Source organism: Microbacterium aquilitoris (genome assembly GCF_031932285.1).
GTDB lineage: Bacteria > Actinomycetota > Actinomycetes > Actinomycetales > Microbacteriaceae > Microbacterium > Microbacterium aquilitoris.
Genome location: NZ_JAUZVT010000002.1, coordinates 283682 through 394125, shown reverse-complemented (window position 1 = coordinate 394125; position 110444 = coordinate 283682). Strand labels below are relative to the sequence as shown.

The following is a 110444-nucleotide window of genomic DNA, read 5'->3' as shown; positions in this document are numbered from 1 at the left end:
ACAAGACGTATCAGGCGAACGTCCAAGGCACCCCACGCGACACCGGCGCCGCCCGCGGCGCGACGGGCGAAGTCCGCACGGATTCTGCGGGCGACCTCATCGACTACACCGTCGCCTCGAACGACACCTGGCGCGGCATCCGCGACCGGTTCTGCTTCGACTACTACTTCATGTGGTCGCTTACCGGGACCGACGAACCATCCGTTCTCCACCCCGGCGATGTCATCCCGCTGAAGCCGCAATTCCTCGAGCGCCCCGTGGACTGAGCTCGATCACGATCCCACCGGATAGTCGACGTACGCGAAACGCGATCCGTCCGAGGTCCAGCTGTTCACGTTGATCGTTCCCTGCCCGCCGAACACCGTCGCGACGGTCTCGGGGTGGTGCCAGTGCCCGTTCCGCACGAGGCGCAGCTCGACCTCGACATCCGCCGGATGCCCGTTCGTCCCGGGCGGGAAGCTGATGTAGACCGCATCGCGCCCCGTCGGCGACGGGTGCGGAAACCAGTTCACCCGGTCGTCGAACGTCAACTGCTCGAGACCCGAACGGTCGCGGCGCATCCGCGCGATCTGCGCATGCCCCGGCGCCTGGGAGAACTCCTCGGTGTTCAGGTAGATCCACGACCCGCCCGGCGACCACTCGCTGCCGTCGGCGACCTGACCCGTCGTCAGAGGGACGTCCTCCGAACCGTCGATCCGCGCGGTCCGCAGGTCGGCCGACAGCACCTCGCCGTCCTCGATCGAGAGCGCCGTGTACGCGATCCACGCGCCATCCGGGCTCACCCCGTGCAGGAAGTGCATGAACGGGTCATCCGGATTCGTGATCCGCACGCCCTCACCGCCGGTCCGGGGCGCCCGGTAGATCTGTCCGTCATTCGCGGACAACAGGATGTCACCCGACTTCGGCACCAGCACGTGATCGTTGTTGATGGGCGGGATGCCGGTGAACGGCACTTCGACGAAGTCAGCACCGCCGGCATCCGCGTCGATGGACCACAGCAGTCCGCCGCCGTTGAGCAGCAGACCTTCCGGCGCCCAGTTCGGCGCCTCGAGCAGGACCTCATCGGTCTCGAAGATGACCCGGTCGGTGCCGGTCACGACGTCGTAGACGTGGACGCGGCATCGCTGCCCGTCGAGGGCGAAGTCGCGCGGCGGGAAAACGGTGATGGCCATGCCTCACCGTATCCGGCCGTCAGTGGTCGGCGTCGAACTCTTCGTTCTGCGTGCGCATCTGCTGGATGTGCGCCTTCGTCATCTGATCCTTCGGCGTGCCCTGCGTCAGCGACCACTCCGGGTTGCTCTCGGGCCCGCCGAGCACGCACTCCTGGTAGTACTGGCCGAACTCGTTCTCGGCGAGGATCGTGACATACCAGTGCGGCGAGACGGACCGCTCGTACACGGTCGGCTGGCCGATCTGCGTGTCACCCGCGCTCTGACCCGTGCGGTGCTCTTTGGCGCACAGCGTCCCGGCCTGGCCGGCGGTCATGCCCGCGGCATCCGGGTCGCCATCAGGATCGGTGCCGTTCGGGGGTTCGACCGGACGCGTCGCGGGCGGACCGGCCGGCGGGGTCGTCGGCGAGACGCCCGGACTCGGGGTCGCCGGCGTCGGCTCACCGCTCGGCGTCGGGCTGGGAATCGTCGGGCTGGGGATCGTCGGGCTCGGCGACGACGCGCTCGGCGAGGGCGATGAGATCGTCGGCGTCGGGGACGGCTCGGGAGCGCAGCCTGCCAGCATCAGCGCCGCGATCGCCAGCGCACCCGCCACCAGAGTCGTCTTGCGTGCCACGGTGTCCTCCGTCTCGTCGACAGGTCAACCATCTCACCCGCGGCGGGCCGCCGACGACCGCACCGCCGATCACCCCACCCGCGCCGCCACGATCCCGCCGTCGATGCTGACCACCTGACCGTGCACGTACGCGGACTCGTCCGACGCGAGGAACCGCACCGCGTGCGCGATGTCGATCGGCCGCCCCGGCTCCCCCGCGGGCGAGACCGCCGTCATCATCTTCAGGATCTCGAGTGCCGCCGCGTTGCCGGGGGTGAGGATCGCTCCCGGCGCGACGGCATTGACCCGCACGCCGCGGGGACCGAACTCGGCGGCCCACGCCTGGGTCAGGTGCTCGAGCGCCGCCTTCGTCGCCGGGTACAGCCCGACGTTGGGCGTGCCGATGTGCGCCATCCACGAGGTGATGTTCACGATGACGCCCGACCCGTGCGCGACCATCCCGGGAGCGAGCGCGCCCACCAGGTCGTGCGGCACGCGCACGTTCGTCGCGAGGAGTGCGGCCACGTCGTCGTCCGACAGGTCCGGCGTCGGACCGATCGGGAAGATCCCCGCATTGTTCACGAGCACGTCGACACGGCCGCCCAACGCCTCGGTCGCCTGCGCCGCGAACGCCCGCGCGGCGGCGGGACTCTCGGCCAGGTCGCCGGTGACGACGGATGCCGCGCCCCCGCCGTCCGCGATGGCCGCGGCCACGGCTTCGGCACGGCCGACGTCGCGACCGTGGACGACGACATGCGCGCCCGAGGCGGCGAGCACGTGGGCGATCGCCTCGCCGATGCCGCTCGAGGATCCGGTGACGATGGCAGTGCGACCGGCGAGGCGCTGGTCGCGAGGAAGGGTGAGGAGGTTCGTGGTCATTCCTCCACCGTGACGGGCGGGCGCCCGATCGGGTTGCCTGATCCGGTCGGATGCTTGCCGGTTCCCGGTCGTGGCGACCCTGCCGGAGCCGGGAGGCCCGGCATCCGCTTCAATGGGCACATGGACGAGCGGACCCGGACGAGCCTCGACCGCGCCGCGGACCGCGTGCGACGGCACATCGACCGCGTCGCCGCGGCCGAGTCGCTCGGGCTGATCCTGGGTCGCACGAACGCCCCGAGCCCGACGATGTTCGTGCAGTACAAGCCGTGCGTCTCGGTCGTCCTCGCGGGGCGCAAGGTCTCGGGCGACGACTCCGCGGCGGGTGAGGAATGGGGTCCTGAGCGCTTCCTCATCACGCCCGTCGACCTGCCCCTATTCGCCCGTGTGACCGAGACCGGGCCGGCGGGCGACTTCGTCTCCGTCAACTGGCGGATCGACCCCGCCGTCGTCGCCGAGGTCGCCGGACAGTTACCGCTGCCCGCCGCGCCCGAAGCGCCAGAGCGGCTCGGCACCATGACGGCGGAGATCGCCGACGTCGTCGACCGGATGCTCGCGCTCCTCGACGCCCCCGCCGAAGCCGGCGTCCTCGCGCCGCTGCTGAACCGCGAGCTCATCGTCCGCCTCCTGCAGAGCGACCAGGCCGCGCGCGTGCTCGCCGCGGCGACCCACGCGAACGCCGACATCATCACCGCCGCGATCACGACACTGACCCGCCGGCTGGCCGAGCCGTGGACGCTCGGCGCGATCGCGGCATCCGTCGGCGCCAGCCCGACCACGGTGAGCCGTCGCTTCCGCGAACTCACCGGCCTCACGCCCATGCGGTATCTGAAGCGGCTACGCCTCGGCGAGGCACGACGCCTGCTGATCACCGATGGCGACACCGCCGCGCAGGCCGGCGCCGCTGTCGGGTACGTCAGCGCATCGCACTTCTCGCGCGACTACCGCTCCGCGTACGGGCGCTCCCCGGCATCCGACGCGACCGACCTGCGGGAGCGGATGCGGGCGAGCTGACGCTCACGCCTCGGCCGGCGTCTGCCCCTTCTCGGTCGCGTTGAACCAGCCGAGCCAGCCGGCATCGGTCTTCACGACCTCGTACGGTCCGCAGGCGAACACGGTCGCCGGCAGCGGCTCGCCGAGGCTGCCGTACCGGCTGTCGAAGGGCAGACCACGGCGGTCCATCTCGGCGCAGTCCTCGAGTTCTCCGCCCTCGACCGATATGACGGCGTTGGTCTCGTTGGTCGTCGCGGTGTTCTTCACGGACGTCGCGCCTGCGGGGATCCACGCGGGCATCTCGACACCGACCCACCCCTCCGCGGCGGCGGCGCGATCGGCGAACTCTTCGGAGTGCACCTTCTCGAGAGTGTCCATCGGGTTGCAGGCGGCGAGCGCGAGCACGAGCAGAGGGGCGACGAGGCCGGCGGCGGCAGCGAGACGGAGACGAGTGTGGGTCATGACTCGAGTCAAGCCGTGCGGCCTCACGGGCGAATCGGCCCGCATGATGATCCGGGGTACGCCGCGGGGATGATGTGCGAACCTCCGTAAGCCGTGTGAGTGCGCGGGAATGGTGTGTCAGCGGTTGCGGCGGCATCCGATTCTCGGCATCGTTGCCCGCTCACGCCCGCAATCCACGGAAGGGAGCATCATGCTCACTCTCACCGAGAACGCCAGCACCGCCGTCAAGAGCCTCGCCACCCAGATCCCCACCGAGACCGGTGGACTCCGGATCGCCGAGGCCGCAGACCCGCAGAACGGGTACGCACTGTCTCTCGCTCCCGCTCCGGCCGACGGCGACACCGTCGTCGAAAGCGATGGAGCTCGCGTGTTCGTCGCGCCGACGGCGAGCGTCGCGCTCGACGACCGCATCCTCGACGCCCGTCTCGAAGAGGACGGATCGGTCGGCTTCGCGCTTGCGCAGGCCGTCTGACCAGACGCTTCTCGAAAGCCTCGGACCCGCGCGGTCCGGGGCTTTCGTGCGCTCAGAAGCGCGTCCCGCGTCTCAGAACGAGGCGCCGATGCGCTTCTGCAGCTTTCGGAGGTTGGTCGATTCGGGGATGGTCCACTCGGCGGCGCCGCCGTCGAACTCGATGCGGACCACCTGAGCTCCCTGCTGAATGTCGTCGAGGTACGACATGCGAAGCGGCTGCGGCGCGATGGCGACGCCCGTGAGGGTCACGTCGTTGATGGCGATCGTGCGATGGTCGATCGCCACCTCCCCGCCCACGTCCTCCCGCGACGACAGACCCTCGATCTCGCCGCGTGTCAGCCGGATCCGGCTGTGCACGTGCCGCGGACCCCGCCGAACATCGCCGACGGCCACGAGCGCGTCGCCGAGTACCTCGAAGATCTCAGCCAGCATGCGACGATCATGGCACGTCGCTCCGCGCGCGTCAGGCCATGCGCTCGACGCGCTGCTTAGCCTTCGCCGGCGCCCGAAGCGTCCGCACCGACGCGGCGATGCACGCGCCCGACAGGACCAGCACGGCCACCGCACCGATCAGCATCAGCACGCCGAGCACGACGACCGGCATCGGGTTCGTGATAAACAGCACCCCGAGGATCGCGAAACCCGCCGCGACGACGAGGAACACGAGGCTCATGAAGATCGCGATGAACGCGCCCGAGCCCATCTGCTTGCGCTGGACCGCGTCGTTCCGCTGCGCCTGGTTCGTCATGATGCCCTCCGACCGGTGAAAGTCCTCTCACGGTAACCGCGCCCATCGGCTTCTCCCCAGGGCTTGCGCAGCGCGGTCCACATCGCAAGGGCTCCTGTCCCTGTCACAATGGAGCCGTGCGTCCGTCCCGAGTCTCCCGCGTCGCTCGCGGTGCACTCGCGGCATCCGTCGCCACCTGGGCGGCACTGCTCTCGCACGTCGCCGGCGGCGGACAGGTCCCCGGCTGGCTCGGCATAGCCGTCCCCTTCGCCCTGTCCCTTTTCGTCTGCACGGCGCTCGCAGGGCGACGCCTCTCGCTCCCCCGCCTGGCGCTCGCGGTCACCGGCAGCCAGCTGCTGTTCCACACCCTCTTCGTGATCGGCACGATCACCCCGTCGGCGATGCCGCACGAGCACCACATGGCGTTGATGACGGATGCCGGGAGCACCGCCGCGGCGATCTGCGCCGACCCGCTCATGTGGGCCATGCACGGCCTCGCCGCCGTCCTCACCATCGCGCTGCTGCACCGCGGCGAACGCGCGGCGCAGCGCCTGCTCGCCGTCGCGGCCGAGATCGCCCGGTGGGTGCGCCGCCGAATCCTCACCGCCGTCCTCGCTCTCGAGGCCGTCGACCGTCCGACTCCGGCACCCGCGTCCGCTGACGTCCCGGTGCTGCGATCGGTCGCCGTCCGTGTCGCGGCCGGCCGCGGTCCCCCGCGCGCACTCGCGATCTGACGCGCGCCGCCGGTCCGCTCTCGACGGGGGATGCCGCGGTGCGCCGCGCCGTGTCATCGGCGCGCCCTCTTGCCGCACCCTTCTTCTCGAAAGCAATCATGACCGCCACCCTGCCCACCCCACCCGCCACCGCCCGACCCGCCCGACGACCCGGCTGGTTCGGCGCCTTCCTCGTGCGTCTGCACTTCTACGCCGGCATCCTCGTCGGACCGTTCATCCTCGTCGCCGCGCTCAGCGGCGCCCTCTACGCCCTGTCCCCGACGATCGAGCAGGCCGTGTACGCGCGGCAGCTGCACGCGCCGATCACGGACACGCAGGTCAGCCTCGGCCAGCAGGTCGAGATCGCCGAAGCGCACGTCGGTGACGCCGCGACCTTGTCGGCCGTGCGGCCCGCTCCCGAGCCGGGCGACACGACGCGCGTCATGTTCTTGCAGGACGGCCTCGGTGAGAGCGAGTCGCGTGCCGTGTTCGTCGACCCCGGCACCGGTGAGGTCCGCGGCGACGAGACCGTCTACGGTACGAGCGGATCGCTGCCACTTCGCACCGCGATCAGCAACACCCACCGCAGCCTCGGGCTCGGCGACCCGGGCCGCCTCTACAGCGAGCTCGCGGCATCGTGGCTCGGCATCGTCGTCGTCGCCGGGGTGATCATGTGGGTCATCCGCATCCGCACGGCGCGCACGAAGAAGGATTTCGTCCGGCCGGCGCGCGCCTACACCGGGTACCGACGCTTCTTCAGTTGGCACACCTCGCTCGGAATCTGGATCGCGCTCGGCGCGGTGTTCCTCTCTGCGACGGGGATCACGTGGTCGACCTACGGCGGACAGAACGTCACGAACCTGCGCGCCGCGCTCGACTGGACCACGCCCGCCGTGTCGACGAGCCTCGGCGGAGCGGCCGGCGGCGGGGATGAGCACGCGGGGCACGGCGCGGCATCCGCTGCACTCACCGTCGACCCGAACACGTTCGACGACGTGCTCGCGGCGGCCCGCAAGGTCAACATCGATACGGGGATGGTGCAGATCACGCCGCCCGCCGCGGCCGATCAGGCGTGGAAGGTGCAGGAGATCGACCGCGGCTTCCCCGGCCATCTCGATGCCGTCGCGATCGACGGCACGACGCTGCAGACCGTCGACCGTGTCGACTTCGCCGACTTCTCGCTGCCGGCCAAGCTCGCCTCGTGGGGCGTCGCGATCCACATGGGCGTCATGTTCGGACTCGCGAACCAGATCGTCATGTTCCTGCTCGCCCTCTCGATCGCCGGCATGGTCGTGCTCGGCTACGTCATGTGGGTCAAGCGGCGGCCGACCAAGGCCGCACGGGTCGGGATGCCGCCGCGGCGCGGCGTGCTCGACGGTGCCCCCTGGTGGGGCGTCACGGCCGTTGTCGCGGGCGGCGTGCTGGTCGGGCTCGCGCTGCCGCTCGTCGGGTGGACCCTCGCCGCGTTCGTCGTGGTCGACGTGATCGTGGATGCGGTGCAGCGGCGGCGCGCCGCGGCGGGGTAAGGCGCGGCCCCGAGATCAGCGGGTCAGTACCAGGTGACGCCGGCCCAGCACGCCGGGCCGGCGTCAGCCTTGGCGGCCCTTGAACCGCGGGTTGAGCTTGTTGATGACGATCACCCGCCCGCGTCGGCGGACGACCTGCGCGCCGGGTTGCTTCTTCAGGGACTTCAGGGACGCTCGGACCTTCATGACACACTCCTAATTGAGAACGGTTATCATCAAGGCTACACACGCCGGGATGGAATGAGGTGTCGGATGATCGAGACGGACGTGATCGCCGTGATGGGAGCATGCGGTCCCGAGCGGGCGCGCTACGCGGCGCGATTGAGCCAGGCGACGTCGAGGCCCCTCCTCGCGGCATCCCGACTCGCCCCGCAGGACCCGGGGTCGAGCGCAGCAGCCTTTCTGCCGTGGCTCGACGTCGGGAGCGGTGTCGTGGCCGAGTTCCCGTCGGATGCCTCGATTCTCGACGTCATCGGGACGCTCGCCGAGCGCGGCAGCGGGCTGCGCCTGCGCAGCGTCGTGTGCGTCGTCGATGCGCCCCACCTCCTCGACGACCTCCGACGCGAGACCTACGCGGGATCTTCCGAGGTCGACGACAGCGGGATGCCGCGCACCCGCTACACGGCTCACGCCCTGCTCGCGGTGCAGCAGCTCGAGTACGCGTCGACGATCATGCTCGTGAATTGGTCGGGACTGTCGACTCCGGACCTCTCGATCACGATGGCGCTGGTCAGCCACCTCGCCCCGTCCGCGCGACTGCGTCTGCATCAGCCGGCCGTCGATCTGCTGCCCATCGCACCGATCCCGATTCGCTCCCACCAGGACGCGCCCGGATGGGTGCAGCTGCTGAACGGGGAGTTCGCGCCGCACATGACCGACCCGCGGATCAGCGCCCTGCGGTACGAGAACGTCCGCCCGCTGCATCCCGGACGTCTGAACACTCTGCTCGACGAACGGATCGAGAGCGGGGAGTTCGGCTCCGTCATCCGCTCGGCGGGGTTCTGCCGCTTCGCGACCCGCTCGAACGTCATCGCGCAGTGGGATCACGTCGGGTCGATGATCGCCTTCTCGCCCGTCCAGGTGGACGACGGGATGGCGGAGGCTGAGGGGCTCCTCGCCGTCGGCGAGGACATCGCCTTCATCGGGCTCGATCTGCACCACCGCGCGCTGCGCGCCGCCCTCGACGAGACGGCGCTGACCGACGACGAGCTCGCGGCGGGACCGTCGGCATGGGCGACCTTCGAGGATCCGTTCCCGACGTGGCAGGTCTCCCGCAGCAGGGAGTGATCAGACAGCCCGTCGCTTGTCGCGCTCGACCTCGACGGCGGCGCGACTGCCGACGCGTGCGCCGTAGAGGACGCAGGCGAGCACCACGACGGATGCCCCGATCACCACGATCGAGAGGGACTCGGTCGGCACGGGCAGGAACGCGCAGAGCCCGGCGACCAGGGCAGCGACCCCACCCCAGACCGTGGGACGCTTCGCGCGGATGTGGGCGGCGAGCCATGCCTCGTCGCTGGCCATCGTGCTGGGGATGCGGATCCCGGCGATGTGGTTGCGCGTCAACCGCCCCGACGCTGCTGCGGTGGCGACCCAGATGAGCAGGACCCCCATCGCCGCCAGCAGGATCAGAATCGTGAATCGAATGCCCAGGTCGTCCATCACGACAGCCTAGGCAGGTCACTGGAAGTCCCTCGACCGGTGCGTCACTCCCACTCGCAGGTCCTCGAACCCGTCAGCGACGAGGTTCGTCACACCCTCGGGCGAGCGCTCGAGCATGCCGCGCGCGATGAGGGCGGGACTGTCGCGCAGGATGCGCCGGTATCTGTTCCACACCCCGACCGAGCAGATCACGTTCATGACGCCGTGCTCGTCTTCGAGGTTCAGGAAGGTGATCCCGGATGCCGTCGCCGGCCGCTGCCGGTGCGTCACCAACCCTGCGACCTCGATGCGCCGACCGATCTCATGCTCGCGCATGCCGCACGAGGTGATCACCCCGCGCGCGTCGAGCTGCGAGCGGTAGTGCGTCAGCGGGTGGTCGTCGGCCGACACCCCCGTCGCCCACAGGTCGGCGGCGAGCACGTCGTAACTCGACTGGTCGGGGAAAAGCGGCGGCTGCACCGACACCAGCGATCCCTCGAGGAACTCCTGCCGGTCCTGCGCGGCATCCCCCGCCAACCAGATGCCTTCGCGCCGCGTGATCCCGAGGCTCTCGAACGCGCCCGCCGTCGACAGCGCCTCGAGCTGCGCCGCCGTCGCACCGGTGCGCCGCACGAGATCGCGCAGGTCCCGGTACGGACCGGATGCCTCCCGCTCCGCCACGATCTTCGTCGCCAGCGGCACCCCGATACCCGTGACCGAGGCGAGCCCCAGCCGCACCGCGAAGTTCCCGTCGCGCCGATGCGCCGCCGATTCGTCAGGCAGCGACCGGTCGAACTCCGGCACGGGCGGCTGGATGCGGTCGGCGCACGAGTCCCGGCCCGTCGGGTCGCGGCGGTAGGTCGCCCCCTCCGACACCGGCTCCAGCCCCGCCTCCACCCCCGACGCGTGCAGGTCGGGACGCCGCACCTCGACCCCGTGCCGTCGCGCGTCGGCGGTCAGCGTCGCGGGCGAGTAGAAGCCCATCGGCTGCGCTCGCAAGAGCGCCGCGAGGAACGCCGCCGGGTAGTGCAGCTTCAGCCACGACGACGCGTACACGAGCAGCCCGAACGACAGCGAATGGCTCTCGGCGAAGCCGAAGTTCGCGAACGCCTGGATCTTCACGTAGATGTCGTCGGCGGCCTTACCCGTCAGGCCGTTCCGTTCCATCCCCTCGTACAGCTTCTTCTTCAACGAATCAATCCGCTCGATCCCGCGCTTCGATCCCATCGCGCGGCGGAGCAGATCGGCATCCTCCCCCGACAGATCGCCGATCGCCATGCCCATCTGCATGAGCTGCTCCTGGAACACCGGGATGCCGAGGGTCCGCTCCAGCACCGGCTTCAGCTTCGGGTGCGCGTACGTGATCGGCTCGTCGCCGAGCTTGCGACGCACGAACGGATGCACCGCGCCGCCCTGGATCGGCCCCGGTCGGATGAGGGCGATCTCGACCACGAGGTCGTAGAACTTCCGCGGCTGCAAACGGGGCAGAAGCCCCATCTGCGCGCGGGATTCGACCTGGAACACCCCGATCGAATCGGCGCGACACAGCATGTCGTAGACCGCCGCTTCCTCCTTCGGCATCGCATCGAGACTCCACCGCTCCCCCGTCGCCACCTCGATCATGTCGAAGCAGTACTGGAGAGCGGCGAGCATCCCGAGCCCCAGCAGGTCGAACTTCACGAGCCCCATCCACGCGGCGTCGTCCTTGTCCCACTGGATGACGGTGCGGTTCTCCATGCGCGCGTGCTCGATCGGCACGACCTCGCCGACCGGACGATCGGTCAGCACCATGCCGCCCGAGTGGATGCCGAGGTGCCGAGGCGCTTTCAACAGCTCACCCGCGTACGCGATCACCCGATCGGGGATGTCGTGGTTGCCCGGGGTGTCGAGCATCGCACCCCAGCGCTCGACCTGCTTCGACCAGGCATCCTGCTGCCCCGGCGAATGCCCGAGCGCCTTCGCCATGTCGCGGATCGCGTTCTTCGGCCGGTACTGGATGACGTTCGCGACCTGCGCCGCTCGCTCCCGTCCGTAGGTCTCGTAGACCCACTGGATGATCTCCTCGCGCCGGTCCGAGTCGAAGTCGACGTCGATGTCGGGCTCCTCATCGCGGAGCGCGGACAGGAACCGCTCGAACGGCAGGTCGTAGAAGATCGAGTCGATCGCGGTGATGTCGAGCAGATAGCAGACGGCGCTGTTCGCGGCGGACCCCCGCCCCTGACACAGGATGCCGCGGCGCCGCGCCTCTTGCACGATGCCGTGCACGATGAGGAAGTACCCCGGGAAGTCCTTCTGTTCGATGACGCCGAGTTCCTTCTCGATGCGCGCACGGTTCGCATCGGTGGCATCCGGGTACTTGCGAGGCACGGCCTCCCACACCAGGTACCGCAGCCACGTCATCGGCGTGTGCCCCTCGGGCACCTGCATCTTCGGCAGCGCGGGCTTGGCCCGTCGCAGCGGGAACGCGAGCGCGTCGGCGAGCTCGACGGTGCGCTCGACCGCGCCCGGATACCGCCGGAACCGCCGCGCCATCTCGGCCCCCGACCGCAGGTGCGCGCTGGCGTGCGAAGGCAGCCAGCCGTCGAGCTCGTCGAGCCCGCGGTTCGCCCGCACCGCCGCAACCGCTGCCGCGAGGTGCACCTTCTCGGGCACGGCGTAGTGCACGTTGTTCGATGCGACGGCCGGAAGCCCCCGCTCGGCGGCGAGCGCGGCGAGCACGTCGTTGTCGCGCGAATCCGTCGGTGCGCCCTGATCGATGAGTTCGACGTCGACCCGCTCGGGCCCGAACAGGTCGACGAGCCGGTCGAGCTCGTACGCCGCGGCGGCCGGCCCGTCGACGGCGAGCGCCTGCCGGACGGCGCCCTTGCGGCATCCGGTCAACACCTGCCAGTGCCCGCCGGCCCGATCGGCGAGGTCGTGCAGGTCGTAGACCGGGCGCCCCTTCTCGCCACCCGACAGCTGCGCGTGCGTGATCGCTGCGGCGAGCCGGTGGTACCCCTCCTCGCCGCGGGCGAGCACGAGCAGGTGCCGTCCGTGCGGGTCGGGCTCGCCGTTCTGCGGACCGGGAAGACCCAGCGACAGCTCCGCCCCGAACACGGTCTGCAGCTGCAGGTGCTCGGCCGCCTCGGCGAAGCGGACGATGCCGTAGAACCCGTCGTGGTCGGTGATCGCGAGGGCGTGCAGGCCCAGGCGCTCCGCCTCTTCGACGAGATCCTCGGGCGAGGACGCCCCGTCGAGGAACGAGAACGACGAGTGCGCGTGCAGTTCGGCGTACGGCACCGCGTCGAGTGGCCGCTCGATCTCGGGTGTGCGGTACTTTCCACGCTTGTGCGACCACGCCGGACTGTCGCCGCCGTCGGTGCCCGCCGGTGCCCCCTCGGGTCGCCGCCGGTCGCTGAGGATCCGTTCCATCTCCGACCACGAGACCGACGGGTTGTTGCCCCACCCCATTAGTCGTACCTGCCCTCGGCGTGCCAGACGCCCTCCTCGCACACCAGCAGCCACGCGGTCTCGGCCTCGTCGACCACCTGGAACCGGTGCGCGCGACGGGTGCGCGCGGCATCCCACCCCCGCTCCATGACGGGCCAGGGTCCTGCCCACGAGGCGATGCGACGCGGATGCCGGGGCCTCCGCGCCCCCGATGCGTCCGGCGCTCCCGGCAGGATCAGCGCGATCGGCTCGGCCGTCAGCTCGCCGCGGCCGTCGACGGCGACCATGTCGTCGTCGCGATCGATGACGGCGACCGGGACCGGCTCGGGGAAGACGGTCGCTGGCAGCGGGTCGGGCAGGCTCCCCGGCCACGGCCGCGCCCGCTCGGCGATGACGGCGCGGTCCCCCCACGGCACGAGCACCTGCCGTTCGGCGAGCCACCGTCCGCCGCCGACCTGCGGGGTGACGACGCCGGTATGTCCGAGCATCGCCTGCACGCGCGAGAGCGCCGAGTGCACGCGCTCCTCGGGCCCCGAGCCGAACAGACCTGTCACGTGATGGGATGCCGCGTCCACCTTCTCGGGCACGATCCGCACCTTCGCGACGGCGCTCTTGAGCCCTCGCTCCGCGAGCTGCCACCGCACCCGGTCGACGACCGCGGCCGCATCGAACGCCCCCGGATGCAGCCACACCCGCTCACTGTGGTCGCCGCGATCCCCCGTCAGCGCGACGCGCAGCTCGGTGCAGACGAGGTCGACGGCGCCGAGCCCCGAGATGAACTGCTCCGCGGCGAGACGGATGCCGAACGCCACCTGATCGGCGATCTCGAGCGGCGGCTCGAAGCTGACCTCACGCTCGAGCTCGGGCGGCGGCGTGCGCGGCTGCACGGGCTGCGAGTCGAGCCCCGACGCGAGGGCGTGCAGTCGCGCCCCGCGGGGTCCGAGCCGTTCGATGAGCCGGGCGGGCGGCAGTGCGGCGAGTTGACCGAGGGTGTGGATGCCGAGACGCGCGAACAGGCTCGCGACCGACTCGTCCTCGAGCGCCGTCACCGGCAGCGGCGCGAGGAACGCGGCAGCCGCCCCCGGCGGCACGATCCGCATCGGGGCGTCCGGGCCCGTGGTGCGGGCGGCCTGCTCCGCCGTGAACGGACCATCCCCCACCCCCGCGCGCACATCGTTCACGCCGAGCTCGGCGAGCGCGCCGGTGAGCGCCGTCGCCGCACCCGCCTCGCCGCCGTAGAACCGCGCGGGGCCCTTCACCCGCAGGGCGCACAGCCCCGGCTCGCGCAGCTGCACACCCGGGGCGATCTCCTCGAGCCGGGCGATGAGCGGGGCGAACGTGCGGTGGTCGCGCGCGTCGTCGGCGTCGACGACCTGGAGCTGCGGGCATCGCGCCTGCGCGTCGCGGCGCCGCATCCCCCGCCGCACCCCGTCCGCCCGCGCAGCCGGCGAGGTCGCGGCGACCATCCCCTTCGCGAAGACGGCGATCGGCCCCTCGGCCTCGGCGAGCCCCTCGAGACCCAGCGCGACCACCGGCCAGTCGGGCACCCAGACGACGAGGCTCCGCACCGGCTCGATCCCGGTGTCGACGAGTGCGGGATCCATCAGCTCACCGCCCGCATCGGCAGGTCGACCACCGGGGCGATGGGCTGCTCGCGCACCGCGATCGCCCCATCGGGGGCGGGCAGCAGCATCCGCGACGACCGCGGCACCGGAAAACGCCGGCTCGTGACCGTCACGGTCAGCTCCCGATCCGACAGCACGCCGTAGCCGTCGCCGAGGCCCGACCACCGGGCATCCGTCACATCGATCATCGCCTCGGTCTGCGGCCACGGCCCCTGCACGAGCAGCACCACGCCGCGCTCGCGCATGCGCGCCGCGAGCCGCGAGATCTCGGCATCCTTCGCCCGAGTCGGCGGCCGCACCGCGACGACCGGCAGCACGTCGGCGATCGTCGCCGTCACGGCAAGCCAGCGCGGACCCGGCTCGGGGATCAGCACGAGGTGCGACAGGTCGACGCCCGCCTTCTCGGCCGCCTCGGCGCCGAACCCCGGCATCCCGACCACCCCGCACCAGCTGCCGGTCTGCGACGGCTGCGCCAACAGGCCGAACAGCAACGACATCGAGCCGCCGATCGAATACGACGATCCCGGCCGCAGCCCCCCGCCCGGCAGCAGTTCGGCCAGGGCAGGATGGGTGGGAAGGGGCGGCGCCTCGAGCTTGCGCCCCTGGATTTGAGCCATCTGCGCGCGCAGCCGCTGCACCTCTTGGGCGGTAGCGGTGTCGCGCACGATGGATCTCACCTCGACATGGTAGAAGCTTTGTTCGAACGACTCAAGCCGTCTACGTCGAAGATACGCACGGGTTCCGACATCGCCCGCGCCCGCTTTCCCCCACTCCGAACGAGCGGATGCCGAGCCTCAGTCCACCTGCTCACCCTGAACGGCGTCGAGAACGCTCTGCCACTCCTCGGCGTACGCACCGACGCCCGTCGCATCCGTCGCCATCGAGGCCAGGCCCGGCGCGAGTCGCTCGATGAGGCCCGGTCCGATGCGACCGGGTCCGAGCGCGCCGAGGTGGGCGCGCATACCCGCGGTATCGAAGACCGGGGTGTACGGCGTCCGTGACGGTGCCCCCTTCCGCGGCGTGAAGAGTCGGACGCTCTTGTGCGAGTAGAAGACGCAGGCGTCGATGCTGAGGTCCTCACCGGTCCTGGCCTCGATGAGCCGGCGCAGCGCGAAGGCCTGCCTTCGGACCTGCACGCGCGGAGCCACGGAGTGCTTCTCCGAGGTACCGCTCGGGTCCGGGTGCCGTGTGATCGAGAGCCCCGTTCCCTGATCCTCTCGCCGCACCTGGATGGCGAACTCGCCGTCCGAACCGGCGTCGATCAGCGCGCCGAACGCCGCGTGCACGGACGACGGAGCGACCCCGTCGAACACGACACCCTTCCAGTTCTTCGCCTCGATCACGATCACGCGATCGTCCATGAGCAGCACATGATCGAGCTGCGTCACATATTTCGGCTGCTCCCGGCCACCCGTGGCGAAGACGATCCCCGAGAACAAGACGCCGTCCAGTCCGTGCGCCGACACCATCTCCAGGAGCTTCGCCCGACTCCCCACCTCCCACTTGAGGGACGCCGTGTAGGCCTGGTGGTAGCGAGCGACGAGAGCCTGGGATTCCTCCTTCTCCCGCCGTTCGGCCGCGACATCGGCGAGATGCGCTGCCGTACCCTCCTGCACGACCTGCTGCAGATGCATCTCCCACTGCTGGCGCTCGGCGGAAGCCGTCTCGGCGAGACCCGCCAATCGACGCGTGTGCCGGCGGTGCGAGAACACCACCCAGGTAGCCAAGCCCACCACGAGGAATCCCAGAATCAGGAGTATTACCACCGTCGTCGTATCCATGAAGCTCCTACGGGGCATCGGTCTCGATCGAGCCCCTCACGCTACGCGAGCGGTCTCCCGCGCGGGCGCACTCCCCACAACCCGCGTCAACGCACAGGCCAGATGCCGGGGCTCAGCCCGCGTCGCGGGCGAACGCTCCCGGCGCTACACCGAACCGGCGCCGGAACGCGCGCGCGAAGGTGTCCGGATCGCGGAAGCCGGCACTGTACGCCGCGGCGGCCACCGGCATCCCGTCGCGGAGCAGCCCCTGCGCGCTCCCGAGCCGGTACTCGCGGATCAGCGCCGCAGGGCTCTCCCCCTCGCGCCCCAGCACGGCCTGCGCCGTCCGCACGGACACGTGCGCATCCCGCGCGAGCACGTCGACGCAGAACTCCGGGTCGCGGTGCCGCGCGGCGATCTGCGCACGCAGAGCGGATGCCGACGGCACCCCGCGCATCGCCGGAACCTGCGCCTGCGGCTCGAACGACAGCAGTCGATGCTCGGGCAGGGGCAGTTCCGCCACCTGCCACGCGACGTCGAGCGGCCGTCCCGCGCGGGTGACGAACACCTCGTTGCCCCGCGGGTCACCGCCGTGATCCGCCGCGTGGACGATCGGGCACTCGTGCGCGGGGTAGGCGGAGCCGTCTGCGCGATGCCCGTGCAGCACCTCGTGGCTCGGACCTCCCACGACCCGGCGGGGATCGGAGTATCCGAGCAACCGCCCGGCGGCCTCGTTCAGGTGGGCGACGGCGCCACCGGGTCCGATGACCCACAGCGGCTGCGGGACGGCATCCACCACCGCCTGCATCCACCGCTCGATCGCCGCCATGGGCCCACGCTAGGCACCGAGGTTTGCCCTGGCGCGTCGCGCGCGTTTCGACCGTGTCACACGTGCGCACAACGACGGCATCCGTGCGCGTTCTTCCTGCCGCCTCACGCTCCGGGACTGGTCCGATGGAACGAACCGACGAGAGGACACGTCATGACGCTCCCCCAGATCATCAGCAAGCAGGCCGCCGGTGCCGCCATCGACGAGGTGCGACGCAAGAGCGGACTCTCGTGGGACGCGGTGAGCGAGCTCATCGGCCGTCCGCCGGTGTGGACCGCCGCGGCCGTTCTCGGGATGCACGCCCTCCCCCCGGCCGAAGCGGAGCGCCTCGGCGACGCCCTCGGACTCGACGCCGCGCTCGTCGACGCCCTCACCCGCCAGCCGAACCGCGCCGCCGAGGCAGATCTCTCTACCGACCCGACGATCTACCGCTTCCACGAACTCGTGCAGGTCTACGGGCCCGCGCTCAAAGCCCTCATCCACGACCGTTTCGGCGACGGCATCATGAGCGCGATCAACTGCAGCATCTCTCTCGATCGTGTCGCACACCCCGACGGGGACCGGGTCGTCATCACGATCGACGGCAAGTTCCTGCCCTACGCCTGGGTCGAATCCGGCGTCTGACCTGGGCGCTACGCCGCCAGCGCCAGGTACGGCTCCCACGCGGGATCGGTGCGCTCGGTGCCGCGGACGCGCCAGCCGGCTCCGCGCGGGGGCTGCGGCATCCATCGCAGCTCCCAGTTCATCTCCTGCGGGGTGCGGTCGCCCTTGACGTTGTTGCAGCGCAGGCACGCCGCGACGAGGTTCTCCCACGAGTCGGCTCCGCCGCGCGACCGCGGCAGCACGTGATCGATCGTCGACGCGCTCTTGCCGCAGTACGCGCACCGGTGGCCATCGCGACGCAGCACGCCACGGCGGGTGACCGGGACCCGCCGGCCGGCCGGGATCCGCACATAGCGGGTCAGCACGATGACGGCCGGACGGTCGTACACGTCGCGGGTCCCCCAGACGGGGTCCTCTTCGACGCGTTCGACGATGGTGGCTTTCTCGGTCATGACGAGCACGAGGGCTCGCTTGAAGGAGATGACGGCCAGGGGTTCGTAACCTGCATTCAGCACCAGGGTGCGCATAGGGGTGTCCTCTCGAACGGCCGAGACGGCTTCACGGCCTTCCGTGTCGTCGACGCGGTCCGGGTCGAGAGGGGTGCGGGTACGAAAAAAGGCGCCGTCATGAAGACAGCGCCTTATTCGCACGACCGACGTCGTGGCAATCGTGCACACGATGCCGCAGCACATGCCGACCTAGCGCATTCCGGTTGCGAATGCGGGGTTGGATGTCCATACGGCTCCCCTCGGCTCGAACGAGCGTCGGGGTCAGGGTATTACACGCCGGGATGCCCCAGGGCGAACATCAGCAGAACGATGACTGTGTGTCTCGTCAGCCGGCGTTGGCCTGCAGCCAGGACTCGGCGTTCGTGTACCCGTTGTTGATGCGGATCTCGAGGTGGAGGTGGGTGCCGTTGGCACGGCCCGTGGAACCGACCTGGCCGATCAACTGGCCGACCGAGACCTTGTCGCCGACGGAGACGCGACGCGTGCCCCAGTCCATGTGCGCGTAGAGCGAGGTCACCCGCACACCGCCGATGTTGTGAGCGATCTTCACGTACACACCCCAGCCCGGTCCGGACTCGGAGGACGCGACGACGGTGCCGTCGGCGACGGCGTAGATCGGCTCGCCGCGGCCGACCATGTAGTCGGTGCCCTTGTGGCCCGCGTAGGGCGTGCCGAAGTTGTTGAAGTGCGCGAGCGGACGGCGGACCGTGCCCGAGCCCGGCGACACGAGCGGGACCGAGGACGAGAAGCTCGACGAGCTGCGCGACGACGATGACGAGGACGAGGCTGACGCGAGTCGGGCTGCGAGCGCGGCCTTGGCGGCCTTCTCTGCGGCCTCCTTCGCCTTCGCTGCCTCGATCTCCTCGGGAGTCGTGGCGGAGTACCCACCGCGCGCGAGGGTCTCGGGGCTGCCTTCGGATGCGACGACGAGCGATTGTGCGTCGTCGGCCGAGACCTGCTGCAGCGTGCGCGCTTCGGCGACGTCGCCCCGATCGGCGGCGGCGAACGCCGGGATCGCGACGGTCGCGACCATGCCGGCGACGGCGGCGACGGTCAGGAAGCTGCGGACGGGGTGAGGGCGCGGGGACGTCGAGCGGGTGGCGGGCGCCGTGGCGGCGACACGTTTGCTCAAGCGACCTCTGCGGGGGGCCGTCGATGCCTCAGAAATCTCGTTCGACGGGTGGAACTCTTCAGCCAAGCTGTCCTCCAGCGCCTCCGCATCCGCGGGTGAGGATGCTGGCTCGTCGGCACTCCGTGTCGGGCACGGATGTAGGGGACACCAGGCGAATGACGAGCCGGAGAGGCAACTCGCGAGGCGGTCCGTGGCGGGCTTCTCGCCTATGGACCCTCCGAGGCTACCGGAAGGTAACGAATAAGTCACGCTCCCGCTCTTGTGAGCGGGGCCGCGGCGACGGCTCAGATCTCGCGCGCGTCGACGATGAAGATGTGCGAGGCGACCTCGACGGGGAGCTCGAGCGCCTCGTCGACACCGTCCATCTCGACAAGGACGTACCCCTCGTTGAAGCGGAACGAGCCGGTGCGCCCGGGGACCACACCCGCGTCGCGCAGCTGCGTCAGGAGCTCGGGATCGACCTGCATCGGCTCCGCCAGACGACGGATGCTGCCCGTCACCGGCCCGCCGGCGTCGTTCAGCCGACGCACGAGGCCGACCACGCCGTTGTCGAACGCGTTGGCCGGAACGTCGCCCAGCTGGTCGAGGCCCGGGATGGGGTTGCCGTACGGGGACTCGGTCGGGTGGTCGAGGAGTTCGATGAGCCGACGCTCGACGAGCTCGCTCATGACGTGCTCCCAGCGGCACGCCTCTTCATGGACGTATGCCCAGTCGAGGCCGATGACGTCCGACAGCAGGCGCTCGGCGAGACGGTGCTTGCGCATGACGTCGACGGCCTTCTGCCGGCCCGGGTCGGTGAGTTCGAGCTTGCGGTCCTCTGAGACGACGACGAGACCGTCGCGCTCCATACGGCCGATCGTCTGCGACACCGTGGGGCCGGAGTGGCCGAGGCGCTCGGAGATGCGCGCACGAAGGGGCGTGATGCCCTCTTCCTCGAGTTCGAGGATGGTGCGCAGATACATCTCGGTGGTGTCGATGAGGTCGGTCATGAAGGCCTTTTCGCGCGGGAGACAGTGCGTTCCCAGCCTATCCGGCATCCGGTCGCGGAGCGTCATGGAACCGGAGCCGCCGGGGCCTGCGCCTTAGACTTCTCGCCATGGCGACTGTGACCCTTCCCCGCGAGATCCTGCCCGTCGACGGACGATTCGGCTGCGGCCCGTCCAAGGTCCGTGCCGAGCAGCTCGAGGCGCTCGTCACCCAGGGGGCATCGCTCTTCGGCACCTCGCACCGCCAGGCACCCGTGAAGGACCTCGTCGGCCGCACCCGCTCCGGTCTCGCCGAGCTGTTCCGACTTCCCGAGGGGTACGAGATCATCCTCGGCAACGGCGGATCGACCGCGTTCTGGGACGCTGCGGCCTTCGGGCTCATCGAGAAGCGGGCGCAGAACCTCGTGTTCGGCGAGTTCGGCGGCAAGTTCGCCGCGGCTGCCGCCGCCCCCTGGCTCGAGGCCCCCGATGTGCGCCGCGCCGAGCCCGGCACGAGCGCGAAGCCCGAAGCCGTCGACGGCGTCGACGTCTACGCCTGGGCCCACAACGAGACCTCCACAGGTGTCGCGACGGCGATCTCGCGCGTCCACGGCGACCCGGGCGCCCTCACCGTGATCGACGCGACGAGCGCCGCCGGCGGCATCGACATCGACATCGCCGAGGCCGACGTCTACTACTTCGCGCCTCAGAAGAACCTCGGCTCCGACGGCGGCCTCTGGTACGCCGCGGTGTCGCCGGCCGCCATCGAGCGGATCGAACGCGTCGCGGCATCCGGTCGGTACATCCCCGAGTTCCTGAGCCTGAAGAACGCGCTCGACAACTCGCGCCTGCAGCAGACGCTCAACACCCCCGCCATCGCGACACTGCAGCTGCTCGACAGCCAGCTGCAGTGGATCAACGGCAACGGCGGCCTCGCCTGGGCGGGCGCCCGGACGGCGGAGTCCTCGGGCGCCCTGTACGAGTGGGCGGATGCCGCGTCCTTCGCGACCCCGTTCGTCTCCGACCCGGCCGACCGCTCCCCCGTCGTCGTCACGATCGACTTCGACGATTCGGTCGACGCGGCCGCCGTCGCGAAGAGCCTCCGCGCGAACGGCATCGTCGACACCGAGCCGTACCGCAAGCTCGGTCGCAACCAGCTGCGCGTCGCGACGTTCGTCTCGATCGAGCCCGACGACGTCCGTCAGCTCATCCGCGCCATCGACTACACGGTCGAGCACCTCGCCGGCTGACCCCGCACGACGAACGCGGCCCCGAGGAGTGATCCCCGGGGCCGCGTTCGTGTGAGAGCGGATGCCGCGCGTCAGTACTCGCGCAGCACCTCCGCATTCTCGTCGTCATCGTTCTCGTCGTCATCGTCATCGTCATCGTCGTCGGATTCGTCCTCGTCGGACTCGTCGTCGTCCTCATCGGATGAGACGTCATCTTCCGACTCGTCGAGCTCGTCGATGTCGACGCCGTCGACATCGCCGGCGTGAAGGATCGGAGAACCGTCGCTCTCGAAGTCGCCGGCATCGAGGTCCTCGCCGTCGGCGTCATCCTCGTCGGCGTCATCCTCGTCGGCGTCTTCGTCGTCGTCGTCCACGTCATCGTCCTCGTCGGACGTGTTTTCGCCCGACGCGGCCTGAGCCGCCTGGTACTCCGCGAGCCGCTCGGCCCACGGCAACCACTCGGGAGCGAGCAGCGCGCCGTCGCCGGGCATCAGCTCCACCTCCAGGACGGTCGGGTCGGATCCCTCGACGACGGCGACGCTCACCGTCCAGAACCAGCCGGGGTAACCGGCCATCCGGTTCGCGAAACGGAGCGAGACGACACCTCCGTCTTCGAGCTGATACCCCGCGGCATCGCCCACGGTCGCCTCGGGAGTCACCTCGAGAAGCGCCGCGCGCGCGAGGTCGTGCGCCTCGAACAGGCGCGGGTCGGTGGGGGCGGATGCCTCCGTCTGCTCGACAGGGGCGTCAGCCGACTCGACGGACGCGGTGTCCGGTTCTGCCGGTTCGGTCGATTCAGGCATCGAGGTCATCAGCGACCTTGCGGAGCACAGCGGCGACCTTCTTGCCGTGCGCGCCGCTCGGGTACCGCCCGTGGCGCAGATCGCCGCCGATGCCGTCGAGGAGCTTCACGAGGTCCTCGATGATGACGGCCATGTCGTCGGCGGGCTTGCGGTTGCGCTTGCTGAGGCTGACAGGGGCATCGAGCACCCGGACGGCGAGCGCCTGCAGACCACGGCGACCGTCGGCGACGCCGTACTCCAGCCGGGTGCCGGGCTTCATCGTCGTGGTGTCGGCGGGGAGCGCGGTCGCGTGCAGGAAAACGTCCTGACCGTCGTCGCCGGTGATGAAGCCGAATCCCTTCGCCTCGTCGTAGAACCTGACCTTGCCGGTGGGCATGTGTCGAACCTCGCTGCTCGAGCCCGCGTGCGGGCATGGAAAAGTGGGACCGTCTCAGCCCCACCCTCCACCCTAAGCCACCGCGGCGAGCCGCTACTCTGATCGGATGAGCACTCCGCCCCCGGCCGGCGACCTTCCCGTCCGTCGCATAGACCGCATCCTGGCGTTCATGTCCCTGGGTCTGTTGGTGCTCTCGGTCGTCTGCTTCTTCTCGATCATCATCGCGTCGGGTCCGGGTGGACTGGAGCAGGCCGACTTCGCCTCGGGCATCTGGCCCGTGGTGAGCCTCATCGTCTACGTCGCGCCGCCGGTCGCCTTCGCACTGCTGCTCGCGCTGCTGATCATGACCTTCGTGCGACGGGGACGGGCCAACAAGGGCCGTTGACGTGACAGCTTCCGATGCTCGTGCCCTCGCGACCCGCCTCGCGACGCTCGATCCGGATGCCCTCGCCGCGGTGTTCGATGCCCGCCGCATCGCCCCGAACACGTCGTGGACCGACTTCTTCGACGCGGCCGATGCGCTGCTCGACCCCGCGCAGCTGAGCCGGGCTCTCGCCGACGTCTCCGACCTCGAGGCGGCCGCGCTCCGTGACGCCGTCGACGCCGATGCGGCAGTGACCCCCGGTCTTCGCGCCGGTCTGGTCTCACGCGCCCTTTCCGACGAGGAGGGTCGGCCCTACGCCGCCGTGGCGGCGGCCCTCGGCGGAGCCTCCCCCGTCGAGTCGCCGGTGATCTTCGAGGGCGGGCCCGAATCGGATGCCGCGAGTGCCGAGCGCGCTTTCGACGCCGTGGCCTCGCTCGCCGACATCCTCCACGTGGCCACCCGCACCCCGCTCGGCCGCATCGGCTCCGGCGCCCTGGGAGCCGGTGACCGACGACGACTGGTCGAAGCGGGAGCGGCGGCGACCTCCGACGCAGCCGACACCCTCGTCGCGATCGCCGCCGAGTCCGGCCTGCTCGCGGGGTCGGAACGCAACTGGAGCGTCACCGAGTCGGGAACGGCGTGGCTCGGCATCCGCACCGTGGAGCGGTGGATCGAGGTCGCCCGTCGCCTGCGCGACCGGCTGCCCGCCGCGCTGCGGAACGCCTCGGGCGGATGGCGCGACCCGTCGCAGTGGCCCGGTGCGTACCCGTTCGATCCGGCCTGGCCCGATCGCGTCCGCCGCCTCGCCGCGATGCTCACGCAGTGGGCCGTGCTCACCCCGGCGGGCACGACGCCGCAGTGGGCCGCGGGCCTCGCGGCCGGCAAGGACGCCGATGTCGCCGCGCTCCGCTCCCTGCTGCCGCACGAGGTGGACAAGGTCTACCTGCAGAACGACCTGACGGCCATCGCCCCCGGCCCCCTTGAACCCCAGCTCGACCAGCGCCTGCGGACCACCGCCCGCCGCGAGTCCCGCGCGCAGGCGGCGACGTACCGCTTCACCGCCGACACGATCGGCGCGGCCTTCGCGGGAGGCGAGACCTCGGCATCCCTCACGGCGTTCCTCAGCGAACTGTCGCTCACCGGCGTGCCCCAGCCGCTCGCCTACGAGATCGAGCGTGCGGCCGCCCGGCACGGCACCCTGCGGGTCGGCGTCGACCGTCTCGGATACACCCGGGTCTCGGGCGACCGCGACCTGCTCGATGCCATCAACGTCGATCAGGCACTCCGCCCCCTCGGACTCGTGACCGACGGCGACGACCTCGTCACCCGCACGAGCGCCGACACGACCTTCTGGATGCTCTCCGACGCGCGCTACCCCGTTCTGGCGGTGGATGCCGACGGTGCCCCGCGGGCTCCGGGCCGCCACGAGGTCACCGAGAGCGCGGCGCCGGAACCGACGGCATCCGATCGATACCGCCCGCTGATCGAGACCCTGCGCGCCAGCCTCTCCGACGACGCGGATGCCGCCTGGCTCGAACGCGAGCTCGATCAGGCGGTCCGCACGCGCGCGACGATCGAGATCACGGTCCGCATGCCCGACGGGTCGAGCCGGGACGTCACCCTGGAGGCCGCGGGTCTCGGCGGTGGTCGCCTGCGCGGTCGCGACCGCGCCGCCGACGTCGAGCGGACTCTGCCGCTGTCGAGCATCGTCAGCGTCCGGCCGGTGTGACCGGCGGGGCCGGTAGACTTGCCCGTTATGGCTGACGGCCCCCTCATCGTCCAGAGCGACCGAACCGTGCTGCTCGAAGTAGCGCATCCCGACGCGGAGAACGCGCGACACGAACTCGCGATCTTCGCCGAGCTGGAGCGCGCCCCCGAGCACATCCACACCTACCGCGTGACGCGGCTCGGGCTGTGGAACGCCCGCGCCGCCGGGCACGACGCGGAGGACATGCTCGCCACCCTCGAACGCTGGGCGAAGTTCCCCGTCCCGCCGTCGGTCTCGATCGACATCCGCGAGACCGTCGGCCGCTACGGCCGCCTCATCATCGAGCGCGATGACGAGGGGACGCTGATCCTCCGCTCCACCGACAAGCCGGTGCTCGCCGAGATCGCGCGGAACCGCCGCATCCAGCCCCTGCTCATCGCCCACCCGACACCCGATACGTATGTCATCGACGCGTGGGCGCGCGGTCAGATCAAGCAGGAACTGCTGAAGATCGGCTGGCCCGCCGAGGACCACGCCGGCTTCACTCCGGGCACCCCCCACGAGATCGAGCTGCACGAGGACGGCTGGTCGCTCCGCCCCTATCAGCGGAAGGCCGTCGACATCTTCAGCGAGGGCGGCTCCGGCGTCGTGGTCCTCCCCTGCGGCGCGGGCAAGACCCTCGTCGGCGCGGCGGCCATGGCCGACACGAAGACGACGACCCTCATCCTCGTGACGAACACCGTCAGCGCGCGCCAGTGGCGAGACGAACTGCTCAAGCGCACCTCCCTCACCCCCGAGGAGATCGGCGAGTACTCCGGTCAGTCCAAGGAGGTCAAGCCGGTCACGATCGCGACCTACCAGATCCTCACGGCGAAGCGGAAAGGCGAGTACGCGCACCTCGCTCTCCTCGACGCACTCGACTGGGGCCTCATCGTGTACGACGAGGTGCATCTGCTGCCCGCACCGGTGTTCAAGCTGACCGCCGACCTGCAGGCGCGGCGCCGCCTCGGCCTCACGGCGACCCTCGTGCGTGAGGACGGCCGTGAGGGTGATGTCTTCAGCCTCATCGGCCCCAAGCGTTTCGACGCCCCGTGGAAGGAGATCGAAGCGCAGGGCTTCATCTCCCCCGCCGTCTGCTACGAGGTACGCATCGACCTGCCGGCATCCGACCGGCTCGAGTACGCGGCGTCGGCGGACGACGAGCGCTACCGCCTCGCGGCGACCGCGCACGCGAAGATAGACGTCGTCCGCGACCTGGTCACCAAGCATGAGGGCGAGCAGATCCTCGTGATCGGCCAGTACCTCGACCAGATCGACATCCTCGCCGAAGAGCTCGGCGCACCGAAGATCACGGGGTCCACTCCCGTCGATGAGCGCGAGGTGCTGTTCGACGAGTTCCGGCACGCACGCATCCCCGTGCTCGTCGTCTCGAAGGTCGCCAACTTCTCGATCGACCTGCCCGACGCGTCGGTCGCGATCCAGGTCTCGGGATCGTTCGGGTCGCGACAGGAGGAAGCACAGCGCCTCGGCCGTCTGCTCCGCCCGAAGTCCAACGGGCATAAGGCGAGCTTCTACACGCTCATCGCACGCGACACGGTCGACCAGGACTTCGCGCAGAACCGCCAGCGGTTCCTCGCCGAGCAGGGGTACAGCTACACGATCCTCGACGCGGACAACCTGCTCGCCGCCTGACGAGCGTCAGTCGGACGAGGACGATCCGGACGAGCCGCCGTCCGATCCGCCGGCGCCCCCGGCATCCGATCCCATCGACCCGGAGCCACCGTCGGACGGCGACGGCGACGGCGACGGGGAGTCGGGCGTCGGGGTCGCGTCGGGAGCGGGCGCGTACTCGCCCCACCGCGGCGCCTGGTGCGGCTGCAACGGCGGTCCGTCGTACGGCGCGGGCGTAGGTGTCGGATCGACAGGCGGCTGCCCGTACACAGGGGGCTGGCCGTACACAGGGGGCTGTCCGTACAAAGGGGGCTGCCCGTAAACCGGCGGCTGGCCGTAGACCGGCGGCTGACCGTACACCGGCGGCTGCCCATACACAGGGGGCTGGCCGTAGACAGGCGGCTGGCCGTACACCGGCGGGTATGCGTAGGCGGCGGGAGCGTGCACCGGCTCCGGCGGCGGCGTGAGGCGCACGGTGCGGCGCCCGTCACCGCGGCGCCACAGCCACTCGACGACACCGACGAATGCGGCGATCATCACGGCGGAGGACACCAGGCTGACGATGCTCGTGTCGGTCGCCGCCGCATCGCTGAGCCCGAAGACCGAGAACCCGAAGGCGGCGAGGTTGTTCACGATGTGCAGGGCGATCGCCGCTTCGAGCCCACCGGTCCGCCAGGTCAGCCAGCCGGCGGCGATCGCGAACACCGCCACGCTCGCCTGCCCGGCCCAGTCGTAGATGTGCCCCAGCACGAACAGCGGGACGGGGAGCAGGATCGCCCATGCGGGGTGCTTCAACCACCGCCCGACCGTTTGCATGAGGTACCCGCGGAAGATGTACTCCTCCGCGGCCGCCTGGAAGGGCACCAGCAGGAGGACGACGAGAAGGGATGCCACGAACGCCGGGTTGTCCGCGGGCGCGACGACGTTGCCGCTCCCCTCCTCTGCCGGGAGCAGGAAGGACAGGGCCGAGATCACGATGTAGACGACCACCGCGGCACCCATGCACAGGAGGAGCCACTTCCATCGGAGCCTTCCGGCGACCGAGGAGATGTAGCCGACCCGTCGACCGTTCACGACGAAGGACGACAGCAGGTAGATCGGCCACATCACCGCGAGCGACAGCAGGATGATGGCGAGTCCGATCGGGTCGCTGACGTCGATCGTGAGGAGCCGGTCCGTCAGCGCGAAGATGTCGACGGAGGGATCGGTGGCGAGGACGACCAGGCCGAAGACGAGACCGATGACGGTGCTGACGACGAGGTAGAGGACGACGCCCATGGCACCGGTCGCCAGCGGCGTCCACCACCCGCGGCGCTGCCGTGCGAACACCAGCCGATGGAAGGCGGCACCCGGACCGGTGACGTCGGCCGGCAGTGTCGGCGCGGGTCGGGGCGGAACGGGGGCGGGATGCGGGACGGTCACCGTTCCATCCTGTCTCACCGCGCGCGGGGATCGTACTCCGGAGCGACCCGGGAACGGAATGTCCAGCAAACCGATGGATTCCGGTGCCAGTATGGGCTCATGACCGCTGCGCGCATCCTCGTCGTGGACGACGAGCCGAACATCCGGGACCTGCTGGTCACCAGTCTCCGGTTCGCCGGATACCAGGTCCGTGCCGTCGCGAACGGCGCCCAGACCATCTCGGCCGTCCTCGAAGAAGAACCCGACCTGATCATCCTCGACGTCATGCTGCCCGACATGAACGGGTTCAGCGTGACCAAGCGGCTGCGCGGTGCGGGCTACACGGCCCCCATCCTCTTCCTCACGGCGAAGGATGCCACCGAGGACAAGATCGAGGGCCTCAACGTCGGCGGCGACGACTACGTCACCAAGCCGTTCAGCCTCGACGAGATCGTCGCTCGCATCCAGGCCATCCTCCGCCGGACGATGCAGGCCGACGAGGACTCGATCATCAAGGCCGGCGAGATCACGATGGACCAGGACACCCACGACGTCCAGGTCGGCGATGTCTCGATCGACCTCTCGCCCACCGAGTTCAAGCTCCTGCGGTACCTGATGCTCAACCCCAACCGGGTGCTCAGCAAGGCGCAGATCCTCGACCACGTGTGGGAGTACGACTTCAACGGCGACGCCGGCATCGTCGAGAGTTACATCTCCTACCTCCGCCGCAAGATCGATCCGCACTCCTCCGAGCCGCTCATCCAGACCAAGCGCGGGTTCGGATACATGCTGAAGGCCGACCGCACCGCCTGAACGGAGGCGCCCCCTGGGCCCGACGGCATCGCAGGACCGCGTCACCCATTGGTGGCGCGGTCTCAGCCTGCGCACGAAAGTCACCGGCGTGACGGTGAGCATCCTGGCATTCGGGATGATCGCCGCCGGCGTCGGCACCATGATCTTCCTGCGGAACGCCCAGCTCGGTGCCGTCGATCAGTCGCTGACCCAGACGGTCACGACCGACATCGCGAGCAACCTCATGAACGTCACGCTCGACGACGGCGAAGCCACCTTCACCCCGATCGCCGCGGCGCCGACCGACTTCTCGGTCGCGGTGTACAGCGGTAAGGGCAAAGGCGAGCGTCTGGCCGTGGCGGGCGGTGACGACACCCTCTCGCCACCTGCCTTCCCCGAGACGTTCTCGCTCGATCAGACGGTGCTCGACGGAACCGCGCCGTTCGATCTGCCGTCGGCCGACGGGACCGTGCGCTACCGCGCCAGTGTCGACACCCTCCCAATCCCGGGCTCACGGGAGTACTACACGCAGCTGGTCGCCCTGCCGCTCAACGACGTGAACCGGACGGTCGCCAACTACATCGGCATCTACACGGCCCTCGCGCTCTTCACGATCGTCTGCAGCGCGATCCTGACCCGCGGACTGGTGACCCTGGCGTTCCGCGGCCTCGGCCAGGTCGAGTCCACCGCCATGACCATCGCGCAGGGCGATTTCAGCCAGCGCATGAGCGACATCGCGCCGGGCACCGAGGTCGGCCGCCTCAAGACCGCGATCAACGTCATGCTCGAGCGGATCGACGAGGCACTGGGCGAGCGGGACTCGACGGTCGATCGGATGCGTCGGTTCATCGGCGACGCGAGCCACGAACTCCGCACGCCGCTCGTGACCGTCCGCGGCTACGCCGAGCTCTACCGCATGGGCGCCATCCAGGATCCGGAGCAGACGGCGCAGGCGATGGAGCGCATCGAGAAGGAGGCGATACGCATGGGCGCCCTCGTCGAGGACCTCCTCGCCCTCGCACGGCTCGACGAACAGCGCGACGTCGCCGTGGTGCCGGTCGACCTGCGCCCGATCGCCCGCGATGCCGCACTCGACGCGCGCGCGGCATCCCCCGATCGCGACGTCTCGTTCCTGGGTCAGACCTCGACCTCCCCGGTCCCGATGGCGGTCTTCCCCGCGCAGGACCCCTCGCCGAAGCGGCGAGGCGGCGCCATCGCGGGAGCCGGCCGTCTCCTGCGCCGTCGGAATCGAGCGGATGCCGCGTCCCCCGATCAGGCGACCGAACCCATCCTGCTGCACCTGCCGCAGCCGGTCGTGCCGATCGTCCTCGGTGACGAGAACCGCATCCGCCAGGTCGTCGCCAACCTCCTCGGCAACGCCCGCCGGTACACCCCGGCAGGATCGCCGATCGAACTCTCCGTGGGGGCGGACCTCGAGACCGGACGCGGCTGGATCTCGGTCGCCGACCACGGCGAGGGCGTCCCCGAGCAGATCCGCAGCAAGATCTTCCAGCGCTTCTGGCGCGCCGACTCCTCGCGCACGCGCGAGACGGGCGGCTCCGGCCTCGGTCTGTCGATCGTCGCCTCCATCGTCGCGACGCTGCAGGGCACGATCGAGGTCACCGACACCGCCGGCGGCGGGGCGACGTTCACGGTGTCGCTCCCGCTCGCGACGGATCGCGCGACCGCCGGGGCGGCTCTCGACGTCGCGACGCAGCCGCTCCCGCGGACACCGCGCAACGAGAGCTGAACAGCTTCCTCCCCAGCGCACGACGGGACGGATGCCTCTCCCCAGGCGGCGAGGATGCGCGAAGGGCCCGGCGCGGGTCTTTAGCGTGGCGGCATCCCATTCGAAAGGAACCGTCATGACCGCCTTCACCGTCGACAGCGACGCCGTCCTCGCCGCCACCACCACGATCCGTGCCACGGGCGACCGTGTGCAATCCGAGACCGCCGCGATGCTCGGTCATCTGACCCAGCTGCAGGGTTCGTGGACGGGCAGCGCGTCGGTCGCCTTCCAGGGCGTGGTCGAGCGCTGGCGCGCCGCACAGCGGGAACTGGATGCCGCCCTCGGCGACATCAGCACCGCGCTCGCCACCGTCGGCCAGCAGTACGCGCAGACCGAGATGGCCGCCGCAGGCATGTTCCGCTGACGCGTCCGCGAACGACGAAGGGCCCCTCTCGGAGGAGGGGCCCTTCGTGCTGGCTGTCAGCGCTGGATCAGAAGTCCATGCCGCCGGTCGGGTCGCCGGCCGGAGCCGCCGCCTTCTCGGGCTTGTCGGCCACGACGACCTCGGTGGTGAGGAACAGGCCGGCGATGGACGCCGCGTTCTGCAGCGCCGAGCGGGTGACCTTGGCCGGGTCGATGATGCCGGCGGCGAACATGTCGACGTACTCGCCGGTCGCCGCGTTGAGGCCCTGGCCCGCGGGGAGCTCGGCGACCTTGTTCGAGACGACACCCGGCTCGAGGCCGGCGTTGAGGGCGATCTGCTTCAGCGGAGCCTGGATGGCGACCTTGACGATGTTCGCACCCGTCGCCTCGTCACCGACGAGCTCGAGCTTTGCGAACGCCTTCTCGCCGGCCTGGATGAGCGCGACGCCACCACCGGGGACGATGCCCTCCTCGACGGCTGCCTTCGCGTTGCGGACGGCGTCCTCGATGCGGTGCTTGCGCTCCTTGAGCTCGACCTCGGTCGCGGCTCCGGCCTTGATGACGGCGACGCCACCGGCGAGCTTCGCGAGGCGCTCCTGAAGCTTCTCGCGGTCGTAGTCGCTGTCGGTGTTGTCGATCTCGCGGCGGATCTGGGTCACGCGACCCTCGATCTGCGCTGCGTCACCGGCACCCTCGACGATCGTGGTCTCGTCCTTGGTGATGATGACCTTGCGCGCGCGGCCGAGCAGGTCGAGGGTGGCGTTCTCGAGCTTGAGACCGACCTCCTCGGTGATGACCTGGCCACCCGTGAGGATCGCGATGTCCTGCAGCTGGGCCTTGCGGCGGTCGCCGAAGCCGGGAGCCTTGACGGCAGCCGACTTGAAGATGCCGCGGATCTTGTTGAGCACGAGCGTCGCGAGAGCCTCGCCCTCGACGTCCTCGGCGATGATCAGGAGCTCCTTGCCGTCCTGGATCACCTTGTCGACGACGGGCAGAAGGTCCTTGATGTTCGAGATCTTCTGGTTCGCGATGAGGATGTAGGGGTCCTCGAAGACGGCTTCCTGACGGTCGGCGTCGGTGACGAAGTAGGGGTTGATGTAGCCCTTGTCGAAGCGCATGCCCTCGGTGAGCTCGAGCTCGGTGCCGAAGGTGTTGGACTCCTCGACGGTGACGACGCCTTCCTTGCCCACCTTGTCGATGGCCTCGGCGATCAGGGCGCCGATCTCGGGGTCGGCAGCCGAGATGGATGCCGTCGCCGCGATCTGGTCCTTGGTCTCGATCTCCTTCGCGCCGGCGAGCAGCTCGTCGGAGAGAGCCTTGACGGCCTTCTCGATGCCCTTCTTGAGCGAGATGGGGTCGGCGCCGGCTGCGACGTTGCGCAGACCTTCACGCACAAGCGCCTGGGCGAGGACCGTAGCGGTCGTCGTACCGTCACCGGCGACGTCGTCGGTCTTCTTGGCGACCTCCTTGACGAGCTCCGCGCCGATCTTCTCGTACGGGTCGTCGAGCTCGATCTCCTTGGCGATCGACACGCCGTCGTTCGTGATCGTGGGGGCGCCCCACTTCTTCTCGAGCACGACGTTGCGGCCGCGGGGGCCGAGCGTCACCTTGACGGCGTCGGCCAGGGTGTTGAGGCCGCGCTCGAGGCCGCGGCGGGCCTCTTCGTCGAAAGCGATGATCTTTGCCATAAGTGTGTCGTCCCTCCCGGACGTGAGGTTCAGTACCGTGCCCCCAGGGACTGGGAGCGGGATCGTTCTGGCACTCAGGATGAGTGAGTGCTAAATCATTCTGGCACTCGACCATAGGGAGTGCAAGCCGCGCGGCCGCGACCCGCGCTACCGTGGTCGGCGCCGCGCCGATGCCTGCGACGGCGCCCGATGCCCGCGGGTGTCGAACGGGTCCAGCTCTACGAGAGGAGATCGTTCCGTGAACCGTGACGATGTGCGACGAGCGCTGCGGGAAGCCACTGTCGCCGCCTTCGACGAGACGATCGAGACCCTCACCGGCGAGCGGGTGTACGCGGTCGCCCTGACCACGGATGACGGCGCGATGAGCGCCGGGCTCTGCATCACCACCGTCGAGCACTACGAGTCGAAGAGGTCGCAAGCGGATGCCGCCGGCGACCTCGCCTCCCCCGGGTACGACGCCTATTTGCGGTGGGACACCGCCGAGTGGCGTGACGAACTGGCGGGCTGGGAGCACTTCTCGCCGATCTCCCGGCTGCTCGAGGACTCGTCGGACGACGCCGACGGCTGGTTCGAGGAACACATCGATGCGCTGATCGCCGCCCTCGCGCACCTGCGGGCCGAGCGCGCAGAAGCGCTTGCCGGAGTCACCCTCTTCGTCTCCGTCACCGACAGCGACGAGACGGAGGCCATCGAGAACCGCTCCGCCCGAGAGCTGAATCCGCCCGAGCTGAGCGGACGCTTCCTGAGCCGATACGAGACCTGACAGGCTTCAGGCGACGACGCGGACGGACTCGGCCTGCGGGCCCTTCTGCCCGGCGCCGACGGTGAACTCGACGGCCTGCCCCTCCTCGAGGACCCGGAAGCCCGACATGTCGATGTTGGAGTAGTGGACGAAGACGTCCTGTCCGTCACCGAGGGTGATGAAGCCGAAGCCCTTCTCGGCGTTGAACCACTTGACGGTTCCCTGGGTCATGCGAATCTCCTGAAGCTGTGGGACATCGAAATGCTAGCCACGGCTCCGCGCTCGCAGACGCCGTTCGGGACTTTGTTGACGCCCCCGAACCGAAGTGTTTACGGCGTCGAAACACGCCGCCGGGAGGGCGACGTGTGCTCCGTCATTCGCTGCCGAAGTCGAGGCCGACCACGACGACCAACTGGGGCCGGCTCGCGCCGTCCGCCGCCGTCGTCTCGGGCGGCGCGACGACCTGATACGTGTCGTCGAGCGACACCTCGGCGCCGCCGATCGCGTCCGCCAGTCCGCGGGCAGCCGCTTCGTCCGCTGGTTGCGCGTAGTAGACAGTGGTCGTCGGGAAGTCGGTGGAGCTCGCGTTGCTCACCTCGACGTCGGCGTCGGCCCAGCCCGCGGCGATGACCTGATCGCGGATCCGGGCACCCAGGCCCGTCTCGGCCGTCGCGTTCAGCACGAGGACCTGGTACGAGGTGTCGACCTTGGGAGCGACGACCTGGGAGGTGCCGCTGGGCCCGGCCGCCGGCCCGAAGGAGAGGCGTCCTGTCGAGAGCAGCGTGCCGAAGACACCCGCGGCGACGATCGCGACGGTCGCGACGGCGGACCAGAAGACGATGAGCCCGATCCGGAGCCGGGGGTTCTCGGCGCGGTGCGCGCCGACTCGCGACACGTTCGGGGAGACGTCGTCGAAACGGTCGGTGGCGGCGGGACGACCCGTCGAGGCGGAGAGGGCCGTCGGGTCGGGCTGCTCTTGCTCAGGCGGGGATGTCGGAGACGGCACCCGAGGATCCTATCGGGCGGAGGCCGGGAGGATCCTGGCGCGGCTGCGGCGCTCGCGCTCCTGGTCGGCGTGGAGACGCCGGAGGCGGTGCACCAGGACCGGATCGTGGGCCACGGCATCCGCGGACTCGAGGATGCGTCCGAGGAGCTGGTAGTACCGCGCGGGCGTCAACGAGAGCTCCGCTCGGAGCGCTTCCTCCTTGGCGCCGGAATGCCGGTGCCACCGCGCCTCGAAGTCGAGGACGGCTCGGTCGCGATCGGAGAGGGGCACTCCCCCACCGTACGACCGTCATCGGGCGACACTGCGGAACATCCGGGCGGTTCGTCCGGTTGAATAGGACGAGGGAAGGAAGAACACATGAGCTATCGCGTGGAGAAGACCGACGAGCAGTGGCGTGAGGAGCTGACGCCCGAGCAGTACGCCGTCCTGCGCCAGGCCGGCACGGAGCGCGCCTGGACCGGCGAACTCCTCGACGAGGAGCGGGCCGGGTTCTACACCTGTGCCGCGTGCGGGTCGGAGCTGTTCCAGAGCGGCACGAAGTTCGACTCGCACTGCGGGTGGCCGAGCTTCTACGAGTCCGTGCGCCCCGAGGCGGTCGAACTCATCGAGGACAACAGCCACGGCATGGTGCGCACCGAGGTCCGCTGCGCCAACTGCGGATCGCACCTGGGGCACGTGTTCCCCGACGGTTTCGGCACGCCGACCGGTGACCGCTACTGCATGAACTCGCTGTCGCTGTCGTTCACCCCGAAGGGCGACGGGGCCTGATCCGTCGCGGCGCTCAGCGCCGCACGCGCCAGAACGCTGCGACCGACACCGACGCGAGACCGATCACGACCGTGATCGCCTCGACGAGGAGACCGGGCCCGGCGGGCGCAGGCCAGAGGGCGTCGAGGACCAGCGAGGCGACGAGCTGGCCCGAGACGGCCGCCAGGCCGAACAGCAGGACACCGGTCCGCGCCACGATCGCGGCCGACATGACGATGTATGTCACACCCAGGACGCCCCCGAGGTAGAGCCACGGCTCACCCGGGGGCGTTGCGGGTGGTCCGCCTACGAGGGTAACGATGACCGCCAGTACCGTGAGGATGACGGTGCCGACGACGAAGTTGACGAGCGTCGCTGTCAGGGGCGTACCCAGGCGGGCGCGCAGCCGGCCGTTGGTGGCCTGCTGCCACGCGAGGCCGACACCCACGAAGACCGGCAGGATCACCATCCACACCGGTACCCCGGCCAGTCCGTCCCCGGCGATCAGCATGACGGCCACCGCACCGAGCGCGAGCACCCCGCCGACCAGGCGCGGTACTGTGACGGCCACGACGCCTCCCGGGCCGAAGCCGATCCGGTCGAAGACCAAGCCGCCCACCGTCTGTCCGGCCACGATGCCGACGGTGAACAGCGAGACGCCGACGATGCCGACCGCGAAGCTCTGCGTCCCGACAGTGAACGCACCGGCCGCGCCGCCCACCAGCATCCACCAGGGGATCGTGTGATCCCGGATGCCGCGGGCCAGGGCGGCGGCGCCGCGCCTGCCCGCGGGCGTCAGCACGCTGATGAGCGCGATCAGGAGCAGTCCGCTCGCGAACGAGACGACGGCGGCGGCCATCGCGTGCTCGAGGCGCACGCCGAGCTGCCCGTTGATGCGGGCCTGGACGGCGGTGAGCACACCGACCGACACCGCCCCCAGAAGGGCGGGAGAGAGGGATGCCGGGGCTGAGGGAGTCGCAGTCGTCACGCCGATCGGCTCAGCCGAACAGCGCGGCGGCTTCTTCGTAGCGGTGCGGCGGAACCGTGTGGAGGGACCCGAGGGCCTCGGCGAAGGGGACGCGCACGATCTCGGTGCCCTGCATCGCGACCATCTGACCCCATGCGCCGTCGACGATCGCGTCGGCGGCGTGCAGGCCCAGTCTGGTGGCGAGGACGCGGTCGAAGCCCGACGGCGATCCGCCGCGCTGGATGTGACCGAGGACGGTCGAGCGGGTCTCGATGCCCGTGATCCGTTCGATCTCGGGCGCGAGGATCTCGCTGATGCCGCCGAGACGCGGGCGGTTGAACGCGTCGAGGCCCTTGTCGCTGAAGGCTTCGTCCATGCCGGTGAGCTTGAAGCCCTCCGAGACGACGACCAACGGCGCGCGGCCACGGTCGTGGGCCTTCGTCACCTGCTCGGCGATGTCGTCGATCGACATGGGCTGCTCGGGGATGCAGATGACATGGGCGCCCGCCGCGATGCCCGAGTGCAGGGCGATCCAGCCGACGTGGCGCCCCATGACCTCGGCGACCATGCAGCGCTGGTGGGAGTCGCCCGTGGTCCGCAGCCGGTCCATCGCCTCGGTGGCGATGTTCACGGCGGTGTCGAAACCGAAGGAGTAGTCGGTGGCGTGCAGATCGTTGTCGATCGTCTTCGGGACGCCGAGGACGTTGATCCCGTCCTTGTGCAGGCGGTCCGCCGCGGCGAGCGTTCCCTCGCCGCCGATCGCGACGATGCCGTCGAGACGGTGCCCGTACATCGTCTTGGAGATGTTCTCGGCGCCGCCGCGCGGCCCCTCGTAGGGGTTGGTGCGGCTCGTCCCGAGGATCGTGCCGCCGACCTTCGACAGACCCTTCACCTCGTGACGGGTCAGGGGGAAGAAGTCACCGTCGACCACGCCGCGCCACCCGTCGCGGATGCCCACGAACTCGATGTCGTAGGTCGTCGTGCCCTTCAGCACGATGCCCCGGATGACGGCGTTCAGTCCGGGACAGTCGCCGCCGCTCGTGAGGATACCGATCTTCATGGGTGGTCCTTTGGGTGATATCGGGTTGGTGCTGGGGGCGACGCTGCCTCCACGACACTAGCGTCGCGGCGGCATCCCCTGCCAGCGGAGCGACCTCAGGCCGCGCCGAGGGCCTGCCGCAGGAGGTGCATCAGCGCCGACAGCTGCACGGAGTCGCTCGAGGACGGGTCGACCGCGTCGCCGTCGAGGGCGCGCTGAGCGAGTCCCTGCTTGCTGTCGATGAGCTCGGCGATCTTCGTGTCGATCGTGTGCGCCGCAATGATGCGCCACGCGGTGACCGGCTCGCCCTGGCCGATGCGATGCACGCGGTCGATCGCCTGCGTCTGCTCGGCCGCGGTCCAGCTGAGCTCGGCGAGGACCACGTTCGAGGCGGCCTGCAGGTTGAGGCCGACACCGGCGGCCGTCAGCGAGCACACCGCGATCGCGACGTCCGGCTCGCCGTTGAAGGCATCGATGGCCTGCTGGCGGACGGGCGTCGTCTGGTCGCCGCGGATCGAGACGGTGCGGAGCCCCGCCGACGCGAAGTGCGCCTCGGCGGCATCCATCACGTCGATGTGCTTCGCGAAGAAGACCACCTTGCCGACCGAGCGCTGCAGCTGCACGGCGTAGTCCGCGGCGAGGTGCGCCTTGGCCTGACCGATGCGGCGGACCATCGTGAAGACGTTCTCGGAGCCGCTGCCGGCGGCCTTGGCCTCTTCGAGCTCACCGTGCGCGACGAGTCGCACGATGTCCTCGTCGGCCTCGCCGCGGAGAACGCGGTCGCCGCGGGCCTCGATGATCCGGCGGTACTTCGCCGCCAGACGATCGCCGAGCTCGCGCTCGGCAGCGCGGATCGACCGGCCGTATTCGTCGTCGAGCTCGACGGGGAGGTCGGCGACGAGCTTGTCGGGCAGGTCGGCGGCGACGTCCTTCTTCTTGCGTCGGACGATCCCCATCGAGATCACGGCGGAGCGCGCCTCCGGGTAGAACGCCTTGTCGGCCGGGGTCAGGCCGGTCTCGTCGAGGCGCGCCATGAGCTCGGGGCCCGGCTTCTCGCCGTTCGTCCAGCCGAGGAAACGCCAGATGGCGTCGAAGTCCTCGACGTCGTTGATGAGGGGGGTACCCGTCAGCGCCAGCAGAAGCGGGTCGCGCACCTGCTCGCGGATCCGCGAACCGAGGGCGAGCACGTTCCGGGACCGCTGCGAGGTCAGGTTCTTGATGAAGTGGGCCTCGTCGACGACCATGCCCTGCAGCCCGATCGAGCTGAGCCAGGCGAGGTGACGGTCGAGGATCTCGTAGTTGACGATGAAGACGTCGGCGAAGGCGTCCATCGTCTCGCCGTCGCCCTGGATGACGGTCGCGCGTCGCTGCGGCGTCCACCGCTCGACCTCGCGCGCCCAGTTCATCTTCACGACGTTGGGGACGACGACCAGGAGCGGGTAGGCGTCGGCGACGGATGCCGCGAGCACCGACTGCGCGGTCTTGCCGAGACCCGGCTCGTCGGCGAGCAGGAAGCTGCGGTGTCCGGAGCGCACGGCTTCGAGGAACCGCGACTGGTGCTGCATGACCTCGAGGCCCTTGGGCGAGAGGCGGTCGAACTCGGGCACCGGAGGCAGATCCATCGACGCGGCGCCCCCGCCGGCGCCCGTCTCGAAGGCCTTGTACAGCGGGCCCATGAGCTCCCAGCCGTCGAGTCGGCGACGCGGCGTGGGTGCGACGGCGCGGAGCGCGGCGTCCGGGGACAGGAAGGGGTTCGACTCCTTGCGCGCCTCGACCTGCGGCGGCACGACCTGACGGTCGGCGACGCCCTCGGGCACGACGGGGGTCTGCGCGGGCTTCGCATCGGTGATGATCAGCTCATCCTCGGGCAGGTCGGCGCCCGACTCGATGAGCCAGTCGCGACGCATGCGACGGGCGACCGGCGACGTCGCCTGGTCGACCTCGAGCAGCTGGATGAGCGAGGTGTCGCGCGCGGCGGTCTTGGCGAGGATCGTCGCGACGCCGTCGAGCCGCTTGAGCAGCTCGGCGCGGGCGCCGTCGGCGATGTCGGTCGCGGCCTTGACGCGGGCGCGCTCCTCCCGGACGAGGAACGCGATCACCTGGAACTTGACCCGATTGGTCGGCCCCAGCTTTCCGCGCTGCGCCTTGGCTTCGACCTCGCGCACCTTGCGGGCGAGGATCGGGATGAGGGGTGCTTCGTCGTCTCGACGCGACGACGATCCCCGGCGACGCCGAGCGGCGGTCTTGGGGGCGGTGGCTGCCGTGGTCGGCATGCTCCTCCTGAGCGTGACACCGGCGGTGCCGGCGGTGGCCGTCGATGACGACGGTCTTACGGGACCGCGACGGTGCAGTCGCGGTGCGATATGGTCCCCGGATCCCCCGGCTGCGGGCACTCGCTTCTGCGAGCTGCGGCGACGGAAGGATCCTTCTCCCCCAGTCTAGCGTGTCCTCGCGACCCCGAACGTCGCCTCGCGGGTGGGCGCGTACGCTGGGAACCATGCCCACCGAACGTGAACTCGCCGCCACCATCGACCACGCGATCCTGAAGCCCGAGCTGACCCGGGCCGACATCGACGCGGAGCTCGACATCGCGGCCGAGTGGGGCGTCTTCAGCGTCTGCGTGCGTCCGAGCGACATCCCCCACGCCGTCGAGCGCCTCGCCGGCACCGGTGTCGCGGTCGGCACGGTCATCGGCTTCCCGCACGGCACCACGTCGACGGTCGCGAAGGTCGCCGAGACCCGTCAGGCCATCGCCGACGGCGCCGCCGAGGTCGACATGGTCGTCAACATCGCCGCCCTCCGCTCCGGGTTCGACGACGTCGTCGTCAGCGACATCCGCGCGGTCGTCGAAGCGGCCGGCGGTCGCGTCACCAAGGTCATCCTCGAGACGGCACTCCTCGACGACGAGCAGATCGAGCGCGGCAGCCGCCTCACCGAAGCGGGAGGCGCGCACTTCGTCAAGACCTCCACGGGCTTCGCCGGCGGCGGCGCGACGGTCCCCCACGTCGAACTCATGCGACGCACCGTCGGCGCGGGCGTCGAGGTGAAGGCATCAGGCGGTGTCCGCAGCTACGCCGACGCGCTCGCCATGATCGAGGCCGGCGCCTCGCGCCTGGGCACCAGCGGCAGCGCCGTCATCCTCGGTGAAGCACGTCGAGTGGATGCCGGGGCCGCAGCCACCGGCGCCGTCGACGACTCCTCGTACTGAGTCGGTCCGTCAGCGTCGGTTCGTCACCCGCCGGACCGCAGCGCGGCACGGACGTCGGTGACGTCGGCATCCATCTGAGCGATCAGCTTGTCGATGCCTTCGAAGGCCACCATGCCGCGCACACGGGCGACGAACTGCACCTGGACGATGTGCCCGTAGAGGTCGAGGCCGGTCTCGTCGAGGACGTACGCCTCGACCTGGCGGACGGGGACGTCGTCGAACGTCGGATTCGTGCCGATCGAGATGGCCGCGGCGTAACGGGTCGCGGGGGCGTAACCGCCGGCATCCGTCCCCTCGTCGACGAGCCAGCCGGCGTACACGCCGTCGGCGGGGATGAACCCCTCGGCGTCGGTCGCGAGGTTCGCGGTCGGGTAGCCGAGTTCGCGGCCGCGCTTCAGCCCGTGCACGACCTCGGCGCGGACCGCGTGCGGGCGGCCGAGCAGCCGCGCGGCGTCCTCGACCTGGCCCGCGGCGAGCAGCTCGCGCACCCACGTCGACGAGACGCGACGTCCACCGCCCTGCACGTCGCCGACGATGTCCACGGTGAAGCTGTGCCCGCGGCCGAACTCGACGAGGAATTCCGGCGTGCCCGCTCCGCCGCGACCGAAGCGGAAGTCCGCGCCCACCATGACGCAGACGGCACCGAGCGCATCGACGAGGATCCGCTCGGCGAACGTCTCGGGCGCGAGCGCCGCGAGCGCCTCATCGAAGCGGAGGACGAGCACGGCGTCGACCCCCGCGTCGCGGAGCAAGGCGATCTTCTGGTCGACGCTGACGAGGGCCTCGGGGCAGAGCTCCGGGCGCAGCAGGCTCAGGGGATTGCGGTCGAAGGTCACCGCGACGACGCGGGCCCCGGCATCCGTCGCCGTCACCCGGGCACGGTCGATGACGGCGCGGTGGCCGGAGTGGACGCCGTCGAACTTGCCGATCGCGACGACGCTCGGGCCGAACCCCGCGGGGATCTCGGCGGGGTCGCGGAAGACGATCACGCCGCGCCGCCCGTCGTCCGTCCGCGGCGGTGCGCGATGAGCCACCAAAGGCCCAGGAACGGCAGCACGAGCGGGATCAGCACGTACCCGATGCCGTAGCCGGACCAGACCGTCGGGTGGTTGAAGAGCTCGGGGTGGGTCAGCGACAGCGTGCCGACGACGAGGACGCCGACGAGTTCGAACACGATGGCCGCCCAGGCGACGCGGTACCACCGCTCCGATGCGCTGAAGATGAGGGCGAGGGTCGCCAGGATGTAGACCAGGGCCGACAGCGCCGAGAGCGAGTACGCGACGGGGGCGTCGTCGAACTCCCGGACGATCTGGACGAACGAGCGTCCCGTCGCGCCCAGGGCCATGATCGCGTAGACGACGACGAGAACACGGCCGACACCGGTCATCCGACGCGGGGATGAGGATGCGGCCGACGGAGCGGGCGGGGTCGGCGCGGTCTCAGGCATGGCATGTCAATCCTACGGCCGCGGCGGGCCGGCCTCGCCGTCGGAGGCGGCGGGGCTCAGGCGACCTGGATCGTCCAGATGACGTTCATCCGCCACACCATGATCGCGATCGCGAAGGCGGCGACGCCCATGATGACGGTGCTCCAGCGGCTGCGCTCGATGAGGGCCCAGATGACCGCGGCCGGCGGGATCAGGACCGCCGAGACGAGGTACACCCAGAACTCCAGCAGATCGCCCGACGGCGGGTTGCCCACGAACGGCGCGATGATCGAGATCACGACCTGGACGACCAGGAGGACGAGGATGAGCGCCTGCGTGCCGACCGACAGATCGCTCGGGCGTCGGCCTGCGAGCCCCAGCACCGTGCAGAGGAGGCCGGCGATGCAGGCGACGGCGATGAGGACGACGGTGAACCACGCGATCACGGCTGCTCCTCGGGCATGTTCATGAGGCTCTTCACGTCCGCCCCGCGCCGTCCGACGATCCCCACGAGCACACCGTCGGGATCGATCGCCGCCGGATTCTCGCCGGTCAGGCGGTCCGCGGCGCCCAGCAGGCGCTTGCCGTGGCGCAGGTCGCGCGCCTCGTCGGCGGTGACCGGGAAGGCGCCGAGAAGAGATGCCGCGACCTCGGCGGCATCCTCCAGCGGCACCTCGGGAGTCAGCTCCACGACGGCTTCGGCGACGTCGAACGGGCCGACGCGCGTGCGGCGGAGCGCGGTCAGGTGGCCGCCGACGCCGAGGTCCGCGCCGAGGTCCCGCGCGAGCGCGCGGATGTAGGTGCCGCTCGAGCAGTCGACGACGACGTCGACGTCGATGACGCCGTCACCGCGGCGGATCTCCCGCACCTCGAACCGGCTGACCACGACGTCGCGGGCCTTCAGCTCGACCTGCTCCCCCGCGCGCGCCAGGTCGTAGGCGCGGCGCCCGCCGACCTTGATCGCCGACACCGTGCTCGGCACCTGCGCCATGGGTCCCGTCAGTGAGCGGATGCCGCGGTGGATCGCCTCATCGGTGACGCCACCGGCATCCGTCGTCGAGGTCTCGACGCCGTCGGCGTCATCGGAGTCCGTCGTGACGCCGAGGCGGATGGTGGCTTCGTAGGTCTTGTCGAGCCCGACGACGTAGGTCAGAAGGCGCGTGGAGTGACCGATCCCGAGGACGAGCAGGCCCGTGGCCATGGGGTCGAGGGTGCCGGCGTGGCCGATCTTGCGCGTGTTCAGCGCGCGGCGGGCGCGCGCCACGATGTCGTGGCTGGTGACGCCGCCGGGCTTGTCGACGAGGAGGATCCCGCCGCTCCCCTGACTCTGGTGCATGGCTTCCAGCCTAGGCTGGAGCGGTGCCCGACCTCGCCCCGCCGCTGATCGCGTGGTACCGCGACAACGCCCGGGACCTGCCGTGGCGACGCGAGGGGTTCGGTGCCTGGGGCACGCTCGTGAGCGAGTTCATGCTCCAGCAGACGCCCGTCGCCCGGGTCATCCCCCGCCTCGAGGAGTGGCTCTCGCGCTGGCCGACACCGGCCGACCTCGCCGCCGCTCCCCCGGCCGACGCCGTCCGCCTCTGGGCGAACCTCGGCTACCCCCGCCGCGCCCTCTGGCTGCACCGCGCGGCGACGGAGATCCGCGACCGGCACGACGGGATGGTCCCCCGGGACGTCGATGCCCTGCTCGCGCTCACCGGGATCGGCGACTACACCGCCCGGGCGGTGGCGGTGTTCGCGTTCGGCGACCGGCATCCCGTCGTCGACACGAACACCCGACGCGTCCTCGCGCGCGCCGTCGAGGGACGCTCGCAGCCGAGACCTCCCGCGAAGGCGGACCTCGCCGCGATGGCCGCGATCCTGCCCGAGGACGACGGCGACGCCGCGGTCGTCAACGCGGCCGCGATGGAGCTCGGCGCCGTCGTGTGCACGGCGCGCACTCCGCGATGCGAGGCGTGCCCCCTCGCCGACCTCTGCGCCTGGCGCGCCGCCGGATACCCCGACACGGGCGACGACCGTCGCAAGCAGGCGCGCTACGAGGGCAGCGACCGCCAGGCGCGCGGAGCGGTCCTGAAGGTACTGCGGGATGCCGACGGCCACGTCGCGCCCGCCGCCGCCGTGATCGCCGAATGGCCCGACCCGCAGCAGCGGGACCGGGCCATCGACTCACTCATCGTCGACGGCCTGGTCGAGGCCGTCGACGGGATGCTGCACCTGCCGCGCTAGCGCGCGTCAGCAGAGGACGTCTCAGTCCTCGTCGCCCTCTTCGCGGGGCTTCACGTACGGGTCCTCGTCACCGGCGTACGAGCCGGATGCCGCGATCCCCGCCACCTGTGCGTCGCGCTCGCGCGCCTCGCGCAGGAGGTCCTCGATGTGACCCGCATTCTCGGGGAGCGCGTCGAGGATGAACTCGAGGGTCGGGGTCAGACGCGTGCCGAGCTGACGCCCCACCTCGCTGCGCAGCATCCCCGTCGCCGCCTTGAGGGCAGCGGCCGAGTCGGTGCGCGCGTCGTCATCGCCGTAGACCGTGTAGAAGACGGACGCGTGCTGCAGGTCACCCGTCACACGGACGTCGGTGATCGTCACGAATCCGAGCCGCGGGTCGCGCAGCCCCTTCTCGAGGCGCTCCGCGATGAGCACGCGGATGCGGTCCGCCAGCCGTGCCTGCCGTTCTCCGGCCATGTCCTTCTCCTTCTCTACCCGGCCCGCGATACGGCGGGCCGGAAACTGCGGAGGACTCGGATGTCCGTCCGAGGCAATCGGGGCAGGGGCCCCGCTCTTGCCGAGGACGGACATCCGAGTCCGTAGCAACCTGAGGATCAGCCGCGCGGCTTCTCCACCATTTCGGTCGTCTCGATCTCGTCACCGATCTGGATGTCGTTGTACTTGCCGAGACCGATACCGGCCTCGAAGTCCGTACGGACCTCGGTGACATCGTCCTTGAAGCGGCGCAGCGACTCGATGGCCAGACCGTCGGCGAGCACGACGCCGTCGCGGATGACCCGCGCCTTGGCGTTTCGCGTGATCGTTCCCGAGCGGACGATGACACCGGCGATGTTGCCGAACTTCGAGGAGCGGAACACCTCGCGGATCTCGGCGACACCCGACTGGACCTCTTCGAACTCCGGCTTGAGCATGCCCTGGAGGGACTGCTCGACGTCGTCGATCGCGTTGTAGATGACCGAGTAGAACCGGACGTCCACACCCTCGCGGGCGGCACGCTCGCGGGCCTTCGTGTCGGGGCGGACGTTGAAGCCGATGACGATCGCGTTGTCGATCGTCGCCAGGTTGATGTCCGACTCGGTGACGGCACCCACACCGCGGTGGATGATGCGCAGCTGGACGCTGTCGTCGACCTCGATCTTGAGGAGCGACTCCTCGAGGGCCTCCACGGCACCCGAGACGTCACCCTTGATGATGAGGTTGAGCGACTCGACCTTGCCCTCTTCGAGAGCGCGGGTGAAGTCCTCGAGCGAGATGCGCTTGCGGGCCTTGGCCAGCTGGGCGTTGCGCTCGACCGCTTCACGCTTCTCAGCGATCTGGCGGGCCATGCGGTCCTCTTCGGTGACGATGAACACGTCACCGGCGCGGGGCACGGAGTTCAGACCCTGCACCTGCACGGGACGCGACGGGTAGGCCTCGTCCACGGCATCGCCGTTCTCGTCGATCATGGCGCGGACACGGCCGTACGCCGTGCCTGCGACGATCGCGTCGCCGACGTGGAGCGTTCCGGACTGGATCAGCACCGTGGCGACCGAACCGCGACCCTTGTCGAGCTTCGCTTCGATCGCGACACCGCGCGCCGCCTTGTTCGGGTTGGCCGTGAGGTCCAGACCCGCGTCGGCGGTGAGGAGGACGGCATCCAGCAGTGCCTGGATGTTGGTGCCCTGACGAGCCGAGACGTCGACGAACATGACGTCGCCGCCGTACTCCTCGGCGACCAGGCCGTACTCGGTGAGCTGCTGACGGACCTTCGCGGGGTTCGCGTCGGGCTTGTCGACCTTGTTGACCGCGACCACGATCGGGACGTTCGCCGCCTGAGCGTGGTTCAGCGCCTCGACCGTCTGCGGCATGATGCCGTCGTCGGCCGCGACCACGAGGATCGCGAGATCGGTCACCTGCGCACCACGGGCACGCATGGCGGTGAACGCCTCGTGACCCGGGGTGTCGATGAAGGTGATCGCACGCTCGATGCCCTCGTGCTCGGTCCAGACCTGGTAGGCACCGATGTGCTGGGTGATGCCACCCGCCTCACCGGCGACGACGTTGGTCTGACGGATCGCGTCGAGCAGTCGCGTCTTACCGTGGTCGACGTGGCCCATGACGGTGACCACGGGAGGACGGATCTCGAGGTCGTCCTCGCTCTCCGCCTCCAGCTCGGCCTCGAGGTCGAGACCGAAGCCCTCGAGGAGCTCTTTGTCCTCGTCCTCGGGAGACACCATCTGGATCTTGTAGCCGAGCTCCTCACCGAGGATCTCGAACGTCGCCTCATCCAGCGACTCGGTGGCCGTGGCCATCTCGCCGAGGTTGAAGAGGATCGTCACCAGGGTGCCGGGCTGGACGTTGTACCCGCGCAGGGCCTCGAGCTTGTCGGCGAAGTCCGAGATCGACGCACCGCGACGCAGGCGGATGATCTCGCCGTTGCCCTTGGAGACGTTGACGCCGCCGACGACCGGCGCCGACCGCATCTCGAATTCCTGCCGCTTCGCCCGACGCGACTTACGCTGCTTGGACTTGCCGCCACCCTTACCGAAGGCACCTGCGGTACCACCGCCGGGACCACGGCCACGACCGCCACCACCGCCGGGACGACCGGCGAAACCGCCGGCGGGAGCACCCGGACGGGCGGCGCCGAAGCCACCGGCGCCGCCGGGACGACCGGGGCCGCCGGGACGCTGCTGGAAGGGTGCGCCGGGACGACCGCCGCCACCGGGACGACCCGCACCGCCGGGACGCGGGGCGCCGGGGCGAGGGGCACCGGGACGCGGAGCCTGGGGACGCGGGATGTTGCCCGGGTTGGGTCGCTGACCCATGCCCTGAGCCGATGCGAACGGGTTGTTACCCGGACGCGGGCCGGCGGGACGCTGGCCCATGCCCTGCGAGCTGGCGAAGGGGTTGTTGCCGGGGCGCGGCGCACCACCCGGACGGGGCGGCTGTGCGCCCGGCTTGCCGGGGGTCGCTGCGGGAGCAGCGGCGCCCGGTGTCGGAGCGCCGGACTCGGCCGCGGCCGGAGCGGGCTTCTCAGCCGCCGGCTCGGCGGGGGCTGCGGGTGCTGCCGGCTCGGGAGCCGGAGCGGGCTTGGGTGCCGACGGGCGCGGTCCGGGCGTTGCGCCGGATGCCGGTGCCTTGGCGGCGGGCTTCGCGGGCGCGGCGGCGGGTGCCTTCACGCCTTCCGCCTCGAGGGCGGCGCGGAGCTTGCGAGCCACGGGGGGCTCGATGGTGGATGAAGGGCTCTTGACGAATTCGCCGAGCTCCTTCAGCTTCGCGAGGGCGACTTTACTGTCGACGCCGAGCTCGGAAGCGATCTCGTGCACGCGTGGTTTTGCCACAATTCTCCTGTCTGGGGCCCGCCCCGGACAGGGCGGACCGTCATTCGCGGACGGGTCTCATTTCGAGCCGTTCACTTTGTGTCCATAGCCGTTCAGCCGTTTCGCTGGAGGGATTCTCTGGTGGTCCGCGCATCCAGCTCCGCTGTGTCCAGCGGAGTGGATGCCCGTAGTGCTCGTCCGAATGCGCGCCGCTTGAGTGCGGTGCTCACGCATCTGTCCGTGTCATGCACCCACGCGCCCCGACCCGGAAGGACGGCCTTCTCGTCGATGACGAGGGCACCGTCCCTGGCCACGATGCGGAGCAACGAGGACCGGGGGGCACGCGCGCGGCATCCCACGCACGTTCGAACAGGTTCCATCCTACCGCGTCAGGACTCGTCGAGAATGCTGTCGGGCTGGATGTCGATCTTCGCGCCGGTCAATTTCGCCGCGAGCCGGGCGTTCTGACCTTCCTTGCCGATCGCGAGGGAGAGCTGGTAGTCCGGGACGAGCGCGCGCACGGCCTTGGTGGCCTGGTCGAGCACGAAGCTCGAGGTCACCTTCGCGGGCGACAGCGCGTTCGCGACGAACTTCGGCAGGGTCTCGTCGTAGTCGACGATGTCGATCTTCTCGCCGCCGAGCTCCTCGGTGACGGCGCGCACGCGGCGGCCGAGTTCGCCGATGCAGGCGCCCTTCGCGTTGACGGCCGGGTCGTTGGCCTTGACCGCGATCTTGGTGCGGTGGCCGGCTTCGCGGGCGAGCGAGATGATCTCGACGACGCCCGAGGCGATCTCGGGTACCTCGAGGGCGAAGAGCTTGCGCACGAGCCCCGGATGCGTGCGAGACACGGTGATCTGGGGACCCTTCATGCCCTTCGAGACCGACGTCACGTAGACGCGCAGGCGCGAGCCGTGCGCGTAGCTCTCGCCCGGCACCTGCTCCTCGGGGGGCAGGATCGCCTCGATCGTGCCGAGGTCGACGTGCACCATGCGGGGGTTCGGCCCCTGCTGGACGACGCCGGCGACGATGTCGCCTTCCTTGCCCTTGAACTCGCCGAGCACGGCGTCGTCGGCGATGTCGCGGAGCCGCTGGCTGATGACCTGCTTCGCGGCGAAGGCGGCGATGCGGCCGAAGTCGTCGGGCGTCGACTCCTCTTCGCCGATGATGACGTCGTCCTCATCGCGCAGCGGGATGTACACGGCGACGTGTCCGCTCTTGCGGTCGAGGTGGGCGCGGGCGCCGTCGGGGAGTTCACCGTCGGGAGACGTGTGCTTCGCGTAAGCGGTCAGGATGGCCTGCTCGATGATCCGGATCAGTTCCTCGAACGGAATCTCCCGCTCGCGTTCGACGGTCCGCAGCAGCCCCAGGTCGATGTCCATAGGTGCCTCCCTTTTTCAGTTGCTCAACACGGCGCCGCTCGCACCCGGTGTTCCGGTGCGTCGCGGCATCCCGTCAACGTTACCCGATCCCCCGCGGGGCGACCTGAGAAGATCGAGGGATGACCGATGCCGTGGAGGACGCTGCGCAGAGCGTGCGCCGCTCCCCCATCGCACGGGGACTGGCGCGAGGCGGCTACGCGGCCAACGGCGTCGTCCACCTGCTCTTCGGCGTGATCGTCATCGTCATCTCCTTCGGCGGGCGCGGCGAGTCCGATCAGGCGGGTGTGTTCCGCGCCATCCTCGACGCCCCGCTCGGCCTGGCGCTCGTCTGGCTGCTCGCCCTGCTGCTCGCCGCGCTGGGCCTGTTCCAGGTGCTGCGCGCCTTCCTCGCGAAGGGGACGGATGCGGCCGCCTGGGGACGGCGATCGTCGGCGGCCGGGCAGGCCGTGGTCTATCCCGCGCTCGCGGCCATCGCCGTCACGGTCGCCCTCGGCGCCCGCCTCGACGGCGACCGGAGTGCACAGCAGGTCGCGCACTGGCTGCTCGAGACCCCCGGTGGGGTGTTCGTCGTGGCGGCGGCGGGCCTCGGGCTCGGCATCGGCGGCCTCGTGTTCGCCTCGATCGGGGTGAGGCGCTCGTTCGACAAGCAGGTCCGCATCCCGCGGGGTCGCATGGGGATCGCCGTCACCGCCACCGGCGTCGTCGGCTACCTCGGCAAGGGCCTGTCCGTCGCGATCGTCGGCGTGCTGCTGATCGTCGCGGCCGTGAAGCAGGAGGCGGCCGCGGCGGGCGGGTTCGACGCCGCCATCGAGGCACTCCTCGAGCAGATGCTCGGCCCGTTCCTCGTCTTCCTCATCGGGTTCGGCCTTGTGGCCTACGCCGCCTTCAGCTTCCTCCGCGCCCGCTACGCGAAGCTCTGACTCACCCGCCGAAGTCGCACCGTTCGGCGACCCAGCTGAGAATCCGCCCCCGCTCCTCGTCGGAGACGGGCACGTCGACGACACCGCTCCTGCCGTCGACCTCGACGTCGAGGGCGAAGACCGTGCCGCGTTTGTCCTCTTGGACAACGTGGGGGTCGCAGCGCTGCGGCTCGATCGGGACCTCGACGAGCGCCGAGCCGTCGGGGACGGCGAATCGTGTCAGCCGGCTTCCGAACTGCAGGAGGGGCGTGGACTGCACCGCGACCACGCGCGCGTCGCCCCCGGTGCCCGTCGGCGTGATTTCCAGAGGGAGGATGCCGAGACCGGACGCCGGGAGCACCGCGTCGCCCCAAGACACGCGCAGCGACCCCGCCAGCGCCTTCTCGAGGCAGTCCCGATCGTTCAGGCCGTCGAGGAATCCGAGGGCGTCGGTCAGGATGCCGGTTCGGTCGGCACCGTCGGCGAGGTCGAGCTCCCAGCGACGCTCCGGCGCGCCTCCGTCGCAGGTCGATGCGGGCAGGGTGAGGGGGAAATCGAACGACTCCCCCGCGGCGACCCGTCCGCCCTCCACGACAACGACTCCGCTCAGCCGATCGTCGATGAGGCGGATGCCGGAGATCTCGAGCGCCTGCGGCGAATCGTTCTCGACGCGCACGGACGCCCGGCGGCGCTGCTCGTCGCCGCGCTGCTGGTGGATCCAGACCTGGATGCCCGGGTCCGACGAGCTCGGCGTCGGCCCTGGCGTCGGCCCGGGTGACGGAGCGGAACAGCCCGACGCCGCACCCCCGAAGGCGATCAGCGCGGCGACGAGCGTCGAGAGCGCAGACAGCCGTGCCTGGTGGTGGGGCCCCGGCGTCCGGCTCATGCGCTCACGATACGGCGTGCGGTTCGATCGGCGGGGTGGCCGGCGGCGCGGATTCGAGCGCGTTGACGGCGCGGATGAGGTGGTGGAGCTCGCCGACGCGGTGCCGATCGAAGTCCATGAGCAATCGCGGGAGGTCGAGGCGATCGGCGTCTTGCCGCTCACGCCGAAGGGGCGCCGTGCGCTCGATGCGGCCACCGGTGAGCAGGTGCGCGAAACGTGCGGACAGGTCTGCCACCTCGGCATCCGTCGGCTCGGCGCACAGGCGCAGCACGAGTCGCGACCCGATCCAGCGGAGCGAGTCGTAGTTCCGCCAGAAACCCGTGATCTCGGCCTCCGCCGCCGCCACCGAGTCCGTCACCAGGACGCGGTCCAGGTCGTCGGGCGAGATGACGCCGGACGGGATGAGGTGGTCTTCGGCGAAGCGCTCGAGCCCTTGCCAGAACGAGCCGCCCGGAGCGTCGAGGAGGACGATCGGGGTGGGCTCGGCCTTGCCGGTCTGCTGCAGCGTCAGCAGCTCGAAGAGTTCGTCGAGCGTGCCGAACCCGCCCGGGACGCAGACGAACCCGCGGGATTCCTTGACCAGCATGAGCTTGCGGGTGAAGAAGTACTTCATGGCGACGACGCGGTCGGCTTCGGCGATGACCGCGTTCGGCTTCTCCTCGAACGGCAGCCGGATCGAGACGCCGAGGGAGTGATCGGGCCCCGCCCCCTCGGCGGCGGCCTGCATGATGCCCGGTCCCGCCCCCGTCACGACCATCCAGCCGCGGTCGGCCAGCGCGCGTGCGATGTCGGCGGCCGCGCGGTAGAGCGGATCGTTCGGCCGGGTCCGCGCCGATCCGAAGATGGTCACCTTCGGCGACGTGCTGTACGGCGCGAACAGCGAGAACGCCGAGCGCATCTCCGACAACGCGGCCGACGCGATCTTGAGATCGAGCCGGTCCGTGCCGTCGACGCCGAGCCCCACGCCCGTGACGAGGATCCGCGCGACGAGGTCGGCATCCTCCTCGACACCCGCATCGGACAGGAGCGTACGGATGGCGTCGGTGACGTCACCGTCGAGGGAGGTGGTGAAACTCGGCGACATGCCTCCAGGCTGTCACGATCCGGCATCCGACGGGTGAACGGCAGGGTTTCCGCCGGTGACGGATGCTGCCGCTCAGGCGGTGAGTGCGGCGACGGCCTCCGAGGCGGCGAGAGTGGTGCGCTCGCCCGAGCGGCGGTCCCAGAGCTCGACCTGCCCCTCGGCGGCGCCGCGGCCGACGATGAGGATCCACGGGACGCCCACGAGTTCGGCGTCGCCGAACTTGACGCCGGGCGAGACCTTGGGCCGGTCGTCGAGGAGGACGTCGCGCCCCGCCGACTCGAGGTCGGCGGCGAGCTTCTCGGCGAGGTCGAAGGCCGCGGCATCCCGCCCCGTGGCGACGACGTGAACGTCGAACGGCGCGATCGACTCGGGCCACATGAGCCCGCGGTCGTCGTTGTTGAGCTCGGCGAGGATCGCGAGGATGCGCGTCACGCCGATGCCGTACGAGCCCATCGTGACGGTGACGAGCTTGCCGTTCTCGTCGAGGACCTTCAGCCCGAGCTTGTCGGCGAAGAAGCGGCCCAGCTGGAAGACGTGACCGATCTCCATGCCGCGGGCGAGCTCGACCGGGCCGGAGCCGTCGGGGGCGGGGTCGCCGGCGCGGACGTCCGAGACGTCGACGACGCCGTCGGCGGTGAAGTCGCGGCCGTAAACGACCGAGTGCGCGTGCTTCTCGTGCTCGTTGGCTCCCGTCACCCACGCGGTGCCCTCGACGACGCGGGGGTCGACGAGGTAGCGGATGCCGGTGGCCGATTCCTCACCGAGGACCGCACCGTTCGGCGACCACGGTCCGATGTAGCCCTTCACGAGACCGGGGTGCTTCGCGAAGTCCGCCTCGGTGGCGGCCTCGACGTCTGCGGGCGCGAAGGCGACCTCGGCGCGCTTGTCGTCGATGTCGCGGTCGCCGGGGAGCCCGACGACGACGAGTTCGCGGGTGCCGTCGAGGTGCGTCAGGGCGAGCACGACGTTCTTGAGCGTGTGCGCAGCGGTCCACTGCGTCGCACCCTCGGTCGCGGGGCCGGCGATGCCGGGCGCGGGCGCGTCGAGGTGCGCGTTGCTGTGGGTGACGAGGGTCTCGATCGTCGGCGTGCCGGGCGAGTCGAAGACGACAGGGGCACCGCCCGGGATCGGCAGGTTCTCGGGGACGACGGTCGTGAACGCCTCGACGTTCGCGGCGTACCCGCCGGCCGAGCGGACGAAGGTGTCCTCGCCGACGGCGATCGGGTGGAGGAACTCCTCGCTGCGCGCACCGCCCATGAGGCCGTTGTCGGCCGCGACGATGACGTACTCCATGTTCAGACGCGTGAAGATGCGCTCGTACGCGTCGCGCTGCGACTGGTACGAGACGTCCTGGCCCGCGTCGGTGTAGTCGAACGAGTAGGCGTCCTTCATCGTGAACTCGCGACCGCGCAGCAGGCCCGCGCGGGGGCGCGCCTCATCCCGGTACTTGTCCTGGATCTGGTAGATCGTCAGCGGCAGGTCCTTGTACGACGAATACAGGTCCTTCACGAGGAGGGTGAACATCTCCTCGTGCGTCGGCGCGAGCAGGTAGTCGGCGCCCTTGCGGTCCTGCAGACGGAAGATGCCGTCGCCGTAGGAGGTCCAGCGCCCGGACTCCTCGTAGGGGTCGCGCGGCAGGAGCGCCGGGAAGTGCACCTCGAACGCTCCCGCGTTCCCCATCTCCTCGCGGATGATCTGCTCGAGCTTCGCCTTCACGCGCAGACCCAGCGGCAGCCACGTGAAGATGCCGGGTGCGGCGCGGCGGATGTAGCCGGCGCGCACCAGCAGGCGGTGGCTGGTGACCTCGGCGTCGGCCGGGTCTTCGCGGAGCGTGCGGAGGAAGTATGTCGAGAGACGGGTGACCACGAGCGTCAAGTCTAGGTGCGCGGAGCCGTCGCGCGTGGCGGCAAGCGGCTTAGCCTGGAGGGATGCCTCCTGTGCTGCTGACCGGATTCGAGCCCTTCGCGGGCGACGGCACCAATCCCTCGGGCGACGCCGTCCGCGCCGTCGGCGAGCGGTGGACCGGGCCGGCGCGCCTCGTCACCGAGGTGCTGCCCGTCACGTTCGACGGTGCGATCGCGCGGCTCGCGGTGCTGCTCGACGAGCATCGACCCGACATCGTCGTCGCCACGGGTCTCGCCGGCGGCCGCACCGCCGTCACCCCGGAGCGGATCGCGGTGAACCTCGCCGACGCCCGCATCCCCGACAACGCCGGATATCGACCGCAGGACGCCGCGGTGGTGGAGGGCGGGCCGGCCGCCTACTTCGCCACGCTCCCGGTGAAGGCGATCAGTGCGGCCCTCGGTGCCGCCGGCATCCCGTCCACCGTGTCGCACTCGGCGGGCACGTTCGTCTGCAACGCGACGATGTACGCCGCGCTGCATGCGACCGCCGGGACGCCGACGCGCGCCGGGTTCGTCCACGTTCCGTGGGCCGCCGGTACGGGTCCCGTCGGCGCGTCAGCCCTGCCGTTCGAGCAGATCGTGGACGCCGTCGAGATCGCCGTCCGCGCCTGCCTCGACGCCGACGCGGATCTCAGCATCGCCGGCGGCGATCTGTCGTAACAGGTCGATCTGTCGCGACAGGTCGATCCGTCGTGAGAGGGCGACCTCAGCGGCCGAACAGGTCACCGAGGCCCGGCAGATCGAACCCGCCGAGGTTCTCCCCGAACCCCGCGACCTGATCGCCGACGCCCGCGATCTGCTCGCCGACACCGATGACGGCGCCCTCGGCGAGCGCATCGACGTCGAGGCCCTGGGCGAGCGCGTCGAAGTCCACGCCCATGCCCGCAGCCTGGGCCAGAAGCGGGCCGGCGACGGACGTCACGATGGCTCCGCCGGCGACCGCGCCGAGGATCCCGACACCGGCACCCAGGGCGGCGCCGCCGGCGACGCGGGATGCGCCCCCGCCGCGGCTCGCCCGCGACAGCAACCCGGTCATCAGCCCCGGCCGTGAGGCCTCTCCGCGCGCCGCCGCGCGGGCGAGATCGGCCGGAGCCGCGGAGCGGGGTCGTTCGTGGGTCGGCAGTTCCGCCACCATCCGCGCCTGGACCTGCGCGCGCTGATCGGGAGTCAGCCTCGCGAAGGCCTCCTGGTGGATCTGCTCGATCTGCGCGGGATCGGCGGTCTGCATGAGGTAGTCGTAGCGAGCGATCGCCCGACGATCGGCGTCCGTAGCCGGGTGGGCGGATGCCTGGCCGCGGGATGCGGGCGGAGGCGTGAGCGACGCCGACGAAGAGCCCGGCGTCGCTGCCGGTGCGCCGGCAGCGGGGGTGGCGGGTGCAGGAGCCCGCCCGTCGCCCGTCAACGCATCGGCGGCCGAGCGGACGATCCCGCGCCAGTCGCCCGTGCGGGAAGAACTCGGCGAGCCCGACGGCCCGGTGCCACCGGGTTTCGCGTCGAGCGCTTTCGTGGCCATGCCGATCAGTCGGGAGAGCTTGCTCATGCCGCAGACGGTATGCGCCCGCGTTATGGAGCGCCTGGACAGGACCGACGAGTCCGCTGACCAGTCGTCCTACACTGACGGCGTGCCCATCCGTCGCGCGCGTCTCGTCTCCCCCGCCCAGTCGGACCTCCGCGACGCGCTCGCGGCCCTCCGCGTCGAGTTCGACCTCCCCGCGGACTTCCCCGCCGACGTGCACGCCGAGGCCGAGCACGCCGCCCGCACCGTCCCCGTCGATCCTGCGGTCGCGGGGCTGGCGGACCTCCGCGGCATCCCGTTCCTCACGATCGATCCGGAGGGCTCGACCGACCTCGACCAGGCGCTGCACCTCGAGCGGACCGCCGACGGCGGCGGCATCCTGCACTACGCCATCGCCGACGTCCCCGCCTTCGTGACCCTGGGCGGGGCGGTCGACGCGGAGGCCCGCCGTCGCGGCCAGACGATCTACGCACCCGACGGGAGGATCCCGCTGCACCCCGCCGTCCTCAGTGAGGATGCCGCCTCACTCCTGCCGGACCGCGACCGCCGCGCCTACGTCTGGCGCTTCGAGCTGGATGCCGGAGCCCGCCCCACCTCGACGTCGCTGACCCGCGGGGTCGTCCGCTCCCGCGCCCAGTGGTCCTACGTCGACGCGCAGGCCGCGCTCGAGAAGGGCGACGCGCCCGATGCGATCCGACACCTCGTCTGGTTCGGCGAGGAACGCGCCCGCCGGGAGATCGAGCGGGGTGGAGCGAGCCTCAGCCTCCCCGAGATCCGCGTCGTGACGACGCCGCAGGGATATGCACTCGAGGCCGACGAGGGTGTGCCCCTCGAAGACGCCAACGCGCAGGTGTCGCTCCTCACCGGCATGGCCGCCGCTGAGATCATGATCAGCGGCGGGGTGGGCATCATCCGCACGATGCCCCCGGCATCCGATGACGACGTCGCGGCCTTCCGGGCGCAGACGATCGGCTTCGGCCTGCCGTGGCGGGAGGCCGTGCCGTACGGCGACTACCTCCGCGACCTGCCGCGGACGCCCGTGGGGCGTGCGGTCCGAGAGCACGCCGCCGCTCTGTTCCGCGGCGCCGGATACGCGGCCTTCGACGGCGACCTCCCCGAGCTGACGACGCAGGCCGCGATCGCCGCGCCGTACGCGCACGTCACCGCGCCGCTGCGACGGCTCGTCGACCGCTGGGCGCTCCTCGTCTGCGATGCCCTCGCCAACGGTCGGCCCGTTCCGGATGACGTGCGATCCTCGCTGACCGACCTCCCCGAGACGATGGAGGGGTCCGCGCGCATCGCATCCCAGGTGGATGCTGCGGCCATCGAGCGCGTCGCCGCAGCAGTCCTCACGGGTCGCGAGGGCGAGGAGTTCGACGCCGTCGTCCTGCGGCAGCGGGAAGGCGGGGCGCGCGTGGCGCTCACCCTGCCGCCGCTCGAAACCGTCGTCGCCGACGTGGACGCACAGCCCGGCGACGTGGTCCGCGTCCGCCTCGTCGCCACGGACGTCGCCCGGGGGAAGAGCGAGTTCGTCGCCGTCTGACCGCGGCGCGTCGATTTGCACGAGCCGGGCTCCTCGTGTGCAATATATTGCATGCCGGTCCCCGCCACCTCCCTCCCTCCCCGCGGTCTCCTCCGCGATGACGTCCGCGCCAAGCTGCGCGACGCGATCGTCGACGGCACGCTCGCCCCCGGCGAGCAGCTGCGCGATGCGGAACTGTCCGCCTGGCTCGGGGTCTCACGCACCCCGGTCCGCGAGGCGCTCCTCGACCTCGCCCGCTCGGGTCTCGTCCTCGCTCAGCCCGGTCGCTCCACGATCGTCGCGCCGATCGATGGGCGCGCCGAACGCGATGCCGCCTCGGTCGTCGCCTCGATGCACCGCATCGCTGTCGTCGAGTCGACACCGCTGCTCACCGACGACGACATCGATCGGATGCGGCGGGCCAACGAGGCGTTCGTGGCCGCCCACGCCGCCGGGGACACCGCCGCAGCCCTGCGCGCCGATCACGACTTCCACGCGGTCGCCGTCGATCGGGCCGGCAACGAGGCCGTCCGCACCGTGCTGGCCCTCTACGGTCCGGTGCTCGAGCGCGCCGAGCGTCTGCGCTTCTCGTCGGATGACGCGGATGCCTCGGCGGCGCGCCACGCCGAGCTCATCCGGCACTGCGCCGCCCGTGACGCCCAGGCCGCGGCATCCGTCGCCGAAGGCCTCTGGCTCGACCTGCTGACCGACACCACACCCCAGGAGCCCGCATGATCCTCGACCAGTTCCCCCGGCATCCGCTCACCTTCGGGCCGAGCCCCATCCACCAGCTGAAGCGGTTGACCCAGCACCTCGGCGGCGCGCAGGTCTGGGCCAAACGCGAAGACGTCTCGAGTGGGCTGGCCTTCGGCGGGAACAAGACGCGCAAGCTCGAGTACATCGTCCCGGACGTGCTCGCGAGCGGTGCCGACACGATCGTGTCGATCGGCGGCTACCAGTCGAACCACACCCGCCAGGTCGCGGCCGTGGCCGCCCACCTCGGCCTCAAGGCACGGCTCGTGCAGGAGAAGTGGGTCCCGTGGGACGAGCCGGTGAACGACAAGGTCGGCAACATCCTGCTCTCCCGCATGATGGGCGCGGACTCCCGCCTCGACGACGCCGGCTTCGACATCGGCATTCGCGATTCGTGGAAGCAGGCCCTGCAGGAGGTGGAGGATGCCGGTGGCACCCCCTACCCGATCCCCGCCGGTGCGTCCGAGCACCGTCTGGGCGGTCTCGGGTTCGCGAACTGGGCGTTCGAGGTCGCCGAGCAGGAGAAGCAGTTCGGCGTCTTCTTCGACACGATCGTCGTCTGCACCGTGACGGGGTCCACCCACGCGGGCATGATCGCCGGCTTCGCCGCGCTCGAAGAGCTGACCGGCGTGAAGCGGCGCGTCATCGGGATCGATGCGTCTGCCACGCTGCAGAAGACGCGCGATCAGGTTGCGCGCATCGCCCGGAACACGGCGGAGCTGATCGAGCTCGGCCGCGACCTGCGCGACGACGAGATCCAGGTGCTGGAGGGCTGGGCGGGCGACCTGTACGGCATCCCGGTCGACTCCACGATGTCGGCGATGGCGCTCGGCGCGCAGCTCGAAGCGATGATCACCGACCCGGTCTACGAGGGCAAGTCGCTCGCCGGACTCATCGACCTCGTCCAGAGCGGCGACATCCCGAAGGACTCGACGGTCCTGTACGCGCACCTCGGCGGGCAACCCGCGATCAACGCGTACCACTCCCTCTGGAGCTGACGAGAAGCGGATGCCGGGGGCCCGGCCCTCGGCATCCGTGTCGTGTCAGGAGGTGACGACCTGCGCGGTCCCGAGCGGCGCGTCCGGACCCATCTCGTCGGCGAGACGGTTGGCCTCGGCGATGAGGGTCGCGACGATGTCCTCCTCGGGGACGGTCTTGACGACTTCGCCCTTGACGAAGATCTGGCCCTTGCCGTTGCCCGAGGCAACGCCGAGGTCGGCGTCGCGCGCCTCACCGGGACCGTTGACGACGCAGCCCATGACCGCCACGCGCAATGGCACCGTCATGTCCTTGAGACCCTCGGTGACGTTGTCGGCGAGCGTGTAGACGTCGACCTGGGCGCGTCCGCAGGACGGGCACGAGACGATCTCGAGCTTGCGCTCGCGGAGGTTCAGCGACTGCAGGATCTGGTGGCCGACCTTGACCTCTTCGGCGGGCGGCGCCGACAGCGAGACGCGGATCGTGTCGCCGATGCCCTCGCCGAGCAGGATGCCGAACGCCGTCGCGCTCTTGATCGTTCCCTGGAAGGCGGGGCCGGCCTCGGTGACGCCGAGGTGCAGGGGCCAGTCGCCCCGCTCCGCGAGCATCCGGTAGGCCTTCACCATGACGACCGGATCGTTGTGCTTGACCGAGATCTTGAAGTCGTGGAAGTCGTGCTCCTCGAAGAGGGATGCCTCCCACACGGCGCTCTCGACGAGGGCTTCCGCCGTCGCCTTGCCGTACTTGTCGAGGATCCGCTTGTCGAGCGACCCGGCGTTGACGCCGATGCGCAGCGAGACGCCGGCGGCCTTGGCCGCGGCGGCGATCTGGCCGACGTTGCCGTCGAACTCGCGGATGTTGCCGGGGTTCACGCGCACGGCGCCGCAACCGGCGTCGATGGCGGTGTAGATGTAGCGCGGCTGGAAGTGGATGTCGGCGATCACGGGGATCTGGCTCTTCATCGCGATGATCTTCAGCGCGTCGGCGTCGGCCTGGTGCGGCACGGCGACGCGGACGATCTCGCAACCGGACGCCGTGAGCTCGGCGATCTGCTGGAGGGTCGCGTTGATGTTGGTCGTGGGCGTCGTCGTCATGGACTGGACGCTGACGGGCGCGTCGCCACCGACGAGGACCTTGCCGACCCTGATCTGACGGCTCTTGCGACGAGGCGCGAGGACCTCCGGCACGCGGGGCATCCCGATGTTGACAGCTGGCACGTCTCCAGCCTAAGCCGCCGGGGACCACTCGGCACGGAAGGGGACCCCCAGGATGCCGCCAAAGCCGCCTGTGGTAGGTTCACCCCATGTTCGTGAACCGCACGTGGTGGCGCTCCGCCTGAGGCGGACGCTGCGAGCATCCCGACGACCGCCTGAGCTGAGAGCCCGGCGGTCGTTTCTCGTTTCACCGGCGACCGCCCCGAACGGAAGAACCCCATGTCCGGTAACGCCCCGATCCTCCTCGCCGACCTGGCCGCCCGCGGCATCCCCTTCGCCCTTCTCGCCCGCGACGGCGAGACCGTCGAGGTCCTCACGGGCGACGTGGTCGACGTCGCGCTCCTCGCCGACATCCCCCTCACCGATGCGACCGGTGCGGCGCGCGAGGTGCTCGCCCTCGTCCCCTTCCGGCAGGTCGTCGAGCGCGGCTTCGCCTGCCACGACGATGCCGCACCGTTGCGGTGCCTCGTCGTCGGCGAGCGTCACGCGCTCCCGCTGGCCGACGCTCTCGCGCAGCTGCCGACGGATCGCATCCCCCTCGAGGACGCCGGGTTCGACATCGACGACGAGGCCTACGCCGACATCGTCCGCCGCGTCATCGCCGAGGAGATCGGTCGCGGCGAGGGCGCCAACTTCGTCATCCGCCGCGACTACGTCGCCGGCGTCGTCGGCGACCCGCTCACGGCCGGGCTGACCTGGTTCCGTGCGCTCCTGGAGCACGAGCGCGGCGCCTACTGGACCTTCCTCGTCTCGACGCCCGGCCACCTCGCCGTGGGCGCGAGCCCCGAAGCCCACGTCAGCGCCCAGGACGGCGTCGTCACGATGAACCCGATCTCGGGGACCTTCCGCCACCCGGCGGGCGGGGCCACGGCCGAGACCCTCACCGAGTTCCTCTCCTCCACGAAGGAGACGGAGGAGCTGTTCATGGTGGTCGACGAGGAACTGAAGATGATGTCGGCCGTCTGCAGCGACGGCGGCCGCATCACGGGGCCGCACCTCAAGGAGATGTCGCGTCTCACGCACACCGAGTACATGCTGCGCGGTACGAGCACGATGGACCCGCGCGACATCCTCCGCGAGACGATGTTCGCCCCCACGGTCACCGGCTCCCCCATGCAGAACGCGTGCACCGTCATCGCCCGGCACGAGCAGAGCCCGCGCGGGTACTACTCGGGTGTCGCGGCACTCTTCACGCCGCGCGCCGACGGAGGGCACGACCTCGACGCCCCCATCCTGATCCGCACCGCCTACGTCGTCGACGGCCGCCTGCGCGTCCCTGTCGGCGCGACGCTCGTGCGGCACTCCGACCCGCACGGCGAGGTCGGCGAGACGCACGGAAAGGCCGCCGGCGTCCTCGGTGCGATCGGTGCGATCCCGCGCGACGTCGTCGCGGCCCCCGCCGATGAGGACGCCCCCGCCGCATCGCGCCCGCTCGGCGACGATCCGGTGATCGCCGAGCTCCTCGCCTCGCGCAACGCGCGCCTGGCTGCTTTCTGGCTCAACCCGCAGGGCGAGCCCGCACGCGGGCCGTTCGCGGGGACGCGGGCCCTGGTGGTGGATGCCGAGGACCGCTTCACCACGATGCTCGCCCACCAGCTGCGCCACCTCGGTGTCGACGTGACGATCGCGCACTGGTCCGAGGCATCCCGTGACGCCGTCGCCGCCGCGGACCTCGTCGTCTCCGGGCCCGGGCCCGGAGACCCCCGCGACATCGACAGCGAGCGGATCGCCCGCATCCGCGAGGTCGTCGCCGCGCGCCTCGACGCCGGAGCGCCGCTCCTCGCCGTGTGCCTCAGCCATCAGGTGCTCGCCGACCGTCTGGGTCTCGACCTGGCTCCGCTGGCCAGCCCTCACCAGGGACTGCAGAAGACGGTCGACGTGTTCGGAGCCGCGGCATCCATCGGCTTCTACAACACCTTCACCGCGCGGGTCGCCCCCGGCATCGACCACGTGGGTGCGACCGAGATCGCCGCCGATCCCGTCACGGGCGACGTGTACGCGCTGCGCGGGCCGGCGTACGCGTCGGTGCAGGGGCACCTCGAATCGATCCTGTCCCGCGACGGGCTCATCACGCTCGAGCGTCTCGTCGCCCACGCGCTCGGCACGACGGCGGCGTGACCGCGCGGCTCAGCCGAAGAGCTGCACCGGGTTGACGATGTCGGCCAGGATCAGCGTCCCGCCCATGAGGACCAGCGCGATCACCACGATGTAGGTGACCGGCACCAGCTTGGTCGCGTCGACCGGTCGCGGGGCACGCCGACCCGTCAGCCGCGACCAGACGCGCTTGAGGCCGTCCCACAGGGCGACCACGATGTGTCCGCCGTCGAGCGGCAGGAGCGGCACCAGGTTGAAGACGAACAGGGCGATGTTCAGCGAGCCCAGCAGGGCGAGCATGCCCGAGACACGGTTGAGGATCGGTGCCTCGGTGGCCGCGACCTCTCCCGCGAGACGGCCCGCACCGACGACCGACAGCGGGCCGTTCGGGTCACGGCCCGCGCCCGTGAACGTGTCGACCGCGGTCTGGTAGACCCGCGCCGGCAGCTGCCAGATGATCCCGACGACACGTCCGGTCTGCTCGAGGGCGGCCTGCGGGCCCTCCCAGATCGGCTGCGGCACGAAGCCGACCGTGGCCGACATCCCGACGAATCCGACCTCGGCGGTCTTCGTGGTCCCGTCGGCTGCCGCGACCTCGCGCGTCGCGAGGACGGGCGTGACCTGCAGCGTCTCCCGCGCGCCGCCCCGTTCCACGACGATCGGAATGGTGGCATCCGGCGTCTTCTGGATGATGGCGGATGCCTCGGCGAAGGTGTCGACGGCAGTCCCGTCGACCGACACGATGACGTCCCCCGGGCGGATGCCGGCAGCGGCCGCCGGCGAGGCGGGGTCGCCCGCGGTGCACGACGTCTGGGACGTGCCGGCAGGAAGGACGCACTCGTTGACGGAGGCGATCGTGGTCGTGGCGGTCTGCACCCCGATACCGGAGAACATGATGGCGAACAGGATGATCGCCAGGATGAGGTTCATCGCCGGGCCGCCGAGCATGATGATGACCCGCTTGTAGACCGGCAGGCGGTAGAAGGCGCGCTCGGCGCCGTCGCCCTGCAGCGTCTCGTCGTTGACGCTGCGGGCGTCCTGGATCATCGTCTCGAACAGCCGACGACGGCGCGGCGGACGCCCCTCCGCCGCAGCCTTCTCGGCGGCCTCCGAGGGCGGGTACATGCCCGCCATCGAGATGTAGCCGCCGAGCGGCAGGAGCTTGAAGCCGTACTCGGTCTCGCCGACCCGGCGCGAGAAGACGGTCGGACCGAAGCCGATCATGTACTGGCCGACGCGGACGCCGAACGCCTTGGCGGGGGCGAGGTGGCCGACCTCGTGCAGGGCGATGGATACGGCGAGCCCGACCACCAGCACGACGACGCCGATGATGAATGCGAGAACGGTCACGAGCCCACACGCTACCCGTGCACGCTATGAACCGGCGATGACCTTCCTCGCCGCCGTCGACACCCGGCCGATCTAGGCTGGGAGGGTGATCCCCCGCCTCCTCGACTCGCGCCGCGTGCGGGTCGTCCGCGCAGGCGGGGCTTCGGCGGTCGCGACACTCTCGGCGGCCACCGCCCACACCCTCGGCGGGGGGACCCCACCGGCCGCGTGGCTCGTGCTCACCGTCACGTTGCTCGCCTGGCCCGTCGCCCTCGTGATCGTCGGCTCGCGCCCGTCCGCCCTCCGCACCGGTCTCGCTGTCGCCGCCGCGCAGGCGCTCCTCCACGGCGCGTTCGCGCTCGTCGGCGACACCGCCCCCAGCGCGGGCGCGCTCGCAAGCCACCACCACGATCTCCTCGCCCTCGGACCGGTCGCCGGTTCCGCCATGACCCCGGACGGGTCGATGCTCGCCGGTCACGTCGCGGCGGCGATCCTCACGGCCGTCGCGGTTTGTCACGGCGAGCGGATGCTGCGCGCCGTGGCCCGCGGCATCCGCTCCCTCCTGCGACCCGCCGTCCTGCCCCTTCTCCCGCTCGCCCCGGTCGCACCGGCCGTGGCCGCCGCCCGTCCGGAGCGTTTGCGCCCGCGACTGCTCCTCGCCGATCTCTCCCGCCGCGGCCCTCCCCGCTGAGCCGGCCGCTCCCGCAGCGGCACGACGCTCACCATCCACCCGCGGACACCAGTCCGCACCTTTCAGGGAGACCTCGCTCATGACCCTTCGTCCCGCGCGCCGTTCGGCGCTCACCCTCACCGGCCTCGCCCTCGGCGGCGCCCTCGTGCTCGCCGCTCCGCTGGCGGCATCCGCTCACGTCCACGTCCACTCCGACGATGCCGCCGCCGGCGCGACGTCGCGGCTGGAGTTCTCGTTCAGCCACGGCTGCGACGGCGCGGCGACCTCCGCGCTCGTCTTCGACATCCCCGAGGGCGTCGACAACGTCACGCCCGTCGTCGACGGCGTGTGGAAGGTCAGCCGCGTGCTCGGGCAGAACAACGTGCCCACCCAGCTGACCTACACCGCGGTCACCCCGATCGAAGATGGCTTCGCGGCTTCGGCATCCTTCGACGCGCTCTTCTCGTCGAAGGTCGGCGACACCGACATCGCCTTCCCCGTGACGCAGAAGTGCGTGACCGGGCAGACCGACTGGAACCAGATCGCGAAGGACGGCGAGGACCCCGAGACGCTCGAGTCGCCCGCCCCGGTCGTGGCGGTCGCGCCCGCGTCGGCGGCGACCGCGTCGGACCACGACGACGACGGCGACCACGACGAGCACGCGGCCGCGGCTCCCGCGGCGGCCGAGACCTCCACCGAACCGATCGCGACGTGGCTCGGCGGTGGTGCGCTCATCCTGGGCGCCGCCGCACTCGTCGTGGCGATCCTCAACCGCCGCCGGGCCTGACGCGCGTCCGGACCCGAGCCGGTCGGAGGCCGGGTGCGATGATGGAGGGACCATGCAGAACCCCTCCGCTTTGCCACCCGTCCTCCGGCCGTCGGATCCCCCGACCGTGCCCCTCGTCGACGTCGCAGCCCACCTGGGCATCGCGGCACGGGACGACCTCGACGGTGTCTTCGCCCGCGGAGTGACCCTCGCCACGGCCGACCTCCGCGCCGGCGAGCTGTTCGTCGCCGTCCGCGGCGTCCACCGCCACGGCGCCGAGTTCGCGCCCGACGCGATCGCGAAGGGCGCCGTCGCCGTCGTGACGGATGCCGACGGTGCCGCCCTGCTCGCCGGCGCGGACGTCCCCGTCCTGGTGGTCGACGACCCGCGGGCGGTCCTCGGCGACCTGTCCGCCCTCGTCTACGGGACGGGAGCGGATGCCGCTCTCCCCCCGCTCCTGGCCGTCACCGGCACCAACGGCAAGACCAGCGTCACCCACCTCATGGAGGGGATGCTGCAGGGGCTCGGCGTCGTGACGGGGCTGTCCTCGACGGCCGAGCGGCACATCGCCGGCGAGGTGATCCCGTCGCGGCTGACGACCCCCGAGGCATCCGAGATGCATGCCCTCATCGGGCTCATGCGCGAGCGGAACGTCGACGCGATCCTCGTCGAGGTGAGCGCCCAGGCCCTCACCCGTCACCGAGTGGACGGGCTGCACTTCGATGTGGCCGGATTCACCAACCTGTCGCACGATCACCTCGACGACTACCGCGACATGGCCGAGTACCTCGCCGCCAAGGCCGCCCTCTTCACGTCCGCACGCGCGCGGCGGGCCGTGATCTGCGTCGATCAGCCGTCGGGCGTCGAGATCGCGGCGACCGCGGACATCCCGGTGACGACGGTCGTCACGCCGGCGATCGCGGACGATCCGTCGGTCTCCGCCGACTGGACGGTTGAGATCGTGTCGGAGACCCCCACGGGCACGACGTTCACGCTCGCGGGACCTGCCGGCCGGCTCACGACGACCGTCCCCGTCATCGGCCCGCACATGGCCTCGAACGCGGGACTCGCGATCGTGATGCTGCTCGAAGCGGGGTGGCAGTGGTCCGCGCTCGTCGACCTCATCGACGGGGAGCGCATCGACGCGCACCTGCCCGGCCGCATCCAACGCCTGTCGGGCGGCCGGGGGCCGGCGCTGTACCTCGACTTCGGCCACTCCCCCGACGCGTTCGCCAAGACCCTCGACGCCGTGCGACGCGTCACACCCGGGCGCGTGATCATGGTGTGCGGCGCGAACGGCGATCGCGACACGACCAAGCGCGCCGACATGGGCGCGGCCGCGGCGCTCGGGAGCGACATCCTCGTCGTCACCGACCAGCATCCCCGCTCCGAGGATCCGGCGACGATCCGTCGCGCACTGATCGACGGTGCCCGCGCGTCGCGGCCCGATGCTGTCATCCACGAGGTCACCCCGCCCGAGGACGCGATCGCCGCCGCCGTCTCGCTCGCGGGAGACGGGGACGCGATCCTCTGGGCAGGACCCGGCCACCAGCACTATCGCGAGATCGCCGGCATCCGCACCCCGTTCGACGCGGTCGGAGCCGCGCAGGACGCGCTGCGTCGCGGCGGCTGGCCCGTCCCCGACTGACGCGGCTCAGCGCGCGGCGATGAGCCGGTCCGCCGTGTCGCGGGCCCACCGCTCGGCGGCGGCGAGCGACTCCCGAGTCAGTTCGCTCGGGCGCTCGTGCGCGTCGACGACCCGCGCGACGGTCTCCACGATCCCGAGGAACGGCAGGGCGCCCTCGTGGAAGGCGTCGACGGCCTGCTCGTTCGCGGCGTTGAACACGGCCGGATACGTGTCGCCGGCCACACCGACCTGCTTAGCGAGCGCGACGCTCGGGAAGGCATCCTCGTCGAGCGGCTCGAACGTCCAGGTCGACGCGGTCTTCCAGTCCAGCGGCTCCCCGACCCCGGCGACCCGGTGCGGCCAGTCGAGCGACAGCGAGATCGGCAGACGCATGTCGGGCGGGGACGCCTGGACGATCGTCGACCCGTCGACGAACTCGACCATCGAGTGGACGATGGACTGCGGGTGGACCGTGACGTCGATCCGGTCGTACGGGATGCCGAAGAGCAGGTGCGCCTCGATGACCTCGAGTCCCTTGTTGACGAGGGTCGCGGAGTTCGTCGTGACGACGCGGCCCATGTCCCACGTCGGGTGAGCGAGCGCTTCGCGCGGTGTGACGTCCTGCAACCGGTCGCGGGAGCGACCACGGAAGGGGCCGCCCGACGCGGTGAGGACGAGACGTCGCACCTCGGCCGCATCCCCCGCCCGCAGGCACTGCGCGATGGCGGAGTGCTCGGAGTCGACGGGGACGATCTGGCCCGGTGCCGCGAGCTTCGTCACGAGCGGCCCGCCCACGATGAGCGACTCCTTGTTGGCGAGGGCGAGGACCGCTCCGGATTCGAGGGCCGCGAGGGTCGGACCGAGACCGACGGAACCCGTGATGCCGTTGATGACCACGTCGGCCTCGACGCTGCGTACCAGGCGTTCGGCGTCGACCGCGCCGAGCGCGGTCTCGGTGACCCCGAACTCGTCGGCCTGCGCCTGCATCCCGTCGCGGTCACGACCCGCGGCGAGGCCGACGACTTCGAACCGGTCGCGGTTCGCGCGGATGACGTCGAGCGCCTGCGTCCCGATCGAACCGGTCGAGCCCAGGATCAGGATGCGTCGCATGGCCTTCACCCTACCGGCGGGCGCCGAAGCGCCCGCCGCGGGGTCATTCGGTTGCGGCGCCGGCGGTCGCCGACTGCGCTCCGAGGATGTCGACGACGAAGACCAGCGTCTCGCCCTTCAGGTCGGCCTCGTTGATCTTGCCCTCGCCGTATCCCTCGGCGGGCGGGATGACGACGAGCACCTGCGATCCGACGGTCTGACCCTCGAGCGCCTTCTGGAAGCCCTTGACGACCTGGGTCGTGGTGAGGGTCGCCGGAGTGTTCTTCTCCCAGGTGGAGTCGAACGTCTTGCCGTCCGACCAGCGCACGCCCGTGTACTGGATGAGCGTGTAGTCGCCCTGCTGGACCTTGTAGCCGTCGCCCTTCTTCAGGGTCGCGACCTCCGTCGCAGTGGGCGGGTCCTGGCCTTCGGGGATCGTGATGGTCGGGGCGCCGTTGTCGGCGAGCTTCACCTTCGGGAGTCCCGCGGGTTCGGCCTGGGGCTCGCCCCACGCTGCGGTCGGCACGGTGCCGAGCAGGTCGAGGACGTAGACCTCGGACTGGGCGGTGTCGCTCGCGGGGAAGGCGGCGACGACGCGCTCGCCGATCTTGCCGCACCCGAAGACCTGTCCGAGGACAGTTGCGGCCGACAGCTGCGAAGGCAGGAACTCGCCCGGCTTGTAGCCGACCGTCGCGAGCTCTTCGCCCGTCTTGGCGTTGTAGGCCGTCATCGCATACGAGACGAAGTCGCCCGGCTTGACGGCGTCGCCCGTGCCCTCGTCCAGGACGCTCACCTGCAGCGCCTTGGGCTCGAGCGGCTTCTCGAACGTCGCCTTGGACGGCTTGCCGACCTCGCCGTCGACCTTGACGGAATCGGAAGCCTCGCCCGGCTTGGCTTGCGCGGCGCAGAGATCGGCAGCCGCCGTTCCGGTGGGCTGCGCGGTGCCCTGGCCGGATGCGCACCCGGCCAGCAGCAGGACGGCCACGGCAGCGGCGGAAAGGGCGGCGATGGGACGAAGACGCACGAAAGAACCTCACAGAGATACGGGGTGTCCGTCCATACTCCCCCATGATCTTTTGTCCGGGGTGTGAGTCGGGCGCCGAATCCGGCCGCGACCTGCTGCTCCGTCATGTCCTGACGCGTATGGGTTTGGCAGTACCCTCTTCTGGTGACCGAAGCGCAGACTCCCCCCGAGCCCTCTGCCGAGTCATCTGTCGATGAACTCGCGCGCGCCGGGGCCCTCTACTACCTGGTCCGCTGGGGTTTCGGTCCCCTGGCTCGACTCATCTACCGGCCGCGGATCGAGGGTGTCGGGAACATCCCGCGCACGGGTCCCATCATCCTGGCCAGCAATCACCTGAGCTTCATCGACTCTTTCGTGCTCCCGTTGTTCGCGCCGCGCCCCGTGTACTTCCTCGCCAAGTCGAGCTACTTCGACGGCACCGGCCTGAAGGGCTGGTTCAGCAACCGGTTCTTCCGCGCCCTCGGCGCGACGCCCGTTCAGCGCGGTGCCGGCCAGGCCGCCCTCGATGCGCTCGATCAGCAGCGCCGCATCCTCCAGTCCGGGAAGGCCATCGCGCTTTACCCCGAGGGGACGCGGTCGTTGGACGGGCGTCTGTACAAGGGCCGCACCGGCGTCGCCTTCCTCGCTCTCGAGACGGGCGCCCCCGTCGTGCCCGTCGGCATCGTCGGCACGAACGCGGCGATGCCCGTCGGCGCCAAGTGGCCGCGCTTGTCCCCCCGGGTCACCATCCGGTACGGCGAACCCATCGACCTCTCCCACCACGGCGCGGCATCCTCCGGTCGCGCCCGCCGTCAGGCGACGGACGACATCATGACCGCGATCCACGCGCTCTCCGGTCAGGAGCTGGCCGGAGCGTACAACGAGGTCCCCGCGCAGAACCCGGTCGAGCGGCTCAAACAGGTGCTCCCGCACGAGCGACGCTGAGCGGGACCGGTCGGCGCAGCCGGGTCAGGACTCGTGAGGTGCGGCAGCAGTCACCGTCGCCTCGTGATGCACGGGGAAGTTCACGGAATTCGCGATGAAGCACCATTCGCGTGCCTGTCGGTGCGCCGCCTCCGCCGCGGGGATCATCGCAGGGTCGGCGACCGTGACCCGCGGGTGCAGGGTCACTTCGCGGAACGCTCCCCCGCCCTTCCCGTCGAGCACCATCGTCCCGGCCGCGTCGTCCTCGTAGGACGTGACCACGACGCCGGCCGTCACGCACGCGTGCAGGTACGAGAGCAGGTGGCACTCGGACAGCGCCGCGAGCAGGAGGTCCTCGGGGTTCCAGCGCGTCGGATCCCCGCGGAAGGGCCTGTCGCTCGAGCCCAAGAGGTCGGGCTTCCCCTCGACGCGGAGGGTGACGGCCCGGTCGTAGTCGCGGTACCCGCTCGTGCCGGTGCCGCGGTCGCCGGTCCACAGGGTGCTCACTCGGTAGTGGTGTTCGTCGCGCACACCGCCAGTCTCGCACCTTCGGACGGCGGTGGACCCGAGCCCGCTGGGTAGGCTGAACGGGTGCCTGAGACCTTCGCTGTGACGGATGCCGTCGAACTCGCCGTCGTCGAACGCAGCGGATTCGTGGAATCCCGTCACGCAGGATCGGCGATCGTGCTGGATCCCGACGGCGTCGTCGTGTCGACACTGGGCGCGGTGGAGGCGCCGATCCTCCCCCGCTCGTCCCTCAAGCCGATGCAGGCGTTGGCGAGCGTCTCGGCAGGAGCCGCGCTCGAAGGCGCTCATCTCGCCGTGGCCACGGCCAGCCACTCGGGGACAGACCGTCACGTCGCGCTCGTGACGGACATCCTGAACGCCGCCGGCGTCGGCGAGGACGCGCTCCTGTGCCCGCCGGCCTGGCCCGGGGATGCGGCAGCGCGCGACGAGATGACCCGAGAGCTCATCGGCCCGCAGCGCGTGAGGATGAACTGCTCGGGAAAGCACGCGGCGATGCTGTTGGCCTGCCACGCGAACGGGTGGGACATGGCCACGTACCTCGAGCCGCAGCATCCGCTGCAGGTCCACACGCGCGAGGTGGTCGAGCGCCTCACCGGCACGAAGATCACGGCGACGGCGGTGGACGGATGCGGCGCCCCGGTGCACGCGATGACGCTCGCCGCACTGGCGCGCGCGATCCATCGCATCGGGGCGTCTTCGGAGCGCTCGCCCTTCGCCCTGCACCGGAGCGCCGGCATGCTGGTGCGCGCCGTCCGCGAGCACCCGTGGGTGATCCAGGGCCCGGGGCTGCCGGACTCGATCGTGACCGAGCGGCTCGGCGTGTTCGCCAAGCACGGTGCCGAAGGGGTCATGGCGATGGTCGCCCCCGACGGCACCACGGTCGTCCTCAAGATCCTCGACGGGAGCAACCGGGCGGGTGTCGTCACCGCCCTCACCCTGCTCGTGCGGGCGGGGGCGTTGCAGGCGGCCGACGTCGCCCGCACCCTGGGCGATCTGCCGCTGACGGTGACCGGCGGCGGCCGCGATGTCGGGGTCATCCGACCCACCGTCTGAGCCCTGTCAGCCGGCCCCCTCCCCCTCACCGGCAAGCAGCACTCGGCGCACGGGCCGGTCGGGAGAGTGCACCCAGGCCCGCGACGCCCCCGGGACGGCGAACGGCGGCAGGTCACGCGTACCGACGAGCGACCGGTACTCGGCGGCGCACGCGGCATCGATGACGAGGTCGCCGTCGGCACGCGCTGCCGCGAGCAGGCGCCACTGTGCGAGCCAGGCGTCCGGTGATCCGATCACGACACCGCCGCGGGCCAGGCGAGCCTCGCCGTCGACCGAATCGACCCGGATCCCCATCCGCTCCCACGCCTCCGTCAACCGACGCGATCGTGGCCCCGCGGGCACCACCACCGCTGCGGGACGCCGGCCCGGCTGCCACACCGGCGGCCCCTCGCTGGGCCCGTGCAACGGCAGCTCACCGGCATCCACCACCTGGACGAGCGTGCGACCGAGCCTTCCGCGTCCGGGTGGCGGGTCCACGACGAAGTCGGCCGATTCCCCTCCCGCCGCGACATGGTCGGCGCGGGATGCCGTTGCCAGGATGAGCCGCCGAGGCACGAGCTCGAGGATCCGCCCCACGCCGCCGCCGACGCGCTGCGTCGTCAGCACGACCCGGATGCCGCGGGCCCGGGCCGCGCGCAGCGCGCTCTCCAGTGCCTCCGCCGCGACGGCGCCGTACTCCCCCGGCAGGGCCGACAGCACCACGTCGAGATCGTCGACGAGGAGCGTCGTGCCGGCCGGCATCCCCTCGATACCGGTGAGGGTGTCCCACGCTCCCTCGGGGTCCGGCGGCACCACCCGCACCGTCGACTGCGCGGCGACGGCGCGCAGGACGCCGGTCCTGCCGCTGCCGGGGCCGCCGATGACCACCAGGGCGGGATCCTCCCAGATGACCTCGCGCTGGCGCTGCTGCTCGGGCTCGTCGGCGACGCCGAGCAGCACCCCGTCCCGGCCCGGCGACGGCGACAGCGGAATCCGCTCGGGGAGCGCGGGAAGCCACGGGCGCCGCGCACGGTCACCACGACGGCTCTCGACCGTCTCGGCGATGACTGCGCCGTCGCACAAGGCTACCCGGACCGCCTGCGGCGCCGTGTCGCGGCTGCGGCGGACGAGTGCGGTGCCGCGCGCCTCGGGCCGCCCGGAGAGTCGACAGGCGTCGTCGACGCCCAGCACGGCGCGCGAGTCGGATCCGTCAGCCACCCGGAGCGCGATGCGGAGCGGCGCGTTGGCGAGGACCGCATCCCGGAAGACACCGTTCGCCCGCTGCGCCGCGAGGATCAGATGGATGCCGAGCGCCCGGCCGCGCGCCGCGAGGTCGCCGAACACATCGTGGAGGACGGGATGCGCAGCGACGAGCGCCGCGTATTCGTCGACGACGATCACGAGGCGGCCGAGCGCGTCGCCCGCTTCGTCGATGTCGCGGGCGCCTCGCGCGGCGAGGGTCCGCTCCCGATACCTCACCTCGGCGCGGAGGCTCTCGATCGCGCGGACGGTCGTCGGCTCGTCGAGGTCGGTCAGGACCCCCGTCACGTGCGGCAGCGACGCGAGATGGTCGAACGTCCTCCCTCCCTTGAAGTCGACGAGGAGGAGCCCCACCTGCGAAGCCGTGTGCGCGGCGCACAACGACACCACCCACGATGTGAGGAGCTCGCTCTTGCCCGCTCCGGTCATCCCGATGACGACGGCGTGCGGACCGTCATGGACCAGGTCGATCGGGAACACGGCACCGCCGGCCGCGGCGAAGGCTGCGGGAAGCGACCCCGGCCCCGCCGCGGGGGCGCTGCGCATCGCGTCGCGGAGCGTGATCGGCAGGTCGACCGTGTTCCCCAGTGCTCGGGTCGCCCGCTCGGACAGCAGCTCCGCCGCCCGTGCCGCCTGGTGCTCCGACACGACCTCGACGGTCACGTCGCGGGATCGACCGTCGAGGTCGAGGCGTGCCGTCGTGGGGCCGGTGAGCCTGAGGACCGCCCCGCACCGCGGGGGCGGCGGGGCGCCTTCGGGGACGACGACGAGCGGGACGTCGACATCGCCGCCCACCAGACCTCCCTCTTCCAGAATCTGGAGGAGGGGTCCCACCACCGCGGCGCGGTGGGGAGCGGCATCCGTCCACGCCGGCCCGCCGTCGCCCAGCCGCACCCGACCGGGAGCCAGGCACAGGAGGATCTGCAGGGCGAGGGCGCGCGTCACGGCCGCCGCCAGTCGGGGCGGTCCGATGACGGCGACCCCGGTCGTCAGGGGGATCGGCACGGGGACGTCGCTGAGGACGCCGGCGCTGCGACGCAGCGCGGTCGCCTCGTCATCACCGTCGCCGCCCGTGACGCGGAGAGCGCTTGCGTCATCACCGGACCCGACGACCAGCATGGCCTCGCGTTCGGCCACGGAGCGCCAGATCGATTCGGGCATCGCGAGGAACCGTTGAACGTCCGGATGCGTCGCCCACCGCTGCTCGCGTTCGTCCTCGTGTCTGCGGGCGACCTCGACTTCGGCCTGCGCGAGCTCGCGCCTGAGGGCTGCGGCATCCTTCTTCGCGGTCCGCCTCGACGTGCGCGCGGCGTCCGCGACCGAGGCCACCGCGATCAGGGGTCCGAGCGCTGCGAACAGGAGGGCGTAGGCCGATCCCGTCACCGCCCAGAGGACGACCGCGCCGATGACCGGTACGACGGCGGTCATCACCGGAAGCGGCGGACGCGGTGTCGGCGCGGGTCGACGCGGGAGGGTCAGCGGGTCATCGGGAGCGAGAGTGGACACGCATCCACTCTCGTCAGACGACACCACCCGCAGACGCGGGGGACGACGGCCTGTGGAAGGAATCCGTCAGGAGGCGACCGGGGAGGAGATCTCGACGGTCGCGGTGTCGTCGTCCGCCGAGAGGAACCGCGCACCCACGACGATGATCGAGACGTTGTCGCGGCCGCCGTTCTCGAGCGCGGCTTCGAGCATCGCGTCGACTGCGGCGGCCGGATCGTGGTGCTGCAGAAGGAAGTGGAGGATGCCGTAGTCGGTGAGTTCTTTGGTCAGCCCGTCGCTGCAGACGACGAAGCGATCGCCGTCGACCACCTCGAGACGGACGTAGTCGGGAACGACACCGTCGCTCGGTCCCACGGCACGGGTGATGACGTTCCCGTAGGGGTGGTTCTCGGCCTCTTCGGGGCTGAGGCGACCGGCGGCGATGAGTTCCTGGACCACCGAGTGGTCGGTCGTCACCTGAGCGAGGGCGCCGTCGCGGAGGAGATACACGCGCGAGTCGCCGATATTGAGAGTCACCCAGGTCGGCTCGTCACCCGTGAGGTCGAGGTAGACGCCGGTCACGGTCGTGCCGGTGCCGTCGTCCGTCGTCTCGGAATGCGACGCGATGTCATCGACCGCGCGCTCGAGGGCGTCCTCGATCACTTCGGGAGAGACGGTTCCACGATCGACCGCGGCCGACAGTCGCTCGACGGTCCGAGAGCTCGCGATCTCGCCGCCGATGTGACCGCCCATGCCGTCTGCGACGACGAAGAGGGGGAACGCGGAGAGGACGGCGTCCTGGTTGTTCTCGCGTCGCCGGCCCTGGTGGGTGACCTCGGCCCAGCGCACCTCGACGGAACCCGTGCCGGTGGTGACGACGCGGGATGAGGTGACGACTTCGGGCACGCTCCGCCTTCTTTCCTGATCGGTGCAGCGTCTTCACACTCTAGTGGACACCACCCCCGTCATCTCGCGGCACAAGCCGTTGCCCTGCACTGGTGGAGGGCACTACGGTTTCGCTGAACCGGCGCACGCGCGCCGGACGCCGCGCCCGCGGCGACCCCGACAGGAGGACACAGCGATGTCAGATCCGAATCCCCCGCAGAACGGCGGGCCCACTCCTCCCGCTGGCGGTCCGACGCCGCCCCCCGGGCAGGCGCCCAACGACCACCCGGCATCGCCGCAGCAGCCCTACTCACCGCCAGCGCAGCAGCCCTACGGGCAGCAGCCTCCGTCGCAGCCCTACGCCCAACCGGCGCCCTCGGGTCCGCTTCCGCCCGACCAGGACAAGCAGTGGGCATCCTTCGCGCACTTCGGCGGCGTCATCGGATTCGTTCCCGCCCTCGTCATCTGGCTGATCTTCAAGGACCGGGGACCCCGGACGAACGCCGAAGGCAAAGAAGCGCTCAACTGGCAGATCACGTTCACGATCGCGATGGTCGCGGCCTGGATCCTCACGCTCGTGCTCGGCTGGATCCCGGTCATCGGCCTGCTGATCGGACTTCTCCCCGTCGCCCTGTGGGTCGTGAACATCGTGTTCTCGATCCTCGGCGGGGTGCGCGTCAACGCCGGCGGAAGCTACCGCTACCCGGTCACGCTCCGCCTCATCTCGTAACGGGAGGCACGACGAGCTCCAGCTCTCCGGCCCCCGATGGGCGCAGGACGATCCCCTCGTCCTGCGCCCATCGCATGAGCCCGGCCGGATCCGTGGTGTGGGGCCGGGTCGAGGCGAGGCGGCGGACCAGCTCCCCCTTCGCGTGCTTGTTGAAATGGTTGAGCGCGCGGACAGCGCCGTCGGGCCCCTCGGAGACGACCCGCACATAGGCCTGCGGGATCTCCGCCGGCACGGGCCCCAGCGTCACATACGCCTCCGACCGCAGGTCGAGCACGAACGACGGCGCCGTAGCCGCGATCGCGGCACCGACGGCATCCGCCCACACCGACCTCATCGACGGCAGACCGGGGAGGCGGATGCCGGCACCCAGCCGGTAAGCGGGAAGCGGGTCGAGTGCCCCCACGACGCCGAAGGGCGCCGAGTGGATCGCGACACGGGTCCGCAGCCACTCCCGGGCCGCGTCATCCAGGGTCGACGCGTCGAGGGCGTCGAACAGCACGCCGGTGTACCGGTCCGCGGCGGGGACCGTGGGCGAGGTCCGGAGCGCGGCGTTCACGGCGATCTCCCCCCGCTGCCGGGCGGACAACTTGAGCACCCGGGCCGCGGTGTCCTCGTCGTCACTCAGCGCGACGAGCGCATCGACCACCCGATCGCGTTCGGCGCGGAGGCCCGGGAACGAGAGAGCGTCCGCATGCCACGGCGGTCCGTCGCCGCCGGGGCGCTTCGTCTCGGATGGCGGGAGCAGGATCAGCACGACGCGACCTCCAGGGAAAAGCGCAGCGCCGCCCGGCGAACCGGGCGGCGCTGCGTGAAAGGGGTGTCAGGACTGCAGGGCTGCGTTCCCGGCCACGATGGTGAGCTCGTCGTTCTCCATCGAGAGGAAACCGTCCTCCGCCGTCGCGACGATCTTCTCGCCGTTCGACTGCGTGATGCGGACCTGTCCTTCGGCGAGGATCGCGAGCACGGGCTCGTGACCGGCCATGAAGCCGATCTCGCCCTCGACCGTCTTGGCCACGACGAGGCTCGCCTCGCCGTGCCAGACCTCCGCCTCAGCGGAGACGAGGGTGACGGTCAGCGCCATGTCAGCCGTTCTCCTTCTGGATCTGAGCCCACTTCTCTTCGACGTCGCCGATGCCACCGACGTTGAAGAAGGCCTGCTCGGCCACGTGGTCGAAGTCACCCTTGACGATCGCGTCGAACGACTCGATGGTCTCCTTGATCGGGACCGTGGAGCCCTCGACGCCGGTGAACTTCTTGGCCATGTAGGTGTTCTGCGAGAGGAACTGCTGGATGCGGCGTGCGCGCGACACGACGATCTTGTCCTCTTCGGAGAGCTCGTCGACACCGAGGATCGCGATGATCTCCTGCAGTTCCTTGTTCTTCTGAAGGATCTGCTTCACCGACGTGGCCACACGGTAGTGATCCTCACCGATGTAGCGCGGGTCGAGGATGCGGCTCGTCGAGGTCAGCGGGTCGATCGCGGGGTACAGACCCTTCGATGCGATCTCACGCGAGAGCTCGGTGGTCGCGTCGAGGTGCGCGAACGTGGTCGCCGGAGCCGGGTCGGTGTAGTCGTCGGCGGGGACGTAGATCGCCTGCAGCGAGGTGATCGAGTGACCACGCGTCGAGGTGATGCGCTCCTGGAGCACGCCCATCTCGTCGGCGAGGTTCGGCTGGTAACCCACGGCGGAGGGCATGCGGCCCAGCAGCGTGGAGACCTCGGAACCGGCCTGCGTGAAGCGGAAGATGTTGTCGATGAAGAGGAGCACGTCCTGCTTCTGGACATCGCGGAAGTACTCCGCCATCGTCAGCGCCGACAGGGCGACACGGAGGCGCGTCCCCGGCGGCTCGTCCATCTGGCCGAAGACGAGGGCGGTCTTGTCGAAGACACCCGCCTCTTCCATCTCGGCGATGAGGTCGTTGCCCTCACGGGTGCGCTCACCGACACCGGCGAACACCGACACACCACCGTGGTCCTGCGCGACGCGCTGGATCATCTCCTGGATGAGGACGGTCTTGCCGACACCGGCGCCACCGAACAGACCGATCTTTCCACCCTGCACGTACGGGGTGAGCAGGTCGATGCTCTTGATGCCGGTCTCGAACATCTCGGTCTTGGACTCGAGCTGGTCGAAGTTCGGCGCCTGGCGGTGGATGCCCCAGCGCTCGGTGACCTCGATGGTCTCGCCCGGTGCGGCGTTCAGGACGTCACCCGTGACGTTGAAGACCTTGCCCTTGGTGACGTCGCCGACGGGAACCGTGATGGGACCGCCGGTGTTGCGCACCTCCTGGCCGCGGACCATGCCGTCGGTCGGCTTCAGCGAGATGGCGCGGACGAGGTCGTCGCCCAGGTGCTGGGCGACCTCGAGGGTGATCTCGGTCGACTGGTCGCCGATCACGATCGTGGTCTTCAGAGCGTTGTAGATCTCGGGGATCGAGTCGTGCGGGAACTCGATGTCGACGACCGGGCCGGTGACGCGCGCGACGCGGCCGACGACGGGGGTCTCCGTCTTCTCAGCGGTGAGGCTCATGGCTTCTCTTCTTTCGTGTGGTCTATTTGCCCGACGCCAGCGCGTCGGCGCCGCCGACGATCTCGGCGATCTGCTGCGTGATCTCCGCCTGACGCGCGTTGTTGCGCAGGCGGGTGTAGTCGGTGATGAGCTTGTCGGCGTTGTCGCTGGCGGACTTCATCGCCTTCTGCGTGGCGGCCTGCTTCGCGGCGGACGACTGCAGGAGCGCATTGAACACGCGGCTCTGCACGTACACCGGCAGCAGCGCGTCGAGCACCGTCTCGGCATCCGGTTCGAACTCGTAGAGCGGGTAGACCTGGCTCGATGCCGTGTCCTCCGCCTCGACGACCTCGAGGGGCAGCAGACGGACCGTCTCCGGCGTCTGCGTCATCATGCTGACGAAGCGGTTATAGACGAGGTTGATCTCATCCACGCCGCCCTCGCCGCCGCCGAGCTCGTACGCGGCGATCAGTGCCGCCGCGATCTCCTCGGCCGTCGAGAACGCCGGGGTGTCGGTGTCACCGATCCACTCCCCCGCCGTCGCGATGCGACGGAACTGGAAGAACCCGACCGGCTTGCGGCCCACCAGGAAGTAGACCGGCTCGACACTCTGGCTGCGCAGCAGCTCGCCGAGCTGCAGAGCCTCGCGGATGACCTGCGAGTTGAACGCGCCGGCGAGGCCGCGGTCGGAACCGAAGACGACGACGGCGGAACGACGGATCTGCTCCCGCTCGGTGGTCAGCGGGTGCTGCACGTTGGAGTGCGTCGACACGGCGGAGACGGCACGCGTGACGGCCCGCGCGAAGGGGTTGGACGCGCGGACGCGAGCCATCGCCTTCTGGATGCGCGAAGCCGCGATGAGTTCCATCGCCTTCGTGATCTTCTTGGTCGTCTGAGCAGAAGAGATCTTCTGCTTGTAGACCCTGAGTTGTGCGCCCATAGGTTATGAGTCTCCCGTCGGCGTCAGCCGCGGCGGCCCTTGACGATCTTCTCCTGGTTCACGTCATCGACGTCCGCAGCAGCGACCTCTTCGTGACCCGGCGTGCCGAGTGCCTGACCCTTGCCGCCCTGGAACTCGAGGACGAAGGCGTCGACGGCCTTCTCGAGCTCGCCGGCGGTGTTGTCGTCGAGCACGTTCGAGTCGCGCAGGGTGTCGAGGATCGACGTGTTCCGCTTCAGGTGGTCGAGCAGTTCGCGCTCGAAACGGAGGACGTCCTCCACCTCGATCGTGTCGAGCTTGCCGTTCGTTCCGGCCCAGATCGAGACGACCTGCTCCTCGACGGGGTACGGCGAGTACTGCGGCTGCTTCAGGAGCTCCGTCAGACGTGCACCACGAGCCAGCTGTCGACGCGACGCGGCGTCGAGGTCGGATGCGAACATCGCGAAGGCCTCGAGCGAGCGGTACTGGGCGAGCTCGAGCTTGAGCGTTCCCGAGACCTTCTTGATCGACTTCACCTGGGCGTCGCCACCGACACGCGAGACCGAGATACCCACGTCGACCGCGGGACGCTGGTTGGCGTTGAAGAGGTCGGACTGCAGGAAGATCTGGCCGTCGGTGATCGAGATCACGTTGGTCGGGATGTACGCCGAGACGTCGTTGGCCTTGGTCTCGATGATGGGGAGACCCGTCATCGAACCGGCACCGAGCTCGTCGGACAGCTTCGCGCAACGCTCGAGCAGACGCGAGTGCAGGTAGAAGACGTCACCGGGGTACGCCTCACGGCCCGGCGGACGACGCAGGAGCAGCGATACCGCGCGGTAGGCCTCGGCCTGCTTGGACAGGTCGTCGAAGATGATCAGGACGTGCTTGCCCTCGTACATCCAGTGCTGACCGATGGCCGAGCCGGTGTAAGGAGCGAGGTACTTGAAGCCCGCGGGGTCGGATGCCGGGGCCGCGACGATCGTCGTGTACTCCATGGCACCGGCGTCCTCGAGGGCGCCCTTCACCGAAGCGATGGTCGAGCCCTTCTGGCCGATCGCGACGTAGATGCAGCGGACCTGCTTCGTGACGTCGCCCGACTCCCAGTTGGCCTTCTGGTTGATGATCGTGTCGATCGCGATGGCCGTCTTGCCGGTCTGACGGTCGCCGATGATCAGCTGGCGCTGACCGCGGCCGACTGGAATCATCGCGTCGATGGCCTTGATGCCGGTCTGCATCGGCTCGTGGACCGACTTGCGCTGCATGACGCCGGGCGCCTGCAGCTCGAGGGCACGGCGGCCGGTCGTGGCGATCTCGCCGAGACCGTCGATCGGGTTGCCGAGCGGGTCGACGACGCGGCCGAGGTAGCCCTCGCCGACACCGACCGAGAGGACCTCGCCGGAGCGGGTGACCTTCTGGCCGGCTTCGATGCCCGAGAAGTCACCGAGGACGACGACACCGATCTCGTGCTCGTCGAGGTTCTGCGCGAGGCCTTCGACGCCGTTCTCGAAGCGCACGAGCTCGTTCGCCATCACGCCGGGCAGGCCCTCGACGTGGGCGATGCCGTCCGCGGCGTCGACGACGGTGCCGACCTCGGTCGCCGCTGCCCCGGTGGGCTCGTAGGCGGCGACGAAGTCTTTCAGCGCGTCACGGATGACGTCGGGGCTGATGGACAGTTCTGCCATGGTCTTCCTTCTTAGTGAGGTCTTGTGGCGGGCACCTGGCCTGCCGGGTCCGCTCCTCGGTGGAGCGGGAAGAGTCAGCCCGCCAGACGCTGGCGGAGGTCGCCCAGTCGGGACGAGACGGTGGCGTCGATCACGTCGTCGCCGATCTCGATGCGGACACCGCCGACGACCGTGGGGTCGAGGACGACGTTCAGCGAGACCTCGGTGCCGTAGCGCGCCGCGAGGGTGCGCTGGAGGCGGGACGTCTGCTCGTCGGTGAGCTCCGCGGCCGCGAAGACGGTGGCCACGGCGCGTCCCCGCTGGTCCGCGACGACACGCAGCGCACGGCTGAGCATCGAGCGGACCCGTCGTTCCCGCGGTACCTGGACGAGAGACGACACGATCGCAACCGTCGATGCGGCGGCGCGGCCGTTCAGCAGGCTCTCGATGAGCGCGCCCTTGGCGGATGCGTCACCGAGCCGGCTGCCCAGCGCGAGCTCAAGCTCGGGGTTGGCGGCGATCGTGCGCGCCACGGAGAAGAGCTCGGCCTCGACGTCGACCTGCGGCTCGGCCATGGCGGCGGCGCGGACGCCGGCCTCCTCGATCCCCGAGATCAGGTCCGCCGACGACGACCAGCGCTCGGCGACGGCCGCGTCGAGGACCGACCCGGTCGCAGCCGAGTACCCGCCGAAGACGCGCAAAACGAGCGCACGTCGAGCTTCGGCGGGCACCGAGGCATCCGAGAGCGCGCCGCTCAGCTGCGACGAGCCGGCCAGGGTGCGCACCGCGGCGAAGAGCTCGCGGGCGACACCGAGGTCGACGCCCGGCGCGGCCGTGAGGGCCGACGTCGTCGCCGCGAGGGCTTGAGTGGTCGCGCTGCCCATTACTTCGCTGCCTTCTCGGAGGATTCGAGGTCGGCCAGGAAGCGGTCGACCACGGCCTTGGCCTTGGCGTCGTCGGACAGCGTCTCGCCGATGACACCACCGGCGAGGTCGAGGGCGAGGGTGCCCACTTCGCTCCGCAGCGAGACGAGCGCGGTCTGGCGCTCGGCCTCGATCTGGTGGTGCGCAGCGGAGGTCAGGCGTGCGGCCTCGGCCGACGCGTTGTCCTTGGCCTCGGCGACGATCTTCTTACCGTCCTCGCGGGCGGTCTCGCGGATCTCGCCGGCCTCCTTGCGAGCCTCGGCCAGCTGGGCCGTGTACTCCTCGAGGGCGGCTTCCGCCTTGCGCTGAGCCTCGTCGGCCTTCGCGATGTTGCCCTCGATGGCAGCGGCGCGCTGGTCGAGCAGGACCTGCATCTTCGGGAGGGCGACCCGCCAGAAGACGAACAGGATCACGACGAAGCAGACCCCGGACCAGATGATGTCGTACCAAGCCGGGATCAGCGGGTTGTGAGACCCGCCCTCTTCGGCTGCGTACGCGACAAGAGCGTTCAGCATCCTGTCTCCTTAGTGATCTGAGTCGCGGTTTACTGGAAGATGAAGTAGGTCGCGATGCCGATGAAGGCGAGCGCCTCGGTGAAGGCGATACCGATGAACATCAGGACCTGCAGGCGACCGGCCAGCTCGGGCTGACGGGCCACGCCCTCGATCGTCTTGCCGACGACGATGCCCACACCGATAGCGGGGCCGATGGCGGCGAGGCCGTAACCCATCGTCGCGACGTTGCCCTCGAGGGCGGCGAGAACCGTAGTTGCGTCCACGGAGGTGTTTCCTTTCGGTTGGATGGCTCGGCGTGCGCCGGACCGCTTAGTGCTCTTCTGCCACCGCGAGCTGGATGTAGACCGCGGTGAGGATGGCGAAGACGTATGCCTGGAGGAAGGCGACGAAGATCTCGAAGATCGTGAAGGCGAACCCGAACGCGAGCGTTCCGGCCGCGAGCGCCGAGAACCAGCCGCCCAGGGTGATGAGGAAGAACTGCGTCGCTGCGAAGAACAGGACGAGCATGAGGTGCCCGACGATCATGTTCATCAGCAGTCGGAGCGTCAGCGTGACGGGCCGGATGATGAACGTCGAGAGGAACTCGAGCGGGATGATCAGGATGTAGAGGAACCAGGGCAGCCCGGGAGGCATCAGCGAGTTGCGGAAGAAGTTCCCGGGGCTCGCCTTGATACCGGCGTAGATGAAGGTCACGTACGCGACGAGCGCAAGGAGGAGAGGCACCGCGACGATCGACGAGCCTGCGATGTTCAGGAACGGGATGACACCCGTGATGTTCATGAACAGCACCATGAAGAAGATCGTGGTGAGGATCGGCAGGAACCGGCGTCCGTCTTTTTTGCCGAGCAGGTCTTCGGCGATGTTGACCCGGACGAAGTCCAGGCCCATCTCGACGACGCTCTGGAAGCGGCCGGGGACGACCGACATGCGGCGGGTGCCGAACCAGAAGATCAGGACGATGGCGATCGTCGCGAGGATCTGGATGAGGTGGATCCGGTTGACGACGAGGGGGCCGATCGAGAAGACCGCATCGGGGAAGAACTCCGAGATCGACGGTCCATGGAACTCGTCAGGGGCGTCTTCGGCGGCAGTAGCGATCAGGGTCGCAGCTTGAGTAAACAGCGCTGGCTCCAGCTTCGGGGCGTCGATCTATCGATCGGGCGACGATGGTCGGTGAGCTGACTCCGCAGGCGTTCCCGTCGGGGTTCAGGCGGGCTCGGAAACAGCCTATCAGGCCTCTGGGGTGCTGGTGTCCCCGTGCCGACGCTCCCCCGCCTCCACCTCTGCGGCCTCGACCTCTGCGGCGGTGGGCAGCGTCGTGTCACTGACTGCCGGCATCCGCATGCGCATCATGACGACGACGTCGACGACGAGCGAGGCGACGATGCTCACGATCAGGGAGATGAGGAACACCATCGGCGTGAGCCAGGGCTGGTCGCGGAGGACGAAGAGCACCACGAGGAAGACGACGAACTTCAGGATCCATCCGCCCATGACCGACCCGAAGAAGATCGGGACGAACAGCGGGTCGCCGTAGAAGCGGTTGGCGATGAGGATCGAGACGATCGTGAACGCGAGGAAGACGGCCGCCATGAGGACCGCCACGAGCGCGCTCGACAGTCCCGAGACGCCTGCCACGAGCAGACCCACGACTCCCCCGACGACGGCGAGGACCAGGGTGACGATGCCCGACCACACCAGAGCGGTGCGGAGCATGCGGGTGGAGGACAGGGCGCTCATGAGAGGGCCTTTCGCTCGGGCGCGACCGGACGTGCACGGCGCGCGGGGGGAAGGGTGACGAGGACGCACGCGACGCATCCGATGATCAGGAAGGCGACACCGGGCCAGTACCGCCCCGGCCACCCCTTCGTCGTGCCGATGTACATCAGGAGGACGGAGAGGGAGACGACCGCGGTCCATGCGTAGAACACGAAGACGGCGTTGCGGTCGGTGTGCCCCATGTCGAGCATCCGGTGATGGAGGTGCTTGCGGTCGGGCGAGAACGGGGACTTGCCCTGCGCCATGCGGCGGACGACGGCGAGACCGAAGTCGACGAGCGGGAGCAGCACGATGACCACGGGGAGGATGACGGGGATGAAGGCACCGAGCAGCTGCGAGCGGCCGAAGAGGTCGTTGTCGCTCAGCAGGTTCGGCGGCAGATTGCCCGTCACGACGATCGCGGACGACGCCATCATGAGCCCGAGCAGGAGCGCACCGGCATCCCCCATGAACATCCGCGCCGGATTCCAGTTGAACGGCAGGAAGCCCGCGCACATGCCGAGCAGCACGATGGCGATGAACACACCCGTGTTGCTCTGCTCGCTGTTGTCGAAATCGCGCACGAGCATGGCGGAGTAGGCGAAGAACACCGCGTTGGCGATGAGGCAGACACCGGCGACGAGGCCGTCGAGACCGTCGATGAAGTTGACCGCGTTCATGACGATCACGATCAGGAGGATCGACAGGCTGATGCTCACCCAGCTCGACACGACGACCTGCTGGCCGAAGGGCAGATAGAAGATCTGGATGCCGCCGAGGAACACGACGATCCAGGCGGCGACGAACTGGGCGCCGAGCTTGATCATCCAGTCGAGGTCCCAGAGGTCGTCGGCGACACCCACCACGACCATGAGCGCGGCGGCCCCGAGGAGCGACCACACCATCGACGGCTCCTGCCAGACGATCGCGAAGGCGGGGAGCTGCGAGGACAGGACGAAGAATCCGAGCATCCCGATGAACATCGCCACGCCGCCCAGCCGCGGCGTGGGGGTCTTGTGCACGTCCCGCTCGCGGATCGCCGGGTGGAGCCCGAATCTCATCGCCACGCGCCACACGACCCACGAGAAGACGAAGGTGAGGGCGCCGGTGATGACGAACGCGAGCAGGTAGTCCCTCACGCGGCGTCGGATTCTTCGGGGTCGACCGGATCGGGCTCGAGGAGGTCGCCGAGGACGTCGCGGAGGCCCTGGCGCGAGACGGCACCGTCGCGGAGGACCGTCACCGGGCGCCGGTCGCGACCGACGAGGCCGGTCGCATCGATGATCGTCGAGGCGACGCCGGTCTCTACGAGGCCGCCGTCGAGGTACACCGAGACGCTGTCGCGGAGCATCTGCACGGCCGAGTCGATCCCGAGCGCGGCGGGCTTGCCCGTCAGGTTCGCGCTGGACACCGCAAGCGGGCCCGTCTCCTCGAGGAGCTCGAGGGCGAAACGGTCGTTCGGCATCCGCACCGCGACGGTGCCGCGCGTCTCGCCCAGGTCCCACCGGAGCGACGGCTGAGCCGGGAGCACGATCGTGAGCCCGCCCGGCCAGAAACGCTCGACGAGACGCTCGACGGGTTCGGGAACCTCGGCCACGAGGGCGCGCATCGTGTCGGGTCCCGAGACGAGGACGGGGGGCGGCGACTGCCGCCCGCGACCCTTCGCGGCGAGCAGGCGAGCCACCGCCGACGCGTTGAAGGCGTCCGCGGCCACACCGTAGACGGTGTCGGTCGGCATCACGATGAGTTCGCCGCGGCCGATCGCTTGCCGTGCCTGGCGGAGAGCGGGCAGCAGCTGGTCGGCGTCACGGCAGTCGAGAACGGGAGACATATCCGCAGCATTCTACGAGGAGCGCCCCTCCTGCACCTGCGAGAACACGGGAGGAGGGCGTCAGAGGGACGTGGTCGAGATCAGGGGCGGAGGGCGGTCGTCGCGCGGTCGCGCAGGGTGAGGTCGGGGTGGGTGGCGGCGCCGCGCCACCCGTCGGCGGTCAGGATCTCGCGGATGCCGGGACCCTGCCACTCGCCGTGCTCGATCACGAGAGTGCCGCCGGGGTGCAGCAGGCGCAGCGCGACGCCCGAGAGGACGCGGACGACGTCCAGACCGTCGGCGCCGCCGTAGAGGGCCGCGGGCGGATCCCAGAAGCGGACCTCGGGGTCGCGCGGGACGGCGTCGTCGGGAACGTACGGAGGATTCGAGACGACGACCGAGACGGTGCCGTCGAGCTCGGGGAAGGCGTCGGCGAGGTCGATGAAGGCGAGCCGGGCGTGCGGTGCCTGCTCCGCGAAGTTCTCCTTGGCCCAGATGAACGCCTCGACCGAGTTCTCGGCGGCGTGCACGCGCGCGTGCGGCACCTCGGTGGCCAAGGCCAGGGCGAGGGCTCCGCTGCCCGTCCCCAGGTCGACCGCGACGGGCTCGGGGCCGGGAGCCTCGCGGAGCGCGTCGATCGCGAGCTGGGCGACCATCTCGGTCTCGGGACGCGGGACGAACACGCCGGGACCGACCCGCAGCTCCATGTGCCGGAACGGCGCCCGGCCGGTGAGGTGCTGAAGGGGTTCGCGCGCCGCGCGGCGTTCGACGAACTCGGCGAAACGCGTCGCCTCGAGCTCCGGCATCCGATCGCCCCGCATCATCGCGGCAGCCAGCTCGCCACGGCCGAGCCCGAGGACATGGGCCGCGAGGAGTTCGGCGTCCACATCGGCCGACGGGACGCCCGCGGCGGCGAGGCGCGCCGCCGCGGTGCGGACGAGGGGTGCGAGGTCGCTGCCGGCGGGCGCGTCGGAGATCCGTGAAGTCGACATGGGAAAGCCCAGGATACCGCGCGCCGCATCGTCACACAGGGCCACCGGCCGCAGGCGCGCCTTAGGCTGGGGGACGCATCGCGGGCACCTGAACCGCGACCCAGATCTCCATCCGCACGGAAGGCATCCCATGACCGGCATCCACTCCGACATCACCAGCGCATTCGGCAACACTCCCCTGGTCCGACTGAACCGCGTATCGGAGGGTCTGCCCGGGACCATCCTGGCCAAGCTCGAGTTCTACAACCCGGCATCCTCGGTCAAGGACCGCCTCGGCATCGCCATCGTCGACGCCGCCGAAGCCTCGGGCGAGCTGAAGCCCGGCGGCACGATCGTCGAAGGCACGAGCGGTAACACCGGCATCGCCCTGGCGATGGTCGGCGCAGCCCGCGGGTACAAGGTCATCCTGACGATGCCCTCGTCGATGTCGGTCGAGCGCCGGATGCTGCTGCGCGCCTACGGCGCCGAGCTCGTTCTCACCGACCCCTCCCTCGGCATGAAGGGCGCGGTCGGCGAAGCCGAGCGCATCGCCGCCGAGACCCCGGGCGCCGTGCTCGCCAAGCAGTTCGCCAACCAGGCCAACGTCGAGATCCACCGGAAGACGACCGCCGAGGAGATCCTCCGCGACACCGACGGCGCCGTCGACTACTTCGTCGCCGGCATCGGCACGGGCGGCACCATCACTGGTGTCGGTCAGGTGCTCAAGGAGCGGGTACCGTCCGCGAAGGTCGTCGCCGTCGAGCCCAAGGACTCGCCGCTGCTGACCGAGGGCAAGCCCGGTCCCCACAAGATCCAGGGCATCGGCCCGAACTTCATCCCCCCGATCCTCGACCAGGGCGTCATCGACGAGGTCCAGGACGTCACGTTCGACGACGCGATCGAGACCGCGAAGAAGGTCGCGACGACCGAAGGCATCCTCGTCGGCATCTCGTCCGGTGCCGCCATCTGGGCCGCGCTTCAGGTCGCGGCCCGCCCCGAGGCCGAGGGCAAGAACATCGTCGTCATCATCCCCTCGTTCGGCGAGCGGTACCTGTCGACCGCGCTCTTCGAGGAGTTCCGCGACTGACCCGCACGCCGACACCCGGAAGGTCCGCCGTGCCCCGCACCGCCCCCTCGTTCGTCCGCAGCGTCGCCGCCGCGGCGCGGTCCGTCCGTGAGGACGTGGCCTCCGCGAAGCTGCGCGACCCCGCGGCCCGCGGCGGCGCCGAGATCGCGCTGCTCTACCCGGGACTCCACGCCGTGTGGAGTCACCGGGTCGCGCACGCGCTGTGGCGGCGCGGCAGGCGGTTCCCGGCGCGCGCACTCTCGCAGGTGTCCCGCTGGCTGACCGGGATCGAGATCCACCCGGGGGCCACCATCGGGCGACGGTTCTTCATCGATCACGGCATGGGTGTCGTCATCGGCGAGACCGCCGAAGTCGGGGACGACGTCATGCTGTACCACGGGGTGACGCTGGGCGGCCGGACCCGGGACGGCGGCAAGCGGCATCCCACCCTCGAGGACGGCGTCGCCGTCGGCGCGGGCGCGAAGATCCTCGGGCCGATCGTGATCGGGGCGCACTCGGTGATCGGGGCGAACGCCGTCGTGACGAAGGATGCCCCCGCGGACTCCGTCCTGGTGGGCGTACCGGCACGCGCGCGTCGGCGCACGGCGAACGAGGACACCCGGGCGATCCTCATGGCGCCCGAGTACCACATCTGACCCGGCTCAGGCCTCCGAGCCGACCGCGGCCAGCTGCGCCTCTTCGTCCGCGGCGATCGCGGAATCGATGAGGGGGCCGAGCGCGCCGTCCATCACCTGGTCGAGGTTGTAGGCCTTGTACCCGGTGCGGTGGTCCGCGATGCGGTTCTCGGGGAAGTTGTAGGTGCGGATCCGCTCGGAGCGATCCATGCCGCGGATCTGCGATCTGCGCGCGTCGGAGGCCGCGGCATCCCGCTCCTCCTGCTGCTTGGCGAGCAGGCGTGCGCGGAGGACGCGCATACCGGCTTCGCGGTTCTGCAGCTGGCTCTTCTCGTTCTGCATCGAGACGACGATGCCGGTCGGCACGTGCGTGATGCGGACGGCGGAGTCCGTCGTGTTGACCGACTGCCCGCCCGGTCCGGACGAGCGGAAGACGTCGATCTTGAGGTCGTTCGGATCGATCTGGACCTCTTCGGGCTCGTCGACCTCGGGGAACACGAGAACGCCGGTCGTCGAGGTGTGGATGCGCCCCTGCGACTCGGTCGCGGGCACGCGTTGCACGCGGTGCACGCCGCCCTCGTACTTCAGGTGCGCCCAGACGCCCTGCGCCGGGTCGCTGGACGAGCCCTTGATCGCGATCTGGACGTCTTTGTACCCGCCGAGGTCCGATTCGTTGCGTTCGAGGAGCTCGGTCTTCCAGCCGCGGGATGCCGCGTACTGCAGGTACATGCGAAGGAGGTCCGCCGCGAACAGCGCCGACTCGGCGCCGCCCTCGCCCGCCTTGATCTCGAGGATCACGTCGCGGGCGTCGTCGGGGTCGCGCGGGATCAGCAGGCGCCGGAGCTTCTCCTGCGTCTCGGCCAGGCGCTGCTCGAGCGCCGGGACCTCCTCAGCGAAGGCGTCGTCCTCCTTGGCCAGCTCCCGACCGGCGGCGAGGTCCTCCTCCGCTCCGTGCCACGCATCGTACGCGGCGACGATGCGGGAGAGCTCCGCGTACCGCCGGTTGACGCGCTTGGCGCGCGACGCGTCGGCGTGCACCGCGGGGTCGGAGAGTTCCTCCTGGACCGCGCGGTGCTCGTCGATCAGCGTCTGGACGGATTCGAACACGGCTCGAGGCTCAGCGGATGCTGTTCTCGTGCGCGTGGCCGCCGGCGGCGGGGGCCGGCATCGACTTCTGCATCTGCACGAGGAACTCGACGTTCGACGTCGTCTCCTTCAGCTTGCCGAGGACGACCTCGAGGGCCTGCTGCTGGTCGAGGCCGGCGAGGGCGCGACGCAGCTTCCACGTGATCTTGACCTCGTCGGCCGAGAGGAGCATCTCCTCGCGACGGGTGCTCGACGCGTTGACGTCGACGGCGGGGAAGATCCGCTTGTCGGCGAGCTGACGCGACAGGCGCAGCTCGCTGTTGCCGGTGCCCTTAAACTCCTCGAAGATGACGTCGTCCATCTTGGAGCCGGTCTCGACGAGAGCCGTGGCGAGGATCGTGAGCGATCCGCCGTTCTCGATGTTGCGCGCCGCGCCGAAGAAGCGCTTGGGCGGGTAGAGCGCCGAGGCGTCGACACCACCGGTGAGCACGCGGCCCGAGGTGGGCGCCGAGATGTTGTAGGCGCGGCCGAGGCGCGTGATCGAGTCGAGGAGGACGACGACGTCGCGACCGAGCTCGACGAGACGCTTGGCGCGCTCGATGGCGAGCTCGGCGACCGTCGTGTGGTCCTCGGCGGGGCGGTCGAAGGTCGAGGCGATGACCTCGCCCTTGACCGTCCGCTGCATGTCGGTGACCTCTTCGGGACGCTCGTCGACGAGGACGACCATGAGGTGGACCTCGGGGTTGTTCGTCGCGATCGCGTTGGCGATCTGCTGCAGGACGATCGTCTTGCCGGCCTTGGGAGGCGCGACGATGAGGCCGCGCTGGCCCTTGCCGATGGGAGCGACGAGGTCGATGATGCGCTGCGTCAGCTTCTCGGGCGCGGTCTCGAGGCGCAGGCGCTCCTGCGGGTAGAGCGGGGTCAGCTTGCCGAACTCGACACGCGTGGCGGCGTCCTCGACTGACAGGCCGTTGACGGCGTCGACCTTGACGAGCGCGTTGTACTTCTGGCGGCTCGACTGCTCGCCCTCGCGGGGCTGCTTGATCGCGCCGACGACCGCGTCGCCCTTGCGCAGGTTGTACTTCTTGACCTGGCCGAGCGAGACGTAGACGTCGCTCTGCCCGGGCAGGTAACCCGTGGTGCGGACGAAGGCGTAGTTGTCGAGGACGTCGAGGATGCCGGCGATCGGGATGAGGACGTCGTCCTCGCCGATCTCGGTGTCGAACTCGTCGCCCGTGGACTGCCCGCGGCGCTTGTTGCGCTGGCGGCCGCGGCCCTGGCCCTGCTCGTCGTCGGAGACCGACTCGGCGGCAGGCTTGTCGGCGGGCGCGTTCTGAGCGTTGCCGTTCTGAGCGTTGCCGCCCTGGCCGTTGCCGCCCTGGTTGCCGTTCTGGCCGTTCTCGCCCTTGTTGCGGTTGCGGCTGCGGCTGCGGCTGCGCGACCGGCTGCGGCCGGTCCCCTCGCTGGAGCCCTCGGAGTCGTCTCCGGATGCCGCGGTGTTCGCGTCGCTCGATGCGGACACGTTCGCGTCGTCGGATGCCTGCTCGGCGGGTGCCTCGGCTGCGGCCGGGGCGGCGCTGGTCTCGGTCACCGGAGCGTCCGCCGGCGTGGCGTCAGCGGCTGCCGGATCGGCGTCGGCGGCAGCAGCGGCGTCGGCGGCAGGCGTTGCCTCGGCGGCAGGAGCGTCACCGCTCTTGGCACGACGCGGCGCACGCTTGCGCGGCGCCTTCGCCGGCTTCTCGTCGGCCGGCTTCTCGTCAGCTGATGCCTCGACTGCGGGTGCAGCGTCCTGGGCGACGGTCTCGTCTGCGACGGCCTCGTCTGCGACGGGCTCGGCTGCAGCAGCGGCCTTCTTCGCGGAGGTCCTCCGTGCGGGGCGCTTCGCCTGCACGGGCTCCTCGGCGGGCGCGGCGGCCTCGTCGGTGGACGGCTCGGTCGCCTCGTCTGCGACGGGGGCGGCTTCGACGGCAGTCGAGTCGGCGGTGTCCGCAGCGGCATCCGTCGTCGCGTCCTGCGCGGCGGCCGTGGTGGTCTCGTCGGCGGCAGCGCCGCCGGTGGCGACGTCGTCGCCGGTCTGGATCTCGGAGATGGACTCCACGAGTTCTCCCTTTCAGATGTGGAAAGTCATAACCGCAGGTGGTTCCGTCCACGACGGATCCGAATCCTCAGCGGGGTGTTCGCGCAGGCACAGAGTTGCGCAGGCCCGTCAGGAGGGGTGTGCGGTGGTTCGCAGACTGCGAGTGGAGGGCAGATTCACGTGATTACGTGGCATCCTCCGTATGGTCCCTCACTGTACCACCCCGCACATCGACGGCCAGCAGGAGAGGTTTCCATGGCGTGTCCGTCGACGTCGCGGCGTACTCGACCGCCTCGAGTCGGCGTCCCGGCCCGTCGGCGAGGACGAGGACGCTGGGTCCCGCCCCCGAGACGACGGCGGCAAACCCGGCGGCACGCAGGCCCTGCACGAGTGCATCCGTCGCGGGCATCGCCTGCGCCCGGTAGGACTGGTGGAGCTTGTCCTCCGTCGCCGCCATGAGCAGTTCGGGGCTCTGCGTCAGCGCCGCGATGAGCAACGCCGACCGCGACACGTTGAAGACGGCGTCCTCGCGCGTGACGTGGAGCGGCGCGAGACCGCGCGCGACCGAGGTCGACATCGTGAACTCGGGGACGAAGACGAGCGGTGAGACGCCGCGGTGGACGGCCAGCTTCTTGTGCTGCGGCCCCGTGGAGTCCATCCACGCGATGGTCAGCCCGCCGAACAGAGCGGGCGCCACGTTGTCGGGGTGCCCCTCGAGCTCGGTCGCCAGGCGCAAGAGGGTCTCGGGGCCGAGGGTGACGTCGCCCTCGAGCAGTCCCTGCGCCGCGAGCAGTCCCGCCACGACGGCGGCACCGGAGGATCCCATCCCGCGGCCGTGAGGGATCACGTTGTGCGCGCGCAGACGGATGCCGGGCATCGGCCGGCCGGCCGCCTCGAACGCGTACGCCATCGAGCGCACCACGAGGTGCGAGGCATCCGTCGGAACCTCGGCGGCCCCCTCCCCCGAAACCTCGATCTCGAGGCCCGGACCGTCGAGCGCGGTCACGACGAGTTCGTCGTGGACGCTCAGGGCGAGACCGAGCGTGTCGAAGCCGGGCCCGAGGTTGGCGCTCGTCGCGGGGACGCGAACGGCGACGGAGCGCCCCGCGAGCGTCATCCCGCCACGCGGGTGAGGTCGAGCGCGGAGGCCACCTCGCTGGTCGCCGCGTCCACGACGATGGGCTCGACCTGCGAGCCGTCGGGGTTGCGGAGCGCCCACTGCGGGTCCTTCAGGCCGTGGCCGGTGACGGTGAGGACGACCTTGGCGCCGTTCGGGATGACACCCGCCTCGGCACGGTCGAGCAGACCGGCGACGCTGATCGCCGACGCCGGCTCGACGAAGACGCCGACGGTGCCCGCGAGGAGCTTCTGCGCCGCGAGGATGCGCTCGTCGTCGATCGCGCCGAACCAGCCGTCGGTGGCTGCGCGGGCTTCGAGGGCGAGGTCCCACGACGCGGGGTTGCCGATGCGGATGGCCGAGGCGATCGTCTCGGGGTTCTTCACGACCTCGCCGCGCACGAGCGGCGCGGAGCCCTCGGCCTGGAAGCCGAACATGCGGGGCACGCGCGTCGCGACGCCGCGCTCGGCCTCTTCGCGGTAGCCGCGCGAGTAGGCGGTGTAGTTGCCGGCGTTGCCGACGGGGATGAAGTGGAAGTCCGGGGCGTCGCCGAGCTGGCTGACGACCTCGTACGCGGCCGTCTTCTGTCCCTCGATGCGGTCGGGGTTGACCGAGTTGACGAGGTGCACCTTGTACCCGCCGGCGAGCTCGCGCGCGATCTCGAGGCAGTCGTCGAAGTTGCCGCGGATCTGGATGAGCTGGCCGCCGTGGGCGACGGCCTGGCTGAGCTTGCCCATCGCGATCTTGCCCTCGGGGACGAGGACGGCGGCTGTGATGCCGGCGTGCGCGGCGTAGGCGGCCGCCGATGCCGAGGTGTTGCCGGTCGAGGCGCAGATGACGGCCTCGGCTCCGTGCTCGACGGCACGGGAGAGGGCGACGGTCATGCCGCGGTCCTTGAACGAGCCCGTCGGGTTCATGCCCTCGAACTTGATGTAGACATCGGCACCGGTGATGCGCGACAGCGACGCCGCCGGGATGAGCGGGGTGCCGCCCTCGCCGAGCGTCACGACGGTCGAGGCGTCGGTGACGCCCAGTCGATCGGCGTACTCGCGGAGGACTCCGCGCCAGACGTGTGCCATGTCAGTCTCCTTCTACCCGCAGGACCGAGACCACCCGACGCACCGCGCTGGTGGCAGCGAGGCGCTCGACGGTGTCGGCCAGGTCCTGCTCCCGGGCCGTGTGGGTTCCGATGACGAGGTGCGCGACGGCATCCCCGCTGTCCTGGGCGACGGCGCCGCCCGAGGTGGTCTGTTCGACGGTCGCGATGGACACGTTCCCGTCGCTGAGGATGCCGGCGACGGTGGCGAGCACACCCGGCCGGTCATCGACTTCGAGCGTGATCTGGCAGCTCGTCCGGATGCGGCCGATCGGCACGATCGGCAGGCCGCCGCGCGTCGACTCGCCGACTCCGGGTCCGCCCGCGACGTGGCGCCGCGCAGCCGAGACGACGTCGCCGAGGACGGCGGACGCGGTCTGCACTCCCCCGGCACCCGCGCCGTAGAACATCAGGTCACCGGCGGCCTCGGCCTCGACGAACACGGCGTTGTTCGCGCCGTGCACCGAGGCGAGGGGGTGCTCGCGGGGAACCAGAGCGGGGTACACGCGGACAGAGATCGCCTCGCCGTGCGGCGCGGCGTCGGGCTGGTCGACGAGACGTTCGCACACGGCGAGGAGCTTGACGACGTAGCCGGCCTTGCGGGCGGCCTCGATGACGCCGGCATCCACGGCCGTGATGCCTTCGCGGTGCACGGCGTCGAGCGGCACGGTCGTGTGGAAGGCGAGGCTCGCGAGGATCGCCGCCTTCTGCGCGGCGTCGTACGCCTCGACATCCGCCGTCGGGTCGGCCTCGGCGTAGCCGAGCCGCTGCGCTTCGGCGAGCACCTCGTCGAAGCCGAGACCTTCGCGGTCCATGCGGTCGAGGATGTAGTTCGTCGTGCCGTTGACGATGCCCATGATCCGTCGCACCCGGTCGCCGGCGAGCGAGTCGCGGAGCGGCCGGATGATCGGGATCGCGCCGGCGACGGCCGCCTCGTAGGCGACGGTGGCCCCGACCTGGTCGGCGGCGTCGAAGATCTCGCTGCCGTGGGTCGCCAGGAGCGCCTTGTTCGCCGTGACGACGTCGGCGCCGGAGGAGAGGGCGTGGAGGATGCGGGTGCGGGCGGGCTCGAGCCCCCCGGTGACCTCGATCACGATGTCGGCGCCCGCGATGAGGGTGTCGGCGTCGGTCGTGAACAGGTCGCGGGGAAGGTCCGCTTCGCGCGGGGCGTCGACGTCGCGGACGGCGATCCCGACGAGGTCGAGCGGTGCTCCGGCTCGGTCGGCGAGTTCGTCGGCGTGGGTCAGCAGCAGCCGGGCGACCTGGGATCCGACGGCGCCGGCTCCCAGGAGCGCGACGCGCAGGCGGCGGGGTTCGATCATGCGGACTCCTCGGAGGTGCGGGATGCCGGTGCGACGCCGAGGTCGCGCGCCAGCAGGTCGTTCTCGTCCTCGCCGCGGACGATCAGCCGAGCTGTGCCGGCGCTCACGGCCACGACGGGAGGTCGGGTCAGGTAGTTGTAGTTGCTCGCGAGCGAGAAGCAATAGGCGCCTGTCGCCGCGACGGCGACGAGGTCGCCGGGCTCGACGTCACCGGGGAGGTACTCGTCCGACACCACGATGTCGCCCGCCTCGCAGTGGCGCCCCACGACGCGCGTGAGAGCGGGGGCGGAGTCGCTCCGGCGGCTCGCGATGCGCGCGCTGTAGTCCGCGCCGTACAGGGCTGTGCGGGCGTTGTCGCTCATGCCGCCGTCGACGCTCACGTAGAGCCGTTCGAGGTCGTCCGAGACGCGCACCGGCTTCACCGTGCCGACCCGGTACAGGGTCACCCCGGCGCGTCCGACGATGGTGCGGCCCGGCTCGAAGGCGAGCTCGGGCATCGGGATGCCGCGGCTCTCGCACTCGCGCGCGACCGCCGCGACGATGCCGTCGGCGAGCTCCGCGATCGGGGTCGGGTCGTCCTTGGACGTATAGGCGATGCCGAAGCCGCCGCCGAGGTTCAGGAGGGGAACGTCGCCTCCCTCGCGGAGCCGAGCGTGCAGCTCCACGACACGAGCGGCGGACTCGGCGAAGCCGGCGGTCCCGAAGATCTGCGAGCCGATGTGGCAGTGCAGTCCCGCGAAGCGCAGCGACGGAAGTTCTCGGATGCGGGCGACGGCGGCCTCGGCATCCGTCAGCGCGAAGCCGAACTTCTGATCCTCGTGGGCCGTCGCCAGGAAGTCATGGGTCTCGGCGTGCACGCCGCTGTTGACGCGGATGAGGACGGTCTGGACGCGCCCCTGGGACTCGGCTTCGGCGGCGATCCGCTCGATCTCGACGAGCGAGTCGATGACGATGGAGCCGACGCCGACCCGAACCGCGCGGCTGATCTCGGGCAGCAGCTTGTTGTTGCCGTGGAGACCCAGGCGGGCGGGGTCCGCTCCCGCCGCGAGCGCGACGGCGAGCTCGCCGCCGCTGGCGACGTCGACACCGAGGCCCTCGGCGGTGACCCAGCGCACGACGTCGGTCGTAAGCAGAGCCTTGCCCGCGTAGTAGACCCGGGCCGTGCCGCCGTGGCGGGCCGCGGCATCCTGGAACGCCGTCAGCACCTCGCGGGCGCGAGCGCGGACGAGGTCCTCGTCGACGACGTACAGCGGGGTGCCGAACCGCTCGGCGAGTTCCACCGCGGACACTCCTCCGAAGACGATCGCCCCGGCGTCGTCGCGGACGGATCCCTCCGGCCACACGGCCTCGACGAGCGCGTTCGCGTCATGCGGCTGAGTCAGCCACTCGGGCACGGCGGGACGGTCGGAGGTGGTGGACACGCAGGGGCACCAATCGGGGTGGGAACGGGTACGTCGGGCGGTGTGGCCACGCCCCGACGGTGCCCACAGTCTAGGGCACCGGGGCGGAGCACCCCGGCTCCGTGACGCTAGCGGTCGCCGTCGCAGGAACCGGGTTCCTGCGCGGCCTTGTCGCGGAGGATGGCACTGTCGATCTCGAAGTCCGCGACGATCCCGCGCTCCGCGACGGAGACACCCGTGAGGGTCATCGCCTTCGGCAGGTACTGAGACACGCAGACCGGCAGCTCCTCCAGCATCGAGCCGACGAGCGGACCGAGCTGCTGGCGGAGCGCGTCGGCCGACACATCTGCGCCGCCGAGACGGAAGGTCGTGGGCGACAGGACGATCTGGCCGTCGCGGGCGGCGGGCGACAGGGTCACCCCCACGGGGACCGACGTGCCGAGGATCGGGAACGCGGTGTCGAGGGCGACGTCGGGCGGATCGAGCGTCACCGACTCCGCGGGGAAGCCGTCCACCTTCGACAGCAGGGCGCGGGTCTGAGCCTGATCCAACACGACCGTCGCGTTCGCCGACGACCAATCGGCACCGGTGTACATCGGAACGTCGTCCGCTGTCACGTCGACGTCCGCCGTGATGCCGTTGAGCTCGACATCGTCAGCGCTCAGCCTGATCTCGGGCAACTGTCCGACCACGACGAGAGGCAGCAGGAGCGGCGCGGGGATGTCGACGTCGATCTTCTGGTCGGCCGGGAGGCCGACGTTCTGGACGATCTGATCGCGGATGATCTGCGGCGTGACGATGCGTGCCGCGACCTCCGCCGCGACGAGGAGTCCGACGACCGCGAGGACGATGACGACCGCCCAGGTGACCCCTCGACGGGGACGACGGCGAGCAGGCCGGACCTCGGTCACGGTCGCCACGTCACATCCGTTCGGGCGCGCTGACGCCGAGCAGGTCGAGTCCGTTGCGCAGGACCTGACCCGTCGCGTCGTTCAGCCACAGGCGCGTGCGGTGCACGTCCGTGACCTCCTCGTCGCCGAGCGGGGTGACGCGGCACGAGTCGTACCAGCGGTGGTAGAGGCTCGCGAGCTCCTCGAGGTAACGGGCGATGCGGTGCGGTTCGCGCAGCTCCGCCGCGAAGGCGACGAGGCGCGGGAACTCCTGCAGCGCGCCCAGGAGCGCGGACTCGGTCTCGTGCGTGAGCAGCTCGGGAGCGAACGCGTCGCGCGCGACGCCGGAATCGGCGGCGTTCCGGGCCACGTTGTGGGTGCGCGCGTGGGCGTACTGCACGTAGAAGACCGGGTTGTCGTTCGTCCGCTTCTGCAGGATCTCGGGGTCGAGCGTGAGCGGCGAATCGGCCGGGTAGCGCGCGAGCGAGTAACGCAGCGCGTCGGTCCCGAGCCATTCGCGCAGGTCGTCGAGCTCGATGATGTTGCCGGCGCGCTTGGAGAGGCGCGCTCCGTTGATGGAGACGAGCTGCCCGATGAGGACCTCGATGTCCTTCTCGGGGTCGTCGCCGGCCGCTCCGGCGAGCGCCTTCAGGCGGTGCACGTAACCGTGGTGGTCGGCGCCGAGCAGGTAGATCTTGTGCGCGAAACCGCGGTCGCCCTTGTTCAGGTAGTAGGCGGCGTCGGCGGCGAAGTACGTGTACTCCCCGTTCGAGCGGCGGATGACGCGGTCCTTGTCGTCGCCGAAGTCGGTGGTGCGCACCCACACGGCGCCGTCGGCGTCGAAGACGTGACCCTGCGCGCGCAGGCGGTCGACGGCCTCGTCGACGAGGCTCGGGCCACCGTCTGCGCTCTTCGCGTGCAGCGTCCGCTCGCTGAAGAAGACGTCGAAGTGGACGTTGAACTTCTCGAGGGATGCCTGGAGCTCCGCGAGCTGCAGTTCGTAGGCCTTGTCGCGGGCCGCGGCCACGCGTGCGTCCTCGGGCAGGTCGGCGATGCCGGGCTCGGCCTCGGCGACACGCGCCGCGAGGTCGTCGATGTAGGCCCCGGCGTAGCCGTCCTCGGGAGCCGGCTCGCCCTGCATGCGGGCGAGCACCGAGCGACCGAACCGGTCCATCTGCGCGCCGGCGTCGTTGATGTAGAACTCGCGGACGAGGGTCGCGCCGCTCGCGAGCAGCAGACGGGCGATCGCGTCGCCGAGAGCCGCCCAACGCGTGTGCCCGATGTGCATGGGACCGGTCGGGTTCGCGCTGACGAACTCGAGGTTGATCGTATTGCCCTCTTGCGAGCGCCCGTGCCCGAAGGCCGTGCCCGCCTCGACGATCGTCTTCGCGAGCGCGCCTGCGGCGGCGGCATCCAGTCGGATGTTGATGAACCCGGGGCCGGCGACCTCGACAGAGGCGATGCCGTCGACGGCGGCGAGCGCGTCGGCGACCTCGGCCGCGAACTCGCGCGGGTTCGCACCGACCTGCTTCGACAGCTTCAGCGCGGCGTTGGACGCCCAATCGCCGTGGTCGCGGTTCTTCGGGCGCTCGACGGGGAAGTCGGCGAGCGTCAGAGCCTCACCGGAGCCGGGTCGTCGCGCCTCCACGAGCGGGGACACGACGGCGAGAAGGGCTGCGGAGAGGGCTTCTGGAGTCATAGCCCGTCAAGTCTACGTTTCAGGGGGTCCTCACGCCGACGGCAGGACCACCCAGACGCGGGCACCGCCGGAGGGCGACTCGTCGATGCCCATGCGGCCGCCGTGGGACTGGACGATCCGGTTGCACGTGGCGAGGCCGATGCCGAAGCCGGGGACGTCGACGTTCGATCCGCGCTCGAGCGGCTCGAACACGAGGTCCCGCTCGGCGACCGGGACGCCCGGGCCGTTGTCGTCGACCGTGATCCGTACACCCGCGGCCACTGTTCCGACCGACACCGTGATCGCCGGCGCGCGTCCGCCGGCGCCCGCGAACTTCACGGCGTTGCCGACGAGGTTCTGCAGCAGGACGCCGAGGAGGGTCGGATCGGCGGGCACGGGGACGGATGCGTCGACCGTCACGTCGGCGCCGTTGTCGAGGCCGGCGGTCCTCAGGTCGTCCATCGTCGAGGCGATCAGCGGACCGACCTCGACCGCGGTGCGGCGGATCGGCGCACCGCCGACGCTCGCGTAGTCGAGGAGACGGGCGATCATGCCGGACATGCGGTCGGCGACGGACTCGGCGCGGGCGAGCGCGCGAGACGCCGCGGGGGTCTCGGCGACCTCGGGCACCTCGGAGGCGAGCTCGATGTACCCGGTCAGAGCCGTGAGAGGGTTCCGGAGGTCGTGCGCGACCTGTGCCGCGAAGTTCTCGAGCTGCTCGTTCGACTCGCCGAGTTCCCGGGTCAGGCGGCGCAGCTCGAGGACGTCGACGATCTGATGGGCGATGAGGGCGAGGGCGGCGCTCTCGTCCTCCGGCATCTCGCGGGGTACGTCATCGAAGATGCAGATGGTGCCGATCGGGACGCCCATCGGGGTGATGAGGGGGCTCGAGGCGTAGAAACGCACGTTGGCGACCTCACCGGTCACGAACGGGTTGGCGGCGAAGCGCTCGTCGAGAGCCGCGTCGCTGACGACGGTGTGCCCCGGCTTGCGGAACACGACGGCGCACATCGAATCCTCACGGCTGCAGACAGCCGGCTCGATCCCGACGGCAGCGATCTGATGCTGGAAGCGATCGTCGATGATGTTGATCACGGCGGTGGGGACCCCGCACACCGTGGCGGCCAACTGGACGAGGCCCTGCAGGTCGGGCTCGGGGGCTCCCCCGAGCACGCCGTACTCCTCGATGATGGCGCGTCTGATCGCGTCGTCGGCGGTTGTCACGTTCAGCTCCCCCATGTGTTGTGCCCCACCCTAATCATCAGAACGGCTCGAGCCACCGTGCGGCGATGTCCCATGACGCTCAGGCCAGCGCGACGAGGCTCGCGCGATCGTCCCGGAGTGCATCGGATGCCGCCTCGGGGTCCGCGTCGTCCGCTTCGACGCGTGCGTCGACGAACATCCGTCGGAGGCCCAGATTGGCGCCGTAGTAGCTGAGGAACGCGCAGTCGGCGGCATCCCTTCCCGTCGAGATCCGGACGAGGCCCCGACGGTTGGACAATCGCGTGGCGTCGACGACCAGCCAGCGCCCGTCGATCCACGCCTCCGCGACCGCGTGGAAGTCCATCGGCACGAGGCCGGGCGCGTAGCAGGCGACGTACCGAGCCGGAACGTCCATCGCGCGCAGGAGCGCGATCACCAGGTGCGCGTAGTCGCGGCAGACGCCCGTCCCGCTCGCAAGGGTCGTGACGGCGGAGTCCGTGCCGAGCGACAGCCCCGGGGAGTAGGTGACGGTCTCGGCGACGAACGCCTCGACGGCGGCGAGGAGGTCCGTTCCCCGAAGCCCCCCGAACTGGCGGCGCGCCTGCGCGAACACCGAGTCCGACGGCGCGTACCGGCTGGGGCGGAGGTAGACCGCGGTGTCGAGAGCGCTGGTGGGCTGCGGCGCCGCGCTCCCCACGACGCGGGCGTCGTAGGACACCCGAACCGGGCCCGCGTCGACCCGGAGGCGGTGGAGGCGTGTGCCCGCGGCATCCGTCATCACCGTCGGGACGAGCACGCGACCGTCCCGCTCGAGACGGAGATCCTCGTGGACGACCGGCACGCCGTCGGCCACGGCGATCGAGAGGATGAGGTCGAGCTCCCCTTCGACGTCGAGATCGAGTTCGGCTCGGACGACACGCTGCACCGGGCAATCCTCGCACGCGGACGACATGTGTCGGCCAGGTGAACAGTGGCACAGACACCGCCGATGATCGCTTACCCTCGTCGCATGGGGTCTGATCGTCGCGCGCGCAACTGGGGGCTGAGCATCGTCGCCGGCGGAGTGGCGGCGATCGTCGCTCTCGCCGCATGGCAACCCTGGCGGACGACGCCGAGCGTGGAGGCAGCGACCTCTGTCGGCGCCGTCTCCGAGGTCGAGCCCCTGTCCATCCCGGCCAACGCCGACGTGCTCGTGTTCGGGGACTCCTGGACGTACGGATCGGCGGCGACCCTTCCGACGGAGGGCTACGCGTACCGCCTGGGCTGGCTGAGCGGCTGGAACGTCACGGTCGACGGCGTCCGCGGATCGGGATACATGAGGCCCGGCTACGACGGGCCGGACTTCCGCCGCCGCGCCGAGGCGTTAGATTCCGCCGCGGACTACGACCTCATCGTCATCCAGGGGTCCATCAACGACCGTCATCAGGGCGAGCGCGGGTACCGCGAGGCCGTGGATGCCACGTGGAACACGTTCGAGCGGCTCTACCCCCGCGCGCAGATCGTGATCTTCGGCCCGACGCCCCACGAGTTCCCCGTCGACGAGGGGACCGCCCGCATCGACGCCGACCTCGAGGCCGCCGCGGACGCCCGCCACTGGTGGTACATCTCGCCCCTGCAGGAGCAGTGGCTGACCCCGGCGAACTACCTCGAGATGATCGACACCGGCGCGGGCCGCAAACACCCCTCCGACCGGGGCCACGAGTACCTCGCCGAGAAGCTGTTCGCGGCCCTCACCGATCGCAGTGCGACGACGGATGCCGGTGCGACCCGCGACGACGCACCGGAACCCGTCGGCCCCTGACCGCGGGTGGCTCAGGCCCGGATCGCCTCGGCGATCGGCTGGTCGCCGCTGTTGAACGAGATCGTCCGGCCGATCGTGGTCGGATCCGCTAGGGCGGCGGCGATCACAGCGGCGACGTCCGCCCGCGACACCGACGTGCCCTTGTCGGCACCCGGGTCGATGCGACCGGTGGGGTCGTCGAGCGTCAGAGCGGACGGGGCGAGGATCGTCCAGTCGAGGTCCGCACCGCGAAGGTGCTCATCGGCCGCGGCCTTCGATTCCGCATACGCGAAGAAGTCGTCGGAGGGGTCGACGCCGTGGTCGGGTCCGGAGCCGAAGTACGACACCATGACGTACCGGCGCGCCTCGGCGGCGACCGCCGCGTCGATGGAACGGATCGCGGCATCCCGGTCGACCGCATAGGTCCGCTCCGGCGAGCCGCCACCCGCGCCCGCGGACCACACGACCGCGTCGCTGTCGGCGAGGAGTTCCGTGATGGCGTCCGTGTCGGATGCCGCGACATCGGCGACGAGGGCGGTCGCGCCCGTCCGCTCGACGTCGTCGCGGTGGTCGGGGTTGCGGATGACGGAGGTCACCTGGTGCCCCGCGTCGACGAGGAGGGGGGCGAGCAGCAGGCCGACTTTTCCGTGTCCGCCGATGATCGTGATGGTTGCCATAGGGAGGCTCCTTTCGTCAATCCCCGACGCTACGGTGGACGGCCGCAGATGCTCGTCCCCTTGCGCTTGTACCCTCGACGTGGAAGGCGGCACCGTCCGCGTTCCGTTCGCATCGACGAGGGGGATCCAGACGTGAGCGAGACGACGCCAGCCGGCTGGTACCCGGCACCGCATGCCGGCAACGAACTGCGCTACTGGGATGGATCGGCCTGGCACGCGGCGCCCGCCTACCTGCCCGCCTCCCCCGCTCCCGGCGCGCCTGTGCCTCCGCCCGCGGTCCCGCCGTATGCGAACTCGGCGCCCGTCACGCCTCCGGTGTATTCGGGGTATCCGGGCTACTCGACGGCGCCGTATGCGCCGCCGAAGCAGCAGGGGCTGGCCATCGCCGCGCTCTCGATCGGCATCGCGGCGATGATCTTCGCCTGGATCCCCTTCTTCGGGCTCCTGGTCGCGATCACGGGATCGGTCTTCGGGATCATGGCCCTCGTGCGGCGTCAGCCGAAGGGGCTGTCGGTGACGGGGACCGTCCTGTCGGGGCTCGCCCTCGTCTGGTCGGCGCTCGTGACCTTCTCGATCGCGGCGCTCATCTGGTTCCCGGCGACCTCCTCCTCCGAGGACGACTACGGCACCGCGGACCCCCTCCCCGAGGCGTCTCCCTCGGCCCCCGGCATCCAGCCCTATGCTCCCGAGAGCGGTCCCGGTTCGGTCGGCGACCCCCTGCCGCTCCCCTACGTGTCGGCGTCCTCGATCGGCGAGGAATACTCGGCCGACATCCGGATCGTCAACGACGACGCGACGAACGAGGTGCTGTCATGGAACTCGTACAACGGCGCCGCGATCGACGGGCAGCGGTACGTCCTCGTCGAGATGACGGTGACCGGACTCGACCCCTACGGTGTCTCCGCCACCTTCCCGACCTATGACCTGGCCCTGGCCACACCCGACGGGGCGGTGTACCCGAACGCCTTCGTGGTGGGTGACGACGACACGACGCTCCTCCGGGATGCCGGGATGATCGACGAAGGCGAGAAGGTGACCGGCCTGGTCGCCTACCTCGTCCCCGAGGACGCGACCGATCTGCTGCTGACGGACTACGCGAACTACTACGCGTTCTGATCCGGCAGGAGGATCACCCGGTCGCGGTCCCAGGGCTCCGTCCACCCGAGGCGCGAGAACAGGCCGTCGAGGATCATGGCGGTGAACCCCCACACGAGCCTCTCGCCGCGCGCCGTGGGGATGAGGAACGCGGGGCCGCGGAACTCGCCGCGATCGGTCCTGATGACGGTCACGCCGCGGTTCGCGGGGTCGAGCAGGTCGGCGACGGGTGCGCGGAACACGTCCGCCGACTCGGCTTCGTCGACGACGCCGACGGCGGACGGGCGGCGCCACCAGGCGAGCACCGGAGTGACGAGGTGACGGGAGAACTCGAGCGGGATCGGGTCGAGCGCACCGACGATCTCCACGCCGTCGACGTCCAGGCCGGTCTCCTCCCGCGCTTCGCGGAGGGATGCCGCGATGACGTCGACATCGCCGGGATCGACGCGTCCGCCCGGGAATGCGACCTGACCGGGATGCGCGCGCAAAGTCTCGGCGCGCGAGAGGAGGAGGACGTCCAGATCACGGGAGATCGCGCCGTCGGGGTGTTCCCGATCGGCGGGGATGTCGTCCAGGACGCCGAAGAGGATCAGGACGGCGGCGGGCCGCGCTCCCGGCACCGCCGGCATCCCACGGAGGACCTCGAACCCGGGCTGCGGGGCGCCGCTCGCGACCGATGCGACGAGGTCGATCAGCTGCGCCCGCGCGGCGGGGACGGGCGCGGAAGACGTCATGCAGCCAGGCTATGCGACGGGTCGACGGTGGGCGCGAGGGCCGCCGCACCGGTGATAGTCTCGATCGGTACGCCTCCGTAGCTCAGGGGATAGAGCGTTGGTTTCCGGTACCAGAAGTCGGGGGTTCGAATCCCTCCGGGGGCACAATGAAGCGAAGGGGACTCGGCATCAGCCGGGTCCCCTTCGTCGTTCCCGCGTACGGGTCAGTCGGTCTCGTCGGCGTCGGAATCGACAGGATGACCGAACGGCGGGATGCCGCCGGGCACCGCACCGTCGTGGGTGGGGAGCTCCACATCGGGCCCCTCGTAGCCGTTGTCGTCGGTGCTGCGCTCGTCGCCTGACATGTCGTCCTCCGTGGTCGGTGTCGTCTGCGTGGAGCCGACGCTAACGTCCCGCGCCGCGCGACCGCTCGGGGTTGACAGCTCGGGGCGTCAGTCCGAGACGAGCTTCAGTCCGACGATGCAGGCGACGAGGCCGAGGACCAGCAACACCTTCACGAGGGAGACCGATTCCGCCCCGGTCACCATCGCCCAGACCACGGTGAGGGTCGCGCCGATGCCGACCCAGACGGCATAGCCGGTGCCGGTCGGGATGTCGCGGAGCGCGAAGGCGAGGCCGCCCATGCTGGCGACGAGGGCCACGGCGAAGACGACGGTGGGCCACAGCTTGGTGAACCCCTCGGAACGACCGAGTGCCGTCGCCCACACGGCTTCGAGCACGCCGGCGATGATGAGGACGATCCATGACACGATGACTGACCCCCTGGCCAGTCTTGTCGCTCACCGGGTACTGAACCGTCGTCCGGGGGCCGGATCGGGGCCCGCTTCGAGTCTACCGATCGACGCTGGACAGGCCGGGGGCGGGCCCGACGGTGCCCCGCCACGTCGTCACCATCTCGACGGTGTGCGCGTCGAGATGAGCGCGAAGCCACTCGTCGAGGTCGAGTCCGCGCCACATGGCGCGGAACGCCGATTCCGGGCTGTGGCCGAAGCGGGCCAGCACGGCGAGACGCTCCTCGACGTCGAAGGAGCGGGCGTGGAGGTCGACCATCGCCGGGGCGTTGTCGAACGACGCGAGGTAGTCGCCTGCCGCGGCATCCTCGGTCGCACCGACAGCCTTGAGGAGGACCGCCGCGACCAGGCCGGTGCGATCCCACCCGGCGCCGCAGTGGAACAGCACCGCTCCGTCAGGCGCCTGCGCGATCGCGTCGAGGACACCGGCGAGCCGATGCGGCAGCTCGGCGAGGTGGTCCGCGTAGTAGAGCGGGGTCCCCCACTGACCGTCGCTCTCGCGGGACGCCCAGAAGTCCCGCTCGTCACCGTCGAGATCGATCTGCTGACGGAAGATGTCGGCGGGAACCTCGCCGCTCGTCTCTTCGGGCCGGCGCAGATCGATGACCGCCCGCACCCCGTGGGCCCGCAGGCGATCCCACCCCGCGTCGCTCACACGGTCGAGCGTCTCCGCACGGATGAAGGCTCCGGTCGGGGTGCGCGAGCCGTCTCCCCGTTCGAGGCCGCCCAGCTCTCTCACGTTGGCGAGCCCATCGATGTCGAGTGGTGTCGGCATGGCCCGATCCTGCCATGCCGACGCAACATCATCCCGAAGGATGACGCCCTCGAACCCCAGGGCTGATGCCGACGAACGCGCCGGTTCGTAGCGTCGAGACATGGCTACCGCGACACTCTCGACCACCCCGCACTCCCGCTCGCACGGAGCAACCACGACCCGCGCCGCCGTGCTGTCGGTGCTCGGCACCATCCTCGCGATCGGGATCGCGGCGACGAGCCTCCTCATCGTTCCCATCGCGCTCGCGGTCGCCTTCGGCCCGTCACTGCTCTCGCACTTCTGATCAGCTGGCAGGATGCCGGAGATGCCCATCCTCCTGCGCCCCTGGACCCCCGACGATGCCGACGACCTCAGCCGCGCCGCTCGCGCCGGCCACGATCTCGCGTCGCAGTTCGGCGGCACCGACCTGACCGATGCCTCTGCGGCGCGGAGCTTCATCGAGCGCATCCTGCGCTTCGATGACGCCGCGAAGAACTGGGCGATCGAGGTCGACGGCCATGCGGTCGGGAACGTCGCGGCCACCGGCATCGAGTTCCGCCACCAGACGGCGTGGATGTCGTACTGGCTCGCCCCCGCCGCCCGCGGGCAGGGGGTCGCGGCCCGCGCTCTCGTCCGCGTCAGCGAATGGGCGTTCGACGCCGGGCTCCACCGGCTGGAACTCGGTCACCGGGTGAACAACCCGGCATCCTGCCGCGTCGCGCATGCCGCGGGATACCTCGCTGAGGGTGTCGAGCGCGAGAAGCTCCGCTACGGCGACGAGCGATACGACGTCGAAACCCATGCCCGGTTGGCCACCGACCCGCGCCCGCCGGAACGAGGAACCGCCGTCGCGCTGAGGACCGAGGTCCCCGCACGACGGCGGTCCTGACGTCGGGAGGCTCAGCCGCCCGAGGGGTTCTCGATGGGAGTCCCGTCCTCGTCCGTCGTCACCGGCGGGTTCTCATCGGGCGAGCCGCCCGATGCGGTGTCCGCCTCGGACTGGTCGTCGGGGACACCGTGGGTGTTGTGCTCGTCCGAGCCGTTCGTGTCGCTCATCGCGGTCCTTCCGGTCGCTGTCGGTCACGTGAGGACGACGGTACGCAGGCCGCCGCCGCGGGCAGAGGGCCTTGACAGCCGCATCCGATCAGAGATCGACGGTGTCGTTGCGACCCTCGTAGGGCTCCCCCGTCACCTTCGACTTGACGAGGCTGATGATCGAGGCGACCGCGCCGCCCGGGCTGCTCCAGTACTCCCCCGACGCGGCGTCGATCTTCAGGAGCGTCACGTTCGGGTCCTCCGGACCGTCGGGGAACCACGCCTCGACGGCGGGCGACCAGTACTCGCGCAGACGCTCGAGGTCGTCCACGACCTCGGCGTCGCCGGCAAGCGACACCCAGGCGTCGTTCGCGCTCAGCGCGACGCCGACCGAGGGGCGCGCCGCGACGTGCGCCACGACCGACGAGTCGCGACCGACGATGAACCACAGGTCTCCGTCGAACTCCCGGTCCTGCACCGTCAACGGGCGAGCGACGTGCGCCCCCTCCTCGTTCATCGTCGTGACCATCGCGAAGCGGAATTTCGGCAGCAGGTCGATGAGCGTCGCGTGCGGATCCTTCTCGGTGGCCATGGGGCCCTCCTTCGTCTCCGCGTCAGGCTCGCACCGGCGCGGGCCGCGCCCGCGGGGCTTGACAGCCGTGTCGTCTGGGAGGACGGATGCGGCGTCGCGGGGGATGTGCCAGGTTTGCCGTATGTCGCTGTCACCGCACCGTACCCTCGTCGCTGCCGTCGGCACGGCCGCCGTCGCGGCGTACGCCGTTGTCCTCGTGCTGCAGATCTGCGTCTGGAACCCGCTGGCCGCCGTCCCCGGGTCATCCCTCGCCGAAATCGGCTCGCAGGCCGCGACGCGAGGTGAGTCGGTCTTCACGCCCGCACCCTGGGTCTTCGCCGCCATCGGGGTGGCCCTCGCCGTCGCCGTCCTGGTCCTCTCCGTCGTCGCGCGCCGCACGTCGACCGCCGGTGTCGCCGCGGGCTACCTCGCCCTCATCGCCGCCGGCGCGCCTGCATACTTCGTGGCGTCCTTCGGTCCGGGGATGGCCTTGGCCGACGCGTTCGGGATCAGCGGTGGCGATCACGCTCCCGGGGGTTCCGTGCTCATGGTGGCGAGTGGAACCGCCGCGGTCGTGATCGCCGTGGGGGGCGTCGCGCTCGCGACCTCGTCGCGCACCGTCGCGCCCGCGATCAGGGTCTGAGCGGCGACGCGATCAGGGCGCGGGAACCAGGAAGATCGCGTCGAGCAGCCCCGGGTTGTGCGCGTGCACCAGCACACCGAAGACGACGGCGTCGAACAGCAGGTGGACGGTCACGACGTACGCGAGGGACTTCGTCCGCAGGAAGATGATCGCCTGCAGGAGGGCGAACGGGATCGTCAGCGCCGGCCCCCACGCGCGGTAGCCGAGCTCCCACAGGAACGAGACGAAGACGATCGCCTGGAGGACGTTCGCGGTCGCATCCGCGAAATGACGGCGCAGCAGTGCGAAGCAGGTGCAGATGAAGAACAGCTCGTCCCAGATGCCGACGGCCCCAACGCCGACGAACAGGCGGACGATGAGGTCGGGGGTGTCGACGACGGGCCAGTTCTCGTAGACGCCCGAAGTGATGAAGTAGAACGGCAGCAGCAGCCACCCGAGCACGAGCACGGCGACGAGCCACGCCCACTGCCACCCCGTCCAGCGACCGCCGCCCCGCCACGGGAACCGGATGGCGTGGTCGCGGTAGACGAATCGCGACACGAGATACGGCACCAGCACCGCCCCGCCGAGGGCGAGCGTGAACCGGATCATGGCCGCGTTGTCGAGCTCCGCCTTCAGCGGGATGACACTGACGATCAGCAGGCCGAGGGCGATGAGCGAGAGGTCGCGGGTGATCGACGGGCCGGATGCCGCGGCATCCCGTCGTTCGATGATCACCGCGACGGCGAGGCCCGCAGCCAGGAGCAGCCAGCCGAGCCAGGGCGTCAGCAGCACGAAGAAGGCGGGCGCCGCGAGGCACACGAGGAGCGCCGGCGCGACGCGCACGTCGACGAGCGGTCGCGCCCCCGTCGCCGCGCGCACCATCACGCCGACCGCGAGCGGCGGCGGTAGGTCAGGTCGCGGATGTCCCGGCCCTTCGCGATGCCCTTCCGCTCGAACGCGGTCATGATGCGGCCATCGAAACGGTCGGCCCACTCCCCCTCGAACGACGCCTCGAAGTCGGCGGCATCCGCGAGCACGTCGCGCATCTGCAGCGCGTAGTCCTCCCAGTCGGTCGCCAGCCGCAAGATCCCGCCGTCGCGCAGGGCGCGGGCCGCGAGCGCGGGGAAGCCGTCCGCGATGAGGCGGCGCTTGTTGTGCTTGTTCTTGTGCCACGGGTCGGGGAAGAAGATCCAGACCTCGTCGACGGATGCCTCGGGCAGCAGGTGCTCGAGGACCTCGGGCGCGTTCGCCTCGACGAGTCGGAGGTTCCGGACCCCCTCACGATCCGCATCGAGCATCGTGCGGGCCAGTCCCGCCCGGAACACCTCGACCGCGATGAAGTCGCGCTCCGGCGACTGCCCGGCGGCGTGCACGATCGCGTGCCCCTGACCCGAGCCGATCTCGACGACGAGCGGCGCGTCCCGACCGAACTCGGCGACCGGGTCGATCGTCGAACCGGGACGAATGCTGGTGGCCGCGGCATCCCGTTCCACCTCGAGCAGATATGTGCTCGAGAGGTCGTCCCAGGCGCGCTCCTGCGCATCGCTCATCCGGCCGCTCCGACGCACGAACGAGACCGGCTTGTCGCGGAAGCGCGGCGCGGACTCGGGCGCGTCGGGATCGGGCATGCGACCAGGGTATCCCGCGGTGTCCGGGGTCCCCGCGGGCCTGCCTCGACGTCGCCCGCTCATGAGGTCACGAAATCGATGAGTTCCTCGACGCGGCCGAGAAGGGCGGGGTCGAGGTCGCGGAAAGTCGTGACCGAGGCGAGGATGCGCTGCCAGTTCTCGGCGATGTCGGTCTGGTCCTCGGCCGGCCAGCCGAGGGCGCGGCTGACGCCCTTCTTCCACTCGATCCCCCGCGGGACCTCGGGCCAGGCGGCGATGCCGAGGGCGCGCGGCGTGACGCACTGCCACACGTCGATGTAGGGATGGCCGACGATCTTCAGGTGCGGGCCGTGCGGCCCACGGAGGATCTGCTCGGCGATCCGCGTCTCCTTCGAGCCGGGGACGAGATGGTCGACGAGGACCCCGTAGCGACGCTCGGCACTCGGCGGCTCGGCGCGGAGCAGGTCCTCGAGCAGGTCGACGCCCTGCAGGTACTCGACGACGACGCCCTCGATGCGGAGGTCGGCGCCCCAGACCTTCTCGACGAGTTCCGCGTCGTGACGCCCCTCGACGAGGATCCGCGACGCCCGTGCGACGCGGGCGCGGGCCTGCGGGTCGGCGAACGAGCCGGATGCTGTGCGCGTGCGGCCGGCGGGAGCGGCGGCGCGCGGGGGGACGAGCTGGACCGGCTTGCCGTCGACGAGGAAGCCGCCGCCGATCGGGAACAGCCGCACGCGGCCGTGCCGGTCCTCGAGCTCGACGTGTCCCGCGGTCACGCCCGTCACCGCGCCGACGAAGTCGTCGAGGGCGACCTCGACGACGAGGCCCCTCTCGGCGGGCACCGTCGTCACCGTCGGCCGTCCCTTGTCGCGCCATCCCGCAGCGAGCACGTCGCCGCCGTACCGATCGTCCACAGGTTCCTCCAAACGCCCGGATACCTCCCGAAACCTCGGGAAGCCTAGATGAGCAACGCAAAGGGAACCCACAGGCGCTCCGACGGCAACCCGGTATCGAGACATACGAGCCGCGGCATAGACTCGCGACAAGCGGTTACGACCGCCGAGTGACTCACCGAGCGACTCCCGGAGGACCCACCGATGCGATCCCGACTGACGTCCGTCGTCGCGGTCTCGCTCGCGGTCCTGGTCGGCTCCCTGGGATTCGCGGTGCCGGCGTCGGCGACCGAGCCCGTCACCCTCGGCGACGGTCGCGTGTGGGATCAGGCCGACGTCCTGACCGACGCGCAGGAGGCGAACCTCGACGCTCACCTGGAACGACTCACGGCTGACACGGGCCTCGACCTCTGGGTCGTCTATGTCGACAGGTTCACCAGCCCGACCAGCGCCGAGAAATGGGCCTCCGACACCGCCGAGCTCAACAACCTCGGTCCGGACCAGTACCTCCTCGCGGTCGCCACCGAGGGTCGCGCCTACTACCTCTCCTCAGATTCGTCCGGCCCCGTCTCCGACGACCGGATCACGGCGATCGAGCAGGACCGCGTGCTCCCCGCTCTGCAGCAGGAGGACTGGGCCGGTGCGGGCATCGCCGCAGCGGACGGACTCGCCGATACCCGCTCCGGCGGGGGCGGAGGCGTCATCTGGGTCGTGGTGATCGTCGCCGCGATCCTCGGTGCGCTTCTCGTGTGGGCGCTCGTGCGCAGACGCCGCGCCGCCGCGGGTGGATCGTCCGGCTCGCGACCGATCCC

117 protein-coding genes, 1 tRNA gene and 1 riboswitch (2 of these 119 running past the window's edge) are annotated in these 110444 nt (G+C 70.5%); of the genes, 40 read left to right on the top strand and 78 right to left on the bottom strand.

Annotation, left to right across the window (positions count from 1 at the left end):
* Positions 1-266, top strand: the end of a protein-coding gene (locus Q9S78_RS08695) for a hypothetical protein (RefSeq protein ID WP_311870004.1). 547 nt of this gene lie to the left of the window's left edge; 266 of the gene's 813 nt are visible here — the last part of the coding sequence; the start codon falls outside the window, past its left edge; the stop codon is at positions 264-266.
* A gap of 6 nt (positions 267-272) precedes the next feature.
* Here the strand turns inward: Q9S78_RS08695 and Q9S78_RS08690 are convergent, their stop codons facing one another.
* Both Q9S78_RS08690 and Q9S78_RS08685 read right to left on the bottom strand, forming a co-directional pair.
* On the bottom strand, positions 273-1172 hold the full coding sequence (locus Q9S78_RS08690; RefSeq protein WP_311870003.1) for a TolB family protein: 900 nt from the start codon (positions 1170-1172) through the stop codon (positions 273-275).
* Positions 1173-1191: 19 nt separating this feature from the next.
* Entirely contained in the window at positions 1192-1485 is a 294-nt protein-coding gene (locus Q9S78_RS08685) for a hypothetical protein (RefSeq protein WP_020096881.1), read from the bottom strand.
* Positions 1486-1516: 31 nt separating this feature from the next.
* Here Q9S78_RS08685 and Q9S78_RS08680 point away from each other — a divergent pair, with 31 nt between their 5' ends.
* Positions 1517-1903 (top strand): hypothetical protein, encoded by a 387-nt coding sequence (locus Q9S78_RS08680; protein WP_311870002.1) that lies wholly within the window; start codon positions 1517-1519, stop codon positions 1901-1903.
* On the opposite strand, the gene Q9S78_RS08675 is transcribed toward Q9S78_RS08680, so the two are convergent.
* The gene (locus Q9S78_RS08675) at positions 1855-2643 is read right to left on the bottom strand and encodes an SDR family NAD(P)-dependent oxidoreductase (protein ID WP_311870001.1); all 789 of its coding nucleotides are present in this window, start codon (positions 2641-2643) and stop codon (positions 1855-1857) included. The genes Q9S78_RS08680 and Q9S78_RS08675 overlap by 49 nt on opposite strands.
* Before the next feature lie 120 nt (positions 2644-2763).
* Here Q9S78_RS08675 and Q9S78_RS08670 point away from each other — a divergent pair, with 120 nt between their 5' ends.
* Positions 2764-3654 carry an AraC family transcriptional regulator gene (locus Q9S78_RS08670; RefSeq protein ID WP_311870000.1) on the top strand — a complete coding sequence of 297 codons (891 nt, stop codon included), beginning with the start codon at positions 2764-2766 and terminating at the stop codon, positions 3652-3654.
* 3 nt (positions 3655-3657) lie between these two features.
* On the opposite strand, the gene Q9S78_RS08665 is transcribed toward Q9S78_RS08670, so the two are convergent.
* Entirely contained in the window at positions 3658-4095 is a 438-nt protein-coding gene (locus tag Q9S78_RS08665) for a hypothetical protein (protein ID WP_311869999.1), read from the bottom strand.
* Between the two features lie 190 nt (positions 4096-4285).
* Between Q9S78_RS08665 and Q9S78_RS08660 the strand changes: the two genes are divergently transcribed.
* A complete protein-coding gene (locus Q9S78_RS08660) occupies positions 4286-4567 on the top strand; it encodes a HesB/IscA family protein (protein WP_116228728.1) in 282 nt (93 codons plus the stop codon).
* A gap of 72 nt (positions 4568-4639) precedes the next feature.
* Here Q9S78_RS08660 and Q9S78_RS08655 read toward each other — a convergent pair whose 3' ends face one another.
* Both Q9S78_RS08655 and Q9S78_RS08650 read right to left on the bottom strand, forming a co-directional pair.
* Positions 4640-4999 carry a hypothetical protein gene (locus tag Q9S78_RS08655; RefSeq protein ID WP_311869998.1) on the bottom strand — a complete coding sequence of 120 codons (360 nt, stop codon included), beginning with the start codon at positions 4997-4999 and terminating at the stop codon, positions 4640-4642.
* A 31-nt stretch (positions 5000-5030) separates the two neighbouring features.
* Complete coding sequence (locus Q9S78_RS08650) at positions 5031-5315, bottom strand: hypothetical protein (protein ID WP_311869997.1); 285 nt, start codon at positions 5313-5315, stop codon at positions 5031-5033.
* A 116-nt stretch (positions 5316-5431) separates the two neighbouring features.
* On the opposite strand from Q9S78_RS08650, the gene Q9S78_RS08645 reads away from it, so the two are divergent.
* On the top strand, positions 5432-6028 hold the full coding sequence (locus Q9S78_RS08645; protein WP_311869996.1) for a hypothetical protein: 597 nt from the start codon (positions 5432-5434) through the stop codon (positions 6026-6028).
* A gap of 98 nt (positions 6029-6126) precedes the next feature.
* Positions 6127-7533 (top strand): PepSY-associated TM helix domain-containing protein, encoded by a 1407-nt coding sequence (locus Q9S78_RS08640; protein WP_376716538.1) that lies wholly within the window; start codon positions 6127-6129, stop codon positions 7531-7533.
* 63 nt (positions 7534-7596) lie between these two features.
* Here Q9S78_RS08640 and ykgO read toward each other — a convergent pair whose 3' ends face one another.
* Positions 7597-7719: a type B 50S ribosomal protein L36 gene (ykgO, locus tag Q9S78_RS08635; protein WP_311869994.1), complete on the bottom strand. Its 123-nt coding sequence runs from the start codon at positions 7717-7719 to the stop codon at positions 7597-7599.
* A gap of 66 nt (positions 7720-7785) precedes the next feature.
* Here ykgO and Q9S78_RS08630 point away from each other — a divergent pair, with 66 nt between their 5' ends.
* Positions 7786-8820 (top strand): GTP-binding protein, encoded by a 1035-nt coding sequence (locus Q9S78_RS08630; RefSeq protein ID WP_311869993.1) that lies wholly within the window; start codon positions 7786-7788, stop codon positions 8818-8820.
* Here the strand turns inward: Q9S78_RS08630 and Q9S78_RS08625 are convergent, their stop codons facing one another.
* From Q9S78_RS08625 to Q9S78_RS08600, 6 genes are all read right to left on the bottom strand, one after another.
* A complete protein-coding gene (locus Q9S78_RS08625; RefSeq protein ID WP_311869992.1) occupies positions 8821-9195 on the bottom strand; it encodes an SdpI family protein in 375 nt (124 codons plus the stop codon). It lies immediately after the preceding gene.
* A gap of 18 nt (positions 9196-9213) precedes the next feature.
* Positions 9214-12624 (bottom strand): error-prone DNA polymerase, encoded by a 3411-nt coding sequence (locus Q9S78_RS08620; protein ID WP_311869991.1) that lies wholly within the window; start codon positions 12622-12624, stop codon positions 9214-9216.
* Positions 12624-14207, bottom strand: a complete 1584-nt coding sequence (locus Q9S78_RS08615; protein ID WP_311869990.1) for a DNA polymerase Y family protein — start codon at positions 14205-14207, stop codon at positions 12624-12626. Before Q9S78_RS08615 ends, Q9S78_RS08620 begins: the two co-directional genes overlap by 1 nt.
* On the bottom strand, positions 14207-14893 hold the full coding sequence (gene imuA', locus Q9S78_RS08610; RefSeq protein WP_018188564.1) for a DnaE2-dependent mutagenesis accessory factor ImuA': 687 nt from the start codon (positions 14891-14893) through the stop codon (positions 14207-14209). The genes Q9S78_RS08615 and imuA' overlap by 1 nt, the downstream gene beginning before the upstream one ends.
* A gap of 129 nt (positions 14894-15022) precedes the next feature.
* Complete coding sequence (locus Q9S78_RS08605) at positions 15023-16009, bottom strand: nuclease-related domain-containing protein (RefSeq protein WP_176770667.1); 987 nt, start codon at positions 16007-16009, stop codon at positions 15023-15025.
* Between the two features lie 112 nt (positions 16010-16121).
* Entirely contained in the window at positions 16122-16817 is a 696-nt protein-coding gene (locus Q9S78_RS08600; RefSeq protein ID WP_311869989.1) for a helix-turn-helix transcriptional regulator, read from the bottom strand.
* 153 nt (positions 16818-16970) lie between these two features.
* Here Q9S78_RS08600 and cynS point away from each other — a divergent pair, with 153 nt between their 5' ends.
* Entirely contained in the window at positions 16971-17441 is a 471-nt protein-coding gene (gene cynS, locus Q9S78_RS08595) for a cyanase (protein ID WP_018188567.1), read from the top strand.
* Between the two features lie 8 nt (positions 17442-17449).
* Here cynS and Q9S78_RS08590 read toward each other — a convergent pair whose 3' ends face one another.
* The 3 genes from Q9S78_RS08590 to Q9S78_RS08580 all read right to left on the bottom strand — a co-directional run bounded on the left by Q9S78_RS08590 (position 17450) and on the right by Q9S78_RS08580 (position 20050).
* Positions 17450-17947, bottom strand: coding sequence for an HNH endonuclease (locus tag Q9S78_RS08590; protein ID WP_311857433.1), 498 nt, complete (start codon positions 17945-17947; stop codon positions 17450-17452).
* A 307-nt stretch (positions 17948-18254) separates the two neighbouring features.
* Positions 18255-19061, bottom strand: a complete 807-nt coding sequence (locus Q9S78_RS08585; protein WP_311857435.1) for a M23 family metallopeptidase — start codon at positions 19059-19061, stop codon at positions 18255-18257.
* Positions 19062-19345: 284 nt separating this feature from the next.
* Positions 19346-20050: an iron-dependent transcriptional repressor DtxR gene (locus Q9S78_RS08580; protein ID WP_018188570.1), complete on the bottom strand. Its 705-nt coding sequence runs from the start codon at positions 20048-20050 to the stop codon at positions 19346-19348.
* 107 nt (positions 20051-20157) lie between these two features.
* On the opposite strand from Q9S78_RS08580, the gene serC reads away from it, so the two are divergent.
* Positions 20158-21276 carry a phosphoserine transaminase gene (serC, locus tag Q9S78_RS08575; RefSeq protein WP_311869988.1) on the top strand — a complete coding sequence of 373 codons (1119 nt, stop codon included), beginning with the start codon at positions 20158-20160 and terminating at the stop codon, positions 21274-21276.
* 71 nt (positions 21277-21347) lie between these two features.
* Here the strand turns inward: serC and Q9S78_RS08570 are convergent, their stop codons facing one another.
* Entirely contained in the window at positions 21348-22058 is a 711-nt protein-coding gene (locus Q9S78_RS08570; RefSeq protein ID WP_311869987.1) for a DUF3027 domain-containing protein, read from the bottom strand.
* Positions 22051-22434, bottom strand: coding sequence for a cold-shock protein (locus Q9S78_RS08565; RefSeq protein ID WP_018188573.1), 384 nt, complete (start codon positions 22432-22434; stop codon positions 22051-22053). The genes Q9S78_RS08570 and Q9S78_RS08565 overlap by 8 nt, the downstream gene beginning before the upstream one ends.
* Before the next feature lie 106 nt (positions 22435-22540).
* Here Q9S78_RS08565 and Q9S78_RS08560 point away from each other — a divergent pair, with 106 nt between their 5' ends.
* The 3 genes from Q9S78_RS08560 to Q9S78_RS08550 are packed head-to-tail and all read left to right on the top strand — an operon-like array spanning position 22541 to position 26198.
* On the top strand, positions 22541-22819 hold the full coding sequence (locus Q9S78_RS08560) for a hypothetical protein (protein WP_018188574.1): 279 nt from the start codon (positions 22541-22543) through the stop codon (positions 22817-22819).
* Position 22820: 1 nt separating this feature from the next.
* Positions 22821-24527, top strand: coding sequence for a helicase-associated domain-containing protein (locus Q9S78_RS08555; protein WP_311869986.1), 1707 nt, complete (start codon positions 22821-22823; stop codon positions 24525-24527).
* A gap of 27 nt (positions 24528-24554) precedes the next feature.
* On the top strand, positions 24555-26198 hold the full coding sequence (locus Q9S78_RS08550) for a DNA repair helicase XPB (RefSeq protein ID WP_311857442.1): 1644 nt from the start codon (positions 24555-24557) through the stop codon (positions 26196-26198).
* Positions 26199-26204: 6 nt separating this feature from the next.
* On the opposite strand, the gene Q9S78_RS08545 is transcribed toward Q9S78_RS08550, so the two are convergent.
* Positions 26205-27599: a CPBP family intramembrane glutamic endopeptidase gene (locus Q9S78_RS08545; RefSeq protein WP_311869985.1), complete on the bottom strand. Its 1395-nt coding sequence runs from the start codon at positions 27597-27599 to the stop codon at positions 26205-26207.
* 99 nt (positions 27600-27698) lie between these two features.
* Here Q9S78_RS08545 and Q9S78_RS08540 point away from each other — a divergent pair, with 99 nt between their 5' ends.
* From Q9S78_RS08540 to Q9S78_RS08530, 3 genes are all read left to right on the top strand, one after another.
* Complete coding sequence (locus tag Q9S78_RS08540; RefSeq protein ID WP_018188578.1) at positions 27699-28391, top strand: response regulator transcription factor; 693 nt, start codon at positions 27699-27701, stop codon at positions 28389-28391.
* Positions 28392-28479: 88 nt separating this feature from the next.
* Positions 28480-30120, top strand: a complete 1641-nt coding sequence (locus Q9S78_RS08535) for a sensor histidine kinase (RefSeq protein WP_311857445.1) — start codon at positions 28480-28482, stop codon at positions 30118-30120.
* A gap of 115 nt (positions 30121-30235) precedes the next feature.
* Positions 30236-30523 carry a WXG100 family type VII secretion target gene (locus Q9S78_RS08530; protein WP_018188580.1) on the top strand — a complete coding sequence of 96 codons (288 nt, stop codon included), beginning with the start codon at positions 30236-30238 and terminating at the stop codon, positions 30521-30523.
* Between the two features lie 67 nt (positions 30524-30590).
* On the opposite strand, the gene groL is transcribed toward Q9S78_RS08530, so the two are convergent.
* A complete protein-coding gene (gene groL, locus Q9S78_RS08525) occupies positions 30591-32210 on the bottom strand; it encodes a chaperonin GroEL (protein WP_018188581.1) in 1620 nt (539 codons plus the stop codon).
* Positions 32211-32448: 238 nt separating this feature from the next.
* On the opposite strand from groL, the gene Q9S78_RS08520 reads away from it, so the two are divergent.
* On the top strand, positions 32449-32973 hold the full coding sequence (locus Q9S78_RS08520; protein ID WP_311857447.1) for a DUF4303 domain-containing protein: 525 nt from the start codon (positions 32449-32451) through the stop codon (positions 32971-32973).
* 6 nt (positions 32974-32979) lie between these two features.
* Here Q9S78_RS08520 and Q9S78_RS08515 read toward each other — a convergent pair whose 3' ends face one another.
* From Q9S78_RS08515 to Q9S78_RS08505, 3 genes are all read right to left on the bottom strand, one after another.
* On the bottom strand, positions 32980-33183 hold the full coding sequence (locus tag Q9S78_RS08515; protein ID WP_116228710.1) for a cold-shock protein: 204 nt from the start codon (positions 33181-33183) through the stop codon (positions 32980-32982).
* 142 nt (positions 33184-33325) lie between these two features.
* Positions 33326-33958, bottom strand: a complete 633-nt coding sequence (locus Q9S78_RS08510; protein ID WP_018188584.1) for a LytR C-terminal domain-containing protein — start codon at positions 33956-33958, stop codon at positions 33326-33328.
* 9 nt (positions 33959-33967) lie between these two features.
* A complete protein-coding gene (locus Q9S78_RS08505) occupies positions 33968-34228 on the bottom strand; it encodes a DUF3263 domain-containing protein (RefSeq protein ID WP_020096855.1) in 261 nt (86 codons plus the stop codon).
* Positions 34229-34315: 87 nt separating this feature from the next.
* Between Q9S78_RS08505 and msrB the strand changes: the two genes are divergently transcribed.
* Positions 34316-34726, top strand: coding sequence for a peptide-methionine (R)-S-oxide reductase MsrB (msrB, locus tag Q9S78_RS08500; RefSeq protein ID WP_018188586.1), 411 nt, complete (start codon positions 34316-34318; stop codon positions 34724-34726).
* A gap of 13 nt (positions 34727-34739) precedes the next feature.
* Here the strand turns inward: msrB and Q9S78_RS08495 are convergent, their stop codons facing one another.
* The 3 genes from Q9S78_RS08495 to Q9S78_RS08485 form a co-directional block, all read right to left on the bottom strand.
* The gene (locus Q9S78_RS08495) at positions 34740-35693 is read right to left on the bottom strand and encodes a DMT family transporter (RefSeq protein ID WP_311857448.1); all 954 of its coding nucleotides are present in this window, start codon (positions 35691-35693) and stop codon (positions 34740-34742) included.
* Between the two features lie 10 nt (positions 35694-35703).
* A complete protein-coding gene (locus tag Q9S78_RS08490; RefSeq protein ID WP_018188588.1) occupies positions 35704-36732 on the bottom strand; it encodes a 6-phosphofructokinase in 1029 nt (342 codons plus the stop codon).
* 95 nt (positions 36733-36827) lie between these two features.
* The gene (locus Q9S78_RS08485) at positions 36828-38984 is read right to left on the bottom strand and encodes a DEAD/DEAH box helicase (RefSeq protein ID WP_311857449.1); all 2157 of its coding nucleotides are present in this window, start codon (positions 38982-38984) and stop codon (positions 36828-36830) included.
* A gap of 224 nt (positions 38985-39208) precedes the next feature.
* Between Q9S78_RS08485 and deoC the strand changes: the two genes are divergently transcribed.
* Complete coding sequence (deoC, locus tag Q9S78_RS08480; RefSeq protein WP_311857450.1) at positions 39209-39919, top strand: deoxyribose-phosphate aldolase; 711 nt, start codon at positions 39209-39211, stop codon at positions 39917-39919.
* Between the two features lie 23 nt (positions 39920-39942).
* Here the strand turns inward: deoC and Q9S78_RS08475 are convergent, their stop codons facing one another.
* From Q9S78_RS08475 to truB, 4 genes are read right to left on the bottom strand one after another with little or no spacing between them, the layout of a single operon-like run.
* Entirely contained in the window at positions 39943-40908 is a 966-nt protein-coding gene (locus tag Q9S78_RS08475; RefSeq protein ID WP_116228705.1) for a bifunctional riboflavin kinase/FAD synthetase, read from the bottom strand.
* A complete protein-coding gene (locus Q9S78_RS08470) occupies positions 40905-41366 on the bottom strand; it encodes a hypothetical protein (RefSeq protein WP_116228704.1) in 462 nt (153 codons plus the stop codon). Before Q9S78_RS08470 ends, Q9S78_RS08475 begins: the two co-directional genes overlap by 4 nt.
* A 56-nt stretch (positions 41367-41422) precedes the next feature.
* Positions 41423-41791 carry a hypothetical protein gene (locus Q9S78_RS08465; RefSeq protein ID WP_018188593.1) on the bottom strand — a complete coding sequence of 123 codons (369 nt, stop codon included), beginning with the start codon at positions 41789-41791 and terminating at the stop codon, positions 41423-41425.
* Positions 41788-42681 carry a tRNA pseudouridine(55) synthase TruB gene (truB, locus tag Q9S78_RS08460; RefSeq protein WP_116228703.1) on the bottom strand — a complete coding sequence of 298 codons (894 nt, stop codon included), beginning with the start codon at positions 42679-42681 and terminating at the stop codon, positions 41788-41790. The genes Q9S78_RS08465 and truB overlap by 4 nt, the downstream gene beginning before the upstream one ends.
* 23 nt (positions 42682-42704) lie before the next feature.
* Between truB and Q9S78_RS08455 the strand changes: the two genes are divergently transcribed.
* A complete protein-coding gene (locus tag Q9S78_RS08455; protein ID WP_311857454.1) occupies positions 42705-43571 on the top strand; it encodes an iron-sulfur binding domain-containing protein in 867 nt (288 codons plus the stop codon).
* Positions 43572-43592: 21 nt separating this feature from the next.
* On the opposite strand, the gene rbfA is transcribed toward Q9S78_RS08455, so the two are convergent.
* The 4 genes from rbfA to nusA all read right to left on the bottom strand — a co-directional run bounded on the left by rbfA (position 43593) and on the right by nusA (position 48252).
* Complete coding sequence (gene rbfA, locus Q9S78_RS08450; RefSeq protein WP_116228701.1) at positions 43593-44027, bottom strand: 30S ribosome-binding factor RbfA; 435 nt, start codon at positions 44025-44027, stop codon at positions 43593-43595.
* Positions 44028-44164: 137 nt separating this feature from the next.
* Positions 44165-46894, bottom strand: coding sequence for a translation initiation factor IF-2 (gene infB, locus Q9S78_RS08445; protein WP_311857455.1), 2730 nt, complete (start codon positions 46892-46894; stop codon positions 44165-44167).
* Between the two features lie 92 nt (positions 46895-46986).
* On the bottom strand, positions 46987-47253 hold the full coding sequence (locus tag Q9S78_RS08440) for a YlxR family protein (protein WP_081626480.1): 267 nt from the start codon (positions 47251-47253) through the stop codon (positions 46987-46989).
* Positions 47254-47262: 9 nt separating this feature from the next.
* Complete coding sequence (gene nusA, locus Q9S78_RS08435) at positions 47263-48252, bottom strand: transcription termination factor NusA (RefSeq protein WP_018188598.1); 990 nt, start codon at positions 48250-48252, stop codon at positions 47263-47265.
* Between the two features lie 119 nt (positions 48253-48371).
* Here nusA and Q9S78_RS08430 point away from each other — a divergent pair, with 119 nt between their 5' ends.
* Positions 48372-49172 carry a DUF1206 domain-containing protein gene (locus tag Q9S78_RS08430; protein ID WP_311869984.1) on the top strand — a complete coding sequence of 267 codons (801 nt, stop codon included), beginning with the start codon at positions 48372-48374 and terminating at the stop codon, positions 49170-49172.
* Between the two features lies 1 nt (position 49173).
* Here Q9S78_RS08430 and Q9S78_RS08425 read toward each other — a convergent pair whose 3' ends face one another.
* The 3 genes from Q9S78_RS08425 to Q9S78_RS08415 all read right to left on the bottom strand — a co-directional run bounded on the left by Q9S78_RS08425 (position 49174) and on the right by Q9S78_RS08415 (position 52987).
* The gene (locus Q9S78_RS08425; protein ID WP_311857459.1) at positions 49174-50037 is read right to left on the bottom strand and encodes a hypothetical protein; all 864 of its coding nucleotides are present in this window, start codon (positions 50035-50037) and stop codon (positions 49174-49176) included.
* Positions 50038-50041: 4 nt separating this feature from the next.
* The gene (locus Q9S78_RS08420) at positions 50042-51121 is read right to left on the bottom strand and encodes an LOG family protein (protein WP_311869983.1); all 1080 of its coding nucleotides are present in this window, start codon (positions 51119-51121) and stop codon (positions 50042-50044) included.
* A gap of 72 nt (positions 51122-51193) precedes the next feature.
* Positions 51194-52987 (bottom strand): proline--tRNA ligase, encoded by a 1794-nt coding sequence (locus tag Q9S78_RS08415; protein WP_311869982.1) that lies wholly within the window; start codon positions 52985-52987, stop codon positions 51194-51196.
* Between the two features lie 62 nt (positions 52988-53049).
* Here Q9S78_RS08415 and pcp point away from each other — a divergent pair, with 62 nt between their 5' ends.
* Entirely contained in the window at positions 53050-53685 is a 636-nt protein-coding gene (pcp, locus tag Q9S78_RS08410) for a pyroglutamyl-peptidase I (RefSeq protein ID WP_376716537.1), read from the top strand.
* Positions 53686-53731: 46 nt separating this feature from the next.
* Here the strand turns inward: pcp and Q9S78_RS08405 are convergent, their stop codons facing one another.
* Positions 53732-54565, bottom strand: coding sequence for a cation-transporting ATPase (locus Q9S78_RS08405; RefSeq protein ID WP_311869981.1), 834 nt, complete (start codon positions 54563-54565; stop codon positions 53732-53734).
* A gap of 82 nt (positions 54566-54647) precedes the next feature.
* On the opposite strand from Q9S78_RS08405, the gene Q9S78_RS08400 reads away from it, so the two are divergent.
* From Q9S78_RS08400 to Q9S78_RS08390, 3 genes are read left to right on the top strand one after another with little or no spacing between them, the layout of a single operon-like run.
* A complete protein-coding gene (locus tag Q9S78_RS08400) occupies positions 54648-56084 on the top strand; it encodes an RNB domain-containing ribonuclease (RefSeq protein WP_311869980.1) in 1437 nt (478 codons plus the stop codon).
* A gap of 51 nt (positions 56085-56135) precedes the next feature.
* Entirely contained in the window at positions 56136-56798 is a 663-nt protein-coding gene (locus Q9S78_RS08395) for a GntR family transcriptional regulator (protein WP_018188606.1), read from the top strand.
* The gene (locus Q9S78_RS08390) at positions 56795-57814 is read left to right on the top strand and encodes a 1-aminocyclopropane-1-carboxylate deaminase (protein WP_116228692.1); all 1020 of its coding nucleotides are present in this window, start codon (positions 56795-56797) and stop codon (positions 57812-57814) included. The genes Q9S78_RS08395 and Q9S78_RS08390 overlap by 4 nt, the downstream gene beginning before the upstream one ends.
* A gap of 45 nt (positions 57815-57859) precedes the next feature.
* Here Q9S78_RS08390 and ispG read toward each other — a convergent pair whose 3' ends face one another.
* Positions 57860-58990 (bottom strand): flavodoxin-dependent (E)-4-hydroxy-3-methylbut-2-enyl-diphosphate synthase, encoded by a 1131-nt coding sequence (gene ispG / locus Q9S78_RS08385; RefSeq protein ID WP_018188608.1) that lies wholly within the window; start codon positions 58988-58990, stop codon positions 57860-57862.
* Between the two features lie 237 nt (positions 58991-59227).
* Here ispG and Q9S78_RS08380 point away from each other — a divergent pair, with 237 nt between their 5' ends.
* Positions 59228-61126, top strand: a complete 1899-nt coding sequence (locus Q9S78_RS08380; protein ID WP_311869979.1) for a chorismate-binding protein — start codon at positions 59228-59230, stop codon at positions 61124-61126.
* A 9-nt stretch (positions 61127-61135) separates the two neighbouring features.
* Here the strand turns inward: Q9S78_RS08380 and Q9S78_RS08375 are convergent, their stop codons facing one another.
* A complete protein-coding gene (locus tag Q9S78_RS08375; RefSeq protein ID WP_018188610.1) occupies positions 61136-62452 on the bottom strand; it encodes a M50 family metallopeptidase in 1317 nt (438 codons plus the stop codon).
* A gap of 85 nt (positions 62453-62537) precedes the next feature.
* On the opposite strand from Q9S78_RS08375, the gene Q9S78_RS08370 reads away from it, so the two are divergent.
* From Q9S78_RS08370 to Q9S78_RS08360, 3 genes are all read left to right on the top strand, one after another.
* Positions 62538-63122, top strand: a complete 585-nt coding sequence (locus Q9S78_RS08370; protein WP_311869978.1) for a hypothetical protein — start codon at positions 62538-62540, stop codon at positions 63120-63122.
* Positions 63123-63201: 79 nt separating this feature from the next.
* On the top strand, positions 63202-63888 hold the full coding sequence (locus tag Q9S78_RS08365; protein WP_311857469.1) for a DUF1775 domain-containing protein: 687 nt from the start codon (positions 63202-63204) through the stop codon (positions 63886-63888).
* Positions 63889-63940: 52 nt separating this feature from the next.
* Positions 63941-65515, top strand: a complete 1575-nt coding sequence (locus Q9S78_RS08360; protein WP_311869977.1) for a Mur ligase family protein — start codon at positions 63941-63943, stop codon at positions 65513-65515.
* A 6-nt stretch (positions 65516-65521) separates the two neighbouring features.
* Here Q9S78_RS08360 and dxr read toward each other — a convergent pair whose 3' ends face one another.
* Both dxr and Q9S78_RS08350 read right to left on the bottom strand, forming a co-directional pair.
* The gene (gene dxr / locus Q9S78_RS08355; protein WP_311857472.1) at positions 65522-66604 is read right to left on the bottom strand and encodes a 1-deoxy-D-xylulose-5-phosphate reductoisomerase; all 1083 of its coding nucleotides are present in this window, start codon (positions 66602-66604) and stop codon (positions 65522-65524) included.
* Between the two features lie 43 nt (positions 66605-66647).
* Complete coding sequence (locus Q9S78_RS08350; protein ID WP_311869976.1) at positions 66648-67607, bottom strand: FKBP-type peptidyl-prolyl cis-trans isomerase; 960 nt, start codon at positions 67605-67607, stop codon at positions 66648-66650.
* Positions 67608-67751: 144 nt separating this feature from the next.
* Here Q9S78_RS08350 and Q9S78_RS08345 point away from each other — a divergent pair, with 144 nt between their 5' ends.
* Positions 67752-68531 (top strand): lysophospholipid acyltransferase family protein, encoded by a 780-nt coding sequence (locus Q9S78_RS08345; protein ID WP_018188616.1) that lies wholly within the window; start codon positions 67752-67754, stop codon positions 68529-68531.
* Between the two features lie 24 nt (positions 68532-68555).
* Here Q9S78_RS08345 and Q9S78_RS08340 read toward each other — a convergent pair whose 3' ends face one another.
* Complete coding sequence (locus tag Q9S78_RS08340; RefSeq protein WP_311857474.1) at positions 68556-69041, bottom strand: OsmC family protein; 486 nt, start codon at positions 69039-69041, stop codon at positions 68556-68558.
* 60 nt (positions 69042-69101) lie between these two features.
* Here Q9S78_RS08340 and Q9S78_RS08335 point away from each other — a divergent pair, with 60 nt between their 5' ends.
* Positions 69102-70091, top strand: coding sequence for an asparaginase (locus tag Q9S78_RS08335; RefSeq protein ID WP_020096832.1), 990 nt, complete (start codon positions 69102-69104; stop codon positions 70089-70091).
* A 6-nt stretch (positions 70092-70097) separates the two neighbouring features.
* Here the strand turns inward: Q9S78_RS08335 and Q9S78_RS08330 are convergent, their stop codons facing one another.
* Together Q9S78_RS08330 and Q9S78_RS08325 are read right to left on the bottom strand one after the other, a co-directional pair.
* Positions 70098-72836, bottom strand: coding sequence for an FtsK/SpoIIIE domain-containing protein (locus Q9S78_RS08330; RefSeq protein WP_311869975.1), 2739 nt, complete (start codon positions 72834-72836; stop codon positions 70098-70100).
* Between the two features lie 66 nt (positions 72837-72902).
* On the bottom strand, positions 72903-73721 hold the full coding sequence (locus Q9S78_RS08325) for a PP2C family protein-serine/threonine phosphatase (RefSeq protein WP_018188619.1): 819 nt from the start codon (positions 73719-73721) through the stop codon (positions 72903-72905).
* 175 nt (positions 73722-73896) lie between these two features.
* Between Q9S78_RS08325 and Q9S78_RS08320 the strand changes: the two genes are divergently transcribed.
* Positions 73897-74430 (top strand): DUF4870 domain-containing protein, encoded by a 534-nt coding sequence (locus Q9S78_RS08320; RefSeq protein WP_311869974.1) that lies wholly within the window; start codon positions 73897-73899, stop codon positions 74428-74430.
* Here Q9S78_RS08320 and Q9S78_RS08315 read toward each other — a convergent pair.
* The 13 genes from Q9S78_RS08315 to prmC form a co-directional block, all read right to left on the bottom strand.
* Positions 74420-75184 (bottom strand): YaaA family protein, encoded by a 765-nt coding sequence (locus Q9S78_RS08315; RefSeq protein WP_311869973.1) that lies wholly within the window; start codon positions 75182-75184, stop codon positions 74420-74422. The two genes, Q9S78_RS08320 and Q9S78_RS08315, sit on opposite strands and share 11 nt — an antisense overlap.
* A gap of 66 nt (positions 75185-75250) precedes the next feature.
* On the bottom strand, positions 75251-75511 hold the full coding sequence (locus tag Q9S78_RS08310) for a F0F1 ATP synthase subunit epsilon (RefSeq protein WP_018188622.1): 261 nt from the start codon (positions 75509-75511) through the stop codon (positions 75251-75253).
* A 1-nt stretch (position 75512) separates the two neighbouring features.
* The gene (atpD, locus tag Q9S78_RS08305) at positions 75513-76961 is read right to left on the bottom strand and encodes a F0F1 ATP synthase subunit beta (protein ID WP_018188623.1); all 1449 of its coding nucleotides are present in this window, start codon (positions 76959-76961) and stop codon (positions 75513-75515) included.
* A 22-nt stretch (positions 76962-76983) separates the two neighbouring features.
* Positions 76984-77880, bottom strand: a complete 897-nt coding sequence (locus Q9S78_RS08300; RefSeq protein WP_018188624.1) for a F0F1 ATP synthase subunit gamma — start codon at positions 77878-77880, stop codon at positions 76984-76986.
* A 23-nt stretch (positions 77881-77903) separates the two neighbouring features.
* On the bottom strand, positions 77904-79544 hold the full coding sequence (gene atpA, locus Q9S78_RS08295) for a F0F1 ATP synthase subunit alpha (protein ID WP_018188625.1): 1641 nt from the start codon (positions 79542-79544) through the stop codon (positions 77904-77906).
* 74 nt (positions 79545-79618) lie between these two features.
* Positions 79619-80407, bottom strand: coding sequence for a F0F1 ATP synthase subunit delta (locus Q9S78_RS08290; RefSeq protein WP_116228682.1), 789 nt, complete (start codon positions 80405-80407; stop codon positions 79619-79621).
* Complete coding sequence (locus Q9S78_RS08285; protein WP_116228681.1) at positions 80407-80961, bottom strand: F0F1 ATP synthase subunit B; 555 nt, start codon at positions 80959-80961, stop codon at positions 80407-80409. Before Q9S78_RS08285 ends, Q9S78_RS08290 begins: the two co-directional genes overlap by 1 nt.
* Positions 80962-80990: 29 nt before the next feature.
* Positions 80991-81224 (bottom strand): ATP synthase F0 subunit C, encoded by a 234-nt coding sequence (gene atpE / locus Q9S78_RS08280; RefSeq protein WP_018188628.1) that lies wholly within the window; start codon positions 81222-81224, stop codon positions 80991-80993.
* A gap of 46 nt (positions 81225-81270) precedes the next feature.
* On the bottom strand, positions 81271-82062 hold the full coding sequence (gene atpB / locus Q9S78_RS08275) for a F0F1 ATP synthase subunit A (RefSeq protein WP_311857930.1): 792 nt from the start codon (positions 82060-82062) through the stop codon (positions 81271-81273).
* 129 nt (positions 82063-82191) lie between these two features.
* Positions 82192-82701, bottom strand: coding sequence for a Cg1360 family ATP-synthase-associated protein (locus Q9S78_RS08270; protein ID WP_116228679.1), 510 nt, complete (start codon positions 82699-82701; stop codon positions 82192-82194).
* Complete coding sequence (locus Q9S78_RS08265) at positions 82698-83858, bottom strand: MraY family glycosyltransferase (protein ID WP_018188632.1); 1161 nt, start codon at positions 83856-83858, stop codon at positions 82698-82700. Before Q9S78_RS08265 ends, Q9S78_RS08270 begins: the two co-directional genes overlap by 4 nt.
* The gene (locus Q9S78_RS08260) at positions 83855-84550 is read right to left on the bottom strand and encodes an L-threonylcarbamoyladenylate synthase (protein ID WP_116228678.1); all 696 of its coding nucleotides are present in this window, start codon (positions 84548-84550) and stop codon (positions 83855-83857) included. Before Q9S78_RS08260 ends, Q9S78_RS08265 begins: the two co-directional genes overlap by 4 nt.
* 80 nt (positions 84551-84630) lie before the next feature.
* Entirely contained in the window at positions 84631-85521 is an 891-nt protein-coding gene (prmC, locus tag Q9S78_RS08255) for a peptide chain release factor N(5)-glutamine methyltransferase (protein ID WP_020096823.1), read from the bottom strand.
* A 130-nt stretch (positions 85522-85651) separates the two neighbouring features.
* Between prmC and cysK the strand changes: the two genes are divergently transcribed.
* Together cysK and epsC are read left to right on the top strand one after the other, a co-directional pair.
* Positions 85652-86587 carry a cysteine synthase A gene (gene cysK, locus Q9S78_RS08250; RefSeq protein ID WP_018188635.1) on the top strand — a complete coding sequence of 312 codons (936 nt, stop codon included), beginning with the start codon at positions 85652-85654 and terminating at the stop codon, positions 86585-86587.
* A 29-nt stretch (positions 86588-86616) separates the two neighbouring features.
* Complete coding sequence (gene epsC / locus Q9S78_RS08245; RefSeq protein WP_020096822.1) at positions 86617-87222, top strand: serine O-acetyltransferase EpsC; 606 nt, start codon at positions 86617-86619, stop codon at positions 87220-87222.
* 6 nt (positions 87223-87228) lie between these two features.
* On the opposite strand, the gene prfA is transcribed toward epsC, so the two are convergent.
* The 10 genes from prfA to Q9S78_RS08195 all read right to left on the bottom strand — a co-directional run bounded on the left by prfA (position 87229) and on the right by Q9S78_RS08195 (position 99995).
* On the bottom strand, positions 87229-88308 hold the full coding sequence (prfA, locus tag Q9S78_RS08240; RefSeq protein ID WP_018188637.1) for a peptide chain release factor 1: 1080 nt from the start codon (positions 88306-88308) through the stop codon (positions 87229-87231).
* A gap of 10 nt (positions 88309-88318) precedes the next feature.
* Positions 88319-90385, bottom strand: coding sequence for a transcription termination factor Rho (rho, locus tag Q9S78_RS08235; RefSeq protein WP_311869972.1), 2067 nt, complete (start codon positions 90383-90385; stop codon positions 88319-88321).
* Between the two features lie 163 nt (positions 90386-90548).
* Positions 90549-91481 (bottom strand): homoserine kinase, encoded by a 933-nt coding sequence (gene thrB / locus Q9S78_RS08230; protein WP_311857499.1) that lies wholly within the window; start codon positions 91479-91481, stop codon positions 90549-90551.
* Positions 91478-92560 (bottom strand): threonine synthase, encoded by a 1083-nt coding sequence (gene thrC, locus Q9S78_RS08225; protein ID WP_018188640.1) that lies wholly within the window; start codon positions 92558-92560, stop codon positions 91478-91480. Before thrC ends, thrB begins: the two co-directional genes overlap by 4 nt.
* A gap of 1 nt (position 92561) precedes the next feature.
* Positions 92562-93899, bottom strand: coding sequence for a homoserine dehydrogenase (locus tag Q9S78_RS08220; RefSeq protein WP_018188641.1), 1338 nt, complete (start codon positions 93897-93899; stop codon positions 92562-92564).
* Positions 93896-95320 (bottom strand): diaminopimelate decarboxylase, encoded by a 1425-nt coding sequence (gene lysA / locus Q9S78_RS08215; RefSeq protein ID WP_311857500.1) that lies wholly within the window; start codon positions 95318-95320, stop codon positions 93896-93898. Before lysA ends, Q9S78_RS08220 begins: the two co-directional genes overlap by 4 nt.
* Positions 95321-95427: 107 nt before the next feature.
* Positions 95428-96219, bottom strand: a complete 792-nt coding sequence (locus Q9S78_RS08210; protein ID WP_026303028.1) for an LmeA family phospholipid-binding protein — start codon at positions 96217-96219, stop codon at positions 95428-95430.
* Position 96220: 1 nt separating this feature from the next.
* Positions 96221-97888 (bottom strand): arginine--tRNA ligase, encoded by a 1668-nt coding sequence (locus tag Q9S78_RS08205; protein ID WP_020096815.1) that lies wholly within the window; start codon positions 97886-97888, stop codon positions 96221-96223.
* Between the two features lie 30 nt (positions 97889-97918).
* Positions 97919-99091, bottom strand: coding sequence for a sensor histidine kinase (locus tag Q9S78_RS08200; protein ID WP_256335305.1), 1173 nt, complete (start codon positions 99089-99091; stop codon positions 97919-97921).
* A 79-nt stretch (positions 99092-99170) separates the two neighbouring features.
* The gene (locus Q9S78_RS08195; RefSeq protein ID WP_311869971.1) at positions 99171-99995 is read right to left on the bottom strand and encodes a transglutaminase-like domain-containing protein; all 825 of its coding nucleotides are present in this window, start codon (positions 99993-99995) and stop codon (positions 99171-99173) included.
* Between the two features lie 84 nt (positions 99996-100079).
* Here Q9S78_RS08195 and Q9S78_RS08190 point away from each other — a divergent pair, with 84 nt between their 5' ends.
* Positions 100080-100871, top strand: a complete 792-nt coding sequence (locus Q9S78_RS08190; RefSeq protein ID WP_311869970.1) for an SGNH/GDSL hydrolase family protein — start codon at positions 100080-100082, stop codon at positions 100869-100871.
* An 11-nt stretch (positions 100872-100882) separates the two neighbouring features.
* Here the strand turns inward: Q9S78_RS08190 and Q9S78_RS08185 are convergent, their stop codons facing one another.
* Complete coding sequence (locus Q9S78_RS08185) at positions 100883-101527, bottom strand: NAD(P)-dependent oxidoreductase (RefSeq protein WP_311869969.1); 645 nt, start codon at positions 101525-101527, stop codon at positions 100883-100885.
* A gap of 132 nt (positions 101528-101659) precedes the next feature.
* On the opposite strand from Q9S78_RS08185, the gene Q9S78_RS08180 reads away from it, so the two are divergent.
* Positions 101660-102643, top strand: a complete 984-nt coding sequence (locus Q9S78_RS08180; RefSeq protein WP_311869968.1) for a DUF2510 domain-containing protein — start codon at positions 101660-101662, stop codon at positions 102641-102643.
* Here the strand turns inward: Q9S78_RS08180 and Q9S78_RS08175 are convergent.
* Positions 102631-103356: an NUDIX hydrolase gene (locus Q9S78_RS08175; RefSeq protein ID WP_311869967.1), complete on the bottom strand. Its 726-nt coding sequence runs from the start codon at positions 103354-103356 to the stop codon at positions 102631-102633. The genes Q9S78_RS08180 and Q9S78_RS08175 overlap by 13 nt on opposite strands.
* 71 nt (positions 103357-103427) lie before the next feature.
* Between Q9S78_RS08175 and Q9S78_RS08170 the strand changes: the two genes are divergently transcribed.
* Positions 103428-103500 (top strand) — tRNA-Arg (locus Q9S78_RS08170).
* Positions 103501-103559: 59 nt separating this feature from the next.
* Here Q9S78_RS08170 and Q9S78_RS08165 read toward each other — a convergent pair.
* From Q9S78_RS08165 to Q9S78_RS08155, 3 genes are all read right to left on the bottom strand, one after another.
* The gene (locus tag Q9S78_RS08165) at positions 103560-103700 is read right to left on the bottom strand and encodes a hypothetical protein (RefSeq protein WP_181900435.1); all 141 of its coding nucleotides are present in this window, start codon (positions 103698-103700) and stop codon (positions 103560-103562) included.
* Positions 103701-103787: 87 nt separating this feature from the next.
* On the bottom strand, positions 103788-104105 hold the full coding sequence (locus Q9S78_RS08160; RefSeq protein ID WP_026303029.1) for a DMT family transporter: 318 nt from the start codon (positions 104103-104105) through the stop codon (positions 103788-103790).
* A gap of 12 nt (positions 104106-104117) precedes the next feature.
* A riboswitch (guanidine-III (ykkC-III) riboswitch) is annotated at positions 104118-104183 on the bottom strand.
* Positions 104184-104187: 4 nt separating this feature from the next.
* The gene (locus tag Q9S78_RS08155) at positions 104188-104922 is read right to left on the bottom strand and encodes a tyrosine-protein phosphatase (protein ID WP_311869966.1); all 735 of its coding nucleotides are present in this window, start codon (positions 104920-104922) and stop codon (positions 104188-104190) included.
* Between the two features lie 100 nt (positions 104923-105022).
* On the opposite strand from Q9S78_RS08155, the gene Q9S78_RS08150 reads away from it, so the two are divergent.
* The gene (locus tag Q9S78_RS08150) at positions 105023-105205 is read left to right on the top strand and encodes a hypothetical protein (protein WP_116228660.1); all 183 of its coding nucleotides are present in this window, start codon (positions 105023-105025) and stop codon (positions 105203-105205) included.
* 21 nt (positions 105206-105226) lie between these two features.
* Positions 105227-105790: a GNAT family N-acetyltransferase gene (locus Q9S78_RS08145; RefSeq protein WP_018188655.1), complete on the top strand. Its 564-nt coding sequence runs from the start codon at positions 105227-105229 to the stop codon at positions 105788-105790.
* A gap of 11 nt (positions 105791-105801) precedes the next feature.
* Here the strand turns inward: Q9S78_RS08145 and Q9S78_RS08140 are convergent, their stop codons facing one another.
* Both Q9S78_RS08140 and Q9S78_RS08135 read right to left on the bottom strand, forming a co-directional pair.
* Positions 105802-105957, bottom strand: coding sequence for a hypothetical protein (locus tag Q9S78_RS08140; RefSeq protein ID WP_018188656.1), 156 nt, complete (start codon positions 105955-105957; stop codon positions 105802-105804).
* Between the two features lie 88 nt (positions 105958-106045).
* On the bottom strand, positions 106046-106528 hold the full coding sequence (locus Q9S78_RS08135) for a pyridoxamine 5'-phosphate oxidase family protein (RefSeq protein ID WP_311869965.1): 483 nt from the start codon (positions 106526-106528) through the stop codon (positions 106046-106048).
* 121 nt (positions 106529-106649) lie between these two features.
* Between Q9S78_RS08135 and Q9S78_RS08130 the strand changes: the two genes are divergently transcribed.
* Positions 106650-107150: a hypothetical protein gene (locus Q9S78_RS08130; protein ID WP_311869964.1), complete on the top strand. Its 501-nt coding sequence runs from the start codon at positions 106650-106652 to the stop codon at positions 107148-107150.
* Between the two features lie 12 nt (positions 107151-107162).
* Here Q9S78_RS08130 and Q9S78_RS08125 read toward each other — a convergent pair whose 3' ends face one another.
* From Q9S78_RS08125 to Q9S78_RS08115, 3 genes are read right to left on the bottom strand one after another with little or no spacing between them, the layout of a single operon-like run.
* Positions 107163-108014 (bottom strand): CPBP family intramembrane glutamic endopeptidase, encoded by an 852-nt coding sequence (locus Q9S78_RS08125; RefSeq protein WP_311857515.1) that lies wholly within the window; start codon positions 108012-108014, stop codon positions 107163-107165.
* Complete coding sequence (gene trmB / locus Q9S78_RS08120) at positions 108014-108760, bottom strand: tRNA (guanosine(46)-N7)-methyltransferase TrmB (RefSeq protein WP_020096803.1); 747 nt, start codon at positions 108758-108760, stop codon at positions 108014-108016. Before trmB ends, Q9S78_RS08125 begins: the two co-directional genes overlap by 1 nt.
* Positions 108761-108819: 59 nt before the next feature.
* Entirely contained in the window at positions 108820-109653 is an 834-nt protein-coding gene (locus Q9S78_RS08115) for a DUF3097 family protein (protein ID WP_018188661.1), read from the bottom strand.
* A 183-nt stretch (positions 109654-109836) separates the two neighbouring features.
* On the opposite strand from Q9S78_RS08115, the gene Q9S78_RS08110 reads away from it, so the two are divergent.
* On the top strand, positions 109837-110444 hold the 5' end (the start) of the coding sequence (locus Q9S78_RS08110) for a TPM domain-containing protein (protein ID WP_311869963.1). It continues 1375 nt past the right edge of the window; only the first 608 of its 1983 coding nucleotides appear in the window; it begins with the start codon at positions 109837-109839; its stop codon lies beyond the right edge, outside the window.

Bases quoted from the DNA above. Each gene is read 5' to 3' on its own strand.
- Q9S78_RS08390 (WP_116228692.1), top strand. From the start codon at position 56,795: ATGATCCTCGACCAGTTCCCCCGGCATCCGCTCACCTTCGGGCCGAGC.
- cysK (WP_018188635.1), top strand. From the start codon at position 85,652: ATGACCGGCATCCACTCCGACATCACCAGCGCATTCGGCAACACTCCC.
- Q9S78_RS08175 (WP_311869967.1), bottom strand. From the start codon at position 103,356: ATGACGTCTTCCGCGCCCGTCCCCGCCGCGCGGGCGCAGCTGATCGAC.
- rbfA (WP_116228701.1), bottom strand. From the start codon at position 44,027: ATGGCCGGAGAACGGCAGGCACGGCTGGCGGACCGCATCCGCGTGCTC.
- Q9S78_RS08185 (WP_311869969.1), bottom strand. From the start codon at position 101,527: ATGGCAACCATCACGATCATCGGCGGACACGGAAAAGTCGGCCTGCTG.
- Q9S78_RS08290 (WP_116228682.1), bottom strand. From the start codon at position 80,407: ATGGGCAGCGCGACCACTCAAGCCCTCGCGGCGACGACGTCGGCCCTC.
- nusA (WP_018188598.1), bottom strand. From the start codon at position 48,252: ATGGACATCGACCTGGGGCTGCTGCGGACCGTCGAACGCGAGCGGGAG.
- Q9S78_RS08125 (WP_311857515.1), bottom strand. From the start codon at position 108,014: ATGGTGCGCGCGGCGACGGGGGCGCGACCGCTCGTCGACGTGCGCGTC.
- Q9S78_RS08485 (WP_311857449.1), bottom strand. From the start codon at position 38,984: ATGCCGACCACGGCAGCCACCGCCCCCAAGACCGCCGCTCGGCGTCGC.
- Q9S78_RS08580 (WP_018188570.1), bottom strand. From the start codon at position 20,050: ATGACCGACCTCATCGACACCACCGAGATGTATCTGCGCACCATCCTC.
- Q9S78_RS08360 (WP_311869977.1), top strand. From the start codon at position 63,941: ATGCAGAACCCCTCCGCTTTGCCACCCGTCCTCCGGCCGTCGGATCCC.
- Q9S78_RS08470 (WP_116228704.1), bottom strand. From the start codon at position 41,366: ATGCCTGAGACCGCGCCGACCCCGCCCGCTCCGTCGGCCGCATCCTCA.
- Q9S78_RS08405 (WP_311869981.1), bottom strand. From the start codon at position 54,565: ATGAGCAAGCTCTCCCGACTGATCGGCATGGCCACGAAAGCGCTCGAC.
- msrB (WP_018188586.1), top strand. From the start codon at position 34,316: ATGAGCTATCGCGTGGAGAAGACCGACGAGCAGTGGCGTGAGGAGCTG.
- Q9S78_RS08675 (WP_311870001.1), bottom strand. From the start codon at position 2,643: ATGACCACGAACCTCCTCACCCTTCCTCGCGACCAGCGCCTCGCCGGT.
- Q9S78_RS08620 (WP_311869991.1), bottom strand. From the start codon at position 12,624: ATGGGGTGGGGCAACAACCCGTCGGTCTCGTGGTCGGAGATGGAACGG.
- Q9S78_RS08300 (WP_018188624.1), bottom strand. From the start codon at position 77,880: ATGGGCGCACAACTCAGGGTCTACAAGCAGAAGATCTCTTCTGCTCAG.
- groL (WP_018188581.1), bottom strand. From the start codon at position 32,210: ATGGCAAAGATCATCGCTTTCGACGAAGAGGCCCGCCGCGGCCTCGAG.
- Q9S78_RS08430 (WP_311869984.1), top strand. From the start codon at position 48,372: ATGACCGATGCCGTGGAGGACGCTGCGCAGAGCGTGCGCCGCTCCCCC.
- Q9S78_RS08665 (WP_311869999.1), bottom strand. From the start codon at position 4,095: ATGACCCACACTCGTCTCCGTCTCGCTGCCGCCGCCGGCCTCGTCGCC.
- thrB (WP_311857499.1), bottom strand. From the start codon at position 91,481: ATGACGCTCGCGGGGCGCTCCGTCGCCGTTCGCGTCCCCGCGACGAGC.
- Q9S78_RS08380 (WP_311869979.1), top strand. From the start codon at position 59,228: ATGTCCGGTAACGCCCCGATCCTCCTCGCCGACCTGGCCGCCCGCGGC.
- Q9S78_RS08560 (WP_018188574.1), top strand. From the start codon at position 22,541: ATGAGCACTCCGCCCCCGGCCGGCGACCTTCCCGTCCGTCGCATAGAC.
- Q9S78_RS08685 (WP_020096881.1), bottom strand. From the start codon at position 1,485: ATGACCGCCGGCCAGGCCGGGACGCTGTGCGCCAAAGAGCACCGCACG.
- trmB (WP_020096803.1), bottom strand. From the start codon at position 108,760: ATGCCCGATCCCGACGCGCCCGAGTCCGCGCCGCGCTTCCGCGACAAG.
- serC (WP_311869988.1), top strand. From the start codon at position 20,158: ATGGCGACTGTGACCCTTCCCCGCGAGATCCTGCCCGTCGACGGACGA.
- Q9S78_RS08490 (WP_018188588.1), bottom strand. From the start codon at position 36,732: ATGAAGATCGGTATCCTCACGAGCGGCGGCGACTGTCCCGGACTGAAC.
- Q9S78_RS08670 (WP_311870000.1), top strand. From the start codon at position 2,764: ATGGACGAGCGGACCCGGACGAGCCTCGACCGCGCCGCGGACCGCGTG.
- Q9S78_RS08540 (WP_018188578.1), top strand. From the start codon at position 27,699: ATGACCGCTGCGCGCATCCTCGTCGTGGACGACGAGCCGAACATCCGG.
- Q9S78_RS08135 (WP_311869965.1), bottom strand. From the start codon at position 106,528: ATGGCCACCGAGAAGGATCCGCACGCGACGCTCATCGACCTGCTGCCG.
- thrC (WP_018188640.1), bottom strand. From the start codon at position 92,560: ATGGCACACGTCTGGCGCGGAGTCCTCCGCGAGTACGCCGATCGACTG.
- Q9S78_RS08285 (WP_116228681.1), bottom strand. From the start codon at position 80,961: ATGCTGAACGCTCTTGTCGCGTACGCAGCCGAAGAGGGCGGGTCTCAC.
- Q9S78_RS08660 (WP_116228728.1), top strand. From the start codon at position 4,286: ATGCTCACTCTCACCGAGAACGCCAGCACCGCCGTCAAGAGCCTCGCC.
- Q9S78_RS08395 (WP_018188606.1), top strand. From the start codon at position 56,136: ATGCCGGTCCCCGCCACCTCCCTCCCTCCCCGCGGTCTCCTCCGCGAT.
- Q9S78_RS08625 (WP_311869992.1), bottom strand. From the start codon at position 9,195: ATGGACGACCTGGGCATTCGATTCACGATTCTGATCCTGCTGGCGGCG.
- Q9S78_RS08150 (WP_116228660.1), top strand. From the start codon at position 105,023: ATGGCTACCGCGACACTCTCGACCACCCCGCACTCCCGCTCGCACGGA.
- Q9S78_RS08440 (WP_081626480.1), bottom strand. From the start codon at position 47,253: ATGGAACCTGTTCGAACGTGCGTGGGATGCCGCGCGCGTGCCCCCCGG.
- atpA (WP_018188625.1), bottom strand. From the start codon at position 79,544: ATGGCAGAACTGTCCATCAGCCCCGACGTCATCCGTGACGCGCTGAAA.
- Q9S78_RS08425 (WP_311857459.1), bottom strand. From the start codon at position 50,037: ATGAGCCGGACGCCGGGGCCCCACCACCAGGCACGGCTGTCTGCGCTC.
- Q9S78_RS08420 (WP_311869983.1), bottom strand. From the start codon at position 51,121: ATGTCGCCGAGTTTCACCACCTCCCTCGACGGTGACGTCACCGACGCC.
- Q9S78_RS08260 (WP_116228678.1), bottom strand. From the start codon at position 84,550: ATGTCTCCCGTTCTCGACTGCCGTGACGCCGACCAGCTGCTGCCCGCT.
- Q9S78_RS08565 (WP_018188573.1), bottom strand. From the start codon at position 22,434: ATGCCCACCGGCAAGGTCAGGTTCTACGACGAGGCGAAGGGATTCGGC.
- Q9S78_RS08590 (WP_311857433.1), bottom strand. From the start codon at position 17,947: ATGCGCACCCTGGTGCTGAATGCAGGTTACGAACCCCTGGCCGTCATC.
- dxr (WP_311857472.1), bottom strand. From the start codon at position 66,604: ATGCGACGCATCCTGATCCTGGGCTCGACCGGTTCGATCGGGACGCAG.
- ispG (WP_018188608.1), bottom strand. From the start codon at position 58,990: ATGCCCCGCGTGCCGGAGGTCCTCGCGCCTCGTCGCAAGAGCCGTCAG.
- prmC (WP_020096823.1), bottom strand. From the start codon at position 85,521: ATGTCGACTTCACGGATCTCCGACGCGCCCGCCGGCAGCGACCTCGCA.
- Q9S78_RS08140 (WP_018188656.1), bottom strand. From the start codon at position 105,957: ATGAGCGACACGAACGGCTCGGACGAGCACAACACCCACGGTGTCCCC.
- Q9S78_RS08130 (WP_311869964.1), top strand. From the start codon at position 106,650: ATGTCGCTGTCACCGCACCGTACCCTCGTCGCTGCCGTCGGCACGGCC.
- ykgO (WP_311869994.1), bottom strand. From the start codon at position 7,719: ATGAAGGTCCGAGCGTCCCTGAAGTCCCTGAAGAAGCAACCCGGCGCG.
- Q9S78_RS08600 (WP_311869989.1), bottom strand. From the start codon at position 16,817: ATGGCGGCGATCGAGCGGTGGATGCAGGCGGTGGTGGATGCCGTCCCG.
- Q9S78_RS08570 (WP_311869987.1), bottom strand. From the start codon at position 22,058: ATGCCTGAATCGACCGAACCGGCAGAACCGGACACCGCGTCCGTCGAG.
- atpD (WP_018188623.1), bottom strand. From the start codon at position 76,961: ATGAGCCTCACCGCTGAGAAGACGGAGACCCCCGTCGTCGGCCGCGTC.
- Q9S78_RS08615 (WP_311869990.1), bottom strand. From the start codon at position 14,207: ATGGATCCCGCACTCGTCGACACCGGGATCGAGCCGGTGCGGAGCCTC.
- Q9S78_RS08155 (WP_311869966.1), bottom strand. From the start codon at position 104,922: ATGCCGACACCACTCGACATCGATGGGCTCGCCAACGTGAGAGAGCTG.
- Q9S78_RS08630 (WP_311869993.1), top strand. From the start codon at position 7,786: ATGATCGAGACGGACGTGATCGCCGTGATGGGAGCATGCGGTCCCGAG.
- Q9S78_RS08365 (WP_311857469.1), top strand. From the start codon at position 63,202: ATGACCCTTCGTCCCGCGCGCCGTTCGGCGCTCACCCTCACCGGCCTC.
- Q9S78_RS08530 (WP_018188580.1), top strand. From the start codon at position 30,236: ATGACCGCCTTCACCGTCGACAGCGACGCCGTCCTCGCCGCCACCACC.
- Q9S78_RS08270 (WP_116228679.1), bottom strand. From the start codon at position 82,701: ATGAGCGCCCTGTCCTCCACCCGCATGCTCCGCACCGCTCTGGTGTGG.
- Q9S78_RS08320 (WP_311869974.1), top strand. From the start codon at position 73,897: ATGTCAGATCCGAATCCCCCGCAGAACGGCGGGCCCACTCCTCCCGCT.
- Q9S78_RS08690 (WP_311870003.1), bottom strand. From the start codon at position 1,172: ATGGCCATCACCGTTTTCCCGCCGCGCGACTTCGCCCTCGACGGGCAG.
- truB (WP_116228703.1), bottom strand. From the start codon at position 42,681: ATGCACCAGAGTCAGGGGAGCGGCGGGATCCTCCTCGTCGACAAGCCC.
- Q9S78_RS08640 (WP_376716538.1), top strand. From the start codon at position 6,127: ATGACCGCCACCCTGCCCACCCCACCCGCCACCGCCCGACCCGCCCGA.
- Q9S78_RS08165 (WP_181900435.1), bottom strand. From the start codon at position 103,700: ATGTCAGGCGACGAGCGCAGCACCGACGACAACGGCTACGAGGGGCCC.
- Q9S78_RS08515 (WP_116228710.1), bottom strand. From the start codon at position 33,183: ATGACCCAGGGAACCGTCAAGTGGTTCAACGCCGAGAAGGGCTTCGGC.
- Q9S78_RS08650 (WP_311869997.1), bottom strand. From the start codon at position 5,315: ATGACGAACCAGGCGCAGCGGAACGACGCGGTCCAGCGCAAGCAGATG.
- Q9S78_RS08310 (WP_018188622.1), bottom strand. From the start codon at position 75,511: ATGGCGCTGACCGTCACCCTCGTCTCCGCTGAGGCGGAGGTCTGGCAC.
- Q9S78_RS08605 (WP_176770667.1), bottom strand. From the start codon at position 16,009: ATGGATACGACGACGGTGGTAATACTCCTGATTCTGGGATTCCTCGTG.
- Q9S78_RS08655 (WP_311869998.1), bottom strand. From the start codon at position 4,999: ATGCTGGCTGAGATCTTCGAGGTACTCGGCGACGCGCTCGTGGCCGTC.
- deoC (WP_311857450.1), top strand. From the start codon at position 39,209: ATGCCCACCGAACGTGAACTCGCCGCCACCATCGACCACGCGATCCTG.
- Q9S78_RS08220 (WP_018188641.1), bottom strand. From the start codon at position 93,899: ATGATCGAACCCCGCCGCCTGCGCGTCGCGCTCCTGGGAGCCGGCGCC.
- Q9S78_RS08190 (WP_311869970.1), top strand. From the start codon at position 100,080: ATGGGGTCTGATCGTCGCGCGCGCAACTGGGGGCTGAGCATCGTCGCC.
- Q9S78_RS08205 (WP_020096815.1), bottom strand. From the start codon at position 97,888: ATGACTCCAGAAGCCCTCTCCGCAGCCCTTCTCGCCGTCGTGTCCCCG.
- Q9S78_RS08145 (WP_018188655.1), top strand. From the start codon at position 105,227: ATGCCCATCCTCCTGCGCCCCTGGACCCCCGACGATGCCGACGACCTC.
- pcp (WP_376716537.1), top strand. From the start codon at position 53,050: ATGCCTCCTGTGCTGCTGACCGGATTCGAGCCCTTCGCGGGCGACGGC.
- Q9S78_RS08550 (WP_311857442.1), top strand. From the start codon at position 24,555: ATGGCTGACGGCCCCCTCATCGTCCAGAGCGACCGAACCGTGCTGCTC.
- cynS (WP_018188567.1), top strand. From the start codon at position 16,971: ATGACGCTCCCCCAGATCATCAGCAAGCAGGCCGCCGGTGCCGCCATC.